Origin of the sequence: Bacillus salacetis, assembly GCF_049177075.1 — a bacterium.
In the GTDB taxonomy this organism is placed as follows: Bacteria; Bacillota; Bacilli; order Bacillales; family Bacillaceae_B; genus Rossellomorea; species Rossellomorea salacetis_A.
In genome coordinates this window covers 1770786-1882572 of sequence record NZ_CP185377.1, presented here as the reverse complement: position 1 = coordinate 1882572, position 111787 = coordinate 1770786, and the positions used below count along the sequence as shown (strand labels likewise).

Here is a 111787-nt window from a genome sequence, read left to right as displayed (position 1 = left end):
GAGCTCGGAAGACAAGACGATATCTCCCTCATGCGCTTTGACGATCTCTTTTGCAATTGCAAGTCCAAGTCCTGTTCCTCCGATTTTTCTTCTGTCAGAGTTGTCGACACGGAAGAACTTAGTGAAAAGGTTGGGGATCGCTTCTTCTGGAACGCCAAGCCCTTCATCTATGATAGAAACACGAAGCTCTTTTTGGTTTGAATTCAATTTCACGGTGATGCTGCCTCCATCAGGAGAGTATTTCACGGCATTTTGGATCAGATTCTGGAATACCTGCAGAAGCTTATCCCTATCTCCCAAAACGATTTCATCAACTGAATCACTGACAAACTGGATATCATGGATTTCGGTATTGATCCGGATTCCTTCTATAACCTCTTTTAAAAGCGGAGTCAGCGACTCATATCTTTTATCATAAGTCTGTTTGCCGGATTCCATCCGCTGCACATCAAGGAAATCGTTAATGAGTGCAGTCAGTCTGTTCGCTTCCTGATAGATTGTGTTGAGGTACTTCTTCTGTCTTTCCGGCTTCAGCTCCCGGTTTATGAGTAGTTCTGTATATCCCAGAACACTTGCCAGGGGTGTACGCAATTCATGTGACACTGTGCTGACAAGTTCATTCTTCATCTGATCCGCTTCATATTCTTTTGTAAAATCTCGATGGACCAGAACCCATCCAGACAGGGTTTCATTTCTATAAAGTGGCTCTGCATACACCTGGATCATTTTCGGCTGGCCATTGATGATCTTGTAGTGGGTATGTTTGGCCACATTGACTTCACTTGAAAATAAATGATCAATAAAGTCATAAAGTTCGTCTGGATGTTCCACCAGTTCATTTATTCGCTTAAACCACTCAAAGAAATGTTTGCCTATATATTCCTTGGGGTCATGGCACGTATAAATAGAGCAAAACGTTTCGTTGATATGAAGAATCTTTCCGCTTGGATCGAGGAGCTGTACCCCCTCATGAATTGTATTGAGAATGTCATTGTTCATAGTCCTGTCAGCCTCAGAAGACTCAAACACTTTAATCTTTTCCAACGAAATGGAAACCTGTTTGGAGAGCGAAAAGTATTCTTCTATTTCCTCAGCGGAATACCCTCCCGAAAAGCGGGAATACACCATCACCGCTTCAACATTCCCTTTATAGGAAAGCACCGGGAGATACAAATCCCAGCATGGCTGTTCTTCGTAATGAATGCCCTTTTCTTCACGAGGGAGCCTTCTTTTGACCACAAAAGCCTGGCGCTCCTCATGAATCCGTTCCATGATTCCGTTATCCAGATGGCTGATGAATTGTTTGACTGCTCCTTCAGCCACTCCCCATTTTGCAAACGTTTTTTCAGAATCCATCATGACGATTATTCCTCTGTCTGCCTGCAGTACACCAGAGAACCCTTTGACGATGGAGCTGAGAACTTCTTGTTTATCGAGGGAATTCGATAGGCTGTTGATGAGGACATTGTGATGACGCAGCTGATTCTCACGGTTTTCCATTTGTCCAAGGAGGTTCTCCAATTCGAATTGTTGGGCCTGGAGCTCGTCCTGCTGCTGGGACAATTCATCATTATTGTCTTTTAAATGTTGTTCGTTTTCCTTGATGGAAGTAAACATTTGCAAAAAGCTGCTTTTCAAAATGGAGATTTCATCGTTTCTTTTATCAGGAGTGAAAGCGATGTCTGATTCTTCTCCCCGGCTGACCTTGTCAGCTGCAAAAGCAAGTTCACGCAACGGTCTCCCGATTCTATTCAAGCTTATGCGAGTGATGGATAACAAAATGAGCAGCATGAAGAGAACGAACACGAACATAGTCCATTGCATCGTTTTATAGACTGAAGCAAGGGCGTCTCCATTTCTTTCTACCTGATCGTCTAAATTTAATCGTTGTCTATTCAAGTTGCTTTGGAACGTTTGAATCTGGGCAGTGGCTGAACTGTTGGCACGTCTGCTGATGGCTTCCATATCACCCTGTTCATAATCTTCTAAAGTAGGTGGAAGCATCTCCTCAAAATACTGAAAATAGAACGATTGCATTTCCTGAAGAAAAAGCTGCTCTTTACTAGAAAGCGGCAGTTCACTGAACAGATTTATTTGGCGGAGGATATCTTCCTGCTGATCCAATGCACTGTCTCTAAGCCTTTTATTCCCAAAAGCCACATATCCTCGTATGTCCATGATGGCCTGGCTGAAACTTTCATCTATTTCAATGATGATTTCTTCCTTTTGTTCAGCAACTTCATTCTTTCTTTCAAAATCTTTTTGTATATGAAACTGAATATATAATATGACACTAGCCCCTATGAGGAATAACACTATAAAGAAGATCATCAATGAGGCGAATCGCCGGGATAGGCTGGTTTGAAAGTAATTATTCATCTTCAGCTAATATTTCCTCTACTTTATCTAACAGCAGCATTGGGCTGAAGGGTTTGGACAGAAAGTAATCAGCCCCGGCCTCAAGAATTGTTTTTTCATCTGATTTCTGGCTCTTTGCTGTAAGCATCATTATTTTGGTATCCTTGTTCATTTCTTTTGTTCGGATTGTTTTTATAACTTCAAGTCCGGTTTTCACAGGCATCATATAGTCAAGAAGGATTAAATCAAACTTGGTTGAGAGGGCAAGTGACTCAGCTTCCTCTCCATCACTTGCCTCCTGGATTTCATAGCCCTCATCCTCAAGTGTATCCATTATCAACATACGAAGGACATCTTCATCTTCTGCTAAAAGAATTTTCTTCATAACATCTCTCCTAAGAATGGTCTGCTAATTTTTTCAAATAGAATAGTATCTTGTTTTCGAACGCGTTCAATGAGAATGGTTTAACGACATAGTCGGCCACTCCCAATTCGATTGCCTGCATCATCTCTGCCTTTCTTGTTTCTGCTGAAAGCATCAATACAGTAAAGGAATCAAAATCTGCTTGTTTCAAGGTTTCGATTCCGCTCATCCCATCCATGAAAATGTTGAGCAGGATCATCCCCCTCGGGTTATGATCCATCCAGCGGCTCGCTAAGAACTGTTCACCACTTTCGAACTTAGTTATCTCTATCGGCATTTTATTTTCGGAGGCTGTCTGCTTAATAGTATTGGAAAGAAGGACCTGCATGATTGGATCATCTTCCAATATAGCAATCGCTACGGCTTTATGCGCCGGGGACATACTCCGGTTGAACAGGGTCACTTGATTTCTGCCATTTTCTTTAGATTGATAGAGAGCAAGATCAGCCATATCCAGCCAATAAGATAGTGAAGTTGAGACAGAAGCATCAACATCCACCACACCTGAAGAGAAAGTACAGCTGAACTCCTGTCCTTCCTCAGCCTTGAAAACATACGCCGAGAAATCGGATAGAATTTTATCCAGGCGTTCTTTACATTTTTCTGCGGAAGTTTCAGGCGACAGAAGGACAAATTCCTCTCCTCCATATCTGATCAGGATATCTTCCGGCCTGACCCTTTTTTTAACAAACTCAGAAAACTCTTTTAAGACGATATCACCTGTCAGATGGCCAAATCGGTCATTTACCCGCTTAAAATAATCAAGGTCTAAAAAGGCAGCGGATAACTCCTTTTCTTCTTCCCATTGCTTGGCGCATAACTGAGAAAACGAATTTCGGAGATACTTCCGGTTATACAATCTTGTCAATTCATCAACAAGAATCAAGTGATCGACGAACCCTTTTCTTTCAATCTGCCTGTTTAACCTTATAAAAAGTTCTTCTAAGATAAAGGGCTTCTGCAGAAAATCATCTGCTCCCTTTTTATAACTGTCCATTCGCAGGCTGTCAGAATTGTCATCCGACATCATGACCACCGGAACATATTGCTTCTGTACTGTATTGGTGATATGAGACAGCGTATCCAGTCCATTTTGATCTCCAAGAAAAATATCAAGCAGTATACAATCAGGTTTCACATCATATAGAGCTGAAATCGCTTTATCTGCATCTGTAAAACCAAAAACATGAAAGCCCTTCTTTTCAAGAAAATCTTTAATATAAATGAGGAAGCCCGTATCGTTTTCCACTAAAAAGACAATCTTTCTTCTTTCCGTCAGATCAGCCCCGATAGGGAAGGCAATATCATTTTCATACTCAAATTGATAGCATTCTTTCAAAAGAGGAGAAATGATCTCCTGTATATCCTTTCTGTTCCAGCTGCGGTCCCCTCTGCTGTCAACGATTTCCATGGATACAGAGGCCAGACGGCCGATCTCATCGAGTTCTATCGTTGGTGCAGTCCCGCTGATGGAATGAAAAAACCGCCTGACATCTGCAGCCGGAATCTCCTTATTCGAACTTAGCCATTCAGATAATTTTTTTCTTATATTATCAATTAGTTTGTGCTGATAAACCTTCATTTTAGTCATAGATAACCCCAGTAAAATATTAATAGATAATTAGAACTTACTATTATATATATGGGAAGTCAATTGTCATTTTTTCGACAATCGTCATCCCGGAAAAACCTGTCCAGATGGCTGTAAAGTTTTTCACTCTCCAAGATCTGTTTCTGTTTTTGCCCTAAAAGGTCAAAGTGAGGATAGTCCGTTCTCCGGTCATCGATCCATTCCCTTTTCAGGCCATACTTCTCTCCCCACTCAGCAAGTGTATTGATATCCCGTGCACCCGCTTTTGTGACAGTATGACAATCGGGAAAGCGGTCATCAAGCCAATAATGGGTCAGGAAAGCAACATTTCCCTGATCTATTTCCTGTTTCCATCTTTTTAACTCTTCTCTGTTAATTCCGAAAGCCATAATTTCAAACCATTTCCCTTTGATTATTTTTTTGCTCTCTCATACGCTTCATGCCAGTCAGGGAATAGTCTCTTTACTGATATCGGACGGAAAGAATCTTTCTTTACACAAACATGTTTAGAAATTGCGGTGACGGAGAGGTCTCCTTTTTCAGTGAAGATTTCATAACCATATGTCACTCTCAAACCGTCATAAGACTCAACCCAGGTCTTTACAACCGCTTTCTCCCCATACCTGACCGGACTCTTATAGCTGATTTCTATATCAATGACAGGAGAAATGATACCCTCCTTCTCCATATCCGCGTAACGGAATCCAAGATCTTCTATAAGCTTTGTTCTGCCCAGTTCCATCCAAACTAAGTAATTGGCATGATAAACAACACCCATTTGGTCAGTCTCGGCATAACGGACTTCTATACTTTTTTCTGATATATACATAACCTAATCACCTTTATCCTTATAATTTCTCTTCTCAAGTTTATCATAAAGAAGACTTCCTTCCATAGAAGAAGCTGCCGGAAGGTTCCGGCAGCCGAGCATTATTTATATTGGTTATCTTGATTGTTTCTTTGGTATGCTGCCTCATCTTTCAGTTCGCTTCTGAAAGCGTCGATGCTTTCTCTGCGGCGTTCATTTTTTGCTTCGATAGCCTGTTTCTGTTCCTCGCTGTCTGTATAAGCCAGTGATTCTTCAGCTCTCTCCATATTCTGGATTGTATGAAAAACCTTGCTTTGCAGCTTTTCAACGTTATCACTGCGGTCATCTGGATTAGGACGGTTATTGTATTCTGCCAAGGTAGGTTCCTCCTTTAAGTAAGGGTTAATGTCTTAGATGTTACTCACCTTTTGTCTGGATCACTTGAGCATGCTTGCCGGACTTATCCTGCATTTGTCTCCCCTTATTTCCCCCTGCTTCACGAGGCTGGGTGCCGATATGATTAGGAACAAAGTGACTTCTGCTTCCTTTTGGATTGCTCATGAAAAAATCCCTCCCTTAATCATTAGAATTTCCAAAGGGAGGGAAGATATGAGTATTCTTTAATTAGATATTCCTGCCTGTGCTGGGAAAAGTGCGGTAGCGGTTACCTTTTATGTAATCGCTGAAACGCAATGATAGGACTTGTTAAAGAGAAAAAGTTACTCTGCTTTATCCATCCGTTTAATTTCCAGTCTTGATTCAATTCTTTCTTCAATCGCATCGATTGCTTCCGCATCCATCATCAATGCTTTTTTATTTTCAATTACTAAATCTGCAAATGATTTTTTTCTTGGTTTACGCATTTTTTACCCTCTCTTCTGTCATAGTCTACTCCTAGTATGGGCAAACTTCAGGTTGATTATAATTCAATTTTCTAAAATTTTTAAAAAGAGAGGGTATTCTCTTAACTTTTATTGCACAAACACATGAAAACCTTCTTCATCCATGGCACCTATGTGCTTATTGATGACATATCCTTTCTCGTCAATCAGCATTGTGGTCGGGATTGAAATGACCTGATATTCTTCATTTACTTTGTCATCTATATCCAGTAGTACAGGAAAACTGATCCCTGTATCCTCAGCAAATTCCTGAGCATGATCTTCAGGGTCTATATTGATGGAGATGACTTCTATATCTTTTTGAGTTCCGTTTTTAAAAGCTTCAAGCGCAGGCAGTTCCTGCGTGCAAGGAGTACACCAGGCTGCCCAAAAATTCATCAACACTTTCTTTCCCCTGAAATCAGTTAAAGAAATTGTGTCACCCGTAAGAGTTTTTAAAGTGAAATCCGGTGCAATGCTGCCCAATTTTGGGCCGGGCAATCTGTCTGGAACGTCTCCAACGGCATCCGACATTTCTGAGTCAACGGAAACTGCTGCTTTTTCTTCTTCTTCGTCAAACTTAAACATCACAGGTGATGACATATTTTCTAAATAAACGACCGTTATAAATGAAAGAATTAAAACTGTTCCAATCAGTTTTTTCACTGATCCGCCCTCCAAATTTACGTGATAATTCATATTATGAGGGCTTGTCTGGGTTTATTATTTGATTTTTGCTATAAGGGTTATTCAGGTTCATCTTTTCTCACCCTTATGCCTCTTAATTGCATCAAAGTTATCTTGCATTGGGAGTCTAAGGGGGCTATCTAGATGCCTTTTCACCTAAAACCCGTCTCCCATTAAGGGCTTCCTAGATGCCTTTTCGACTTAAACTAAACTCGCTTTGGGACTCAAAGGCTTCCTAGACGACTTTTCGACTTAAACCAAACGCGCTTTGGGAATCTAAAACCTCTCTAGATGCCTTTTCACCCTAAACCCGTCCCTCATTAGGACTCTAAAAGTTCCCTACACGACCTTTCATCCTAAACCCCTCTTCCTTTGGGACTCTAAGGGCTATCTAGATGCCTTTTCACCTTAAACCTGTCTCTCATTAGGACTCTAAAAGCTCCCTACACAACTGTTCACCCTAAACCCATCTTCCTTTGGGACTCTAAAAGCTCTCTTGATTCCTCCTGCCCTTAAGATTTGGGAATTTCACAAAAAAACACCCGCTTCAAAGGAAGCGGGTGTTTCAATATTACGCTTTAAGTTTGTCGCGAAGTACCATTTGCAGGATACCGCCATGACGGTAGTAATCAACTTCAACTTCAGAGTCGAAACGTACAAGTGCTTCGAATTCAGTTTTGTTGCCGTCTTCGTCAGTAGCAGTAACTTTAACGATATCACGAGGTTTAACACCTTCAGCAAGATCAACAGAAATGGATTCTGTACCTTTCAAGCCTAGTGTATCCGCGTTTTCATCCTTCTTGAATTGAAGAGGAAGAACACCCATCATTACAAGGTTGGAACGGTGGATACGCTCATAGCTCTCAGCGATTACAGTCTTGATGCCAAGAAGGTTAGTACCTTTGGCAGCCCAGTCACGGGAAGATCCCATTCCGTAGTCTTTGCCTGCTAGTACAGCAAGGCCTACACCTTGTTCTTTGTACTTCATGCAAGCATCATACATTGCCATAACTTCATCTTCAGGCCAGTAAGTCGTGAATCCGCCTTCTGTTCCTGGTGCAATGCGGTTACGGATACGGATGTTCGCGAACGTTCCGCGCATCATTACTTCATGGTTACCGCGGCGGGAACCATAAGAGTTGAAATCGCGTGGCTCTACGCCATTGTTACGCAGGTATTTTCCAGCTGGTGTATCTTTACCGATCGCACCGGCAGGAGAAATATGGTCTGTTGTGACGGAATCACCGAACTTACCAACTACTCTCAATCCTTCTAAAGGCTTGATGTCTTCAGGATTCGTAGCAAGACCTTCGAAGAAAGGAGGGTTTTGGATGTACGTTGATTTGTCATCAAAGCTGTACAATGGCTCATTGCTTGTTTGGATTTCGTTCCAGCGTTTGTTGTCATTGAATACATTTTCATATTCTTTTCTGAACAATTCTGGTGTAACTGTTCGTTTTACAACATCCTTCACTTCATCCTGTGTTGGCCAGATATCAGCGAAGAATACGTCATTTCCATCCTTATCTTTTCCAAGCGAATCGTTCTTAAGGTCGATATCCACTGTACCAGCAAGCGCATATGCTACAACCAATGGCGGTGAAGCAAGGTAGTTTGCTTTAACAAGCGGGTGGATACGTCCTTCAAAGTTACGGTTACCGGAAAGAACGGAAGTCAATAGAAGGTCAGCATCTGCAACAGCTTTCTCGATTTCAGGACGAAGTGGACCTGAGTTACCGATACATGTCGTACAACCATACCCTACAAGGTTGAATCCAAGCTTTTCAAGCGGCTCAAGCAAGCCTGAATCTTGAAGATAACCTGTAACAACTTTTGAACCAGGAGCAAGGGAAGTCTTAACATAATCAGGTACAACCATACCTTTTTCAGCAGCTTTTTGAGCTACAAGGCCTGCACCAAGCATAACGTATGGATTGGAAGTGTTCGTACAAGAAGTAATCGCAGCAATACCGATACCGCCTGTTGGGATTTTGACTTCTTCACCATTTTGGTTTGTGTATGTCGCTGTTTTTTCAATTTCTTTCTCATCAAGTCCGAATCCTTGAACACCTTCAGGATTTGTGATCGCTTGATGGAAAGAAGGTTTCATTTCAGAAAGCGGGATCAAATCCTGCGGACGTTTAGGGCCGGAAAGATTTGGTTCGATTTCAGAAAGGTTGATTTCAACTACATCTGTGTAGATTGGATCTTCCTTATCAGGAGTGAAGAACATATCGTTTTCTTTCAAATATTGTTCAACCACATTGATGTGTTCTTCGGAACGACCAGTTAAACGCATGTAGTCAAGGGACTCAGCATCAACCGGGAAGAATCCGCAAGTTGCACCGTATTCAGGAGCCATGTTGGCAATTGTCGCACGGTCAGCAAGCGGAAGTGTCGCAACACCTTCACCGAAGTACTCGACAAATTTGCCGACAACACCTTTTTGACGAAGCACTTGAGTGACTTTAAGCGCAAGGTCAGTTGCAGTAGCTCCATTTGGAAGAGCTCCAGTCATCTTAACACCGATTACTTCAGGAATCGGGAAGTATGAAGGCTGTCCAAGCATTCCTGCTTCTGCCTCGATACCGCCAACACCCCATCCAAGTACACCAATACCATTGATCATTGTTGTATGGGAGTCAGTACCGACTAGTGTATCAGGATATGTTTCAAATTCACCGTCTTCGTTCTCGACTGCGTGAACTACATTTGCAAGGTACTCAAGGTTAACCTGGTGGACGATACCAGTTGCCGGCGGCACAGCACGGTAGTTTTTGAATGCTTTTTGTGCCCAGCTTAAGAACTGGTAACGCTCTGCATTACGTTCAAACTCAAGGTCCATGTTGACTGCAAGAGAGTCAGCTGTACCGTACTTATCAACCTGTACAGAGTGGTCGATTACAAGATCAACCGGGATTTCAGGGTTGATTTTATCAGGGTCTCCGCCGATATCAGCCATTGCTTTACGCAAAGAAGCCAAATCTACTACCGCCGGTACTCCTGTAAAGTCTTGAAGGATTACACGTGAAGGCTTGAAAGGGACTTCAGCCTCAGAAACATCTTTAGATCCCCAGTTTGCCAGGTTTTCTACATGGTCTTTGTTAATTACGCGGCCGTCATATTGACGCAGTACTGATTCAAGCAATACCTTCACAGAGTAAGGTAAGCGTGAAACTTTGGCTACGCCCGCCTCTTCTAATGCTTTTAAACGATAAAAATGATAGCGTTTCCCGGCTGCTTCGAATGAAGTACGGGAGTTAAATACGTCGTTCTTCGCCATCTCAATTCCCCCTCTTAGAGATTGTAACGATTTTCGTGTGGTGAAAAGTTTGATTCTGTTTTCCAACTTGGTTCACATTAACATCTTAATACAAGCGATTACATAAGTAAATATCAAGAAAGTTATTGTGTCTGATAAGTTTTCCTTATGGGTTTTCGACTTTTCATTTTGTGACGAAACAAAAAGCCGGTAAATCAAGGTTTTTGTAAAAATAATCTGATTTCTTCCAGCGTGTTTTATTATCCTGAAAAAACAAATTAAGTTGCTTTTGCTTATAGGATTGCCTTCCCGGGGAAACGATATATTTCAAGGGGAGGTGACGCAAATGGCCAAAAGAAAAGCAAATCATATCCGTGAAGGCATGAATGCCTCCAAAGCTCAAGGTACTGGAGCCGGATATAATGAAGAGTTTTCTAATGAACCTTTAACTGCTGCCCAAAGACAAAACAACAAAAAGCGCAAGAAAAATCAATAATCAAACAATTTCAACTATATAGTAACAAATCTTGCGCCTTTTTCTCAATTGAAAGGCCTTGCAAAAATAATTATACTTATCAAAACAAAAAGGGATTGGCCCTCAATGCGGCCAATCCCTTTCTACTTGTGACTCAGCTCGGATCCTGGTTTACCTTCTGCATCACAGAGGATAAATCCGATCTCATCTTTTCGAGCTGCTCGCGTTGATGCTCGGAAGCTACTTCCAATGCATTTTCAATTTGCTGGTAGGCTTCATTCACTTCATTCTTCAGATGTGCCAGCTGATGGCCATAATCTGCACCTTCCAGGACCAATTCATTTACTGCATCTTGTACTTCTTCATGGCCTTGTTGAGCCGCCTGAAATGCCTGTTGTTTATCTTTATGATATGGCATGATGTCATCTCCTTTAGGAAAATAATCCAATGTTAGATTCTCCTTTTTCAGCAGAAATTATACAGTGAGTGCAGAAAGCCAAGTAAAGAGTTGATGAATAAGAGCCAATGAAAATCCGCATTCTACATTTAGGAGGGATGCCAAAATGAACAAAAACGATGGAAAAGATATGCGCAGAAATTCAACAAAAGGACAGCCTACCGGCCAGCCGGAACCATTAAGCGGCTCGAAAAAGGTTAAAAATCATAACCATACCCGCCAAAAACATAATCAACACCACGATATGTAAAATGAAACACAGTCTCCGTTATTGAGACTGTGTTTTTGCTACCCTTGCCTATCCAGGTCAAATAAAGCGTTTTGGATATACGGGATTTCTTCAGCGTCCACAGTCCTGAAGTCGAGCAGCAGTTCATCACGATGGATTCTCGCAATGATTGGAATCTCCGCCGTCCTTAATCCTTTTTCCAATTTGTCCGCATCCATCCATTTATGCTTTATAGACAGCACAAATGTATCAAGTTCCACTTCAGGCATCGTACCTCCGCCGACCTGGCTTTTATCAGGTTTTACTTCTGTAGAGAAGTTGCTGCAATTCTCCAGCAGGAAATAAGCCGTTTCATGTGCTATATTTTTCAATTCGTCCGCTTCCATCAGCAGAGCCCTATAAGCAGGGATGTTTTTTTCATTGCCCTTCAAGTAATCCAGGAGAGTTCCTTCGAGTGCGGCAAGTGTCATTTTGTCCACCCGCAGGACCCGGGCAAGCTGATGCTTCTTCAAGATATCGATGAATCTTTTCTTCCCCGCAATGATGCCAGCCTGCGGCCCTCCCAGCAATTTATCACCGCTGAACGATACAAGGTCTGCCCCCTTGGAGATCACGTCCTCTACCAGAGGTTCGGATCCAATGCCATGATTCTTTAAATCGTAAAGCATTCCACTCCCCAAGTCCTCGTAAAAGATAACATGTTCATGACCGGAAGCCAATTCTGCCAGTTCTTCTGTCTCGGCTTCTTCCGTAAAGCCTCTGATGACAAAATTGCTTCTATGGACTTTCATCAGCATCGAAGTATTTTCATTAATTTTATCTTCATAATCCGCTGCTCTAGTCTTGTTTGTAGTCCCTACCTCTATCAAGTCTGCACCGCTTTCTTCCATGATGGAAGATACACGGAACGAGCCGCCGATTTCCACTAGTTCTCCCCTCGAAACAATTACTTCTTTGTTCTTGCCGAGGGCGGATAAGATTAAAAATACGGCCGCCGCATTGTTGTTAACCACCATCGCCGCTTCAGCCCCGGTGACTTCCCTAATCAGGGTTTCAGCATGCTTGTGGCGGGAGCCCCTTGTCCCTTTTTCAAGGTCATACTCTAAATTATTATAGTTTCGCGCAATCTCCAACACATGCCGTGCAGCTGTTTCACTCAACCTCGCCCTCCCGAGGTTTGTGTGAAGTATGGTTCCGCTCGCATTGATGACTTTGGATAAGGTGTAGGAGAATTTATTTTTAGCCGCTTGTTCCGCTTGTTGTAATAAGAAATCATTTAAATCCGCACTTCCGGGTAACGGTCCCTCCCAGGTGCCTTTGAGTAGATGCTTCCTTAAATTTGCCACAGCATCTTGGATCAGTCCAGTGCCCTGTTCAATCGAGATGTCCTGTTCCTTCACCATTTCGGCAAATCTCCCATCCTGCTGTATTTCATGGATGGAGGGTATTTTTCTTAACAGTTCCTTCATGATAATTGCCTCCTGTTTCGAAAACACATAGAATATTTCACATTATACCACCCACACATCATAACCCAAAAAGAATAAACTGTTGAAAAGGAAAGCTCAAATCGCCCCAAACCCGACAAGAGCTTAAAGGAAAGATGGAGGAAAACATGTGTAATGCGGGAGATGATTTCAAATTAGAAGAGTGGGAACGATGGATGAAAGACTGGCTGCTGGACCCTTATACAACACAGCTTGACGAGTCGCAATTCAGGCTGGATTTGTTTGATACCACCGAAGCGTACATCGTGGAAGCGACAACGGAAGAGATTACTGTACAGGAAGTGACCCTTACTAAAAAGGAACAGACACTTACCATTGAAATTATTCCAAGAGAGGATGAGCGCAGCAGGATCAGGTCTGTGAATTTTCCTTTTTCCTTAAAATTTAATCCTATCAGGTTGTATCCCCGCGAAGGATACTTGGAAATCCATATTTTGAAAGCGCCCGACAAAAAGCCTGTCCCTTCTGTCATCCGTTTCCAAGGGTCTATATAAAAAAAGATCAGCCCGCAGCCAGGCTGATCTTTATTTATTTTCAATTTTTCCAATGATCTCGTCTACATCTGGAAAAATACCTGAATCCAATTTCGAGTATATTTTTTCTCCTTCAACCGACACCTCAAAAGCACCGCCAGACGAAGGAATCAAGTTGAGTTCTTCTAAGTCTGCACGAAAATGATTAAATAGTTCTTCCGCGAACCTCGCGGCTTTTGGCGCGTAGTTTCACATCATGCAGAATTCTATTGACATAGAAAACTTTTTCATGGGGACATTCCTCCTTTGTAACACTATCTCTATCTGACATTTTAATATAGACATAAACTTTGTGCAAACGCCCTCAATTTCTTAGAGGTCATTCTTTTATATCAGCTGCCTCCCTTTATAATCCGGCGTTTAGCTCTTAATCAGCCTATTATACAAATTGACTTCCTCTATACCCCCGTGTTTAGCTCTTAATCACCCTATTGCACCCACTGACTTCCTCTATAACCCAGTGTTTCTCCCTTATTCACCCTACTATACAAGCTGGCTCTCTTTATAATCCGGTGTTTAGCTCTTAATCAGCCTACTATACAAATTGACTTCCTCTATAACCCAGTGTTTAGATCTTAATCACCCTATTACACACGCTGAATTCCTCTATAACCCAGTGTTTCTCCCTTATTCACCCTACTATACACACTGCCTCCCTTTATAATCCGGCGTTCCGACCTGAAACCACTGCTACGATAAATACGATTCATAGGCAGTATAAAATTTGCTGGAAAAAACCCTTACCATGAAGGGGAAGCTCTTTTCGCCGGCTTTCTGTTGGAATTGTCCAAACCACATTACCTTTTGGTCAAAGCCTATAAAGGGGTGAAGGAATTCTTTTGAGTCGATTTTATATTTTTTTAAAGGAATGCCCGCCTTTTGTTTACATAATATAATTATTGACTTCTCCACTTCTACTTTTTTCAATGATTGCCAAATAGCCACAGGAACATCTTCTGCATTGTTAAATGCCAAAACAATTTCTTTTTTGGCATTAAAAATGTCTTGCTGCAGTTTTTCCAGATCACCCTTTCTGAACCATTTCAAGCGCTTTGTATATGTCTTGGTAAAAACAACATATGAATTGGAGCGCGGCCTTTCCACTCTTTTTTCCAGATAGTCGATCAGCTTCCTTATGGGCTTACTTTCAGGCACACGATTTTTTATGAATTTTTGATTCCCTAATAAAACAAACTTCCCTCTCGCTCTGGTTACTGAGACATTGATCAGCCTCCCGCTATCCTTTTTTGTCAAAAGGGTGCCGGGTTTTTCTTGTGGAAAGCTGTCAGTAATATCAAAAAGAATCATATCTTTTTCGGACCCTTGAAATTTATGGACTGTGGAAGCAAAAATGCTGGATGATGCCGCAATATCACGCTCGTTAAAGAATATTGGCAATAATCGATTCACCCATTTAGCTTGTGCTCTGTAAGGCGTTACGTACCCGATTGACGCCATTCCTGATTCGTTTGCCGCCAGCATTAGCTGTATCGAAACCAGACTCGTCATCAAATTCCACCTGGAACCGCTATCTGTCAAGCACCATGGGGAATCGTCCACAATCGGCAGCAGAAAAGCCGCTTCTCCCTGAAAAGGTGATAGACTCGCAATGGATGTGCGCTGGTTGAGTACCTCGGGATGGTCAGTAACTAAAGAATGATAAAAATACTTATTTGTAAAAGCAGAGATATCCGGATGCATTCTTCTCTGGACGGGCAGGAGCATTAATTGCGGGTGTTGATTTGCATTTTCCACATGACGGGTGATTCCTGATAAGTGAAAGATATCCTGCTTCAGCCACTTTTCCACCAGTCCATGCCTTGAGACAGCTATCGGGGGTAGCTGTTTAAAATCACCGCATATGATCACCCGTGTTCCCAGTGTTGCAGCAAAAGCAATTTGCGGGGTATAAGCCATGCTTGCTTCATCGATGATAACCAGGTCAAAATGATTTTGATAGATGTGAGGATCGATTGCAGCTTTTGAAAGAGTTGTCGCGACAACCTGCGCTTCACTCACATATTGCCCCTCGCTTTTTCTAAGTTTTTCCCGGAGCTTAGCCAATCCGATTTCAATCTTCGTCAGCTGGGATGAATCCCTGCTGTTGAATTTTGCAGAAAGCTTCTTCTTCAGGAGAACCCTTTTCTTTTCAAACTTTCTCTTTCTTTCACTTGCAGGTACATCTCCCATTTCAGCCAGCTTCACCACACTTAATTCAGGATGGGAGAATACTTCCTCTTTTTCAGGAAATCCATAACGAATGACTTCCCCAGTTATCCATTTTCCATTCTCTTGAAGAAACCGGCTCATCTCCAATATCAAAACGTCAATAGCCGCATTGCTATTAGAAAGGAGTAATATCTTTTGGCCATTGACATATTGGTATGCTGCCGTTCGGGCAAGGGTATAGGTTTTCCCTGTCCCTGGAGGTCCCCATATATAGGTAATGGGATTATACTTTGCCCTCAAAACTACTTCATGTACAAGGCTTTTTGCTTTACCTGAAGGGTGGTAAGTCCTCATCCCGGGATTCATTACCCTTTCAACCGTCTTCAATTTCGCTGAATCTTCCTCTATTTCTTCCAGCCGTTCAATCAATTTATTCAGAAGATCCCAAGGTTCATTATGTACTATCCCTCTGCCTGTCTCTTCCCCTAAATCCGTATCGAGTTCAACGATGGCGTCTACCCCTTCGGAAGACAATACACTCCCTTCATACTTTTTGTTTTTGTACTCGAAGATGATGGAGCCTCCTTGAAATAAGCTGACCGGATAGGCGAGAACAAACCAATAGACGGCCCCTCTTTCGCTTGTCGCCAAATGCTGGCCCTTTATAACGGATATCCCCCTGCTTTCAAACTCTTTTAATTTTTGAATTTCAGCAATCAACGCTGTCTTCCACTGTTCTATCATTCTGCCTGCTGCATTCATTAAGACGACTCCTATAGATTTGATTGTTTATTTTCATTATGTCTATTCTTCCTTTTATTAAGCCTGTTGTTTCAGGGTAAAAAATATCCTTTACCCAGAAAGCAGCATGGTTTAACCCTATGATGTTCTGTGTATATTCTAGCTAAGCAATATAAAAAATCTCTTTGAGGAGGAGTATTATGAGTTTCATATTGTATTTAATCATTGGTGGTATCATTGGATGGCTTGCAGGTTTGATCCTTGGCAGGGACATACCAGGGGGCATAATCGGGAATATCATCGCCGGTATCATAGGTGCTTGGCTGGGTGCTGTCATCTTCGGAGACTTCGGTCCTGAAATAGCAGGCATCGCACTCATCCCAGCTCTGATAGGTGCTATTATTTTGGTATTCCTGTTAAGTTTGATTATGAAAAGCATGAGAAAATCCCATTAAGAAAAAAAGAAAAACAGGCTGTTGTATGCTGAGTCAATCAGCAGCCTGTTCTTCTTATTGAACCATTTCAATTCGGGGTATGCCTGTCACCACTTCTCTTTTTTATATCTTTCAGCATAAAATAAAACATCCTCAACGTACTCTTCACTGTGATTATAGGCAAATACAGCCCTTTCAATATCTCCATCGGCCGCACCATTGCTCGCCAGGTAGTTGGCTGCACTGTAAACGGCATCCTCAATATCCCAAGGATCAGCTTTTCCATCTCCATTCGCATCCACGCCATAGCCTCCGTATTTTGCGATAACTTTCGGATCGGTTAATTCTTCTTTCGGAATTTCCCCTTTGCCGAGACCATCACATGTAGGATGGGCCCATCCCACAAAGGTGCAAGGCATGAACTGAAGATGCCCTTCCGCCCCAACGGGAGAAACCATTGTCTTCATTTGAGAGAATTTCGTTTCCACCCTGTGATGGGCAGCAAGCAGATTCCATGGCACCCCGTACTTCTGAGAAGCATCTTTATAGATTGGAATGTACTCCGATGGAATTTCATCTTTCGCTTCCTCAGAAAGTTCCTGGTAGGTGATAAAACCGCCATATACGATAAAATACACAAGCAATATTGTCAACGGAATAAGCAGTACCTTAACTGGTGAATCCTTTTTCGTTTTCCGCTTCGGTCGTTTTTTAGCCATTCAATCGCATCAACCTTTTATTCAGTGTCCAATCTATTTTAAAAAAACTTATAGATATAAGCAACTAATTATCTGTTTCTTTTATATAAACCGGTCCTTTGGTATGTACTAAATAAAATAACAGCTTCAGAAGAGGAGTCCCCTGAAGCTGTCCATAAGAAATTATCTTACATAAGCCGCACCGACAATGATTAACAGAATAAACAGAACGACAATCAACACAAATGTGCTTCCATAGCCGTAACCGCCACCGCCATAGCCATATCCACCGTAACCGTACATACATGAACACCTCCTCGTACCATGGTTATTACACTGTATGCCGCTGATGAATTTATGACTGAAGTAAATGCCCGGATATACAAAAAAAACAGACAGCCCGCCAAGAGGCGGATCTGTCTGTTTTACTTTTATCGTACTTTATTGCGTGGTTTTGGTTTCAGATATAGACCAAGTTCTTTCTTTTCTTTATTTAATGCTCTGTAGAGCGATACCATCATAAGAATCATGATCATCGAGAACGGGAATGCAGCAATGATCAAAGCATTCTGCAAGGCCTGCAGTCCGCCGCTGTACATCAATATCAAAGCAACTGTGGACTGCGAAATTCCCCAAGTTAATTTGACTGTATTTGGAGGAGTCAACGAGCCATAAGTTGTCTGCATACCCAGAACAAAAGTTGCAGAGTCAGCAGAAGTGATGAAGAACGTACTGATTAGAATAACAGCTACGATTGAAAGGATCGCAGATAAAGGAATCTGATTAAATACAGCGAATAAGACTTCCTCAGTTGCAAAAGTAGTCAGGTCAACTGCACCTGATTGCTGGATGTCTATAGCTGTCGTTCCAAAGACCGCAAACCAGATCATGCTGACAAGGGACGGCAGAAGGAGTACCCCGAATAGGAATTCCCGGATGGTTCTGCCTCGGGACACCCTTGCGATAAAGATCCCTACGAATGGAGACCAGGATATCCACCATGCCCAGTAAAATATTGTCCAGCCGTTTATCCAGGACTGATGATCCTCATTCAGCGGAGCAATACGGAAAGACATTCTTATCAAGTTTTGTACATAAGCACCAAGGGTGTCTGTGAATAGATTCAAAGTGAGCAGCGTAGGGCCGACAACAAACATAAGGACTAGTAATGCAACTGCCAGTACCATGTTTGTGTTACTTAGATATTTGATTCCTTTACTAAGTCCTGACCATGCAGAGATCATGAACAGTACCGTTACAATGGCAATGATGATAAATTGCATCGTAAAGTTGTTTGGGATCCCAATCAGGTAGGAAAGGCCCCCATTGATCTGGGCAGCGCCGAATCCTAATGTGGTCGCAACCCCGACAACTGTCGCAAAGACAGCCAAAACATCGATGATCGTTCCAAGCGGACCTTTTACGCGATCACCAAACAATGGCTTTAGAGTAGCTGAAACAAGGCCGGGCTCTCCCTTCCTGAACTGGAAGTAAGCAAGTGCAAGGGCAACAAGTGCATAAATGGCCCATGCGTGAATCCCCCAGTGGAAGAAGGCATAACGCATTCCTTCCTTGATTGCTTCATTAGTCCCTCCTTCAGCCATCGGAGGTGCCATAAAATGGGAAAGCGGTTCAGCTGCTCCCCAGAATACCAGCCCGATCCCCATTCCGGCACTGAACAGCATGGCAAACCATGTGGATGTGCTGTATTCAGGTTTTTCATCCGGTTTTCCAAGGCGGATCGTTCCAATGGGGCTGATAATAAGAAAGATACAGAAAATTACAATGGCTGTAACGAGAATTAAATAATACCAGCCAAACCTCGTGGTTATAAATGATTGAACTCTTGCCGTAAATTCTTCAAAACTGTCAGGAGCAGTGACCCCAAAGATCAACGCAGCCAATACGATAGCTATCGTGATCCAAAAAACATTTGATATTTTTTTCATCATCATTCTCCTTTCTTATGTAAGTCGAATCATCATCAATACCTCTACACTTTTTAATATCCTAGCTTCCGCCCGTTAAAACAACATTGTCAACCTTAACAGAATGTTTCCTTTAATTTCAACTAATTCGCCTTGTTTAGTAAACTCTTTTATGGAATTTCGATTACTATCTTTGGATACTTGGCTTATTTTCTCCTTGAAAATCAAAATGATACTCTTAAATAAATGGCTCTCATCAATATGGATGGTGAATGAATCTTGCCCATCCTACAAAAGCTACCAAATGAATCTGAACTTTAACTTAAGGAGGATCAACGATGGCAAAAAATACTCAGAGCAGCCAGCATGAAGCAGCAAAAGAATTAGCTGAGAGACAAATGAGTGACCGCAAAGAAATACAGTCAGTGAAGAACCCAAATACAAAACCCGGACGTTAACACAGTAAAGCGCTAAAAGGGACAGTCCCTCTTAGCGCTTTACTGTGTGAAAGCATATTAAAACCACTCCCGAATGATGGGGAGTGGTCTATCCTTCATTATTCTATAATTTGCACGGTGATATTTTTGACACCATATTCTAATGCTGCCTCACGGGAAGGGATGAAGATGTCGATTCGATTTCCTATGATTGCGCTTCCTGTATCTTCTGCTGTTGCATAACCAAAGCCTTCGACATATACTTTCGATCCAAGCGGAATCACGGACGGATCTACTGCGATGACTTTTTCGTCCGGATTGGCTCTCAAGTCCACACCTGTTTTTGTAATCCCGATACAGCCGTCACAATAAGCTGTATAAGCTGTCGCCTTAACTTCAACTTCTTTGACTATGTTATCTTCGCCCTTCACTTTTACCTCTTCTGTTTTTTTCTGCTCTGGCAGCAGTGCTTCTTTTCCTTTATGAATCAATTCCTGCCTTGTTTCAACGGTAATACCAGCTTCATCCTGTTGAGAAGCCAGTTCCCAAAGCATGTCACCTTCTTCAATATTATGATAGTTTTCTACAGTTCCTTCTGATTTCGTTTCTTTATTTTTATTTTCTTCTGCTTGAGCAGATAATGTAAAAATTCCAATTGTTATAAGAGCAATAAATGCAGCGATTAGTGTTTTTTTCATGTTGTATCCTCCTTTAGGCGGTTACGCCAACAGAAGAAATAGTAACATAGGCTTGTCTCATACCGGTGACAAAAGAATGATGAAAGCATTACATTTCCTTGACAGTCCGTAATTTTACAGGAATATTTTCACACGCCGGCCATATATTTGAGTTTCCCTTTAAATCTTCCAGCAAAGCCCGAATAGAAAAAAAAAACATTGTAGTCATTTGCTCCCTTTTCACAAAAAAAGAAGCAAAGGCATAGGCCCTTGCTTCTTTACTAACAATTAATCCAGGATTGTGACTTTTACTGAACGTACTCCCCAATCAAGAGCATCTTGTCTTTCCGGGATGAATACATCAATTTTTTTACCTTGGATGGCACCGCCTGTATCCTGTGCAGTCGCATATCCATAACCTTCTACATAAACCCTTGTTCCAAGCGGGATAACGTCAGGGTCTACTGCAATGACTTTTGCATCAGGGTTTGCATTTAGGTCTACACCTGTTCTTGTAACCCCTGAACAGCCCGCACAGTTTGCAGTATAGGCTGTAGCTTTAACAGTGATGGCATTAGCCTTTTCTTGAGTCGGTTGAGTATTTACAGGTGTTTCAGCTGGTTGAGCCGGAACTGATTCCTGTACTGCCGGTTGAGCTGGTTCTGCTGCGGCTGTTTCCTGAGCAGCAGGTGCAGCTGCTGGCTCTTCCGTGGATTGTTGTACAGGTGCTGCCTGTTCTTGTTCATTTACAAGTGTGGCAATTCCACGGTTGTCCAAATCAATTGTCAGTGTTTGTCCTGGATAGATGATATCAGAAGTCAATGAGTTAGTATTCATCAATTCATCGACAGAAACGCCATAATATTTTGCAATTCCCCACAAAGTATCTCCGGACTCTACTTTGTATGTTTCAGTAGAAGAAACTCTCAATTCCTGCGCAGGGAAGATAAGATCGGAGTTTAAGTTATTCCATTTTAGAAGATTCTCAACTGTTGTTCCATATTCCTTTGACAATCCCCAAAGAGTATCGCCCTTCTTAACTTCTACCTTTTCTGCAGAGGCACTCGCGCCCATTGTTAGAGTTAAACTTGCTGCCGTTGCAAGAGTGATAACCGTTTTCTTCATCTAGTAATCCTCTCCTTTGTTAGTAAGTGGTACGATATCTTTACTCACATTCTTCATGCTAACATAGGAGTACTACAGTGCGATTACGAGAGTATAATAGAGTCAATACATTTGTATTTCAACGTTGTAATGGGATTTTATTCCTAGGATTGATAGGATTGGAAGTCTATAAAAGGAGGGTAAAAAAGTTCCTGTTAAGGGTTTAATAAGGAAGGTAACTTGGTAAACAAATACGTTGTTATCTATTATAGTAACTTTTTCAGGTCGAAATTTCAATAGAATACAGGAAGTTTGTCAAACTTTTTGCTTTTGTGCCATTCCTATTTATTTGCAGGTTACTTCTAGAACAACGTGTCTTTTTCGGCCAAGTCCCCTTCCTTTTTTTATCCATAAAAAATAGAGCAGCCGATGGTTTCCCATAGGCTGCTCTATTTACGCTATTAGAGAGTTAAGATAATCGGTTCCCCTTTAGTCACGACGATGGTGTGTTCGATTTGTGCCACAAAGCTCTTATCTTCTGTAACGAATGTCCATCCATCCGACTCCTGGACAATTTCTTCTGCGTTTGTAGAGACGAACGGTTCAAATGCAATGACCATGCCATCTGCAAGAAGACCGTTATCCCAAGGATCGAAGTAATTCATTATATGGGCCGGTTCCTCATGAAGGGATTTGCCTACCCCATGGCCTGTCAGGTTTTTGATGACAGTGTATCCGTTTTTTCGCGCTTCATTATGAACGGCCTTTCCAATTCCGTTCAATTTAGAACCCGCTTTGATTTTTCTTAGTCCTGCATCGAATGATTTCTTTACTGCGTCACAAAGATCCTGAAGTTTCTCGTCTCCTTCACCTACGACAAAAGAAATCCCTGTATCTGCATAGAAACCATCTTTGGAGCCGGAAACGTCGATGTTGACGAGGTCTCCTTCTTGAATGACTCTGTCACCCGGGATTCCATGGGCCACTTCTTCATTTACGCTGATGCAGGTAAAGCCCGGAAAATCATATTCTTGTTTAGGAGCAGAAATTGCCTCATGTTCTTCAAACAGTCTGGCTCCCAGCTCATCCAGCTCTTTGGTTGTCATTCCCGGTTTGGCAGCGCTTTTCATCTCATCCCTAATGGATGCGACAATTTTTCCGATGACTTTCATCGCTTGTAATTCTTGATCGTTTTTAATAATCATAAAATCTTCCTTCTTTTTAAGTAGTGTCTTTCTATATTATACAGATTTGAAATTGAATGAGAAGGAAATTGCCCACTAGGCGTCTTTAAAATTATTGTATCCTGGCTTGTAAATCATCAATTTTCTCGTTCAGAAACTTCGAATCCCATTCCTGAAGATTTTCCTTTTCTATATTCTGTAGGATGTATCTATGAAAACTATAGATTGTTTCTTGACGGCTGTCCGGCATTTCCTTTTGGATGATAATCATTGCATCCAGCAGGGCAAGGATGACGGATATATCCTGTTTTGCATAATGGACGATTTGATAAAAAGACTTGTACAGCATCCTTTCAAAGATAAAGAAGGGGATTGTTACACGGGGCTTCCCCTCTTTGTCGGTCATCGTCAGTTGGCCATCATTCAACTCCGCTGTATCTCCGAGAAGGACTCCCAGGTACCGTATACAGTCCCTTGCCGTGTTTGGATCATTAATGGAAGGCGAAACAGCCCTCACTGCTATCTCTGAGATTCTCTGTATGGAAAATTCCAAATCATACTTCCCCATTCTTTCACTCCCAAGGGATAAGTATTCTGTTAAATCCTCGTTCTTCTCGCTATTGCTGTAAATCGTGTATAGCGTCTGTCCCTTTCGGATGAACTTGCCGACACGTATCTTCAGATCAATGAGGACATCCTTTTCTGCTGAATGTTCCAATAAACCATTAAAGTCTACAAATTGGAGGAATCCGCTCTCTTTGCTCGAGACTTCCTTCTTATAGCGGTAAAGCCTTGGGATCATTTTTTCTTCCTGGACGACATTTTCTTTTTGCAGCTTCTTATAAAAATCCAGTACCTTCAGCGTATCTCTTTCCAGCCTTCCAATTAAGCTGCTGATCTGAATGGAAGTGGCAACATGATGAATGAAATAGGCAAAGAAAGCCAGACAGCCAATCGCATAAGCCACTCCAAAAAATGCGGCTGTGACAAATTCCTGTTGAAGTGAGTTCCTCATGAACAGCAAGGCCGTTATGCAATAAATGAACCCGCCCATAAAAATGCCAAGGCCTCTGACCGTTGTTTTGTCATTAATGAAGTGCTTCAGGGCTCTAGGGGAGAACTGCGATGAATATGTAGTCAGCACAACCATGACTGTTGAAAATGTGAATGTTGTCATAGTTAGGAGGGACCCGGCAATGGCACTTAGCACTACCTGTGCCAAATCTACTCTTGTCATCATAAAATCGGGCAGGTATTCTTCCATTGAAGCAGCCCAATAATAGTCAACGGTAATCGTCAGGATCGCCAGCACGAAAGATAATAAACTGTATAAGGAAGGAACAAACCACATTCTATTCTTTAAATTAATCAAAAAACTTTTCAAGGAAACCACCTCTTTTGGTCCATTGCGTAATTCATTATGTCATATCGATACTCTAAAACAAAATCACAAAAACCGGCCTGGAAAGCCGGCTTTTAAAGCTATTGAAGCTGTTCAGCGAATGCTTTTGCAGTGCTTAGACCTGATTGGGGATTCTGACCCGTTACGAACCCTGTATCCGTCACTGTAAAATCGGTAAAAGGACTGCCTTTTTGAAAATCCGCCCCATTTTCCCTCAACTTTGATTCCAACAGGAATGGCATCAAGGAATCCATGTCCATCTGTTGTTCTTCTTCATTAGTAAAGCCTGTTATCCTTTTGCCTTCAACGAGGGACTTACCTGATGACAGTTTCACGTCCACAAATCCAGCAGGGCCATGGCAAACGGCACCAATCAGCTTATCATTTTCGGCAAAGTGGGCCAAAGCCTTTTGCAATGCTGTATTCCCTGGGAGATCAAACATCGTTCCATGTCCTCCAGGCAGGAATATTCCATTAAAGTCATTCACATTCACTTGTGACAAAACAAGGGTACTCTCCAATTCCCTTATAGCTCCCTCCCATTCATCAGGAGGCATCTCACCTTCAGAAGTGCTCCGCGGATCAACAGGGACCCTTCCGCCTTCTATACTGGCAACACTTACACTATAGCCTCTGTTGGTAAATTCAACGTATGGCTCCGCGAATTCGGACAGCCATAAACCTGTTTGGTGTTCTTTATCCATCTGTTCCGTATTTGTCAGGACAATTAATATCTTCTTCATGATCCCATTCCTCCTTCTTCCCTGTTTACCTCTATTTATCCCTGGGGAAAGTGAATTAAACAATTATTACTGACAGGTTTTTTTAGATACAGTTTTGTGTAAATAAGGAATGGTATTTATTCATAAAAATTGAAAGGAGCCCCTGCATTGAGGTATATGCTATTAATCTTCATCGCCCTTCTCCCTTTGCTTCATGCATGCAGTCCCAATGTCCGGCCAGAGGAACTTACGAATGAAAAGGCACAGCAGATGATAGAATCAGAAGATGTAACTGTATTGGATGTACGGACCGAAGAGGAACACGCTCAAGGTCATTTGCAGGATAGTATTTTGATTCCCATGAGTGACCTGGAGAGCCGCTTGGAAGAGCTGGATAAAGACCAGGCTTATTTGATTGTTTCCCAAACAGGAAGCCAGTCTTCCCAAGCCGCAGACTTAATGAAGAATAATGGATTTACGGAAGTATACAATTTACAATCCGGCATAAGCGGCTGGAGTTATCCCCTTGAGAAATAACAAAAACCTCCTGCGCTTATCCGCACAGGAGGTTTTTGTTTATTCAATAATCTGCAGCTCTTTAGGGAATTTCGTAAGTGTTTCATAGCCGTTTTCTGTGACCAGTACATCATCTTCGATACGGACCCCGCCTATATCAGGCAGATAGATCCCCGGTTCAATGGTATACACCATCCCCTCTTTCAAAATCCCATCATTCAGATGGCTCATTGAAGGGAACTCATGAACATTAATACCCATCCCATGGCCGATACGGTGAGGGAAGTAGTCACCATATCCAGCATCAGAGATAATTTGACGTGCTGTGCTGTCCAGGTCCCCAATTCTGTTTCCTGGCTTGCTCGCCTCAAGTGATGCCTTTTCAGCTTTCAGCACTGTTTCGTAAATTTCTTTTTGTTTATCTGACACCGACTTGAAGGCAACTGTACGAGTGATATCTGAACAATATCCGTCAAGTACGACGCCTAAATCAAACAAGACAAAATCTCCCGGCTTCAGTGCCCTGTTCCCCGGATTTCCGTGGGGTTCTCCCGATTTTTCGCCGAAGAGTACCATTGTCGAAAAGGACATCTCCCTGATCCCTTTTTTCTTCAACTCATATTCAATCTTCGCCAATACTTCCATTTCGGTGATGCCTTCGCGAAGTGCATCCACCCCAGTCTGAACTCCAAAGTCAGCCATCTCTGCTGCACGGCGGATTATTTCAATTTCCCTTTCATCTTTGACGACTCTAAGCTCATTTAACCTATCCTCGGCATTGATGACTTCGGCTCCCGGGAAAAGAGACAAAAATGCTTCACTTCGGGAATATGAAAGGACTTCTTTTTCCAAAGCCACTTTCTCCGCTTTTCCTGTATCTCTCTTACGAATGGCTTTATTAATAAGATCCCAAGGGTTTTCATGGTCTGCATACCCAATGATTTCGTGTTCCCATCCTGCACTTTTCAATTGTCCTTTTTCCATAGCAGGAAGAACAAATAATGGTTCGGCCTCCTTAAAAAGAAACAATCCCATCAGGCGTTCATGCGGATCAGTAAGGAAAGTCGATAAATAAAACACATTTTCCTTAGAATTAATAAATGCTGCTTCAATGTTCTGGTCTTTCATCCAGGTTTGAAGTTTCTCAATTCGGCTGTTCATTCTGCTTCACTCCAATTATTTCATATGTAATGTAATTTGTAGCTATAGTGCTTATGACAACACATTATCATAGTTTGCATACAAAGTTAATGTTAAAACGGAATGGAGACAATCATTAGTACAAAATACCTTCCAGTTTGAAGATACTGCAGTGCCTTTGATTGAAAGGCGAAGCGGCAAACGAAAAAACACCCTCTCTATTTGATGTAAGAAGGTGTTTTCAACTAACGATATTATACTTCAGCTGTACCAATGAAGTCCTTTAAGAGCTCCTCTGCCTGGATTCTTGCTTCGACATTTTCAGTGCTGATGGGTGTGAATTCCAACTGCCCCGCACGCTCAGTAACTTCAATCATAATTTCATTCGTCACATGGAAAGGAAACAGGGCTCTTGGGAGCTGCTGGGTAACTCTTTCCGGTGAAATTTGTTCATTCTCGTATAATGATAGTGTAATAATTTCATCTGACATATTCTCAATTTGATATAAACCAATATCCATTTAAGTTCACTCCTCTATGAATAATTCTGAATGTGTTGTTAATCTAAAGATACCCGTTATAAAGAAGTTGAAACCGTATTTAAGAGAATATTTTTTTCATATATATAAATCTTGAGAATAGGACTCTTTAAAAATCATTATTAATTCAGTCGGCTTTTTCAAAAAGGCATTAACGTTTTAAAACTATATAAAAATAATATTAATTTTGAAACTCAAAGTCGAGTTTATTATTTTCGCTGTTCCATTTCAGGGCTGCATCAAATGTACGCTCTCCCTTTTTAAATCCTTTTATGACATCTGTTTTTCCATCAGTCAGCAGTTTCTTGGCATTCGTTTGTGAAATTTTCTTTTTCATGATTATTTTTGATAGGGTAAAACTGCATTTAGTTTTATTATAAGCACTGCAGCCATAGAATTCTCCTTTATCAATCACCTTTGCCTTGCAAAAAGGGCAGGATCCGATCGACTTCCCGAGCGATGCACGTGTCCTTGTTCTCTGAATGCTTTCTGTATCAATTCCTTCAAATGTCCAGTCCTTGGAAGTCTCAATGGCATCTTCTATTATTTTTCCGCTTAGTTTTTTTACTTGCTCCATAAATTGCGGTGCAGAAGCCTGGCCCTGTCCAATTTCACGAAGTCTTTGCTCCCACTTTGCGGTCATTTCCGGTGAAGCGAGTATTTTTTCGCCGATCGCTTCTATCAATACTTTCCCTTTATCAGTCGCAAAAACGGCATTCTTTTTCACTTCTATATATTTTCTGTCTTTCAATCCCGCTATTATGTTTGCCCTTGTTGCCTCAGTTCCCAATCCTTCTGTACTGGAAAGGACCCTTTCTAATTCTTCGTCTTCTAAATGCTTGCCTGCTGTCTTCATTAAGGTGATCAGCTGGCCCTCTGTGTATCTCTTTGGAGGCTGGGTTTTTCCCTCTTTTACTTTTACACTTTTAACCTTTCCTTTTTCTCCTGAATGGACTTGCGGAAGCAGCTGTTCATCATCCTTATCATTTTGAAAGATCACTTTCCGCCATCCTTCTTGAATCTGGACTTTTCCCTTGGAAATAAATTCAGCGCGTTCATCCACAAGTGTGACAAGGGTCGTATAATCAAAGATAGATTTTTCATAATGGGCGGCAATTAGCCTGCGGACAACCAAATCATATATTTTCTGCTCATCCGCTTGAAGTTTCTCCGGGTTTTTCACTTGCTCGGTCGGAATGATGGCATAGTGGTCGGTCACTTTCTGTTCATTAACATACCTCTTATTATTCAATACCGACTTTACAGGAAGCGGGAATAAATCCTGGTAGGCAGGGAGACTGCTCAATTTTGTCATGATTTCAGGGAAGGTTTCAGCCTCTCCTTGAGTAACATAATTAGAATCTGATCGAGGGTATGAAACAATCCCTTTTTGATAAAGCTTCTGCAAAGTATCCAGTGTCTTCTGTGGTGAAAATTTATACAGCTTGTTGGCTGTAGCTTGGAGGGAAGATAGATTGAACAGCAGCGGCGGCTGGTACTCTTTTCTCTCGGTAGAGATATCCTTCACTTCTGCCGGCTTACCTTTACAGAAAGCGGCGATTTTCATAGCTGTCTCTTTATCTTTTAATCTTGATTGTTTATCTTTTTCCCATTTTCCCTGGTATACCTTGCCTTCAATATCAAAATCGGCTGTTACTTCCCAGAATGGTTCACTCACAAAGCTTTCAATCTCCTTCTCCCTTTTTACAATTAACGCGAGTGTCGGCGTCTGGACCCGTCCAGCCGAAAATACATCCGACATTCCCTTTTGTTTGAGAAGTATACTGTATATCCTTGAGGCATTCATCCCGATGATCCAGTCAGCACAGGCCCTGGAATAGGCTTCGTAAAATACACTCCTTGTATCGCTTTCGTCCAAGAGTTTGGTGAATCCTTCAGTAATAGCCCTGGGGGTCAGAGATGAAATCCACAGCCTTTTCATAGGCTTTTTAACCCCGGACATATTAATGATGTTGCGGACAATCAGCTCTCCTTCACGACCGGCATCACCCGCGTGGATGATTTCCGTAACGGAGGGCTTCTTTAGCAGTGATTTCACTGCATTGAACTGCTTGAATTTGGAACGGGAAACTTCATATTTAAATCTTTCCGGAATCATGGGGAGCGAATCAATGCTCCATTTTTTCCATTGGCTGTTATATTTTTCAGGAGACTGGAGCTGCAAAAGGTGTCCAATGGCCCAAGTTATGTAGGCTCCCTGAGGAAACAGCTGGTTCGGCAGGACTTCTATGAACCCTTGTCCTTTCTTGTGAGGAAAAGGCTTTGCCAGTGCGGCTCCCTGATCAGGCTTTTCAGCAATAATTATTTTCATTTCCGGCTCCTTTGTTAATAGAAGATTTTTTATTTAAACTATTTTCGATATCTTCTTATGAAGATAATATCCAAACATTTATATTTAGTAGATCTTTCGAAGCGCAGGTGAGAAATATCATACATTGTAGCACATTTCATGCCATTTCATCGAAGGACACCTGAAATTTTATTACCCTGAAATGCGCTGCGAGCAATCAGGATAACAATCTGATAAAGTATAGATGAAAACAGACCTGTTTATAAACGGACATCACATTTGTTTTAAATAGAAAAGAGGAAATTTAATGTCTAAGGAAAAAAATACTTCATCCAACTGGAATCGTTTTATGCGCTTACTTAAGATCGGGCGGCCATCAAAATGGATTTTCACCGGTGCTTTAATTTTGAGTTTATTTGAGACCGGCGCATCGCTCATTGTCCCTCTCTTTACCAAATCTTTAGTGGACCAGATTTCAGGTGCCGGGATTGAAATGAGCTTGATATTCCTCCTGCTCGCTGCCTTCATCGTTCAGGCAGTGGCTGGCGGCTTTTCTCATTATCTCATGACATACATAGGGGAAACGTTTGTTGCAAAGATCAGGGAAGCCCTATGGAATCATGTACTTGAGCTCCCTGTCCCATTCTTTGACTCCCATCAGTCAGGCGAAACGATGAGCCGGATCACACAGGATACCAACACGGTTAAAACTCTTATAACCAATCATCTTGTTACGTTGGTGTCAGGCATCATCACCATATTGGGCTCCATCATTATTCTTTTGACAATTGATTGGACCATGACTGTCATCATGTTTGTTGCCGTTCCCGTTTCGCTGATTATCCTGATGCCGCTGGGTAGGAAAATGCATATCGTCTCCCGGCAGACCCAGGATGAAATGGCAGATTTCAGCGGAAACCTGGGCCGGGTGCTTTCAGAAATCCGGCTGGTTAAGTCGTATAACGGCCAGCCGATTGAAAGGGTAAACGGCAGAAAGGGTATCCAGAACCTTTTTCATTTTGGACTGAAAGAAGCGAAGATTCAAGCCGTTGTATCCCCCTTCATGACCACTATCATGATGGTGGTACTTGTCGTTATCATCGGCTACGGCGGCGCAAGAGTTTCCTCTGGTGCCCTTACTGCCGGTTCCCTGGTTGCCATTATCATTTACATGTTTCAAATTATCGTTCCATTTACACAGCTGGCAACCTTTTTCACCGCCTTCCAAAAGGCCTCAGGCGCGACTGAGCGTATTCAGGACCTGTTGAATGTGAAACCGGAAGAAAGCGTTCCCGCAGCGAAAAGTGATTCTTCGAAAGAAAATTTGATTTTTGAAGATGTGTCGTTTGGATATAACAACAAGAAAAAAATAATCGATTCGTTATCTTTTGAGATTTCCAAGGGACAAACGGCAGCCTTCGTTGGTCCAAGCGGCGGTGGAAAAACGACCATCTTTTCTTTGATTGAAAGGTTTTACCCATTCGACAGCGGGGACATCCGGTTGGGAAGTACTTCGATTAAAAATATTCCCTTACAGGAATGGCGCGGTGGAATCGGGTATGTCTCTCAGGAAAGCCCGATAATGTCCGGCACCATTTACGATAATATTTGCTATGGAATACAAAGGGAAGTTGATGATGAGGAGGTATTTAATGCAGCGAGGCAGGCGAATGCATTTGACTTCATAACAAACCTTTCGGAAGGATTTCAAACTCAAGTCGGGGAACGGGGAGTCAAACTTTCTGGAGGCCAGAGGCAAAGAATTGCCATTGCAAGGGCTCTGCTGCGAAATCCAAAGATCCTGCTCCTGGACGAAGCAACTTCAAATCTCGACAGCGAATCGGAACTTCTTGTCCAGATTGCCCTAAAGAATCTGATGCAGGGAAGGACCACTCTTATTATAGCGCATAGGCTTTCAACCGTGGTAGAAGCAGATACCATTTTTGTGATTGAAAATGGTTCAATATCCGGGAAAGGGACTCATCAGGAACTCCTGCAGACTAATGAATTATACAGTAAATTGGTTCAGCAGCAGCTTGCTTCGGAAAAATAGGGTGGATTTCGGGTCATTGGCCCGGTAACCCCAAATAGCAGCAGCCTCTTAACCTGCACTTAAATAACAAAAAGGGATTTCCTGAATCAAATTTCAGGAAATCCCTTCTTATTATTCTTTTTTCTTGAAATATCGACTGACATCCACATCACGGGCCTCTAATTTTTCCAACAGTGTCCGAGTGATGATTTCTAAGGTTTTTACTCTGGCATATTTTTTGTCTTCCCCTTCAATGATATGCCATGGTGCATTTTCCTTGTCCGTATTGTTGATCATGTCATCAACAGCTTCTTTGTATTGATCCCACTTTTCCCTGTTCCGCCAGTCTTCTTCTGTCAGTTTCCATGATTTCATTGGATCATTCTTTCGATCATTGAACCTTTGAAGCTGCTCATCCTTCGAAATATGAAACCAAAACTTTACAATAATGTAATTCTCGTCAGTGAGGATTTTTTCAAAGTCATTGATTTCGCCGTAAGCCCTTTGCCAAGCTTCCTCTTCTGCAAAACCTTCCACCCTCTCAACAAGGACCCTTCCATACCAGGAGCGGTCAAAGATTCCGATTTTTCCATACTTCGGAATTCGGTTCCAGAACCTTTGAAGATAATGAAACTGTTTTTGTTCATTGGTTGGAGCCGCAATAGCATGAACTTCAAAACCCCTCGGATCGATATTTTGAGTAACCCTTTTTATGGCTCCTCCCTTTCCTGCGGCATCCCAGCCTTCAAAGACAAATATGCAACCTATTTTTTCATCAAGGAGTGCCCTTTGCAAACCAAGGAGCTGAAGCTGGAGCTTCTTCAATCTCATCTTATATTCTTTTTTATCATCAATCTCTTTAGTTAGATCAACAGAATCAAGCATATTCAAGTACCTCCTCCAAACATATATGTAGTTATTTTCTTTTATCCTGAGCCGCCCGGTTTCAAACTAGAAACAGCCCTGTTTTTAACAGGGCCGTCCGTTTAGAGTATTAAATCCAAGACCATCCGCGGCGTTTATCATCTCTTCTATCTTCAACCCCGCCGACATCATCTCTGTCATGTTTCCGTCTTCTGTCCTCTACACCCAGCACATCGTCATTATCGTAGCGGCGTCTTCTCTTATCATTCTCATCCAGGATAATGACTTCGTTCGCACGAATAAGAACTTTGTCAGCATTAATCACACGTCTTCTTTCCTCAGACAAACCATTCCCCTCCTTTTGATCAATCTTTTTCAACAAAAAAGTTGATTTAGATTGGTTTACTATAAGATATGATGGGAACTTAGAAAGGAATGGACACCTATCTCACTGCCGAAATAAATAGGCGCCCTTCAACCTACTCAAGACCGACCAAAAGAGCATTACCCCCATCAGCAACCTTTACGATGGCGTATTCTGCTGTATTTTCCACATTGACCCCTGTTCCTTCTTCGACAAAGAAACTTTCGATACCGAAAATCACTCTTCCGTCTCCCCCGATTACCCCGTTAATGACGATATCTTTGTCTTGTTTTTCATAATCTGTGTTCCATTTTCCCCGCTGTTTATAAATTCCGCTATAGGAATGGATGTCCCCTTCAGGTCTGAGGACAAGCTGGATTTTCTCTCCTGGAAGTCCAGCGTTCATAAAGGATTCATGGTCGGAAATCTTGTAGTTCAACCTTACATAATCCCCCTGCAATAACGATCTCGGATCAATTGGAGCCAGCTCAAGCTTAACGGTCTCCCCTTCTTTTATCAGCGTTTCATTGGCGATTGTTTGATATCCAAGAAAACCAGCCTGCAGCATCATGATCCCAAGCAATGCCTTCCATCTCTTAGAGACTATATTCTCGGAATGAGAAGACCTGTCTTTACCTTTATCCAAAAGGATAGTAAAGGCAAGGAATAAAATCCCCACCCCCATAAATAAGATTGATTTATGAAGCAGATCCCACATTAAATCGTAATACTTATACCCAATAAAGGAGAACCAATATATAAGGATAATGAAGAATTCTTCATTATGATTGTTCTTCCTGAAAAAGATCAAGGCAGCAGTGGCTGCAAGGAAGAAGCTAATATTATAGAAGATGTAAGCGAGCTGTGGGCTTGTGTCAACAACTGTCAGACTAATAAAAAATCCAAAAGCTGCTACAATTGCCGTTTGCCTGACCCCGGGTGTCTGGTTCAGGATATAAAAAGCCCCATTTACAGCAACCATGCAGAGCCCTACCCAATGATAAGCATCGAGAAATTCTGTGAGAAGTGAAAGAAGAGCAAAATTCAGTACAATAAATTGAATCACTTTCAACCCTGTTTCTCTCACTAATTTGATTCCAACCATTGCGATAATAAACAATAAAATCTTAAACAACAGATTATCACTGAAAAGGCTGGTCCCTGAAGCGATACTATACCCCGTCAAGAGGATTACATATTTAAGAACATCCGGCATCTGCACCGAAAGTGGAATCAAAATTCCGGGAAGAATCAATGCGACTAAAGCAAAACAAAAGAGGAAAACTTCTGGAAAGCCCATAAACATCAGGACGGTCAATCCAATAATGGATATCACGGAAAATATCGTCGCTATAATGGTGACACTCACAGTAATGGCTTTTTGAAAAATTACATGCTCTTTCACTACCCGGTTTAAGTATTTGATCGAATTGATTGCAGCAAATACCAAAGCGACTGAAAAAAAGAGCAGGAAAATAAAAAGAGCTTCCCCAGCATAGTAAATGATTAGTTCAAATCCCTTTGAGATTAGATATACCGACAGAGAAACAATGAACCCTGCAGCAAGTCTTCTATTGAAAGCAACTTTTAAAGAAAACCATAAACCTGCTACAGCATTGGCCAGAAAGAGAAAATTCATCAATACGCCAAACGTGGGAAAGCTTTCCGAAAAAGCCATGTAAATCAATAGCAATTGAGTAACTGAGAATGATGTGTATTTAATCAGAGGTAAGTCCCATCTTTTTCTAATAAAAAACCCAAATAAAAGAGCATTGATTCCAATAAGGAGTAAAATCAGGGACAATAACTGGGCTTCAGTCCATTTGATGAAATAACTTGAAGGAAAAACATAGAAGTAGTATGCAAGATGAAAGAGCAAATATCCAAGTAAATAGAAAGGCTTATACTTTGTTACCAAACCCAATAATATAACGGGTATAAGCCATACAGCAAACAACATATAACTGTCGGCATGCGAATTATAAATTTGGCCGAGAAGCCCCGTGGAAATTCCAAAGCTGATGCCTGCACACACGAGGAGCCACTTGCTTAGGAAAGGTTTACTTACCATAATCTTAGACAATAGAAAACTCAAAAGATAAAAAATTATGAGAATCCCTGCACTTAATCCGACTTTCGCCATACGGTCAAACCCTTGCCAATTGGACGCAAAAAAGTAAAAGATACTGGCCAGGACCAAACTGATACCCAATAGGTACCCAAGATTGATTATTCTCCCGTTCATTAAGAAACACCTTCCTCCTCAAAGTAGGAATGAATAGCTTGTGATTGAAAAACCCCATGAAAGATTGTTGTTAAGATTGAACACCGCCCCTTTCTCTGATTATACTATTGTATGTTGGAAATGTATTAAGATATCAGGCGGAAATGACCTTTTTTCTGTACAGCCGTTTTCCTGCCTGAATGTAAAAAGAGCTATGACCGCTGAAGGTTATAGCTCTCTCGGGAGTTACTCATTCAAATATTAAATCATGGAAACGGGTTCTTTTGGTTTTCTTACAAAAGCCATGATTCCCGCAATCAAGAAAAGCAAGCCTGGCAGGAATCCTGCACCAAATGTACCGAGTCCCACTACTAATGCTGCAAGGATAAATAAGATTCCGGCAATTACTGGTTTCCTGTTTCCTTTTATGAGAAGAACCGCCGCCAACCCCAGGATGGAACTGATTAAACCAAGGCCGATCAGGAACGGGCCCATAGTTTCCATAACCTGCAAGATGTAATTCGTGTCTTCAGTTGTGAGGGATGGATCCCTATTTATTTCCTGCTCCATTATTTCCTGCAGTTCTCCCCTGTTTGCATTCAAGATAAATCCCATTACGGCAAATAAAGCACTCAGGATAATTCCTATAACTCCCATTACTATTTCTGCTGTACGTTTTACCATGTCATATCTCCTCCTGCTATTAACTTGTTTCCTCATTACATACGAGGCAATCCTGAAAAAGATTCAGGAATTTGATTATTCAATGAACCTTTTTTTCATGTCAGGCCCCGGGAGCATACAGCTGTCCCTTTTTCCAAACCATTTATATCGGTTCCTGGCTATGTAATCATAGATAGGGTCTCTTAAACCCTTGGGAATCACCATACCCGCATAGAACACCTTCCATGTACCATCAAGGTTCCTCGATACCCTTAAGGCAGCTGTTGATTTCATATATGCTCTCCCTTTTTCAATCAAAATAAAGGAGTCAGTTTGAGGGTCAATCTGATACTTCTCCATTAACGCTTGCCCTTCAGGACTTTGCTGGGATGCAAACTGAAAATAAGCATCCTTGTCCCGTTTAATGACGAATTGGACGATGTTGTTACAGAGATTGCACACACCATCGAACAAAATAATTCCATTCATACTGAAGCTCCCCTTTCCCTTACCTTATATCATACCATGTAAATACGCGGTTCTTTCCACTCTATTCTCGCTATACATGCTCAATAAACCAAGTTTTGTCCCGATTCTTTGAGCGGCTTGCATCATTCTGGGATTTTCGCCTTTTGATGTACCTCGCTCCCCATGCGGCATGCACTTTCATTGAAATTATGCTTAAAGTTATTGATTTTTATAAAATCATCCCATTTCCAAAGCTTTATTCTTATTAAATGCACGAAATATAGGGTCAGCAGCAAATAGAGAAATTGGCTTACCCAAAAAATCGGTGTACATTATAGAGGAAGGTTTGTAGAAGACTTTAGACCCCCTCGTTTTTTCTGACTTGGCTAAGCCAAGTCAGTTTTTTTGTTTAAAATGGTTCATGGAGGCTCACTCTTACATAATTTCCTGCCATCTCTTCCATTATATTAATGGAGGTGATAGTTCATGGAAAAAGATAAAAAGCCGCAGAACCCTGATTTTGACAGCTTGGATGACCGGATGATTGCTTCAATGCCATCGGATCCTTCCCTAGTGATCAAAACCAATCTGGATCCGGAAAATGTCGAGGAAGAAAACCCATACTTCCAAAAAGAAAACCAGAGAGACCCCAAGAAATTCAACGATTATTTCAAAGAATAAATTCTTCAACGCTTCACCGCATTGAGGGACTGTCCCCCGTTACGTTAATTCGTTAAAGGGTGAGGGCGGTCTTTTCTTATGTTTTCCTCCTGTCAATTGGTGATATATTATCTATTATAGGTTATAATTGAAATCGCTTTAATATACTTCTGAGAATAGCTGTTAATGAAATGGATTTTACTCAATCTATTAATCTTCTTAACTGCTTGCATCATTGATTGTGAGGTTGCATATAGATGTTACACTATAAGACCTATATCAAAGACCCCTCTTCTCCGTGGGTGACTTTTATACATGGAGCGGGAGGCAGCTCCAGCATTTGGTTTAAGCAAATGAAAGATTTCAGAAAAGAATTTAATATCTTGTTAATAGATTTAAGAGGTCATGGCAGTTCCAAAGCTACTTGGAAAAAGGGAGACTCCTTTTTGCATGTAGGCGAGGAAGTAATTGATGTTCTTGACCACCTTAAAATCAGCACTTCCCATTTTATCGGTATTTCACTAGGTACCATCGTCGTACAGACCATTGCCAAGAGACATTCCGGGCGGATGGCTTCCATGATTTTAGCGGGAGCTGTCATTCAGTTGAACTTGCGGACCAAATTTCTCCTCGCCATAGGAAATGCGTTTAAATTCATTCTTCCATATATGTGGCTGTACAAGCTGTTTGCCTGGATTATCATGCCCCGCTCCACCCATGTGGAATCAAGGTATACATTCGTCAAACAAGCGAGGAAGATGTGCCAGAAGGAATTTATCCGCTGGTTCGGCCTTACGAAATCAATCAACCCTTATCTAAAAAACTTGCAATTGGATTCCAAGGGAATTCCGACCTTGTTTGTCATGGGTGAAGAAGACCATCTATTTTTAACACCTGTCAAGCAGCTGGTGGAAAAACAAAAAGAGTTAGACCTTCACACCATAAAAGATTCCGGGCATGTCTGCAATATCGATCAGCCCGAAAAGTTCAATTCCATTACTCTTAAGTACCTGCGGGAGCTGAAACCCATTCCCGCAGCTGTGTTGCTGAATCTATCCGTCTTACTTTAAGGCGGATTTTTTTTTTGCCTGAAAACACATCGGCTACTACCCAAAAAAACCTGCTTTATAACACGGAGAATATGGGTAGAGTGTTACCAAATGACGAACAAACAATAAGCTCTTTTGAAGTGCTATGACTATAAATGAAAGCAGGTGTAATTATGATTGTCATCGGAATAGATTTATCAGGTCCTTCCAATCCAAAAGATACTGTCATTTCCATTTTTGAAAAAGTAGATGGGACATTGAAATTAAGGCAGTTGATATCCGGGGCAACTGACGAAGCGATCCTTTCCAGGATTCAAAAAGAAGCGGAAAATCACTCAGTATTCATTGGTATCGATTCACCTTTGTCCTACCAAGATGGGGGCGGGGACAGGAAATCGGATGAAAATCTGAGGTCTTATATCTCAAAGCTTGGGATGAAGCCATCCTCTATCATGTCCCCGACCATGAACAGGATGGCCTATCTCACATTAAGGGGAATCTCCTTGACGAGGTCAATTGAGTCCATGAAAACGATTAAACCGGTGAAGATCGTTGAGGTGCATCCAGGTGCGGTAATGGGGGCACGTATCCCTAATGATTTGCTTCCGGACCTTCTCCGTTACAAAAAAGAAAAGGACTCCTTGATGGCCATCTATCATTTTTTACAATCCACGGATCTGAACACTCTTCCGGAAGAGGTAAAGGAAACCACTCACGCCATAGATTCATGTGCTGCAGCCCTTGGAGCATGGTACTGGGGAGACCCTTACCTGGAGCCTGAATGGTGCTGGAAGGCAGATCCCCCTTTTCATCCTTATGATTTTTGCTGTTAGTCATCCATTCAATAAGAAAACAGGCTGTTCTGCCAACAGCCTGTTTTCTATTTTGCTAATACATTTTCCACATGAAACCCATTCTCTTTCAGCGCCTGCTTTAAACTGCTGTATGAAGGATATTCTTTGAAATCGATTCCCAGGTGTACAGCCGTCATCGCTAATTCAGGGCGGATACCTGAAAGGTAGGCTTCTACTCCAATCAATTTCAGGGTGGAGATCATTTGAAAAATTTGATTGGCGATCATTGTATCAATCGTTCCTACACCAGAAATATCAATGAACAACTTTGTTATATGATACTTTGAACATTGCTGCAAAACGGATTCAGCCAGCCCTTCCGCAATGGTGATATTCAGATTGCCAAGCAAGGGAAATATGGCAACATTCTCAGTGACAGGAATGACAGGGGAAACAATGGATCTAATTAGATTTTCCTGCTTTGATAGAGATTCCTTCATTTTTAAATGATAAAGTTCAGTGAATTTTTCAATGACTGTATCAAAGCCTGAATTCAATTCTTGACTCCATTCCATTACTTTTGAAATCTCTGGTTCATTTTTCTGTATGAACTTTTCTATAAATGTCCAGAGGATTCTGCGAAAGATACTGAACTGCTGAACGACCTCATAAATAGATGTCCCTAATTCGACTCTTTCTTCAGCGATTTTTTCTGCCCACTGATTCCCTTTTTCCGCAAAATTATCTTTGCAGATGAATACATGGGCAATACTTTCAATAAACTCATGATTTTGGTTCCTGAGTTTGCTCTCAACTTCTGCTGAGGTATTCTTAGCATAGATAGAATAACCACCGATTGTATCTCCTCGCGAATCGAGCCAGGCGTCTGTCATCCTGGAAGCATTGTCGATGATATATTCAAAAAGCTGTTGATTTTTAATTTCCGGCATCAGGGCGTTCACCTCTATATAAAGATACTTCCATTTTATAAAGCTTCAAAAATTTTAGCAATTATAAAGATGTTTTCCTGATATGATAAGTAATTTCCAGGAAAGGTACTCCGAAAATCCACATTTGATGATGGGCAGCCAGTGTACTTTCAGATGTTTCATTCAATAGAAAGCTTTCCGTCAAGGGCAATCTAATGTGAATGCTGCAGAAGGATATATAAATTCCTTCATCTCCACACTTGCTGCTCCTCAACCTGCTTGTCAAAAGCAGTCCATTGCCGCGGTTTCGGGCTTTTAATATTCCCGTCATTGAAGAAAAAGGCAATGGCAGAGCAATGTTCATATAGGTTTCTCCCATGGACCGATGGTGAGAATACAGTGCCAGGAAGACAGGTTCCCCTTTTTCATTCGTCCTTCTCCAAGCCCTGACTTCCGGCCTTCCGTCAGATAGAGCTTTCACTCCAATGAGATCCCCATACATCGATTCTTCTTTCCCCCCTCTTCCCAAATGAATCTGCCCTGTTCGCCTGCTGATCCATTCATAAACTGCTGCCAGTGGATAAAACCACTTTTTCCATTTAATAACCGCTTTTAACTGATAGTCATTCGTATTTTCATAGAAATCTGCAATAAGAGGATGAAGTTCACTTGGAACAAAATGTTCAGATTTGTATACACTCATCCTGTCTGTCAGCCCTTGATATTTCTTTTCACTTAAAAGTCCGTTATTGGAGAGGAAGTTAAATCCAATCACCTCCCCCCCTCTTATCAAACTGAAGGGCTTGCCAAGATGATTATAAGGCGGGGTTGGCCTTTCTATATTCCAGCCAATCAATCCTAACAGTGTTACACCTATTGCATTCGTCAAACCATGGATATAAATCATTTCAGAGATTGTCAGAGTACTGAAAGGTGTCACCGCTCCAAATGAATAAACAAGGGAGAAGCTGATGGTAGATATTAAGATAACCGATGATAAAATGACTGGAATTTTACCAGCATAGGATTTCCATTTGTATTTAAAGACCAAGAAAGCATACAAATAAATCGCCACTGTATAAATAAGAACTGAGGTGAACTCCAAAAAATCTGAATAGGTTATTCCCAATGCGATGGTCATAGGCGAGGCTATAACGATTACCGCTATCGAATTATGCAGCGTTTGGAAGCTGGTGGTCCTTCTTTTCAGCATTCCTGTAAACAATGGGATGGCGAAAGCAGAATAATGAAAATGGATGGCTGTCAGCAAAACGATCAGTCCTGAAAAGCCCAAAACATCAAACTTCATTCCATAAGCGAGCAGCCAAAGGCTCCCCAAGGGCAGATACAAAAAGGCTGTATCTATTGCAGTCTCTTCAATAATCTGGACACCGCGTTCCAAAACCCTTAAAACGGCGGCCGCTGCCAGTAACAGTGTGAAAAGAACCCAAATCAGATATAACCCTTCGATATCCAAAAGAAATGCCGCAGCTACAGATAGGGGGGCAATAAAATAAAGCCTGCGAATCAATACCATCGTCGGCTGCCGCTTACCATTTCTGTCTACATCGTTGATCAAAGGGAAACAAAGAGGAATCAGTACCCCGACTGCAAACAGAAGAAGAGCTTCCACTAAAAAGAAAGAATCTTTTTCACTCAAAAGAAACAGCAGGAGGCTGAGTATACCCGCTGTAAGGTTAATCATCATTTATCTCACTTCTTTCTCGGAAAGTACCTTCATAAAAAAACAACTGTCCCAAAAGGGGGTTCTTCACACTTACTTCGATTCGGAACAGAGATTGTTCCTCATCATACGACTCCTTGATGGAAGCAGTGCCATAAAGGAACCTTGGAAGCGGCACTCGGAATACCCCCACTCTCAGCCACTGCTTCCTGGACGAAATGTGCATACAACCGTGGGAATCAGCTCCAAAATCCAAAGATGATACCAGGACTGCGGGCTCACCAAAATAATCGATTACTTCCCCATTTTCCAAGAACATGATGGCATTGAATTTCCTCAGTTTCTTTCTGATATAAAAGGAACGATTCCATTCAACGATTTCCTTCCCGCCCCGTTCTCTCACAAGGTTCTCAATCTTAAACGGTACATCATTACCTCTCTCCGGAAAAAATAAGTTGAATTTAGTACCGATATGAAAAAGTGGTTTCAGAAAACGATGTCCTCCTGAAATCTCCTTCATTATCCCTTCACCAATGAATCTCTTACCTTCAATGAGGCGGTACCTTTCCTGCAGTAAGGGATGAAGCTTCTGAAAATCAGTGCCCATCGCTTTTTCATAAATGGATTGCATAATCATCGCTCCTTCCTGCTCCTTTTACAATGCTTTGCAGAGGGAAGACAGCTGCTGTTCAAAAAACCTGCTATTGAAAGTCCTATTAAAGTCAAATTGAATGTAAGAGGATTGAAAGGATGAAAGGCGGATTCAGGATTGGCTGACACTGCCGAAACGGTCAATCCTACTAGAATGACTCCATGAACAGCAAAGAGCCGCTTTTTAGAAAAGGGTAGAATCCAGACAAATGCAAACGCCATTTCAAGAAGGCCGATTATTTTTAAAAGCAAGACGGCATCCAGCCCATCCCCTATAAGGGCTGTCAGCATCGATATCTCCTCTGGATGATTGAATATCAGTTTAGGTACCAGTCCCTGATAGAGCCATACGACAAAAAATACTAGACTGATCAACCAGTATGTAACTGTTTTCTTTATGACCAGCTGCGGATGATGCCCTTTTTCAAGCCATAATTTCAACAGGTCAAAACTCCAGGCCGTAGCCCAGCCGATCAGAGGCCGGAACAGGTATGAATCTGCAAAAGCCCCTGCCTTTCCAAAATTGGTATCATAGTCATACTGTGTCTCAAAACTGATTTCCTTCCCTGCAGGTGTATATTTCCAATATCCTCTTCCTTCTTTAATTAAAGAAAGGGGGTGTTTCGTCCAAAACTTTAATGATGACACTCTTTCACCTGTTCTTTTATGAATTTCTCCTGCTGTTTCACCTGTCCCTGAAATGGACAATCCAAATCCTATGTTCGTTTTATAACGAAAACGCTGTGGTTCTCCTTCCTCGCGGGGAAGGTAGGTGATTTCTGTAAACCGTAAATCCCATTCACTATGCAGGTCGGGATTTTGGGTATGCTCCCACAGTTTTTCCATTTCACAATCCATTGAATGTTTTACAAAGATTGGTTTAGCCAAATTAGTTCCTCCTGCAGATATGTAATCTATCAAAATTTTAACATATAATAAGGTTCTTCATGCCCTAACCCGGTTAATTATGAGAGAAAATCCCGCTTTCCTCCTAAGGTGAAATTTTGTTGAAATCATTGGAATTCAAATGTATTCTTTCAGCATCTATACTATAATGAACAGATAGAATAAGATTATTGGAGGAAATTTTATGTGGAAAACAGATATAGGCAGATTCAGGCTGATGGGTTTCATTGAAGGGGCTTCTCTTCTAATCTTGTTATTTATCGCCATGCCGCTTAAATATATGGCTGGGATTCCAGAAGCAGTGTCGGTTGTGGGAGCGCTACATGGGTTCTTTTTCATCGTGTATTTATTGGTCATTGCTTACACAACAATCAAGGTCCGCTGGGCTTTCAAATGGATCTTTGGTTCTGTCCTTGTAGCATTCGTTCCTTTTGGCAATATGGTTCTAGACAGCAGGTTGAAAAAAAGTAATTTCTCTTCATAGGTCATAAGGCAACTCACAAATTAATCACTTTAAAGCCCCTTTCGTGTGAACGAAAGGGGCTTTAAAGATTAATAGAATAATATTCAGTATGATCTTGCACTTCGCTTTTTATCTCTATACTTTTTATAAATTGGGTATACGATTGGTCCCCATTTTATCAAGGTCTTAACGATTTTTTTCATGCCGTTTCCTCCTCAATAGATTTCTTATCATTCAATTCCCTGTAGTAGAAAATCTAAACTATCAGTCCAATGGGTCAGCTTTTTTTCCGTATTTAAGGACTTCATAGACAGCAAGTCCGTCACTCGGGTGTCCTTCCCCCGTTTTAAACGGAAATAAAGAGAAAAAGATAAAGTATACTGAAAAATAGACAAACTGATAGAAGAATATATGAGCTTGTAATACTCCCTGGTAAATCAGATAGTTGATCAGCAGGATAACCACCAGATTGGATAAACTGCCTGAAAGATAAATCAGTATATGAACCCATTTACGGTCCAGTTTCAGTTTGTCATATTGACACCATCCGTCCATGAAGTACAGTCTCTTCACTTCCATCGGCCCTATTGTAAAAAGTGTCTTGCCGGTCCCGAGTGTAAAGTTGGTTTTGGCACCGAAAATTCGCGCAGCCGCCACATGGCCCGCTTCATGTATCAAAGTGACTAAAGGCAGCGTCAGGAAAAAGGCAAGAAAGAAGATCCACATATCATTAAGTGTAAACAAATCCAAAACCCCCGATTTCTTTGTTTGATCTGTGTATTTCCAAAATCGGATTAAAATAAGCTTGTTTATCGGGATTTTAACAGACTCGTAACCCCTTCTTCACAGATGTATTAAATCAGCCAGATATTGGAGTAAAAAAAAGAGCCCTATAAAGGACTCCTGAAATCAGCAGGCTATTTCAATCCCTTATAGGCTTGAATGAAAAGGCCGGGATCTTCTTTAACATAGAAACTAAAAACACCTTGATGCGTATGCAAATATAAAAATCCTTTTTCTTGGTTCAGCGGTTTGTAAGACACGTCGAAAACATTTTCCATAAGGAAAGATTTCGTTGAACAAGTGATGCTCTCTTCAAACAGCTGTAATTCATGCTCAGTTTCATCTGCCGATTGAACATTATGCTCAATTTTCCTGGTGACTATATAATAAGGGTGGCTGGTAATCAAATTCATCGATTATCACTTGGAAATTTAATGCCAATCTGCCTCCGTGCTTCTTCGAGGATAGACATAGTATCTGTGGAAAGCTGGAAAGTCTGCATTGCAGATTCTGTTTCTCCTCTTTTAATGAGGCCGACAAACTCGCAAATTTCATAATACATGGCATTTCCTTCCTGCTCCATACTTATATCCTGGCTTGTCCCATCTCTGTATTGGATTTCAACTTTCTTCGGGTCCGATATACTGTCAATGATGATACTTCCATCTTCTCCCTGAATTTCGGAAGGCATGGTTGAATTGGTGATTTTAGAATACATAGCTACCGCTTCCATATCTTCATATTTAAAGACAATGGTCCCTTCACCATCGGCCCCTGAACTCAAAAGCATACCTTGTGCAAAAATACTTTGAGGCGTCCCGAATAACGTTAGAACAGGAACAATACAGTAGATCCCTATATCCATCAATGATCCATTGCCTAATTCAGGCTTAAACGCATTAAGAACTGTCCCGCTTCTATAAGAATCATAACGGGAAGAATACTGATTTTTCACTGATACAAATCTTCTGACTTTCCCAATTTTGGATAGATTTTCTTTGATGGATTGGAAACTGGGAACAAATGTCGTTTTCAAAGCCTCCATCAAAAGTACATTGTTTTCTTTTGATGCCTGCACCATCGACTTCCATTCTTCGTTATTGGTAGCAGCGGGTTTTTCACAAAGGACATGCTTTCCCTTGTTCATAAATATGATGGAATGCTGCGAGTGAAGAATGTTAGGGCTCGCTATGTAAATGGCATCAAGTGTATCACTTTCTGCCATTTCATCAAGATCGGTAAAGATATGTTCCACCTCATATTTTTCAGCGAATTCCTTAGCTCTCTCTTCCGTCCTTGAATAAACAGCCGTCAATTGAAAATCTTCAACTTTTGCTGCCGCATCCAGGAATCTATCTGTAATCCAATTGGTTCCAATAACTCCAAAACGAATCATATTATGCCCCTTTCTATTATTTGCTTAATTAGTTGCTAAACACACTCTATCACTTTTTGCTGACAGGGTGAAATTATACACATTGCTGTCATTCAAGACTAACTTTTTATAATTTTTGCTGAATTCCCTTCATATATTAAACCGATATGAATCAGACAGGTTAATGTGACGATGTGACATTCTATCCTGCACCGAAGATTTTCAAAAACCTTTTCCCGCCGCAAAGTCCTTACAGAATTGAACAAGAGGTGAAGAAAACATAAAGGAGTGTCATTCAAAATGAGAAATGATTATGAAGATAAGGCCCTTTACGAGCATCGCTTCTGGCTACAGATACTTGGGGATCATGCCAGATTTATTAGGGATTCCCTTTCCCCTGTTGAAAAAGAGGAGGTTGAAAAAGCCGAACAATTCATAAATGTCATGGATCAGCTCTTGGAGATGGCCAGACAGCCTCTCACAGGGCAAAAGCTTGAAGACTTGACTGGGATGGCGGCCAAACAAGCGGAAAAGCTTAGGACTTTCAAGCTCTCACTTATTAGAAAAAAACTGACAGGAAGAGTTGTCCTTGGGCTTGGTGAAACGTTTATCAATCATATGGTTAACGAATTAGAGGAATATTTGAAAATACTGGATCACCTTTTAAAGAATGAAGGGGTCCCGGAGTTTCACCCCGTTCATCATCATCTTCTATGGCTTGCGGATGCAGCAGGTCATGCAGGAGCCATCAATGATGAATTGGATTTGAGTGAGAAAAAGTTAAGACAAAAAGGTTCCGCTTTCCAAAAAGATTTTGAGGCATTTTATTTAAAGGCTATCGAAATGGCAGGATATCTGAGGACTGGATTATTGGAGTTTCCGGCCTTGTCTAAGTTCAATGAAGATGTGGAGCTGGAGATGAAAATATTTAAAAGCTTCCTTGCCGAATTGGAAGAGTGGGAAATGAATGATAAGCTTCTTGGTACATTTTCAGCGTTGATGGCCGACCATATGGCCCGTGAAGAATGTTACTACCTTATTAAATTATATGAATCAGCCGGAACCCGGCTCCCTGACTGTGACCCGACAGCTCCCCGTGTAAAAGCATAAACACTTTAACACTCTAAAGCGCCGGGGGACAGTCCCCTGTTACTTTAAAGTGGTAAAGTGACACTTGAGAAGCCCAAGGTTTCTTGGGCTTTCACTTCTGGCATTTGATGATTCTCACCCCTAACAGGTCCTTATATTTCTTCAGGTATTCTTCATGGCGGTCGAGCATTTCATGGATTTCCTCAGGTATTTCCTCCGAAAGATCGAATTCAATGACTGGTTCCGGAGATAAAAGCGGAAAGTCAGGTTTCTCAATCTCAACTGTTTTAAATCCTGATTCCACTGCGCATCTACGCCACTCATCTTCATTAAGTATATCCCTGACACCATAAAATCCGCTCAAATCATTCCTATCATCATCTTCCAGTTCAATTTCCGCCGTCATCTCTACTGCAAGCAAAAGCCCTCCAGGTTTCAGAGTTCTCATTACTTCTGAAAGAACTTTCTTTCGGTCAACAAAGGCTAATACGGATTCACTGGTAATCAGGTCAAATTCACCGTCCCTAAAAGGCATCCTTTCAGCGCTGCCTTTGATTAGTTCAATATCCGCTCCTGCAGCAAGAACCCGTTTCTTTGCTTTTTGGATCATTATCGGATGAATTTCCAAACCTGCAACCCTGCATTCAAACATCTCTTTCAAGAAAACAGCTGTTTGAGCAGTCCCGCAGCCAATATCCAAAATCGCCATATCTTCCGTTATTTCCTCTCTATACATCAGTTCCTTCGTCAATAATATACCGCCTGGATGTGCCCCCCCTACTCCATACAATGCTAAAAAATCCATATAACTGCCCACTCTTCTATCCCCTTTCGCCCGCCGCAAATTCTCTAATATTGGGTGGAGAATTGTCTGTCATTAAACTAATTTACTAATTATCTAATGAAACATAGATGAAATAGGTGAATGTACAAGCAACATGTCCATGAAAATAATAAGTTAACAGTATACCAAATCATTTTGAAAGGAGAGTTCTAACTTGAATTACTATCATTTATGCTGCCGTTATCACGGAAAAATGGTACGAATCAATGACCGATTTGGCAGAACACATGTTGGCGAGATCACCAGGGTGACAAGAGATAAAGTATTCATCCGACCTGTAAGACCTGGCAGGGGCTATGGCTACTTGGGCTGGGGTTGGGGTTGGGGCGTTGGGTATGGAATTGCCCTCGGCGCCATTACTGGAATTGCCCTGGCTGCCTTCCTATGGTAGATTCCTCAGAAGGAGAAGAATGAGATGTCTTGCTATATAAAGAACGTATTTATCCATCAAATCAGCGGCGGAGAAGTGACTTTCGGGGCACCCTTCAACCAGTCACCGGTTTCCAGTACTAAGAGCATGACGGGATCCGGTTCCGGGAATACTGGACCATTCCAGATTACGACCAATGGGGTTTCCTTCACTTCTAGTATCCCGCAGAATTCAAATTTGTGAACATTAAAAAACAAGCTTGAACCCAAGCTTGTTTTTTTGTTCACCATACATGAATGTAAACGAGATAAACCATCATGATCCCCGCGTCTGCTAACACATGGCTGATTACCGGTCCAGCCAGCGATCCTGTCTTATGTCTAAAAGCCCCCCAGATAAGGCCGGCCAAAAAGACCGGAATCACAGCTACTACATTGAAGGGCCAATTAAACAACTCAATCAAGGAAAGTATATGATATAAGCTGTAAAATAAGGACGCTGTAAAAATTGATTTGCCTGGAGACATTGATAATTTTAATTCTTCATACATGAAATTTCTCCAATAATTCTCTTCCAGATAAGGATTCAAAAAAATGAGAACGGCAATCAACAGCCAAAGCATCCCTCCATCGAAGTTCCATTTCTCTAATAAGGAGCGAATAACTTCCAGATCAAACAAAAACGAAAACAGATAGGAAACCAATGAAAAAATGATTGCCATGAAAACGAGTCCGCTTGATGCCCCCCATATGATTGAACGTTTAGTAATGCTTATTTTCCATTTAGATGGATTTTTATTGACCAACCTTAAAAATAAAGGCACAAGCAGCAGCCAGCCATAGAATAACCCAAAGGTCAGGGGAACATTTTCAAATAGTGTCAACCCAATAAAAATCATAATGGTTGGCCCCATCAGCAGTAAGAATTTTCTCAAAGTGAAGCTCACCAACTTCCCTGAACATCTATATTGGTCAAATATAGTGATTTTGCTATTAATTGTATCATTTCAGCCATCGAAACTGGACAATTTAATTCCATAAAAAAGGATAGAACCTGGAGCGGCCCCATCCTTTGTGATCTTTGATTGAATTCTTTCATTGTTCATTAATCTTCCGGATGTTTTGGTTTCTCCGGATCTTTCTGTGGATCGATTTCCTGATTATGTTCCTTTTTTTCTTCTTGTTCTAAAGAGAGGTTGTCTTTTTCTTCTTGTTCTTTGCTCATTATGATTCCTCCTTTAAAATTACATTCAATATGTTATTTCCCTGATTCCTTTTTCCTCAAACCCCCACAAATCGTAGAGCATTTTGGCGGTTTTTTGAGAACTTTTCACCTCGAAACAAATCCATTGCCTTTTATCCAAAATCGATAAGGATAGTCTCGCGCTTCACCGGAGTTTCCTATTCCAATACGCGTCCCGGTTACAATTTCCTTCGGCTGCTTACCTTCTGCGATGAAAAGCGGAGGTTCGAAAAAGCAGCCTCCATAGTCTTCCTTATTGATTCCCATAGCCTTCGTCAATTTACCGGGACCATTCGTGAGTTCTTTCCCCTGCTTGGGCCTTCTGTCCATCATCAGTTCCGTCCCATCTTTTGGTTCAACGGCCCTAATCAAAATGGCTTCCGGTTTTCCTGGCGGCCCGCTTACTACATTGACCAGGCAATGTGTATGCATGACATACGTATAGACCCTCCCAGCTTCAGCATACATAATTTCCGTCCGATTCGTCCTTCTATTATTATAACTGTGTGCAGCGCGGTCTTCCGGGCCCATATATGCTTCTGTTTCTACAATGAATCCCGATGTCATTCCTTCACTTGTTTCTTTGACAAGCAAACATCCCAAAAGTTCCTTTGCCAATTGAAGTGTCGGCAACTCATAAAATTCTTTGGGCAAAATATTGAACGAATAATATTCCTTCATCTTTTTGAAACAACTCCTCTCCAGTGCATGAAACCAATTCTATTGTGAAAAATAAAAAAAACCTTTTGGCATTAGGATGTGTTAAAGATGAATCTGCAACCGGGAAAACTATATTGGCCGACAACCTTTTTGGATGCTCCATCCTATCCAATACTCGATGAGGATATTACATGCGATGTCTTGATTATCGGAGGCGGAAGTTCTGGTGCACAATGCACTATATCTACATGCGTACCACTGCTGACAACAGGATAATCATCGGCGGCTGGACGAAAATACAGATATTACTGACGAAAGAAACGCAGTATTACAATATGCTGCTTGCCAAGATCATCCGGGATAATAATAATGAATGGAAACGACCAGGATGAGGAACCTTTATCTTACAACATAATTAAGTTACTGGAGGTCACTTCATGGATATAAACATAGAGCAACTCGCAAAAGAAATGCCTGAATTCAGAAGCCATCAGGAAGCAAGTGAATGGTTTGGAGACAAGTTCCAGGGACAGTTTGTTTTCAAAGGAAAGGATATGATAGACGATGTGCCTGCTTATTTTTACCATATTGTAAAAGATGTAAACAGTTATAACCGGTACATGAATGCCCTTTCAGAAGAGGACAGTACAATAGACTCCATGAGTACATTCTATAGTTACACCACCGTCGTCATTTCAGAAGACGGCGATGTGGAAATCTCTTTATGATAATTCGCATACAAATCTTTAATAAGCGGTTGTATAACTGCAAGTCCTGGCACTTCTAAACAAGATAAAAAGGAAGCTGTTTTTTCAGCTTCCTGTAATTTCTCCCCCAAGATAGGTCGTCTTCAGTTTCCTTTCTACTGCCTTTCCATCCAGTGTTTCAACATAAAAGGCACTTGCATGAGGCCTCGAACTCACAATCTTTTCAAGATTACCATCAATAAAATGCAATCCAGCCCCATCATCGACAGCATATCCTGCCTTCAACTTTGATTCTGCTATGAATCCCGTATAGGAAGGTCGCCTTTCTAATTCCCCATCGTAGTGAGGACAGTGACTTCCCTTTAAAAATCCTAAAGCTTTTAAAGGTTCCAGACCATCACCATAAGAATCAGTGACCCCTTCTTCGAACCAGCAGATGGAGCCGGCGCTTAATCCGCAAAGCAGAACCCCCTCAGACATTGCTTTATGGAGAATCTGATCAACTCCCCACTCTTTCCACAAGATCAGTAAGTTTTTTGTATTTCCGCCCCCCACATAAATGATATCCTGATTTAATAAAAAGCTTTCAATGTCCCTTGTATGAGGCTTAAACAGTGATAAGTGTGAGGGGGTGCATTTCTGTTTTCTAAAGAATTGATAGAAACGATCGATATATCCCTCTGAATCTCCGCTTGCCGTAGCAAGAAAACAAACCTTCGGATCGGCTGTACGTGCCTGCTTCAAAATATATGTATCCAGAAGGTCGTTTTCGGGTTCCATAGAAAACCCGCCCCCTCCCAGCGCGATAATTTGTTTCATAATTTCCCCCCAGCGATAGATATTTTCAGCACATCAATTGATATACTTGGGATCTGTTTCAATATGCCGCAGCAAATCAAGCTCCGGGTGCTTCTTATCAAGACTGTAGATATATTCAAGAAAATATTGACTGCCAAATGCATACACCACTTCAGGGAACAGCTCGCTGATTAAGAGAAGTTCTTTCCTGCTTGCCTGCTCCATGAATTGAATTGTTTTCTCTTCATCCTGAAGCAGTAGATCCAGCAGCCTTTGAAGGGTATCCTCCATTCGTGGGTCGTCATCATCCATGAGGGCAAGTTTTCCCAGCACATTTCTGACACTTTCGATAAACATCCTTTCACCTCCAGATTTTTCATTCTAAAATATATGTCTCTTTCTTCCGATTAGTTCATATCCGAGATTTCATCCGTGAAATGTTTTAATATCTTTGCAGTCAGTCCCCAGATGACTCTGTCTTCATAGAAATAAAAATATTCATCCAATTTCCTTGTCTGCCAATTATAATTTTCTCCTCCTGCAATTAAATCAATCGGGAAATCCTCTTCTGGCTCAATCGTAAAACCCACTTTATATACATTAGGTTCATTATTCATAAAAAATGACAGGGGTACAGTGAATGTTTCCGCCACTTCAGCAGGATTTGGTTTAATGTCAGCCTTCTTTTCCAAAACTGCAAGATATGGAAAGATAAAGGTTCCAAACGATGAAACAATATAGTCCATTGGATAGATATCAGACAAATGCTCCTCCTTTATCCCCAACTCTTCACACGTTTCCCTGATGGCTGTATGTTGTTCTGTTTTATCCTCTTTGTCAACCTTCCCTCCAGGAAAACAGATATCCCCCGGCTGCCTTCTAAGTTTCTCAGAGCGGACTTCAAAAAGAATATGAATCTCATCATCAATTTCTACAAGCGGTAATAATACAGAAAACCGATAAAACTCATTGCTTCCTAATACTCTGGGTGTCCGGTTATGAAATTTTCTTTTTATATGTTCTATTTCCATTTTTTCACCTCTGTCTTTACCATTACCCTTTCTTGACAAAATAGCAACATTGAAGAACGCTGAAAAAATCTGCAACATTGCATTTCAGTTCATATCAATTGCATTATGTATGTTTCTTTATTTTTGAATATTCCCCCGCTGATTAAAAGCACCCCGATAAAAACCTAAAAGATATCCCTATTATATTTCATCTCTACCCCCTGTTGGTAATAAAGCTTCTATATCTATTTCTTGACCGGCACTCTTTATCCTGCTTTTTTCACTAAATATGTAAAGATGGAGCTTTTGCAATTTAGGGAAGATAGGTTTATATACGTTATAATCCAGTTATAGAATAAAGAGAGAAAGAAAGGATGATTTGATGCTGAAGCAATTTGAAGTAACAACGTCAAAAAGAGACGAAATGATCGACATTACCGATCATATCCAAGAGTGGATTGATGAATTGGGAATACAGGAAGGAGTAATGATTGTCCAGTCTATGCATACGACTGCAGGAATAACGGTAAATGAAAATGCCGATCCTGATGTAAAAACGGATTTCTTAATGAGGCTGGATGAAGTTTTCCCTTGGAATCATACCAAAGACAGGCACAGAGAGGGAAATACTGCCGCACACCTGAAGACCAGCACGGTCGGACATGCGCAGACACTTATCATAACAAAAGGAAAGCTTCTTTTGGGGACCTGGCAGGGGATTTACTTTTGTGAATTCGATGGACCGCGGAACAGAAGATTTACCTGCAAATTGACTGAATAAGGCAAATATGTGAAAGTATATTCTGCTCTCTATTCCACAACCTATGTACTGATAAGCTGTTTAACTTTGAACACTTATTGCTATATTAATCCTTGATAATTAAAGGAAGTGAATGGGTTTGGATTACGATTTGTTATGGAAAGCAGTCATCATCGTAATCGGCGGTACATTACTTTTAAGAGTGGCAGGAAGGAAATCCATCTCACAGATGACTCTTGCCCAAGTGGTGATCATGATTGGATTGGGTTCCTTACTCGTCCAGCCGATAGTCGGTAAAGGCGTCTGGTCAACCTTACTAGTTGGCTTAATACTGGTACTTACCTTGGTATTCATGGAATTCACCCAGATAAAGAACGACTCTTTGGAAAAGTTTATTACCGGCCAGTCAAAGGTCGTTATCCATAATGGAACTTTACAGCAAAATGCTTTAAAGAAAATGCGGTTGACAGTTGACCAGCTGGAAATGAAGCTCAGGCAGTCACAAGTAAGTGATATTGCCGATGTTCAGTATGCAACACTTGAGCCGAATGGGCAGCTCGGATTCATCTTGAAGCCCAATAAGCAGCCTGCAATCAAAGAAGATATTACCCAGCTGAGACAAGAACTGGAAATGCTTACACAAATGATCAATAACCGCTTAGCCGCTTTGCCGGTACAAGTCCCGTCTTACAAGGGAACTCCTGGACAGCAGCCTTCAGCTTATACTGCAACGACGGCTTCACCTCAAGAAAATTTATTTGATGAGGTAAATAATCAGGGGCATATAACTGAGCCGCCAAATGATCTACAATAAATTCACCACTCGTTCAAAGATCTGAACGAGTGGTGAATTAGTTTACATAATAGTATTATGGACTAGTTAAGATTGTACTCTTCTTTTAGTAAAGAAAAAACAACGGTATCATGATACCCTTCTCCATCAAAATCAGTTTGCCTCAACACCCCTTCCTGCTTAAAACCATGAGTGAGCAGCAGCTTTCGTGACCCGTCGTTTCCTGCAAAGATATCACCCACTACCCTGTTCAACCCCAGTTCCAAAAAACAAAAAGAAAGTACTGTAGGCAATATTTCGGTCATTACCCCTCTATTTTGGAAGTCTTTTGAAATCACTACGCCCATCTCTGTTTTTTTATGCCAAAAGTTCAGTTTGTGCAGCCTGAACATACCAATGATATTCTTTGTTCCCTTTTCTTTGATCACCCATGGAATTTCTTTTTGTTTATGGAATTGATTCAAGGATTGCTGGATGGTCTCTGTTACTTCCCAAACAGACTCAGGAGGGTGTGGTGTGAGAAACTTCATAGTATCTCTGTTCCCAAGGAATACATACATTTGTTCCGCATGGTCTTCCCTCATTTCACTTAAACAATAGTTCTCCGTTTCCAAAAAAGGTATAGAATCTAATTGAATAACCATTTATTCTCTCCTTACTTTTTCCCTAACTTTACAAGCTTATCATCTCGATACCTAATGACGACTTTATCTCCTAACTTGTAATCGAGATATTTATCACAATCCACTTCAAAGATCTTTTTGTTACTGAATTCCAATGCACATTTTTTCTTTTCAGTATTCTTTACTGCAATTTCTTTTTTGGTTTTGATTCCGACTGCAATAGAAGATTGACTGGGTGCATAATATTTTTCCGTTAAAGTTACTTTATCTTTTTCCAAATTGTCTCCATCAGTTTTCGTATTTAAAAGTAAAAATGCAAGGATGCAGGATAAGATGATGATAATGCAGATTTTAAAAATTACCTTGTTCATGTCTACTCTCCCCGTAAAGAAATATTCAGCATATAATGGATATTTCTTTGACCGGGCAAATATGACAGGAAGATATGGCAGGTCTGTATATATTTCGATACTCATTCCATTTTCCCTTCACCCTTATGGAATCCGGTATGATTTAACAATCATTAATTTCCGGTTCTGCTCCATACTAATAAGGAAAATTTCCTTGGAAGGAATGATGAAATGACACTGACACAACAACAACTGTCTGCCTTCCGCTCAACATTAACTGAACTTGAAAAGAACATTAATAAAAGACAGGAAGAAAACGACAATTTTGATTTAAATCAAGGGCACCCCCATGAAAGCATCGGGGAATTATCGAGCTATGATAATCATCCAGGTGATGAAGGAACAGCTCTCTATGAACGGGAAAAGGATATTGCGCTGCATCAGCATCTCGATTATGAATTGGAAAATATTCAAAAAGCCCTGACTGCCATGGATAAAGGAAATTATGGGAAGTGCCTTACTTGCGGGCAGGATATACCTGTAGAAAGGCTTGAAGCCATCCCTACCACCTTATACTGCAAAGAACACAGTCCCGATCAGACGGTTTCCCATAACCGTCCTATAGAAGAGGGAGTGCTGATGCCTCCATTCGGTAAATTCTTTATGGATGAGAAGGATGAGGATACAGCATTCGATGCAGAAGACTCCTGGCAGGCAGTTGCAGAATGGGGAACTTCAGAATCACCTTCTGCTCTGATGAATCCCCCAGATGATTACAACGACGTTTATGTAGACTATGAAGAAAATGTAGGCTATACAGAAGACTTTGAAAACTTTGTAGGAAATGATATAGAAGGCAGAAACGTAACAGTTTATCCAAATAAACAGCATGAACAATATGAAGCTGCTCTTGATGAGGCAGGAACCATGACCTCTTTTGGTGATTTACCTGCTTATGAGCATGACCCCTATGTTGAAGACTAAAAATGAGGTGAATGAAATGGCAAAGAGACCACAAGCAAAAACTGCAGAACTTGCGGGCAGGACCTATGAACCTGCTGATTATAATAAAAAAGATGAATTGTCCCAAGGCTTGGCAATGACCCATGAACAGGCAAGCGACAGTCTTACTGAGGGCACTATCGATGGCACTATTGATGATGTGGAAGGGAAAAATGTCGATCTGCAGCGTTAATCAAATATGTGTGTCAATAAGCAGTTCAGCTGAAAAGGAGGATGGATATGGTCAATACGGATGCAGGTAAGGTTGCAAAACTATCCCATGAACATAAATCCGTTTACCCGGGCAATAAGCATATTAAGCAAAACGCAGGCAGTAATTACGGACCCCAAAGAACAGAAAACCAGCTGCCGATTGTTTTGGAAAAAGAATAACGTGGACTCGCGCTGTCAAGGCCCCTTTGCAGCGCGGTTTTTTTGTGTTTAATCCTCTTTCTCACGGGTATTTATTAATAAGGTTAAAATATTAATTACTTTGAAAGGAGAATGCAACATGGCACGCAGAAATGAGAAAAGACTTCCATACAAAGGAATTAATACCGAGAAGAATAATGGGCTTTCCAGTACTCAGGAGGTACTATACGCAAAAGAATTCAAGGCTGCAACCAAGGCTGGATACCCGGATGAAGTAAGAGAAGATAATCAGGAGAACCAATAATCCCAAACGGACTGGAGGACTATCCTCCAGTTTTTTTATGGTTATTTTTGATTACTATTTTGGTATATGGGGTAGTGTAGTTATAAATACTTTAAGGAGGAATTAGATGGAACTTCCATTAGCTTTATTCCTGCAGTTCTTTCTGCTGGGAGCAGCAACATTATTTATAAGCGGCCTTATAACCTTTCTTATGCCGAAGTTTCCTTTAACGATTTTAATTCTGTTAAGCTCTATGGCTGGATACATATTCACAGCTTCCAACCAATTAACCGGGCTGATCATCTCTACTGCCATAATGAATTCAGTTCTTGCTCTGACATCATCATGGATAATCAAATATGGCCAATACATCAAAAGACTGGCTGAAAAGTATAAGAATGTCACAGCATGATAAACGGCTGCGTCCCACACATTTCTCGTGGAACGCAGCCGTTTTCTTAATATAAATAGCCTCGCTTTGAATCGGTGTCGAGAAGTTCTGCCCCCAGATAACCTGCCCCAAGCCCCAGCAAACCAGCTCCCAATGGCGATAGTCCGCCCTGGCCGTAACCAGCTCCTCCATAAGGGGGACCGTAACCTTGGTACCCTCCGAATCCGGGAGCCCCATATCCTGCTCCGTAACCTGAATGACTTCCATATCCCGGACTTCCGTATCCTGGAAAACCAGGAGACTGAAATGGCCCATAGCCCCCGCCAATACCCGGATATCCATATCCTTGATTATACCCCGGTCCATAACCCGTCTGGAAACCAGTATTTCCAACTGGCCCCTGGCCATATCCGCCGGATGGATAGAAATAATTTTGACGCTGATTATATTGCATTAAAGCATACACTCCTTATTTAATAATTGATCCCACAGAGCTATGTATATGCTTAGTCACCAGGTTTTGGAATGGATGGCAGCCGATGATGTTTAATCATACCCTTTAAAGTGAATTTACTAATAAGGAACAAGTCTACAATCAGGAGGTATCACACATTGAAAAAGTTAAATGCGAAATCATTAGTCGTCCCTCTATGTGCAAGCTTCCTTCTGGCAGGCTGCATGGAAGAAGGCAGGATGAGCCCTGAAGAAGAAGATGTGGATGTTGTTGATCCAGGACTGGGTGATGAAGATAATGAAGAGCAAAACAATTAATGGAGCCGATTACTGAAAATTATCGGCTCTCCTCCTCCCCCTCTTTCTGCATAGTTAATCCACCCTTTTCTTCATCTAATATCTTTTTTAAAAAAAGAAAAAAACCTCTTCCTTTGTGACCAACTTCAGTGTTATATTTGGAAAGTATTTTTTGACTATAAATTTTCACAAAGGGGTACTTTTCATGATAGATATTTTATTGATTTTTGCTTTGCAGCTGGTTTATGTGCCGATTTTAACGCTTAGGACCATCTTCCTGGTAAAGAACATGAGTGTTGCCGCATCTTCCTTCGGGTTTCTGGAAGCATTGATTTATGTATTCGGTCTGGCGCTGGTTTTTTCCGGTGATCAAAGTATTGCCAGTATGCTTGTATATGCATTGGGTTTTGGAGTTGGTTTATTCATCGGAAGCAAAGTGGAGAACAAGCTGGCTATCGGCTATACCAGCATTGTTGTGAATCTGATGGATATTAATGAAAAATTGATAGAGATTTTACGAAATGAAGGATTTGGCGTCACCGTGTTTGAAGGAATGGGACGCGACAGCAAACGGTATCAACTTGAAATCCTGACAAAACGAAACCGTGAAGAAGATCTTCTCGAAATTGTTGAAGAACATGAGCCCCGCGCCTTCATCATCTCTTATGAACCTCGTCGATTCAAAGGCGGGTTCCTCGTTAAAGCGATGAAAAAGCGAATGAAAAAGAAACAACGTGAAGCCTCTTCTTCAACAATACAATCGAATAGCTGAAAACAAAGACTCTCTTGTCCTTCAAGAGGGTCTTTTTGGTTTAACTGCCCTGTGGAGAGGAAATACAATGTACATAGGTTCAGAAAGGAGATGTGCTATGTTTTTCTCAAATATCAGTACAATTGAGAGGACCATTATCATCGGGTTATGTGCTTATGTGTCCTTGATTATATTACTCAGAATTTCCGGTAAAAGAACTTTATCCAAACTGAATGCATTTGATATGGTAATCACCATTGCAATGGGTTCCACCCTTTCATCCGTACTTATCAATAAGAATGTGACCTGGGCTCAGGGAACGACAGCTTTTTTTATGTTAATCGGCCTACAATATGTTATCGCAAAGCTGGCTGTCCATGTTTCATTCATAAATAAACTTATTAAATCCGAACCAAAGATCCTTTATATTGACGGAGACTACCATACTCAAGCAATGAAGAAGGAAAGAGTGATGAAAAAAGAGATCCTGCAAGCCGCACGTTCACAAGGAATCAGTTCGATGAGTGAAATTACCGCCGTCGTACTTGAAACAGACGGCTCCATCTCCATCATTAAGAAATCCGATCAAGACACAAGAGAAACATTGAACGATGTAAAAGGTTACAATAATTTATAATACAACAGCCGCCAAGTATTATACTGGCGGCTTTAACTATGTGAAAATCGAATAAACATCCGCATTCCTTTACCACTTTAAAGTAACAGGGGACTGTCCCCCACTGCGGTAAAGCGGTAAAGCGGTATTCAAGAGATCCCCCTTTTGGATAGATAATTCTGCAAGTTGATGCCGCCAAGCTGGGAGGTCCTTGGACAACAGAGGTTATGGTCCATTACTTTCTTATTAATTTGATCAACGGTCCTTTTGATGTTTGCTGCATCATTGAATATTTCAAGGTCCTGCTTCAGACTTTCTATCTCTTTCTTGAGTTCCATCCATTTTGGCAATACCCCATTATCCTTTAAAACCTTATTAAGAGCCTTTTCCGGATTATAATTCAAATCACTGTCGAACTGAATTTTTTTACCTTTAATACCCTCAAACTGCCCTTCATTTTCTGCACGTCTGACAATGGAAGTAATATGATCCTCATAATACCAGTTAAACCTGCTGGTTGACTGGTCGCCCATCATTATATTCTTGGCCTTTTGATTTTTCTCAGCATGATCATTCTTCATCTCGTTCACTCCCTTAAATACTTTACCACTGCATCACGTTACTGCACTAAGAGGGACAGTCCCTCTTAGCACGTTAAAGGGTTAAAGCTTGCCTGTATACTTCAGTTGATCGGGTGATAGACTATCTGCTCCGCCGTCAATTATTTTTTGGACTCCATTCAATGTCGTTTCGACTGTCACATATTCACCTTTCTTATTAGTAAATGGTTCAGCCACATAGAAAGGTTGTGTTAAAAAGGCTTCTAGCCGTTGTCCCCTGTGATATAATTCAATTTCAGTTTCGGGGATCCTTTCTTCCCCAATGTTATTAACCAATACACGAATTTCCCGATATCTCCTGAGTAGCTTTTTGGCACGGCGCTGAATGGACAAATGATTGTTATCCAGTAATGCATCTTCAAGCAGAGTCGACGCTGCCTTCACCGGCTGGATTGCCGGGTACATCTGCCTTGTTGCAAGATCATAATCGAAGGGGATCAGTGTATCCAGCGGCCCATAGGGATCATCCGCATCCACAGCTTCTCCGCTTGGATCATATAAGAAAGTCGTGATTTCTGGGAAACCCTCCTGTTCAAACCTTTCATTCATGCTGAACAAATCACCTGATTTGACGATGGCACGATCTGCTATAATGACCGCGTTTTCTTTGTCCTCAAATTTCTTAAGGAGTTCAAATACTTCGCCGGTATTTTTACAAATATGATCACATGCCTCTTTGGCTTCCACTACATCAGGCACGGTTGAATCAGCTTCAACAAAAACCATTTTGAAATTCTTTTCCTGCAGTCTGACAATCAATTCATTCAATAACACCAGCTGTCCCATTTGAGCCCGTGCAACAAAGCCGACTTTCCCCCCTTTTACAATCGGACAGAATAAATCCACTACTTTTATACCGGTTTCAACCATCTCAAGTCTGCTGCCACGGATTAGCAACTCATCCAGCGTGCAATTAGCTAATGAGGCAAGAGCCACCACTGTCTTAACTTCTGCCCTTCCAACAGGGATTTTTCCTGTACATAAATTAGAAACAGTAGCAGGCCTTAATCCAACAGCTTTGGCTGCTGAGGTAAGATTCGGAACCCTGCGGCGTAAAAGGGCTACATTCAATTTAATATTATTATTCATTTCGCATCCTCCTTACTTTTAATAGTAATTTATTTTACTCTTATTAACAAGTGAGGAAACGATTATTTTTAATTAATCTTAATATTTGCGATTTATTTATGTATATGGATAATGGGTAGGGTATTGGCAAAATTAAGGTTAGGAAGGATGACGCCCATGGCTTGGATGTATCTCATCGTTGGAGGAATATTAGAAGTTGGCTGGGCCATCGGATTATCTTTTTCAAATGGCTTTACTAAGTTGGTCCCCAGCATCATCACGATTCTTCTCCTTATAATCAGTTTTTACTTTTTTGCAAAATCAATGAAAATGATACCCATCGGTACGGCTTATGCGGCTTTTACCGGAATAGGTGCGGGAGGGACATCTATCATTGGGATGGTTTTTCTTGGGGAAGAGGTCAGCACAGCGAAAATTCTATTTATCAGCTTACTGATTTTTGGGGTGCTCGGCCTTAAATTCAGTTCAAATGATACACAGGAAAACAGCCCTGGTAATATGGAGGCAGAATGATGGCTTGGCTATACTTAATTACAGCGGGTTTGTTTGAGGTCCTCCTTGTTACATTTATGAAACTTTCTGATGGATATAAAAAAATCATCCCGACCATTCTTGCTTACCTTTCGGGCGGAATCAGTTTTTACCTGCTCTCACTCGCACTGGTTTCCATACCAGTGAGCACCGGCTACTCTGTTTGGACAGGGATTGGATCTGCTGGAGCTGTAATTGCGGGAATGCTCTTTTTTGATGAAACAAAGGATCTTAAAAGGGTGTTTTTTATCACCTGCATTATTGGCAGTGTAATCGGTTTAAAAATTTTCTCATGATCTGCTAACCGACTGCTAGCAAGTGGTTGAGCCTTTGCAGCAGGTTTTTTTGTTATCCTGCATTTACCTCTTCCCACAGGCTGTTTAACTGTATAGTTCATACGGCGAAGGAGATATTATTATTGTGCAATTGAAAGAGGTGGCACAATAATGAATATTATCAGGAGGCTTACAATGGGTATCTTAAGTGGTAATCCTAAAGATGAACCGATGCATTATGGTGAGGTATTCGGGACTTGGTCTTTCTTAATGGCTGCTAAAGGAATGGTTGCTGGCTATCAAACGCTGAAAAATCATGCTGGCGATGAGGATCTAAATAAATTCCTCGATGAGCTGATTCAAAACGGTAATCAAGAAATCAAACAAGTTGAAGAACTGTTGAAAGAGAACGGTGTTGGCCTGCCTCCGACTCCACCTGAGCGCCCAAATGCCTGTGTTGAAGATATCCCAGTCGGGGCAAGATTTCAGGATCCAGAAATTGCTGCATCACTCACAAGGGATATAGCAGGCGGACTGGTTGCATGCAGCCAGGCAATTGCTCTTTGTATCAGAGAAGATATCGCCATGATGTTTGGACAATTCCATATGCAAAAGGCGGCGCTTGGAGGAAAGCTCCTTCGATTAAATAAAGAAAAAGGCTGGTTAATTCCACCTCCTTTGCATCAGCATAAAAAAGAAGACTGCTAATAATGAAACAGGAATACTATTTACATGAGTATTCCTGTCCTATGCCTTCAAACCCAATTTTTAGGAGTGAAACAACAATGAATAACAATCTAGAAGAAGCTTTAAAACAAGTTGAAATGGCTGAACGCAACCTACTGGACGCTCAGGGAAACAATGATCCCCAGCATTATCAACGGGCGGCTCAAGACATACACTATGCGCAGTCCCTTCTGAATAACCTCCATGCTTCCATGTCAGAGGCTTCACCCGAAGAACAGAAAAAATACCACCGTGCCCAAGAAATGATGAGACTATTGGAAGAAGCTCATGCATCGCTATAAATAAGAGCACCCTAGACCGTTTTTCTTTTTCGATTTCTCAAGTTTCCCTCTATACACCTCCGAAGCCCTTATTTACTATTACCCATATGTAACCCGCTTTCCCATATTGTCATGTAGTTAAGGCTCTTTCCAAGTCAATTGTGATAATCTGGACAACCTCTGAATAAGATGTACAAGTTATCTTATTTAGGGGTGAAAGAATGGCTGTCTTCTTAAGTTATATTCTTCTGGGTTTATCACTCGCCGCTCCAATCGGCCCCATCAATGCCGCCCAACTGGATAGAGGGATTAAAAATGGTTTCTGGCATGCATGGTTGATTGGTATTGGCTCGGTTGCTGCTGACTTTTTGTATATGCTTGTTGTCTATTTTGGTGTGGTGAACTTTTTACATACCCCGCTTATAAAAACTTTTCTATGGTCGTTCGGTTTCTTCGTTCTTGTCTATACAGGAATTGAAAGCCTGATAGGGGCCGGCAAAATAAGTTCCTCTTCCAGGCATAATGATGGATCTTATTTTAAAACGTTTTTTACCGGCTTTTTTATGGCATTGTCTAACCCACTCACCGTACTTTTTTGGCTTGGGATTTATGGTTCTGTCCTGGCAAAGACAGCCCAAACAGTTGATCATGCGCATCTGGTTCTTTACAGCGCAGCTATATTTATCGGTTTGACCCTTTGGGACGTATGCATGGCGGCTCTTGCAAGTTCCTTTAGGAGATTCCTTACTGACCGATTACTCGTTATCATCTCTTGTGTATCCGGCCTTTCGCTTATTGGTTTCGGTTTTTATTTTGGCTGGGAAGCCTTCAAGATTCTATTTCTTTAAAGAGAAAAAGCAGACCGGGAATTCCCGATCTGCTTTTTCTGCTTTTCAGCAGCTCAGCCTTATAAACCCCTTCAATAGTTGGTTCTGGGAAAGGTTATAAGTATCTCTGTTCCTTCTCCTTCTTTACTCAGAATACTTAAAGAGCCTTTATGGTGCTGGATGATATTATTAGTCACCATTAAACCGAGACCTGTGCCATTTTCTTTGGTTGTAAAAAAAGGTTTCCCTATCTTATCAATCAATTCATCAGGGATACCATATCCCTCATCCTTGAAGGATAATACAAATGTCTCAGACAAGACAGAAATTTCTATAGTGATCTTCCCTCCCGAAGGCATAGCCTCAATCGAGTTCTGCAAGAGATTGATGAATACTTGTTTCAATTTATTTTCCGAACCTTCAAGTATCACTGGATATTTTGGAAGATCGACCAAGACTTCAATATTATACATATTGGCCTGGGCTTTCATAAAAAGAGCAACTTGATTGACTACATGGCGAATATCAAGCTTCTTTAATTCTTCTATTGTCGGTTTTGCAAGGAGAAGCAATTCATTGATGATTGAATTGATCCGGTCAATCTCTGAAAAAATAATTTTATCGTAGGGAAATGAATGATCTTCAAAATCTGCTGATAAAAGCTGCAGGAAACCCTTTAATGAAGTCAAAGGGTTTCTGATTTCATGCGCAATCCCCGCTGCCAATTCACCCACAAGGTTCATCTTCTCAGATTGCTGCAGCAATATGTCATTCGTTTTTTCTAATTCTTTATTATATGTATTATCCCGGAAAACTACTTGGAACGCCTTTTCCCCCTGAAACATGATAGGTGTACTGCTGCAAATCAGGTCCTTCTCACGTCCATCCGGGAGTGTAATACTGAATTCCAGCTGCTCAGCAGACCAATCTTCGTTTACTATCCCGTAATAAAATTGATGGTAGCCGTCATTAAGTAAGCTTAATATAGGCTTACCGACCAATTCTTCTTCCTTTACATCCAGTTCTTTAAGTCCTGCCTCATTCACATAGAGGATTTCATTTTTATTATGGACACAAATGGCATCAGGACATAATTCCACGAGTTTCCGGTATTGTTCTTCACTTCTCCGCAAATTTTTTTCTGCTTTTTTTCTTCTATTAATATCTTTTACTTGGTAAATTAAAAACTTTTGACCTTTATTATCCTCAAAAGCTGAAACACTCAGATGGACCCACACTTTGTGTCCTTCCTTATTGATATAGCGTTTCTCTACTTCATAATAGCTGATCTCGCCATTTAGTAACTGCTGTAAAAACCTTAGATCCAGATTTATATCTTCATGATAGGTTATATCAGCGTCCCTCTTTTGCATCAAATCATTATTAGAGTATCCTGTTATTCGGGTCAAAGAAGGATTCACCATCAAAAAATCCCCCTGGATGTCTGCCAAAGCCATCCCGACGGCTGCAAACTGAAAGCTGGCATAAAATAGTTCCGGATTGTTTTCTTCCCCCAACATAAGCAAATACCCCTATCTACTATAATTGTACTATAATTCTAGCATGAAACATTCTTTGGAAAAACCCCTTTATTTACCAGCTGAACACAATTTAACAATCTTGGGATAATTCAAATTAATATATGTTAGATTGTTTAGTACAAAAGACTCTGTGGTAAACATTTAATAGACAGCTGGAACAAAATAATTATTAAGGAGAGTGTTAGTTATGAATAAGAAGAATTTATTTCTATCAGTCCCTTTGGCTGCAGGCATCATCATGACCGGCTGTAGCGCTGAAGAAGGGCAGGAAGATGAAGACATCATCCAGGAAGAAGAAAATATGGATGAAACAGAAAGCAACGATAACAGCAGTACTTCTGGAGATGCAGAAGGAACAGATGAAGGCAATCCTGCATCTGAAGAGGACAATGAAGGAATGCTGAACGAAGATCCGGAACAAAGTGACAACGGAACAGATTCCCCTGACCTGGAAGAAGATGAAGACCAAGAAGAAGAGTAATTAATATTAAAAAACTGTCCTATTTCGGACAGTTTTTTAGTTTTGATTTTTTTATTCCACAAAAAAGATTGCCTTTTGGCCTTACACATAAAAAGACCAGCCATCTGGCTGGTCTTTCTTTACTATTGATTCACACTATCCTTAAGAGCTTTCCCTGGTTTAAATGCCGGCTGCTTGCTAGCCGGGATTTCCATTTCTTCTCCTGTTTGCGGATTTCGCCCTTTCCTTGCAGAACGCTCTCTTACTTCAAAGTTCCCGAAACCGATCAATTGTACTTTATCACCTTTCGCCAATGTTTCTTCAATGTTTTGCAATACAGCCTTTACTGCATTTTCTGCATCTTTTTTGCTCAAGTCCGCTGATTCTGCCACTGCATTGATTAAGTCTGTTTTGTTCATATGTACTACCTCCCAAATATATTATCTTGCTACAATTGATTCATACCACTGCCTTCTATGTCTTAAACCTTTTCTGTTACAACTATCATGCCTTTATGTAAATATGTCTTGCACTCTGTTGCATCCTTTTGTGAGAAACCAAAATCACGAAGGATATTTTCAATCTGCATCAATTGCAAGGAACCGTCATCCTCATCGAAAGCAGTTGCTAAACTGTGTATCCCGCTGTCTTCCTTACTTTCATCCACCTTCAGCAATTCACCTTTTAAAGGAGTTTCCTCACTTAATTTCTTGTAATGGTCAGGATTTGCTGTAAAGAACTGAAGCTCACCAGCAGGGACTTTTTTTAGTTCAGCAGCCAATTGACTCACGGAACTAAAAACACCGATAATTTCTTTAGACATCATTCATCCACCCCTTCTCCCCCTTCCTTTCCCTCCTTTCATAAAGGTAAAACAAAAAAGCAAGCGGGGATACCGCTTGCTTTTTAATAGATTTGTCTTCCCTGCTGCCCAATCGCATAGTATATTCCGTGTTTTAATGTTGAAAAACAGCTGAAGCGGGATAATTGCATATTCGTTCCAGTGATCTCTTGGGCAAGTTCAGGAGAAATCCCCACCAGAATGGTTTCTGTTCCAATTAACGAAGCTGCAGATGCCAGTTTGCTGAGAAACTCCACTGTGAACTGGCTTATGTATTGATGCAGTCCTGTAAGGTCTATAACAAGATAATCAGCTTTATGTTTCGGAAGATTATTTAATGTCTTGGTGATCAAATCCTCAGAGCGGTTCTCATCATATTTGCCGAGCAACGGAACCACCACGATTCCCTCAAGAACAGGTATAATGGGAGAAGAGATTTCTTTTACAAGTTCAGTCAGTTCTTTTGTCCTCTCTTCCACCATGCTTTCAAGCTTTAAGATACGGTCAGACTCTGATTTTCTAGCCAAATCATGAATATTCTCTTCAATCGTAATCCCTGAAGGTCCAAAATGGAACTCGCCAAAATCTCCATTCTCAATTTGATCCCGATTTACCGAAAACCAAACATTCGAGCCGAACAATGCAGTGAAAATCCCGGAAAAATGTCCTGCCAGGAAAGTTGTCGTTTGCTGTTTTCCCTGTGCAACGTTGATCTTATACTCCCAGCTGTCCTTCAATCTTACTTTCGCTGTGGTTTTACCTTCATCCAATTCGGTAATTTCAATCTTGCCCCAGCCAGCTGAAGCATATGTAGCCGGAATGGCTTTTGCCACTTCCTCAACAGGCATTTTCAAGCCCTGAAAATACCGGCCTACGACAAGTCCCTGTCTGAATCCTGTCGTTTCCAGCACTACTTTGGCTGCTTCTTGTCCAGAGACTTCTTCTATAGTATCGAAAAAAGATTTCATTGCAGAACTGATCCAGAATAGAACTGCATCATCTCCTTCAAACTGGAACAATCCTTTCTCCAGATTCCAAGAAAAATCGAGTCCTCCCACATTGATTTGGTCATTATGTACTGCCTCATATTTTTTCATTATGCCAGGACCCCCGTATTATTTATATTACTACATTACCCTAACTGAGTTTTTGAGTAAAGCAGCAGGACTTAAGGACCTTTCCCCAAAGAAAAAGCCCTGCAGAAAGCTGCAGAGCTTTAGGCGCCTATCAGAAGCAGGCCAATCATTAAAATGGATGGAATACCGTAATAAAGAAGGCTTTTATTGATTACTTTTCGGTCCTGCCTTCCCTTCCAGGTTTCGTATTTTTGATTTTTGGAAGTATACCAGCTGCCTTGATTATTCACTAGGGGTCCCTCCTTCAATTTGAATTTAGTTATGTATACCCCATTAAACCCACTTAAAAAATAGTAATTTCAGGAAGGCGCTGATTTTTGTTTGACAGCCTTTCTAATAGGGAATTTTCAAGTAGATGGATCATTACTATAGGGAGGAATTTAAATGGCGGAAAAAAATGATAAAAGAAATTATAAAGGCAAGGGCTTCGATAACTTTGATAATCCTGAACAGTATGATAAAGACAAAGAAAGCATCTTTGACAAGTTTGAAAGTGAGCAGAATGTAGATCCGCTTCCACTAGAAGATATACGCGAGGAAAAAATAGAAGAAAGAGAAAAATCCAACACAAAAGACCAGTCATCAAGCGAAAGGAAATATAACCAGGATTACAACTAAAGCGAAGGCGCTGGCCGCCGGAGCTGGATGATACTAAAGCGAAGGCGGCCGTAAAGTGCCGTACAGATTGGAAGTAATCCTTATAAGAGAAAAGAAAAGCAGTTCCTATGGCAGGAACTGCTTTTCTCTATCCTATTAAATAAGCTTTTTGCATTCTTCCACACACTTAAAGCAGGCATCTGCGCACTTCTGGCAATGTTCATGATCGTGCTTCTTGCATTCATCGCCACAGGATTGGCATACTTCCACAAGCAGCTTTAAAATGCTTTTCACATTTGGGCTGCCATACTGCATGGCACTAATGGAAAGTGAACAGATATCGGCACATTCACGATCCATACGAATACATTCTGCCATTTTCTTCACGTTATCTTCTTTTAAACAGCTGTCAAAACACACATTGCATGCTTCCAGGCATTCCTGGCAGGCTTTAATGCAATCTTCATAAGTTTTATTCAAATTTAACACCGCCTTAAAAAGATTTACAGAAGTCTATTACCCTATACTGTTGAAATAAAACGAAATAACCGGTAAGTTGTAACCAAAACACTAGAATTATCTGAGGAAAATTTGCAATACAAAAACCCGGCATAATAGCCGGGCAATAAGGTTCCTTAAAAAAGATTGAAAATATACGGACCTACTGAAAAGATATAGAACAACATATATACGAGCATATAGTAAAATACACCGGCAAATGTACCCCAGTCAGGATCTCTGCCAATCTTCCAGACGATGGCTGTCACAATGCTGATAAGGATCAGCAGTATGATCCCGCTGTAATCGAAAGTATAGTAGAACGGTGCCACTTCATAAAAATAAGGATTCATCGCTTTACTCATGTAAGTGAACGGCATAATGATAAATATCAAAATAGATACGTATTCTACCCAGTTAATATCATCTTTTTCAAAAATGTTCGGCTTCAGAATATAAAGCAATAACAGCAGGGTGAGTGATGGCAGAAACCAGTAAAACGCCGTCAGGACTGTCACCATACTGCTGAATAACATCAGGAAAGAGTTATATGCACTGAGCTGCCAATCCTCCTCTGAAAGCTTTATACTCTCCGCTTTCACTTGACTGTTTTGCGAGGCACCAAACAGCTGATAGTAATCACCATTGAAAGAAATCCACAGTAATGACTCTTCATTGGCTTTCATGGGATTTTGTGCGACATTATTATTGGTATTGACCGGCCTTGCGATAACCTCGTTCCCTTTACTTAACTTCCCTGAATACAATCTCATATCGCTGTTATCCCCGATCCTCTGGCCTTCTGCAGTGAAGACAAGATGCAATTCTCCGTCAAGTTTAACCAGAGATGCATAATCAGGAGCCTCCAATTTTGAGTTACTTTCCTCATTGATAAAACCCAGTTTCTGTACCGTTAACGGTTTGGTACCCAGTTCATTAATGTTTCCATAAGCTTTATACATGCTAAAAGAGAGAGAACCTCCTGTCCTCATTTCTCTTCCATAAATCATATTCAACTGTTCATCCTCAATGTTCAACACAAGGCTGCCAAGCTGGTCATATCGTGAGTTTTTCACTGATAAAACCGGCTTCTCAATTAGTTCACCTGTTGCATGCACTAAGAATATTTCTGCATTTGCATCGTCTTTCTGATGAACAACAGCATAACTGCCGTTGCTCCCGAAAACGATATCTTTTATTTCATTTTTAAAGGTATGTAGTTTCTTGGTTTCACCGCTATCAAAGAGATAAGTGAAAACCTCTCCATTTTTCCAATACAGAACTTTTTCTTCATCGGTTGCTATACCTGTTATGTTTTCATCAATTGATTCTGGTTCACCGTTACGTGTAAGCATCAAACTGCCTTTGGAAAGAGTGATAAAATTCTCACCATCTGTCCAAAAAGGATATCCCCTTGGCACATCCATCGCAATTTCTTCAGAACTTTCAATGGTCAACCCTTCACCGATGACGAATTTTTTTACTTTATCAACATTCGTCAGGTAAAATTCATTCCCCCGCTGAAAAGTAATCGGCATTTCTTTTCCTTCAAAGTCGAAGGCAATCGACCTGCTCCACTCTTCATTCGGAAGCTTTGTCATTGTAGAAAGCTGGTGAAAAAATAACGCGGCTATGAGTGCAATGATCACCAGCAGTGGTACTCCATAGGCTTTTAATTTTTCTCTCATCGTGACATCCTTTGCATTGTAGTTTTTCAGTACAGTTATACTTGTTTCTCTTTGAATCTCTGAGAATTTCTACGAAACTAACTTCCTTTAATTATTACAAATTTGTAACAACCTGTTGACACATGTAAAATATTAGGTTGAATTTTCGGAAAAGTCAATGCTTTATTGTCGATTTATCTGTTTAATTTTGGATAAGAAAGAGGAGCTTTCTGCAAGAAAACTCCTCTCTGGTAATTAAGCACTGTATTTTAAGGTATATAAATTCTTTAATTTCTTTCTTGCCCTGAAGAACCTGGTTTTTACTGTACTTCTCTTCAAATCGAGTTTCTTTGCGATTTCGTCCTCATTTAATCCATACTGAACACGAAGTAGAAATACTTCCTGCTGAGCTGAAGGCAATTGTTTAATTTCAGTGAACAGTTCTTCCTTGAACAGTGATATGTCAACGGATTCCTCCACTTCTTCCCGTGTTGAGGACAATAAACACTCCGTCTCAATATTATATGGATCGATGAGGACTTCCCTGGCTCTTATTTCCCTCCTGATGAAATCAATGCTGGTTCGTGTGGCAATGGAAGACAACCAGCCTCCAGCTTTGCTCTCATCTATTAATGTATCGATCTTTTTATAGGCTTTTATAAACGTTTCCTGTACAACGTCCTCTGATAAGTTGCTGTCTTTTGTTATGCGTAACGCAATATGGTAAACCAGTTTATGGTACTGCTTATATAAATGATTGAATCGGGCCGCCATATTACTCCCCCTTTTCCCTGTTATCTATCAAAATGTTCTTTTATATAACTTGGTACATCTTCGGCTGCAATTCCTTTTATATCCAGGTAGTCCTGCCCCTTAAAATAGATTGCCGCCATATACTCACCATCCGATGACCATGAAGTAATATCCAATAAATCATCAATTTGTTCATTGGAAGTAATGCTCATAGCTTTCCCTTCCTCTTCCAGTTTAAAAATTGAACCTTGTAAATCCACTTCCATCCCGGCAGCCGTTTGGTGATCCTCCCGTTTAAAGAAGATGATTCTTTCCACATCTTCTGAAGTTACTTTGACTTTATTGAATAGATCTTTTTCAATAAGCCAGTCCTTAAATTCAACATAGGAAGGTTTCCAAGGGACATACACCCTTCGATTATTTGAAAGCAAGATCTCGATATCATACAAGTTTTCTGATTGATTAACCATGCTCTCATATGATTCTTCCAATGCTTCTTTCTTCAAGACTTCTATCGCTTCTACTAATAGAGATTCCTCGGTAATGTTTATTTGCTTATCATAAGGCCCCCTGGCTGTGATTGTTAACTTATCAGCCTCTCGAGCATCAATTGATAAAACCTCATTGATGGATTTTTTATATTCCACGGATTCATAAATGTTCTCATAGAAAGAATCGAATTCATTTTGTTTGATTTCATAACGCCGGACAGCCTTTTCTCCCGACTTTAGTTCATAAACAAGATACAATTGCTCAGGCCCTTTACTTTCCCTGTTAGAAAGGATTGCCTGATGCAGGTTCCTGACATTTTCAATATTCTCCTCTTTTGTAAGGTAACGAACAGGTGCCTCTTCATACTCCTCCAAATAAGAATAAATGTGACTGCTAAAGTAGACCCTATCAATTTCATCTGCTTCTGGAATATAAGACTCATAGTTTCTGAAGCCCAAGTGAAAAAAAGCAGCAATGACAGCGATAAATACAGCAAAAATAGCAATCTCTTTTACTTTCAAAACAATTCTCCAGGTTTTTTGTAACACCATTTCAGACAGAAGGTAACCAACCACGAATCCTGCCCCATAACCAAAAAGCATCCAATTCAGAGTGTTTTGGACTTCACTGAAATAACCACCAGAGACCAACATTACACCGGAAATCAGGCCGAATTTAAAGACGGGCTGCAGTACAGGAAACACCAATGCTTGCGAGGATGATTCCATTTTTCTCTTCTTGTATAGAAACATGGCCAGAATACTGAAAAGAATGATCATGATAAGATAAATAATGATCTCAATGGTCGTAAGCTGCACTTCATTAAATAATCCTGCTTTGATGACAGGTGAGAAATTCTCCGTTTGAACCGCCATGAAGTATTCCTGAGGGAATCCAAACAAGAAGTTTTTTAGATTAAGCACTGATAAAACATACATCCCTGAAGGAAACAACAGCAGAATATATGTCAATACTGCCTGGACGACAGAAAGTCCGGTGAGCATCGCCACCGTGATCCCGCAAACGTAAAACAATACATTCATTAAAATGGTGAGCAGTGCCCAATTGGTTATATCTGAAATTTGATAGTTTGGCCCCAAATCATTTGTCAACGAAATGACACTCATGAATAAAGCAGTCAATATAACCGGGAGCACCAGCATTACCAGACCTGCAGCCGAAAAATGAATAAAGAGCTTTTCCCTGCTGATCGGAAGGCTGTGAATCATATCAGCCTGCTGTTTTACATGTAAATACCTGAATAGAAAAACAGCCAGTAATACAGGAATAACCATCATCAAACCAGCTTGCAGGACAAAGTTGACTTGAAACAGATGCCCATATGTAAGTAAATAAGATGGCTCTTCACTCGTGGCCATCATCCAAATGTTCAAAGGAAGGGCAAAGATCAGTCCTGCAAAGTACACGATTCCGATCCAGCCGGTATTCCTGAAGATAAGAGACACGATTTCTTTATTTAACAAGGATTTGCTTGACTGCATAACCGGCATCCCCCATTTCATGGATAAATATCTCTTCGAGTGTCAATGGAAGGAGATCAAAAATTACTGGCTCGTACTCATTTACCATATCTTCTATGGCTGAGTGATCACCTTTTACAATACAAGAGATGACACTCCCTCTCTGGTCTCTCTGCAAAACATGCAGACGATCAAACAATTCCCCCGGGGGTTTTTGTCTGAAGGCAATTTGGACCTTGTGGAATTCTGACTTGAGTTCATCCAGTTCCTTTTCCACTAAAATATGTCCCTGATGAAGGATTCCGACATGATCGCAAAGATCTTCAATTTCTTCGAGATTATGTGAAGAGATTAAAATCGTCATATCTTTGTAAGCAACCTCTTCCATCAAAATGGATTTAACCTTCTTTCGAACCACCGGATCCAGTCCATCAATAGGTTCATCTAAAATCAGAACTTCTGGCCGGCAGGATAGAGCAAGCCAAAATGCCGCTTGTCTCTGAACCCCTTTAGAAAATTTATGCAGCTTCACTTTAGGATCAATTCCAAATATCTTTCCTAATTCATTGAATCTGTCTTGATCCCAACTGTTGTATAGAGAGCTGTAAAAAGAAGCCATCTGCTTAACGTTATACTGTGGCAGGAAAGCTGGCGTATCGGCTAAAAAAAACAACTTCTGCTTAATTGATGGATTTTCATAGACGGCTTCCCCATCTATGTTGGCCTCCCCGCTGTCTGGTTTATAAATACCGCTCACTATTTTAAGTAGAGTCGTTTTGCCTGCTCCATTCGATCCCAGCAGACCATAAACTGATCCCCTTTCGATAGACAGGGATACATTATGAACGCTCTCTCTGCCTTCATACTGCTTTGACACTTTATGAAGTTGAATCATCTTTAACTCCCCCTGCCACATTACTTTCTATATTCTTTACAAGTTCCATGATTTCTTTTGCAGAAATACCCAGATATAAAGCTTCAGCAACAAGCTTCTCGATATCTGATATAACCTTCTTTGCCTTCTCGGAATTTTGGATGTGAGCAGCCGGGTTCACAAAGCTGCCCCTTCCCTTTACTGAATAGATGTACCCTTGGTTTTCTAATTCTCTATATGCTTTTTGAATTGTATTTGGATTGATGGTCAGTTCCCCCGCCAATGTCCTGACAGAGGGCAATTGTTCATCTGCCTTTAAAACTTCACTGATTATCAATTGTTTTAACTTGTCTACAAGCTGCTCATAAATCGGTTTACGGCTTCTTAAATCTATTTCGAACATTGATACCCTCCCGTCTGTATGTAGTGTACTATGAGTGTTAATACAGTTGATTATATATCATTAGCTGGCAAAAGAGAAGGAGTTTTTCGAACTTAAGCAAATAACCTGATATATCAAACTGCATAATCCCCCAACTCACAGGAAACAATTAACTTAAATACTAAATTGATATGAGGTGTCCCTATTGAAAAAAAAGGTGATTGATCTTATTGTATTTGGATTGATTGCAACAGGAATTTTATTAACTGGTTGTAATAATGATGGCGGAGAAGGAGGGGGCGAGGATAAATCCCTCGTCATTGGATTGAATAACTGGGCAGAAAATATCGCTGTTTCAAATATGTGGAAAGTACTCCTGGAAGAGAAAGATTATGAAGTCGAATTAAAATCCATGGAGAAAGCGCCTGTTTGGCTTGGAATCACGAGGGATGAATTAGACATAGCACCGGAAGTATGGCTCCCTAATACAGATAAACCTCTTATGGAAAAGTACGAAAAGCAGCTCGATATGCATGAAATCTGGTATGAGAATACAGGGCTTGGCCTTGTAGTCCCTTCCTACATGGAGGATATATCAAGCATTGAGGAATTGAATGCTAGAAAAGATGAGTTCGGAGGCAGGATAGTCGGAATCGACCCCGGGGCAAGTTTAACCGCCATGACACAGGATGCCATCGAAGAATACGGACTTGAACTCGACCTGGTTACAAGTTCCGGACCGGCCATGATGGCGGAATTATCAAAAGCCTATAAAGATAAGGAACCTATCGTTGTCACGCTTTGGAATCCACATTGGGCTTTTTCTGAATATGATCTGAAATACCTCGAAGACCCGAAGAAAGTATATGGTGAAGCAGATGATATTTATTATATGACCAGAAAAGGTTTTGAAGAGGATCATCCTGAAGTGATCAAGTGGATGAACAATTGGAAAATGGATGATGATTCATTAGGAAGCCTGATGGCCACAATCAAAGATGCTGGAGACCCGGCTGAAGGGGCCAAAACATGGATTGAAGAAAACCGTGAAATGGTTGATCAGTGGCTGAAATAAGAGATAAATTTGTTTATGGAGTCCTTTGGGGCTCCATTTTCTTTAGGACTTTTCAATTTGCTTTTCTAACGTCCTTGCAGCTCTTTTTAAGGACTATAATTTTTATTTTGCTTTTCTAGCGTCCTTTACAGCCTCTTTTAAGGACTATAAATTTCATTTTACTTTTCTAGCGTCCTTTACAGCCCTTTTTAAGGACTATAAATTTTATTTTGCTTTTCTAGCGTCCTTTACAGCCTCTTTTAAGGACTATAAATTTCATTTTGCTTTTCTAGCGTCCTTTACAGCCCTTTTTAAGGACTATAAATTTTATTTTGCTTTTCTAGCGTCCTTTACAGCCCTTTTTAAGGACTATAAATTTTATTTTGCTTTTCTAGCGTCCTTTACAGGTCCTCTTAAGGACTAATTTTTAATTTGCCTTTCATAGCGTCCTTTACAACACTACAAGGCTGTCCGAGAGCAACTCAAGTTCTCTTCTGGACAGCCCATTTTAACAATATCTTAAATTTTCTTGATCAAGTGCTCAAGGAGCTCCTCCCCTTTAATGTGCGCACTGCCTCCTCCCTGTGCCATGGCAGGATTTCCTCCTCCTTTTCCCCCTGTGAGTTCCAGTGCGTACGCCATGAGCTCTTTCATGTTTGCGTTGCAAGAAGGAGCTGCACCGAATACAAATTGAAGTTTGTCCCCATTCTCACTGACCAGCAAGACGACTGCTTCATTTTGTTGCAATATGCTCCTAGCCATTTTTTGCAAATCGGCCATGGATCGGTTTTGAAGCACATTCTTTACGACAGGTATCCCTTTTATCTCCCTCACAGATTCAGCGAGGTTTTCCGCTTCGTATTTGAGGATAGTCTCTCTTGCCTCATCCAGGAGTTTTTCATTTTTCTTGTTATTCTCTATTAGAGTCATAACTGCTGAATGCATTTCTGACGGAGGCGCATTCAATGCCCCTGTCAGCTCTCTCAAAATGGCATTTTTCTTATGAAGCTGCGAAGTGACTCTATTTCCGCAGACAAAGGTTACTCGTGTATTCTTCCTTTGTTTTTCCCATTCCAAAATTTTGATCATGCCCACTTCACCTGTGCTGCCAGGGTGGGTGCCTCCGCATCCGTTATAATCGAACTCCGGAATGATCACGAGGCGTATGTCATCCTCCACTGATAATTTCTTTCTGAGTGGATACTTTTCTGCTTCGGTTTTAGTTATCCACTTAGTATGTATCGGCCGATTCTGCAGAATCACTTCATTGGCAAGTTCCTCTGCCTTCAAAGCCTCTGCTTCTGATAATTCAGGAGTATTGATATCGATGGTACAAGTTTCTTTACCCAGGTGAAAACTTACCGTTTCATATCCTAATCTTTCAGAAAAACTTGCTGACAGGATATGCTGTCCCGAATGCTGCTGCATGTGATCGAAACGCCTCTCCCAGTCCAGTTTCCCGGTAATCTCATTTGTCTCATCCAAAGGCTTATCGATATAGTGGCGGATGCAGCCATCGACTTCCTCTACTTCTGTCACATTGCTGTTGTTCAAGATACCTGTATCATAAGGCTGTCCTCCTCCTGTCGGATAGAAAGCAGTTTCTTTCAGTGAGGCAAACCATCTTCCATCATTACTTTGCTGCTGTGAAATCAGTTGGGTTTTAAATTCACGAATATACGGATTGCGATAATACAGTTTCTCCTTCAATTCCCTTTCACCTTCTCTGTTCAAGATAACCGGATGGGTCAGTAAATAATGAAATGGTATCAATAATACCGACATATAACAGAAATGCACCAAGCAGGATAAAGCCGATTTTCACTATTTTGTTCTGAATATTATCTTCACCCTTGTCCCTTAAACCGACAAGAGCAAAGATCAACAATGAAAGACCTGCCAATATTGATACAATGAACATCCGAACGCCTCCTTACAGAAGCCTTAAGTCTAATTGTAAACTTCTTAATACTTGTTTTTCCAATGAGATGGCTGTTCAAACACAACTAAAAGGCACTTCCGGTTAAAAAGGAAGTGCCTTGACTATTATCCATTTACAATAGTACCGCCGTTTACGTGCATCATTTGTCCAGTGATATAAGAAGCATCATCACTTGCAAGGAATACATAGCTTCCAGCCAGCTCTGCCGGCTGACCAGGTCTCTTCATCGGCACGGGAACAGACTCGTCACCGAATCCTTCTACCGTATCTTCAGAGAAGGAAGATGGAATCAACGGTGTCCAGATGGGACCAGGTGCCACAGCGTTCACCCTGATTTTGCGATCAAGCAACGACTGTGACAGTGATCTTGTAAATGTTGTAATCGCACCTTTAGTTGCAGAATAATCTATCAGCTTGGGCATTCCCTGATAAGCCGTTATGGAAGAAGTATTGATGACGGCCCCTCCCTCTTCCATATGCTTGAGCGCTTCTTTAGTCAGATAGAACATTGAAAAGATATTGGTGCTGAAGGTTCTGGTCAGCTGCTCCTTACTGATATCCTCAATGGATTCCTGAGGATGCTGTTCCCCCGCGTTATTTACCAGGATGTCCAGTTTTCCGAATTCATCAACGGTCTCTTGGACAGCCTTTTGGCAGAACTCTTCATCAGCCACATCTCCGGAAATCAGTAAACATTTGCCTCCAGCTTTTTCAACATATTCCTTTGTTTCCTGGGCATCGCTGTTTTCTTCCAGATAGACAATTGCAACATCTGCACCTTCTTTTGCATAAGCAACAGCAACCGCTCTTCCAATGCCGCTGTCTCCTCCAGTGATCAATGCAGTCTTGCCGTTTAACCTCTTGGAAACTCCAGCCAGGTTGCCCGTAAAGTCAGGTCTTGGATTCATGTCCGATTCTAATCCGGGCTGATGGCTTTGTTCCTGTCCCGGTATTGAGTCTGGTCTTCTTTCTGTCATGATATCATCCCTCCAATTGGTTGAAATATATCTTAACTCTTCCCTGTGATGAATAAGGTAAACATGTTCGGTTTATCCATTTTCTGGACCGGAATGATTATCTTTTCAATGGGACAAATTAGTAAGAAAGGAGGAATTGGATGAAAGATTTTATTGGACGGGTGAAAAGATTCTCAAAACATTTAACTGATGATATCGAGACGTTAGTCAAGAACCATAATACTGAAAAGGTTCACATCCAAGAGTTGCTGCCACTCATCATCGGACACGAAGAAACAAAGATTTCAACTCAAGATCTTTTGGGGAATGTCTACAATACATACCAGCTGGATCTGTTTCCTTATTATCTTCATTTAGAGACAAAGGGAAAAGACAATACTTTCATTTTACAAATGACACTATCTTCCCAGGATAAGGAGATTTTTTCTTTCAAATCTTATGATGAAACAACCCGCAGCCATAAGTTGATACCGGTGCCGCAACCATTATTGGAGAGCCTTAAACTCCATCAGGAAAAGAAAATTCTGCATTAAAAAAAGCCCTCACAGCAGGGCTTTTGGTCATTTATATCATTTTAATACTTCAAGAGGAATATCAAATATAAACCAGAGCGTTACGATGATAGGAACCGTTAAGATCCATGCCAAGATAGGCTTTTTGTAATGAATGATCAGCATCGTAAGCATCATTATGTTGAAAACAATGTCCCATCCGAAATTCCATCCTTTATGATAACTGAGCCCTCCCAATAGGTGGGTTAAATATTCATTCAATCCATAGATTACCGTCCAAAAAAGGACCATCAGGGCTTGTTTCCCTACCCCTTCCGGAAGCCTTCCAATGAAGATCGCCACAGTCACAGTGTATTGAATCGCCATTTTTAAAAGAGCAATGCTCGTGTGATTCAAGTAAAACAATCGATCTAATTTATCCATCGGGTGAAACATCCACAGGGAATGATCATACAGGAGAAACTGTGATAACAAATCTCCTATGATAAAAAATAAAATGGTCGAATAGTACTCATTAAACTTTGACCATTCTCCATATTTAACTCCTGCCACTATGTATAAAATCAAAATTATAATACTCATTACAAAACCTTCCAGAAAATAGATTTATCTTATTTTCATTCAAGTTTCACTTATTTATGTATAGAAGTTTTGCAAGAGGCTGAAGTTTCCTGGACTACACAGGAAGACGCCTGGCTAGATACTGCTTTTAGTAAATGCAGACCTTCCCCGTGAAAGAGACTTAAACTCTAAATTGTAAACCAAATCCAATATTTTCGTCGCGATAAACTGACACCCCAGAGCATAAATGACGATGACCCAATCAACTACAATGCCGGTCAACAGCAGCAATGAGCCGTTTATCCAAAACAAACATCTGCCTGGAGGAAAACCCTTCCACTTTGACAAAATCAGGGCAAGGATATCCATTCCTCCTGAAGAGGCTCCCATCTTGAACAGGAAGCCTATACCGATGCCAAACATAACAGCACCTGTGAAAAGATCTATGAGTATGTAGGATACTGGGGATATAACCACCGATGACAGCAACTTGATCATCACGGATGTAACCGTTACGCAATAGAGCGTCCATAGTACATTCTTCGTCCCAAGCCATCTTGCTGCCAAAATCAGCAAGCCGGCATTTAATGTCCATAATGTAACTTCATACGGAATATTAAAGAGGTATTTAAGCAGTACCCCTGCACTTGCAGCTCCTCCGGAAGGGATGAAATGCGGAAATAAAAAAACAGACATAGCTACACCTTGGATTAAAGCTGCCAACCCTAAAATGAAAGCTTTTTGCAGACTCACCATAATCATACTCCTGACCTAAACAATAAAAATCGGCTTGCCTGAAAAAAAGGAAGCCGAAAACATCATATCATACCTTCTCTGTAAAAAAGAAGAACTTTCATTTAATCCGAACCCTCTACTAGGGCCCCCTGGACAGGGTAATCGTCCAGGTTCAATTCTGTTTCTGAATTTAGTGCCAATCGCGCAAGCTCGGCTCCAAGATAAGGGCCGCTCGTCAATCCTGAAGCGCCCAATCCGTTTGCTGTTAATAATCCTTCATATCCCGGCATCCTTCCAATGACCGGTAAGAAACCTGGTGTATAGGGCCTGAACCCGACTCTTGTTTCCAAAATTGCAGCATCCTTTATACCTGGAGCAATTTTCAAGGCTTTTTCGAGTATTTCATAAACACCGCCTGCAGTCGGGCGGACGTCATACCCTGTTTCATCTTCATGTGTCGCACCTGCCACAATTCGGCCATTCTCAAAGCTCAGAAGATATTGATTGGTCGGCGGCATGACCACCGGCCAATCCTCTGTATTCATACCTTCCATTCGAAGGTGAAGAATTTGCGCCTTTTGAAAGGAAACATTGAATTCTATCCCTAAGGGCTTGATAAGTTCCGAAGCCCAGGCTCCTCCGGTCACGATCACTTCATCAGCGAGATAATGCTCCCCTTCCAGTTCAAGTCCGATGATTCTTTTACCTTCAGCAAGCAAGGAACCCTGACCGTGAACCAGGCGCGCTCCGTTCTTTACTGCACCATTGATCAGTGAATCCCTGAGAGCCCTCCCATTAACGCGAGCTCCACCGCTTACATATACAGAGCCGAATTCTTCCGACAACAGCGGGAAATGTTTGCGGGTATCCTCCTTGGATAAGATCTGGACTTCTCCGATCTCAGGGGCATCCTCTCTTCTCTTTATTGCTCGCTCAGCCATTTTTTCAAGCTTTTCCTCATCTGTATGAAGGCTTATCGCCCCTACTCTTTTGTACCCTGTGTCTGTTTCCCCGTCTTCTTCCAGCTGCTTAATAAGGGAAGGGTAGTAACGAGCACCGCCTTTCACCAGGCGGTACCAGGCCTTATTGCGCCGTTGTGACAGCCATGGGCATACAATCCCAGCGGCAGCATCCGTGGCCTGCCCAGTATGACAACGGTCAGCAATAATGACATCTGTGCCTTGTTTTGCCAGATGATAAGCAGCGGAAGCACCGAGGATCCCCCCGCCCACGACAATAATCTTCTTCATATAAACACCACTCTTCACAATCTTCTATCCGTTGATTGTACTAGAGTAAGCCGGTATTCTCAAATGTATGGAAAGTCAGAATCAGCACTTATTGAATGGATTTTGTTTTACAAGGGAAGATTACTTTCTTTTTTATAAAAACTTGTTGTAAAAATCAAGCCGGCCAGGATTAACATCGGCTCCTGCAGAGAGATACTTATATGAAAGAAATTGGGTATCGTGATGGAAGGAATGATGAAGTAGAAGAGGGAATGAAAACCGAGATAAAGTGCTGGGATTCCTGCACCCAGAAATTTTTTATAATCAAACCTCCATCTCCCCGGTGTTCCTTTGAGTTTTAGCAGCACCGGCACGCCCAACAACATGCCACCTGCAAGAAATTGAAAAGTTACAAAGTATACTGTATACGGGAATAAGTTGAAGGTATTCATCCCGGTTTCCCTTATCACTCTTCCCAATAAGCTGGTCGCAGCCCAATAGAAAGAGTACAACAGGAAATAAAGAAAATACTTAAGCATTTTTTCACCTCCGCTTCTTACTACAATATACGGAGCAATCTCAAGAGGGTTTACATGTTTGCACCGTTCTTCCCCTTAATTGGCTGTCCTTGCCGCTCAATAAAAAGAGTTTTCTAAAAATATCAAAAATACCTATTTTTCGGTTATTATAAATCATGGAATCATTGAAAAGGCGGGTGAAATTTTGAATTCTTTTAAACAATTGAGGGGTATGGATAGAAATGTATGGATCCGGTTTGCGGGTGAGGCAATAAATGGAATAGCTTTTATGATGTTAATGCCATTCTTCGCCCTCTATCTAAAGGACAAGGTTGATTCATTATGGCTTGTCGGCGTAGTGATGGCGGTTGCACCGATTGCCTCGGTCGTCGGGACGATGCTGGGAGGCAAGATGGCAGACGTTTATGGCAGGAAGCCCATCATGGTCGGATCTATGCTGGGAAACAGTATAGTAATGCTTGGGTTTGTGTTCTTCGATACGTTTATAGCCTTTATCTTCCTATCTGCATTCATGGGGTTCTTTAATTCTCTTTTCCATCCAGCTGCGTCTGCAATGGTGGCTGATGTGACTCCACCAGACAAGAGAACTGAAGCCTTTGGTTTATTAAGGCTCGGACATAATGTCGGCGCCGCGGTCGGCCCATTGATAGGAGCTTCAATCATCGTATTTTCAAAATCAGTGATCTTTTTGATTGCAGCAGGTTCAGTCTTTATTTATTCGATTGTCGTGGCTTTGTTTATTTATGAAAGTCTCCCGAAACGAGAAAGGAAGGATTCACTGCTTGAGGAAAACAAGGAAGAAGAAAACCTTCCATCTCCGTTACAAGTTCTGTTCAAAGATAAACTTTTGCTGATTTTTGTATTAACAGGAGTCGTCATTTCCATGAGTTTTTCCCAGACAGAAGGTATGCTTCCGCTTCATTTCGATAATGAATTGAAGCACCTTCCGGCAGAGAAAAATCCTTTTCCTTACTTAATGGCCTTCAATGGCTTACTGGTTGTGTTATTCCAGTTTCCAATCTCAAGCTGGGCAGGGAGGAAAAAAGTCGGATCCGTGATGCTCCTGGGAGCATTTCTATTTGGACTTGGACAAATTGCAATTGCCTGGTTTCCCTCCTTCTTTTTTGCACAGAAAAGTGAATATTTCACAATCATGGTGACCCTCTTGGTTGTTTATGGAGTATATACACTAGGTGAAATGTTGATCAGCCCTGTACAGATGACATTCATTTCGAATATTGCGCCAGAGCACTTAAGGGGAACCTATATGGGCGCGTCAGGACTTCAATGGATATTGGGAGGAGCTGTCGGTCCGCTTGTTTCCGGCTACTTACTGGACCGTTCCCTTGGAAATGTCATGTTCACCATGCTGGGGATAGGGTGTATGGGAGCAGGGCTTGTATATGTACTTATAGATAAAATGGCTTCCAGAAGCCAGGCCGCTTCTATTACTATGGAAAGTCAAGAAGAGACGGTTTAAGCGGCGAATCAAGAAAATTGACAGCTTTAGATGGCAGTAGTCTGCCTAAATCAGGTGTAAAGAAATAAGATTAGCCCGGGATCATACGATCACCGGGCTAATCTTATTTCTTTTTCGATAGGGATCCCACATTTTTAGCAATGGAATTGGATAGTGTCGCTTCGATAGAGATCCTCTCAAGCGGGATACCCAGCTGCACAGCTGTCACAGCAATTTCCGGACGGATACCGGATAGTGTTGTTTTCACCCCGATAAGGCTCAATGCATCAATTAACTGAAAAATCTCATGGGCAACCATTGTATCGATAATGACGACACCGGAAAGGTCGATGAACAGCTGGTCGACTCTTTTTTCAGTACATTGAAGGAGGGTGTTCTCCAGGATCACTTTTGCTCTTGCTGTATCAATATCCCCCACCAGCGGCAGCAGGGCTGTATCAGAGCTGATGGAAATGACAGGTGAACTGAGTTCGTTAATCATTTCCTGCTGAGCTTTCAGCTGCTTTAAGGAAGCATTATGTGTCCCCTCTACAAACTGAAGGACAACATAATCAAAAACATCTTGTATTTGATCTTTCCATTGATCGATCCTTTGCTGTGCAACGTCTTCATCTATTTCTTCAGCAAATTTAGTAATATAGGAAAAGTATTGATCTCTTACCCTTAAGAATTCGCGAATCACATTGTGAATCGGTGTATCAATATGTGCCGCATCATTGGCGATTTTATGTATCCACTTATTAAACTTCTCAAAGAACACTTGCTTTTCATCAAGAAAAAGATTCGCCATATGCACATAAAATTCATGATTCTGTTCTTTCAGTTGATTGATAGAGTCTTGTTCAGTAGCCGCATAGACCCCTGAGGAACTCCTCTTGTCTATCGACTGATACCATTCTTCGCTCATCTCTTTTGTATTTTTCAAGAAAAATTCATGCAATTGCTGGTTCAGACGCATTTTCCTGCTCCCTTCATAAGCATATACACAATTATAGTAACCTAATCTTTTTTAAAAAGATACAAATATGGCTCTCCTTTGTTGATATTCATACTTTCTTCCTCTGAAGCCTTCTCACTATTCGACCAGGGTTTAAATCCAGAATCTTTAATCTGTCTTTTCAGTTAGCCGATCCTGCTTTAATATACCGGATTCTCTTCTTCATATACTGTCTGTAAAATGATAGGATCATAGTCAACAAAGGAAGGACCCATAAGAAAACCGCATATGGAAGATAGGATAAGATCGGCACTCCTAAAATGGTGCTGCACATTATAGCCAGCACACTCCAGGGAATCATTCCCGGGAACAGCATAGTCGAATCTCCCATCACCCTAGCTAGTTCAGCTTGATTATATTTCTCATTCCAATGCTGGAGAAAAGATCGTCCGGTTAGAATAATCGGCAACGTCTGATTGGCAGAAATAAGTGATATCACAAAAGTTGCCAGAATGGTTTTGAAAGAGTCGCTAAAAAGCCCTCTGGAATGACTGAGCCAGCGGTCCAGCAAAGGCTGGATCACCCGGTACCCCTCAAGGACTCCATTAAATGCCCCGGCCAATGCCAGAAAGAGCAATAGGAAGTACATGCTTGAAAGGCCGCCGCCTATCCCTTCTGCGCCAAACCAAAGCGATTGGATAACCGAGGAAGGCGCCATGCCTCCATACAAAGCAATGATGATCGCGGTAAGCACACTGCAGATGAAGGCATACAATATCTTAATTCTGAGAATAACAAACACAATCAAAATGACCGGGGGCAAAAATTTAATCAGAGAGAGTCCGCTCCACTGATAGGCATCACTGACAAAGATCGTGGAACCGAGTTGATTTTGTGCATCCAGCGCCATGTAGGAAGCCAGACATATTGCAGTAGCAGCCAACGTTGTAGGCAGGAATTTTCTAAATTGAACCCCTGTTCTCACTTCCACAGTGTGAGAAAGAAGCTGATGTGAACTGGAAAAAGGAGAAGTCCGGTCTCCGACAAATGCCCCTGAAATTAATGCTCCGGCGGTGATGGCCATTGGAAGGTCCAAAGCAAGAGCACTGCTCATAATCGGAATCCCGACTGCGCTTAGAGTACCAACTGATGTACCAAGGATCATTGAAAAGACAAGAGCAATAAAAAAGGACAGTACAAAAAAATGGTCAGGCGTAATGAGATGAAGAGCGATGGAAACAAGTTGATCGATCACTCCCGAAACGTACCAGGATGGAAGCAGAAAACTTACCATTAATAAAATGTAAATGACTCCCCTGGTTTTTTTCACTCCATCCCAAGAAATAAGGACGACATCCCCCAGTTTTGCCCCTTTATTTAAAACCAGCATTATTAATAGAAGAAAACCAGGCAGAAAGCCAAAGAACAGCGGGATATCGACACCTACCGACACCAATACACCCGATAATGTCACAGCTATAATGATAAGAACCTGCCGGACAGAAAATTGAAATTCACTCATCACACCAACTCCCTATGAAGCATCTATCCAAAGTTTACTATAATTAAAGCACTTTTTGTTTATTCGAGCTTTTAAAAAATAAAAAGAACCGCTGCTGCAATAGCGGTTCCTCCTAATGATCAATCAAACGAAAATTCGCTTAGTTTATCACTGTGGCTGGCAATCATGGCAATGATCGTATTAGCTTCTTCCTTACTGAAAATGAAATGTGATTCATCTTTAATCAGTTTACCATCATCCGTCCTGATTCTGTTCAATCTTTTCAAGACACCATCTCCTGTCTCGGTTAAGATGCCAAACTGGTAAGTCACTTCAACCTCATCTCCATGGATAAATGCCGTAACTTCCGGTGTTTCCCATTCCACATCGACCTCTTCAAGGATATCTTCACCTTCTGCCTGCTCCTCGTAATCATAATCATAGTCATAGTCATCAACGACATAATGAACGGGGCCGTCTTCACCTTCATCGTCTACAATATAATCGATGTGATCATCATCATACTCATCAGTTTCATCGTAAAAGTCGACTTCCTCCATATTCAAATAATCATGCAGACTTTCATGGACGGCATCAATGATATCCTCGATATCCGGGAGAATGACCTTTAGGGTTTGACCGTAATCGATATCATAGGATTCCATATAGAATTCTTCATTGTAAGGATCAAACATCAGTGTGCAGAAAAAGTCTCTTTCCTGGTCTTCAGTTTCAACATAGAACTCGACCCGTGGATGCTTGGCACCTCTATCAATATTCATTTGGCCTACTTGATCATACTTTTCGCAAATTGATTCAAGATGATCTTGCAATTCACCGCTCACTCTGTCAAACCATTCCAAATTCATCTAAATCCCTTCCTTTCCTTCTATCCTTCGATATTGACACCATTCTCAAAACAGTAATGAGTCACAAGTTCTTCTATCATATTGTGCTCAGGGTACTTCCCGGTAAATTCAAACTCAATCTCCTCCAAAAAGGTTCCCTCCTTATATACATGAATGGCCCCTTTTTGGTTAATCACACTGAATTCAGGCTCAAATACTAATCCATTTCTTTCGATTGCTCCCATATCATTTCTCCTTATAGGGTTTCTCATTTTAGTATGATTAAAAAACAAGAAGAATAACCATTCTTACCGGGAGTTATTGTTTATGGTAAAATTTCCATATGATATTGAGTTTGAAATTAATAGAAGGAGCAGCTAACTTGAAACAATCATTTGATTTTTTATTGGAGATCGACCGATTAAAAAACGTAATCAGAAGAACTTACATTTCTGATGGCAGCAGGAACGAAAATACAGCTGAGCATTCCTGGCATGTATCCATGATGGCAATGACTTTATGGGAAAGCTATGAGCACAAGGATGAAGTGGATGTACATAAAAGTGTAAAAATGCTGATGCTTCATGACATAGTCGAAATCGATGCCGGTGATACATATGCTTTTGATGAAACAGGCTATGAGGATAAACGGGATCGAGAAAACCTGGCAGCCGACAGACTTTATGGAATGCTCCCCGATGCACTGAGAGACGACTTCCGAAGTACCTGGGATGAATATGAAGAAGGAAGATCACCTGAAGCTGTTTTTGCCCATATCATCGACCATATCCAGCCATTGATGCTGAACATCGCAACTTCCGGGGTCTCTTGGAAGGAACATGGAATACATGCTGACCAGGTTCTTAACAGAAACAGCTGGATCAAAGAAATTTCACCTTCCATCTATCATCAAATAGAAGAATGGGTCAACACAGGAATCATGAAGGGATGGCTTAAATCCTGAGAAACCCTTTAACACAGTCGGGGGGACAGTCCCCCGCCGCTTTAACGCGTTGAAGTCGATCATAAAACACAAAGGGGATATCTAAAATGAATAATGAAAAAATGCTCTTTTCAATGGGAAGCTATGTGGTTTTTCTTGAAAATCTAAAAGAAAATGGTATTGGAGTAGATGAAATTCCCTTGACAGAAGGCAAATGGTCAATCAAACAAATCATCAGTCATATGTACAGATGGGATTTATTTCTTTTAGAAGCCGTTTTACCTGCAGGATTGAAAGATAAAGCAGTTCATTTCCCGTCCCATGACGAGTATAATGCACAATCGGAAGTTTACTCGAATACCATTTCATTTAAAACTCTCATAAATCATTCTGTTGATGCCAGAAAAAAATTGATAGAGAAATTAGCTGAACATCAGAAACTGCTGGGAGACTCGATAACGATAAATGGTTTGACTCATTGTCCAAATACCGGTAAACGTTACAGCCTCAACTATCTGATGACTGAATTTGTTCATCACGACATGCACCACTCACAGCAAATCGAACAATTCCTAACCTTGAATCATGCAAAATAAAAAACGCCATACCGGCGTTTTTATTTTGCATTATCATCATTTCCAGTTACATTCTTGATCGCTTTGGATGTTGTATCTACTGCTCCCATCGCCACATTTTCGGTTGCTTCCAACGCCTTATGTGTTGCATGGAAAACAGCGCCTGCACTATCTTTGATATTGTTGGTGATAGTATCTTTTTGCTGTTTGTTATTAGACATTTAATCACCTCCTGAACAAGCATAGGGTATGCTAAATTCAAGAATCTATCCTAATAACCATTAAAACTTATAGACCCAGCCTCTTCTCCAGATAATACTGCCTACTCCCTTTTGGAAAATCTTCAACCGTTCCAATAACCTCAAACCCCTGCTTCTTATAAAATTCCGGTGCCTGGAAACTGAAAGTATCAAGGATAATTAAATAACATCCTTTCTCTTTAGCCAATTCCTCCATTTTCCCAAGTAATTCTTTTCCGTACCCTTCCCCTCTGTACCTATCATCAACCCATAAGAAGTCAATATGGCAATGACCCCAGAATAAAGTGGCTGTAATTCCTCCAACTATCTCTTCCTTCTCGTTCCTGATGATAATACTTTCATTCATCAGTGGTGTTTTCACCTGATCACTTATATGGCCCATATTGTGCTCAATCACTTTTTTCCTTATAAAATCACTGTCTTCCTGATTCCATTGGTGTATTATTTTCATTTCCCATCAACCCCTTCAACTTATTTGGAACTGAACATCTGAATCGTTTTGCCATCGCACTCCCTTTCTTTCCAATTGCCATTAGTATATTCATTAATCGCCTTCCTCCAAAAGGTTCGGGCAGGTTGATTCCTCTCAATTTGAGTTACCTCCCACTCTCCTTTGAACAAGTCGAAAATCTGGAAAGCAGCGGTTCTACCTAACCCGGAACGCCGGTACTTTTTCAAGACAAAAAACTCTGCTATTGAATTATAACGTTTGCCTTCTTCCTCTATGTTCCTTACCAAAACAAAACCAGCATATTTGTCATTGACAGTAATAAGGTATGGATGCCTTGCAGGCTCTTTCCAGTAATGGTCCAAGTATGGATACTCTCCAAATTGACCATTGTTCAAGACATCAGCATCATTAAACTCAGAAAAATCATAGAAATAATACTGCATTAAGTTCTTTATTGCCTCTTTATCGTCACTAGTTGCTTTTATCAGTTTTACGTCCATCACTCACTCCTCCTTCTACTCTTCCAACTGTTTATGTGTGCAGCTGCAAAATAACTATTTTCGGTAATAGAAGGCCTCAATCCTTCTTTTTGTCCATTTTAAAATCATATGAGCTGTATTTTTCCGATTCATCAGCTGTTATGCTACTTTAAATAGGAAGGAAGAAAGAAAAAAGGAGGAGTTATATGCTGCCAGAAAGTCAAAAGCAAATCAAGTTAGCATCAAGACCTCATGGAAAGCCCGAGAGCAAAGATTTTCAATACGAGGAAATCTCTGTCCCTGAGCCGGGAGATAAAGAAGTTCTCCTGAAGACCATCTATCTTTCAGTGGATCCTTATATGAGAGGCAGAATGTCAAATGCCAAATCGTATGTAGAACCATTCAAAGTGGGAGAACCCCTTCACGGGGGCGTCATATCGAAAGTCGTAAAATCCAATTCCGGTCTTTTCAAAGAAGGTGAATTTGTCATTGGAATGCTTCCTTGGCAGGAATATTCTTTGGCATCGGAAAAAGAGGTTCGCCGAGTAGACCCGTCTATTGCTCCACTTTCTTCATATCTTGGAATTTTGGGAATGACAGGCTTGACCGCCTATTTTGGACTATTGGATATCGGCCAGCCCAAAAAAGGTGAAACAGTTGTAATTTCAGGAGCTGCAGGAGCTGTAGGTTCCGCCGCAGGCCAAATCGCTAAGATTCAAGGGGCTAAAGTTGTCGGAATTGCAGGTTCAGATGAAAAAGTGGAATACTTAATCAATACGCTCGGGTTCGACAAAGCAATCAACTATAAAACTTGCGGAAACATCAGGGATGCGTTAAAGGAAGCATGTCCAGATGGCATTGACGTTTACTTTGAAAATGTAGGTGGGGAAATTGGAGATGCGGCATTGAGCCTTCTAAATAAATTTGCCCGGGTTCCTGTTTGCGGAGCCATTTCAGCTTATAACAACACAGAGCCAGACATCGGCAATCGTGTCCAAGGCATTTTAATAAAATCAAGCGCTTTGATGAAAGGCTTTGTAGTCAATGATTATGCCGACCGGTTCAAAGAAGGAGCCTCTCAATTGGGTAAATGGTTAGCAGAAGGCAAGTTAACTTATGAAGAAACGATTACAGAAGGATTTGAAAATGTTCCGGAAGCATTCCTTGGACTATTTAATGGAAATAATCTTGGAAAGCAGTTGGTGAAGGTCAGTAAGATAGAATAATACTTGTTTGCAGGTATATTCTAGCTGCTTCAAGAGAAAACCGAACCTTAACTCTTCTCGAATTCAGGAAGCCAGAAAAGCCGGCAGAATTCTCTGCCGGCAAAATATATCTTCAGGCCAGACCAATCATCCATTGGAGCTTTGCTCTTTGAGATTGTCGACCTCAGGTGATTCTTTCTCTTTAGACAGAAACCATCCCCCTGCGGCTATAATAAGCAATACTGCATAGAATGAAACTTTCCATTCAGGAGACTTTGCAAAGCTTTCGGATAATACACCCAGCGCTGGATGGGACAAAGTGTAGACTGCAAGTTTCACACCAACCCACCCAACTATCATGAATGCAGCTATCTCAAGTCCTGGTTTTCGATGAAGCAGTTTAACAAAGAAACCTGCTGCAAATCTCATGATGATCAATCCAATTAATCCACCTGCGAAAATAACCAGGAATTTTCCGCCGTCAAGCCCTCCAATTTGCGGGAGAGGAGTATCCGGCAATACTACAGCAAGAGCAACCGCTGCCAAAATGGAGTCTACCGCAAAGGCGATATCCGCCAGTTCAACTTTAAAGACGGTCGCCCAGAACCCTGCAGGTTTCTTTTGGCTCTTTGCCTCGCTTTTGTCCTCTTGCTTTTTTATCACTAGCTTTCTGAATATATGATTACCGGCAATAAACAACAGATAAAGAGCACCAATTGCCTGGACTTGCCATACATTCACAAGGAAACTGATTGCAAAGAGTGAACCAAATCGAAATACAAAAGCACCCGCCAAGCCATAGAACAATGCTTTCTTTCTCTTTTCTTCAGGAAGGTGCTTTACCATAATCGCCAAAACTAAAGCATTATCTGCCGCAAGCAGCCCTTCAATACCGATCAGCAGAAGCAAAACCCAAAAGTACTCCAACAACAATGCCCAATCCATCAATTAATTTCCTCCCTTTTTTTCTTTCCAGCCAGGAGCCTTAACAAACCGTGATTACATCCTGGTCTTTGCTTTCTACTCCTTCATTGAAAGTCAGCCTGGTTTTGAATTGGTACAAAACCGTCTCCGTTGAAGATGGAAGATCTTTTGGAAGTTTAAATATAAAATCCCTCTCAGATTTTTCTTCTGCAGCGACTATAGTTGAGGTAAGCACAGTTGCGGAACCAATCACTTTCTCGCTTTTCAGCAGCCTGTCAATTCTGATCAAGTCACATTCAATCCTGTTTAGCTGCTGCTCGATCGTTCCTCCTTCAATAATGAATCGGCCTTTGACAGTTTCCCCTGCTTTATAGTCTTTCTGGGGTAACTGTAAGTCTATCTTGGCAGAACCGATTCCGATCAAAGACATATATTTTCTTAGGATCAACTTGTTAACCTCCATAAATTATTATTTTGAGTGATTCAAATACTTTTCTTCCATCCGTTTTTCGATTTTCTCAAGCATTCGTTTATCTTTTAAAAGTTCTTCTTTATTCCTCTTCACCAGTTCGGAGATGGTCAATTGGCCTTTCTTCATACCCTTCACTCCCTTCAAACTTCTTTTATGTCAGGTCTTTTATTCAACAAAAAAAGCCTTTACCAGCATTGTGGTAAAGGCTTCATAATAAATAAAGACCTGTACCAGCGAGGTAAAGGTCTTGCTAACAACATAATCGTTGCCAACAAAGCCGAGAGTTTTCACTCTGAAATGACGACTTTGCTGTAAAAGCTACTCCCCTTCAGGAGAAACTATTCAACTGTATGAATCAAGATTATAACATTCACAAGAGTCTGTCAATAATTTTTTAGAAAAACAGGCTTCAACCTATTTCCTAACCCTTAGATAAGATAAAAGTATATATTCTTATATTTCGGGAAAACTTTCCTTAGCCCTTTATTGAATAAACACAGAATTAATATATTAAAATAATTTAATCCGTATTGTTAATCTTCAAAAAATTTAATTATTTCTCACTCTTAGCAATACTATTATTATTTTGATATAAGGTTTAATTGTTGCATTTGAAAAAATTTAGCTTTAAGATGGAAATTGGTCCCGTGAAAAGGGATACATAAAAGAAAACAGATAGGTGGTTACGTTTACATGAAAAAACAATCATTGATTTTACTGTCTATCCTGCTTGTCTTAAGTGCTTTCTTAACAGCATGTGGTGGCGGTAACGAGAACAACAACAATGATACTGCCGGTACTGACGGCGGAAAAGATGAGCAAGTCCTTAACTTGCTTGAAAGCTCTGAAATTCCTTCATTGGATTCAACACTGGGAACAGATTCTGTTTCTTTCAACGTGATGAATAACGTATTCGAAGGATTATACCGCTTAGGTGAAGACGATGAGCCTGTTCTTGGTATGGCTGCCGAAGAGCCTGAAGTTTCAGAAGATGGTAAAACATACACTTTCAAATTGCGCGATGCAAAATGGTCCAATGGAGATCCGGTTACAGCGCAGGACTTTGAATATGCTTGGAAAAAAGCATTAGATCCTGATAATGCATCTGAGTATGCATACATTATGTTTGATATCAAAAATGCTGAAAAAGTAAACAACGGGGAACTGCCGGTAGATGAAGCAGGAATTAAAGCAATTGATGATAAGACACTTCAAGTGGAATTAGAAACAATTGTCCCTTACTTCAAGTCATTACTGACATTTGCAACATTCCTTCCTCAAAAACAGTCTTTCGTTGAAGAGCAAGGTGATCAATATGGACTTGAAGCTGCAAATGCAATTTACAATGGTCCATTTGTTTTGTCTGACTGGAAACACGAACAAAGCTTCCAAATGAAGAAAAACACTGATTACTGGGAAGCTGATGTTGTAAAGCTTGAAGAAATCAATTTCAACATCGTTAAAGATACTTCAACTCGTGTAAACCTATATGAAACAAATGAAACAGATGTTGCTGTACTATCTGAACAGTATGTTGACTCTTACAAAGAAGACCCTAATTTCAACACTCGTCTTCGTACATCAACATTCTTCCTTCGTTTAAACCAGAAAAACGAAGTATTCGCTAACAAAAATGCACGTCAAGCATTCGATATGGCGTGGGATAAAGAAGGACTGGTACAAGTTCTTCTTAATGACGGTTCAATCCCTGCGTACTACCTTGTTCCAGATGATTTCGTAACAGGACCAGATGGTAAAGACTTCCGTGATACAAACGGACAGCTTGGTGAATATAATCCAGAAAAAGCTGCAGAACTTTGGAAGAAGGCTAAAGAAGAAATTGGAATTGAAACAGCTTCTCTTGAGCTTCTGAACTATGATAGCGAGAACTCCCGTAAAGTCGGTGAGTATTTGAAAGAGCAGCTTGAAAGTAGTCTTGAAGGCTTAACGATCACGATTTCTCAACAGCCATTCAAGCAGAAACTTGAAGTTGAGCAAAAAGGTAATTATGACTTCTCATATGCAGGATGGGGCCCTGACTATCCGGACCCAATGACATTCCTTGATATGTTTGTAACAGGAAGCTCTTATAACCAAACTGGCTTCTCTAATGAAAAATACGATCAATTAATCAATGATGCACAAACAACATTGCTTGATGATCCTGAAAAACGTTGGGAAGCTCTACTTGAAGCTGAGCGCATCCTTATGGAAGAGCAAGCAATCAGCCCAATGTTCCAAGACGGTTCTGCATATCTTCAAAGAGACTATGTTAAGAACTTATACCGTCATTCATTCGGTGCAGACTACTCTTATAAGTGGACTTACATCGAATAATATCCATCCAAAGAAAGAGACCGATTTTTTCGGTCTCTTTCTTTTTTGGTCTTGAGAAGGCTGGCCAATTTTAGTAACATAAAAATGGATTGGTTTTCCATTTATAAGGAGGCATAGTATGACTAACAAATTTCTTCGTTTTTTAGCGGCATTGATAACTCTGACAATTAGTGTGGTTTCCATTTGCCATTTACCTGCACTCATCTTTAAAGAAATCCCTCCCCCGGAGGGCCAGCCTTTTAGGCAGGTTGAAAAAGAATGGGGTTTCTTCCCCGCTGAATATGTAAATGAGATAAAAAGCACCCTCAGTAAGCTAATCGATTGGCATGATATCAGTTACATCGCCCAAGGTACATATGTCGAGAGAAAGATATTCCCCCACATCCTGGAATCCTACTCCTATTCACTCTCATTATTATTCATTTCACTCCTGATCGCACTTTTATTTGCTGTAATGTTAACAACCCTGACCTTTTACTTGCCACCAATTATTCAAAAATCCATCAGGCAGCTTTCTGCTATCCTGGAGGCACTACCCGACGTCTTTGTCATCTTTTCCCTGCAATTGGCTGCCGTATGGGTGTTTAAGCATACCGATTTACTCGTGACTGAACCGTATGCTGTTTCTGGGCAGAAGATTTACTTCCTCCCTATTTTGACATTGTCATTAATTCCGATGCTCTACCTGTACAAAAATACCCTTCTAATGTATGAAAATGAGCTTGGCAAACCATATGTTGAACTGGGAGTCGCCAAAGGCCTGGGAAAACTCCATATCTTGATGAGACATGTGTTCCCGAATGTTCTTTTATCCTTTTTCTACAATTTAAAGTATATGTACCTTTTACTTATCTCCCATATGATCATACTTGAGTATATGTATAACATATACGGTCTGCTGCGCTTCATGACCAATCATCCTAGTTATGAAATCATAACTGTCGGGATTATATTATTGACACTGCCCTTATCGTTTATTTTTTTCTTAATCAAACTGCTTCTCCCGAAAGGAGTTACCTATTATGATCAAACAGCTGTTTGAAAATAGAGAATTCTTGATCGGCATCCTCCTGTTAACCGTGATCTTATCAGCAAGCTTCATCAACACCCAATTCTTTAAGCAGGACCTGGATAACATTTCAAAAGAAGAATATCTGGCTAACAAACCTTCCCCTCCTTCATTGGAACACCCTTTCGGTACTTCCCAAGGCGGAATTGACTTGTTCGATCAGATACTCAGCCATACCTTTCCTACTATTAAAATGGCACTATTCATTACAGTCGGGAGAATGGCGGTTTCCTTGATATTAGGATTTCTTTATGGACTGCAATATAAAAAATTAAAATGGATGGACCTATTCATTGAAGGGTTTCATTTTGTACCCGCTACACTACTTGCTTTTTTATTGCTTTATGGATTGAACTTTATGAATTTCGAATTTTTCATGGAGAATCCTGATTTCAGATGGTATTTCATTGCCTTTACTCTAATTGCCATAGGCATCCCCACACTTATGCAATTAATCGGGAGGGAAACCAATCTAGTGCTTCAGAATGAATTTATCGATAGTGCAAAGATTTTGGGTGGAAATAGGATTCACATCCTGTTAAAGCATGTGGTTCCCTCTCTCAGGGGTAAGTTATTTCTTATTTTCAGCAGCCAGCTGATCGCTGTTCTTACCCTGATGATGCACGTTTCCATACTAGGTTATTTTATACCCGGATGGACGGCATTCATAGGCAGCAACTACTATGAGTTGATGTTGTCACCATGGATCATTTTCTTTCCAGTTCTCCTTTTTGCATTGCTCATCATCTCATTGACCCTTATCGCCAATGGATTTAGAAATACGCTGGAAGGTGAATATTACAGCAGGAGGTCCACATTTTTAGAATCTTCCACCACCTATTCCCTGCCTTTCAGAAAGAAGGACATCTCTATATAAAACGTATTCTCTGTAAAATTTTCACATGTTGTAGTTCTTAAAATTTTTGTCACAAATCACTCTAAATATATGTAGACATTTATTTACTTTAATTATATTATGTAAACAAATATTTTTAAATTAAGCTAAATGTTTACCCGAGTGGTATAAGGTTAATGGTACAATAGATACCTTTTACGTTTTGATCCATTTTTTTATGGCCAAAATAGGTATTATCCGTCCTGACTTACAGCTTATTTCCATACTGCATGAGCCACGGATATTTTCTATAAAAGGTGTGAATGAATTGCGGGTAGTAAAAGTTTACTTTCCTGAAACGAAAGGAATTATCAAAATCATGGCCGCCGTATATATTTTTTTATTAGCCGGTGGAAGTGCCTTGAGCGTAATGCTTGATGAATCATTAGCCCAATGGACATCCTTCCTGCTGCAAAGCCTTCTTTATATAGCGGTTTGTTCACTTATCTATTTTGCCATCAAAAGCCAGCGTATTATCGTTACCGAGACACAATTCATATTGAAAGTTATCGGGATGACCCGTCATAAAATTGATTTCGAACATATCCATGAAATTAAAAAAGGGAAAATGAGCGGATCTCCAATCATGGAAATCCACGCTAAGAAAGGGCGTTATTCCAAGGTATGCCCTGTGCCATTCCTTCCCTTTTCGGAGTCATGGGACGAATTATTAGTGACCATTGAAAAAAAATGCGGCAGCGAAGCTATTGGAAATATGGACCTGAAGAGGCGAAAAGGCGAACTCCGCACATGGAGAGAATCGTAAATCATATATAATAAAAAGGACAGTTGAAAAAACTGTCCTTTTTATTATGAAATCACGATTACCTACCAAATCATTTCTGCCCACTCCGGATGGTCAATAAATGGGTTGCGATTGCCTTGATACTTTTCAAAGATTATTTCATTTCTTCTTATTTCCCCTTGATCAACAGGATCCATCTCATTCCATTTTAATAACACGGAAAGCTTTCCAAAAAGAGGACTGGAACCATTCTCAACCAGGTCATTTAATTCCAGATCGACTTCTCCATCATCTCCCTCATATCTTACTGCCATATAAAATAACATGCGGGCAATATCGCCTTTCACCTCATCCCTAGGTTCCCAGGAATCTCGATCATAGAAATTGCCCTCAGCTTCACTATGCGGTGAGCCGCCATTATCAAAATCCAAGTTGCTCCTGGAGGAATTCACTGTCGTATCTGTAGGACGCAAATGATGCAAATCCGTACCCGGTCCTTTTGCTGTTCCAAATCTACCATGTGATTTGGCCCAGACATGTTCCCGGTTCCAGTCATCTGCTCCTCCACCATTTAATAGTTTGGATTGTGACCTGCCCGTGTACAGCAAGACTACATTTTGAGGATTGGCTGGGTCTTCATCAGTCTCTCTTAATGCTCCCCAGACATCATTATACGAAAGGGTCCTATGATCATCGATAATCTCATGCAGCGCTGATTTCAGTTCGGAGCCTGTTTTACCTTTCGCTTCCTGATAATATGGATCTTTTATTTCTGGAGGAACTGGTGGTTCTTCTGCTTCCTCTTCCTCTCCTGGTTTATCTGAATTAAGCTCCAATTCCATTGAAATGGTTTGTTTCATTCCTGGGTGAGCAAAATATTGTTCCCGTGTCCCTGCAACAACTATCATTTTCCCCATTAGTGAAGGATTGGTTAGCAACCCGAATTCTTCCCGAAATTCAGAGGGGATTTGAATGAAGATCATTCCTCCCTCATTTGTTTCTTCACTAGAATCAGCCAGAGCCAACGCATAATCGTTGGGAAACTGCTCTCTTTCCACTTTGCTTGCCGATACAGGCTGACCCGTAATATAGCCCTTTACAGTCAGGTCCTCTCCTTCACTTTTTTTCAAAGCTTGTTCAACGGTATAATAAGATTGATCAGAAGGAGTGACCGGTGAGGATTGGGAAAAACTGCATCCAGTCAAAAACAAAAGCAGAATCATTATGGAAAAGGCTGTTTTTTTATGAAAAGACATCTTATACCCCCTTCTCTATCTATGTAATGTAGTAGTATCAGAATCAACTTTGCCTTTATTAATAGCTTACTATAAAAAATACCTGTTTTGTAATCAGACAAATATCCTTTTTACCTGGCAGCTTAAAAAGCATTTTGATCAGCTTATCAGGAGGAGAATATATATGAAAAAGCAGCCCTTTTATAGAGCTGCTCCTCGTCTGCTATTCTATTAACCGTGTCAAGCTGCTTATCCAATCGAGAACTGGCTTCATGATATTACTTCTTTAAAACCTTAAATGCTTCAGCCAACCTTTTTGCAAATGCTTCGGGCTTTTCGACCGTCTGCACATGCAAATACTTGATTGCCGGTTCTGCAAATAACCAGTGATTATGCAATGCTGTGATAGGGATATCATTTTTGCCTAAAGCGATGGTGAAGTCAGGAATCTCCTCAGGCAGCAGAACGATTTCTGCATGGTTCAATGCTGTCCCATCCTCTTGGAATGCCTCAAAATGGATCTCCATATCCGTTTCGCTTTTGAATGGCCTGCCTTGGACCTGTACATCTATATCCCTTGATTTCTCCAGGGAGATCATTCCTTCCTCGGCTTTTCCTTCTGCTCCTAACAGTTCTTTTAACTTATCTGCAACGGCTTCCAAATCTTTCACTTTATCCCTCCTGTATTATTAGTGATCTTACGGCTGAGTTACCTCTCTAAGGGGATTTCGATAAATTCCGGGGCGTGACTGTCACGGGCATTTGATTTGAACTGCTGCAAAGCATTTGCCAGTTCGTAGAACCAATCCTTGTCCTTTGTTTCTAAGGCCTTGTCAATTAAGTATTGAAGCTGGGGTTCTGTCAATGTGTTGCTTGTCGGCATTTTTTCAATCAAGCTGTCGTCCATGTTAAGTGAATATCCGATCAAGTCTTTATCATCACTGTCTATTACTCTTATTTTAAATAAGGGATCAAGGGGATCGATATTTTCCATATAGCCCTGAATCAATGCTCCGTTTTTTGCAAAACCTCTAACCCAGTCACCTACGCTCACTTTGTCTCGTTTTATATTACTCATTTCTTTACACCGCCTTCTACTTTTGAAAATGATGAGTTAAGTTTTTAATCTTAGTTGCTAATTATCCTTTTATGGATGAAGTCAAACATCTAAAAATGGTTCATTTTACTTTTTATTAATGGCTCATTTCGTTTCGAATGCAGCTAGTTGGATGAGTTAGTTGATTTCCGTTCCAGGTGTGTGACTCCGCGGGGCGGGCGGTGAGCCTCCTCGGCTTCGCCTGCGGGGTCTCACCTGTCCCGCTAGACCCGCAGGAGGTCCCCCACCTTACACTCCAATCAACCTTTCGTCTCAAACGCCGAAGAACGTCTGAAACAGAGCAATCTATAAGATTACAGCTTATTAAAAAAAAACTGACCATTAGTTATGGTCAGCAAAGTGTTTCATAGTTATGGTCCTCGGAATAACACATAGACTTGAGGCTTACTTTGAAAGCCTGCCTAAGAAGCTCTCACCGGCGAAATCAAATGTATGGTGGATTTCTTATTATAGGGCTTTATGATAATAGGTTTCAAACTGCCGCCAAAACTGAGTGATACTAATTCCTCACTCATTGACTTCAGTGCTTCTGCAAAGAACTTTCCATCAAAGGAAATTTTCACACTCGTGTCTCCCTTTACTTCCAGGAATGCCAGTTTTTCAGTAATCTGTCCAATCTCTGAAGCAGTGGACTTCAATTGAATTTTACTCTCATTTGTTAGTGAAAAGGAAACATTGTTATGCTTCCATTGTGAAGCCAGCAAATTCGCACGCTCGATACTTTGAAGAAGTTTGCTGCGGGATGCAACCACTTCCGTCATGAATTCCTCAGGGATGATTTTGGTTATATCAGGATAATTGCCTGTTATAAGCCGGCTATAGAGAAACGAATCATCCGATTCAAAGATGAACAGGTTTGACCCGGGATAAACATGTATGAATTCATGCTTGTTGATGGAGTTTACCAGCTCAGACATTGCCTTTACAGGAATAATAAATGAACCTGTAATGACGTTTCCAATGCTGTCTTCCTTAGTGCCATCCTCTGTGAGTTTGTTGCAATCAAAGTCAGCTGGTTCTCGGAGAAAAGCCAGTTAACTCCTGTCAGAACTGCCCGTGAATCTGATTTTGAAACAGCAAACTGTGTTTCCTTGATCATTTCCATCAGGAGGCTTCCTTTTATCCTGACTCCGCCGTTGGCCGGGACCGAAGGGAGGGCGGGGTATTCTTCCTCATTCAAGATGTTTATAGTTGTCTCTATTTCTTCACAGGTTATCTTTATCTGCTTATTAATTTTCTTTATTTTAATCTGTGATTCATTAGGCATTTTTTTGATTAGATCATGAAAGTACTTAATTGGAACAACGAGTGTACCAGATTCAATGATTTCGCCAGCCTCTGCCTCTTGCAGATCAATTTTTTTAACAATACTGATATCAGAATCTCCTCCTGTCATAACCAAACGATTCCGGGCAGCTTCCATTTTCACTCCACCCAAAACAGGAACCGCGGGATTTCCAGATATCACTCTACCAATACTATTCAGAGAATTCTTTAACCTGGTGCTTTCTATTAGAAATTCCATGATCCACTCCCTTTAATCGCAATCTATCTTTTATTTTAACATAGTAAATATATAGGTCATTTTAAAAAGCGTATCCACACCGGGATACGCTTTTCCTTCTTTAAAACTATTGATTTCCTTTTTGAACTTCGTCTGCAGGAAGATCTGACTCTTCATTCTGTTCAGGAGGATCTGCAAGTGCCGTTTGTGCTGGCCTTGGCGCCTGCTCTTCCCTTTGTGTGTTTCCTCTTGATGCATAAGATTTTAGCAGTTCGCCAACATCAATTCCCGTCATTTCTTTCAATGGTTCCTGCATATCCACCATTGTCTTGGTAATGCTCTTTCCGAATGAAGGAATGCCGTTCCCATTACCCGAATCGATGATTTTGACAGAATCGATATTATTTAACGGCTGGGCAATCTTCTCTGCAAATAACGGCAGCATTTCAATCAATTTTTCAGTGATAATGACATCACCATGTTTCTCCATGGCTTCAGCCAGCAATTTACGGGCTTCTGCTTCCGCTTTACCGCGTTCACGGATAACATCTGCTTCAGCGGAACCTTCTTCACGGCGGATCTTGGCTTTGGCTTCCCCGTCAATTTCGGATCGGCGTGCTTCTGCTTCCGCTTTTCTGGTCGTTTCATAGTATTCAGCATCTGCTTTTGTCTTACGCACTTTGCTCTCTTCTTCTTCAAGCTTTACAGCACGTTCGCGTTCAAGGAATTTCAAGGTCAATTCTTCTTCTTTAACCTCTTTGGCCAGTTTAGCTTTCTCAAGCTCATAAGACTGCTCGGATTTTGCACGCGCTCTCTCGGTTTCTTCCTTGAAGGCTGCATCTTTGATATCCTTTTCCTTTTTACTTTCAGCTATAGATATCTGACGCTTGTATTCTTCTTCTTTCGCCTGCTGATCAGTCTGCGCCCTGTGAATTCTTGTTTCCCGTTCGTTTTCTGCCTCCGCAATTTCAGCAAGTTTACGGACTTCCGCAATCCGTGGACGTCCAAGGTTTTCTAAGTATCCATTTTCTTCGTCAGCATCCCTTAAGTCTGTTAATCCAAGTGAAGTAATTTTAAAGCCCATTAGGTCCAATTGCTTTTGGGCAACTTCAGCCACATCAGCATTGAATTTCTCCCGGTCGCTGTTGATATCTTCAACAGTCATCTTTGAAAGAATGGCTCTCAGGTTACTCCCGAGTACTTCAATGATTTCTTCTTCGATTTCATTCTGATCCTTCCCAAGAAACTGTTCAGCATAATTGGCAATTCCGTTAAGCGTATCCGCTACCTTCACCATTGCCACTGCATCTGCAACAATCGGTACTCCCCCGTTCGTATAAACACGCGGGGTGGAAAGCTTCAACTGAAACGAGGTCAGGTTAACAGGTGTCGAAGTCTGGAATCTTCTTAAACGGTAACCGCCGCCTCTGATGATTTTCATCGATCTTCCTTCATCATCCGTGAAAATATTAGATTCTTTTTCAGGGTCGCCAAGTCTTGGGCCTGTTATGATTAAAGCCTGATTGGACTTGGCTGTACGATAACGGAACCTCACCCAAAAGAAATAAGCAATCCCTGCAATGGCTGCAACAACCAGTATAGGAATCAAGATAATAAGCACGCCAAATAATTGCATAATTTTTTACCCCTCTCCTCTTTCTTCCCCTCTAGAGATCTTCTTTAGAGGGTATAGTATGTATACGAGGATGGAGGCCCAAAAGTTTCAATTTTTACAAAAACATTAAAATTCGATATATCAATCCCAGTAATTCCTCATGATTTCTTTTTGATTTTATTGGTCCATTTTTTGCCTCATAAAAAAACTGCCCATATTAGGCAGCTAATCATTCTTCTTTATTCTTTTCTTCAATTTCTTTCCACTTCGAATACTTATCATCTTCATCGAATTCGACGATAACATCCGTTACCCCATTTTCTCTTAATATCCTGTCTTCCAGGCGGTCTTTTATATCATCAGCTTCTGCCACAGTTATGGATGGATCAACTTCGACAACAAGTTCCACATGATATTCATCGCCTTCTTTCAATACTGCAACTTCCTGAACATCCTTTACTCCAGGATCTTTGAATGCAATTTCCCCAATCACACTTCTCATTGCCAGGTCTGCCTCGCCTAAAACCCCAGCTGCATTATCCAGGAAGGTTTTGCCGACAACAATGAACATCAGGATCCCAATTATGATGGAAGCAATCCCTTCTGCCTGATGGTAAGGAGTATAATGAGAAATGATGATGGCAATCAGAGCTAATAGACCTCCGCCAGTTGCCACTGTATCTTCTAAAAATACCAGCTTCGTCGCGGCCTTGGCTTTGTTAACATTCGCTACACTCTGGGTCACAATACTGAATCCTTTGGCTTCGATGCCAACTTCGTGAAGCGTTTCCTTCATGGCTTTAAACAGAACAAAGGCCTCAAGAATAACAGCTAACGATAGAACACCCACACTGATGAGGAATCCTTGAGATTCGGTTGGATGCAAAATATGTTGGTAACCTTCGATTATAGTTTCATATGCCATAATGCCGACGACAAGAACCGCCGCCAGCAATACAAGGTTAACAAGTCTTCCAAACCCATTGGGAAATCGCGGTGTAGGTGATTTCTTACTTAAAGCCGACCCGATGAATACGAAAAACTGGTTAGCTGCATCCCCTACACTATGTAATGTTTCGGCGAACATCGCTACATTTCCGGTAAACGCATATGCAACCCCCTTCACCGCTGCAATAACAGCATTTATGATTGCAGCCAAGAACGCCGATTTATTCCCTTGCTTTAGCAGCTTCCATAGTTCACCCATTTTACTTCCTCCTTTTTCATCCTGAATAAATGATGGTATCCATCATTTGAATTTCTCTTTTGCTCATAATTTCAAGTTCCTATCAACTTGACCGGAACTGGCTTATCTGTGTCATCGTTAAAACAAACATCGGCTGAAGGATTTCTTCGTCGCCTTCTGTCTCCTTCATATCCTTTTCCACCATGTACATAATAATACCTCTATGGATACCATCGAGGAAATTCTTATTTTTAAAGCAATGAACAACATTTTATTTCTGCAAAATTTAATGAATATATCATTTATACCCGCCATATTTGAATTTATTCTTCTATCTTTATAATAGAAAAAGCCAGCAGATGACCCCTGCCGGCTTAAAAGTAATTTAATATATTCTGCTTACGCTTTATTTACGTTTGCAGCTTGAGGTCCGCGTTGACCTTGCTCGATGTCAAATGTTACTGTTTGACCTTCGTCAAGAGTTTTGAAACCTTCACCTTGAATAGCTGAGAAATGAACGAATACATCTTCTCCACCTTCTACTTCGATGAATCCGAAACCTTTTTCTGCGTTAAACCATTTAACTGTACCTTTTTCCATGTTTGTTGCCTCCTAGTGCGTTTCACACGTATTAATACTATCCTTGCTCTCAGCGGTATTCAGGATGAACAATTTCATTCCTTGCTTACATGCCGAACAAAAATAATTCATCTTAATCATAACAGGTTCCCGGAAGATATGAAAGGAAAACACTTCATACTGCAGAAAAAATTTATTGAATTAATGAAATGAGTCCTTGATACCCGAAATATACTCCAAACCCAATCAAGGATATTCCTGAAAGGATAGATATACTGACCAGGATATTTGAATGAAAATATCTTCTTAAAGAAGTGGTCAACAGAGCCACAAAGATATCCCACAGGGTCAAACCCAGGAAAATCATGCTGCTGTAGATTAAAAGATCTCCTGTTCCGTTTTCAGAAGCTGTCTTTGCTAATATAGATCCATAAATCCCCAGCCAAAAGAGAATCGAAAGCGGACTTGATATCGACATAATGAATCCAGTAAAAAAACATTTGGTCAATGAATCCCTCTTCCTTGCATCCTCAAAGGAGAACGATTTCATCGTAGTCATACTTTCTATTCCGGAATAGATTAAAATAAATCCTCCGAACAGCCAGAGAAAAATTTGAACAGCCGGAATATCCAGGAACTGGACCATCCCGACATATACTAAAAGCATGAAGATCGCGTCAGCTATCATGGAACCCGCTCCAACGACCCATGCATGCCAGAAACCGTTCTTGATACCCTTGTCCAGTCTCGCTGAATTTACTGGCCCGATTGGCGCAGCAAGTGTAAGCCCCAACAAGATATAACCAAAAAGAATACTGATACTCAAGTGCCTCTCCACCTTTTTCAAAACAGCTTGTACATTTTATGTTTTAAAAAGATGAAATAGAATGCAAAATTGTACAGACCGGCAAACAGCTTCCAATAGAAAAAAACCTTTTACATTACTGCAAAAGGTTTTAGGCAAGCTATTTTAGAAACCGTAAAAGATCACCATAAATAATGCCATCTGACAATTTCAACTCTTTTCTCACTGTCTCCTGATAAGGGATGCAGCTTGCAGGTGAGATCTCTTCACTGGAATTGTTGTAACAAACCCCATCATTAAAGGTGTATTCCTTTGTGACAAAACTGCCGTCACGGAACATGACAGGATGTTCTTCATTCCTCGTGAAAAGGACGTGCCCAAAAGATAGTTTATTTTCTGTCTTGATCCCCAATAAATGCAGAATGGTTGGACGGATATCTATTTCACCGCCAATCGTACTGATTGTTTCTCCTTCCACCCCTGGAATATGAATAATCAGGGGCACCTGCTGCATGGCCACATGATTTACGGGGGAAGCCTCTTTACCCGTCATCTCGAAGACTCCTTCTTCATACTTTTCAGAAATGCCATAATGATCCCCATAGAGTACGAACATGGTATCTTCATATAACCCTTTTTCCTTCAAGTCTTCAAACAAATTCCTGATAGCCTCATCTTGGTACCGGACAGTAGTGATGTATCGATTGACAACCTCCACATTAGTATTGGCTTCTTCAATCATTTTATCTTCATCATCCAGCAAAAACGGAAAATGATTTGTCAGGGTGATGAGCCTGGAGTAGAAAGGCTGCGGCAGTTCTTCCAGCTTTTCCGCAGTTTGTTCAAAAAATTCAATATCTTTTATTCCATAGTTGACCGAGTTTTCTTCTGTTACGTTATAATCCCTTTTGGAGTAATAGTGATCATAGCCGAGTGCCTTGTACATGTTTTCACGATTCCAGAAGGTTCTTTCATTGCCGTGAAAAACGGAAGCATAATACTTTTCCTCCTTGAGAATATGAGGCAGGCCGTAATACTTATTTTCCGGCTTTTGGACAAATACGGAACCACTGGCTAATGGATATAATCCCGTATCTATCATGAATTCTGAATCAGAAGTCTTTCCCTGTGCAGTTTGATCATAAATATTACTGAAATAGAAACTGTCTTCGATTAAGTCATTCAAAAACGGTGTAATCTCTTCTCCGTCTACTTTCCTGTCTATGACAAAATTCTGAGTGGATTCCATGCTGATGAGCACTACATTTTTTCCTTTGGCTATCCCAAACAAATCTGTAGTCTTATCCTTTTTATTCTTCAGATAATCTTCAGAAGGCACTGCATCCGCTTGCGATGCTAATGTACGGTTTAGAGGGGTAACGGCACCCAGAGCAAAGTCATAGAGATGATAATTATAAGGCCCCACCGCTTTCACCAGGCCATCCCGATCATAAGATGCTGAAAATAGATACGGGGAACGTATCAAGCCGTAACCGACTGTAACAAGGACCAGGACCAGGCCTGCTGATGCATACCAGATTTTCTGTTTGGTTTTGATCACTGCGCCCTTGTTCGTTCTCTTCTTCAATAACCAGGGGATGATGAGCAGATCAATAAAGAGCAATAGATCCCAGGGACTCATCAGTTCCAAGGTACTTGGACCAAGTCCTCCAACATTATCAAACTGAAAAAGGATAGGGAGGGTTACAAAATCAGTATAGAACCGATAATACAATAAATCACCATACAATAAGGCATTCGCTACCAGCCATGCAGTCCAAAATACTAAAGGCTTGAAGGTCCTGCTGAAATAGAAACTGAATCCAAAAAGCAAAATCAACGATCCTGCAGGACTGAGCAGGACCGCTGGTATCTCCGCTGCTGATACAATTTTCAAATCAAACCCTAAAAATAAAACAAAAACTGTTTTTATCCATAGCGCTATAATCGTAATTATAATAAGACTGAGTGAAGTTAATTTTTGGGCAGGAATTGTTTCTTTAAACTTCATCGAACTGTTTCTATGCTTACTTTTGCCTTATTATATTCTTCAATAAATACATCCATCGCACCCATCACTTCACTCATTTGGTAGTCACCCATCAATGCCAACTGCACCCAATTCCTTTCTACTAGATAATCACTCTCATAACTTAAGAAAATATTTCTCGATTTAAGCTTGTCACCAAATTCCTTGGAAGAACAGCTCTTGCTGAGGGGAACTGTAAGGATACCTGGTGAATAGGAATCACCAGCAAAGAAATCGATTCCCTCTCTGGTAAGAACACTTTTCACTTTATTATAAAGTGTTAAACCTTTTTGAGAATCTAAAGCATTCAAGGCTGCCAGGAGTGCAGATACCAGATTTGAGGAATGAGTATAAGGAACACTCCCGTTGTTCTGATACATACCCAAATCTAAATATCGTGGAAGTCTCCTGTCAGGTTCCACAGGGTCACGATGAAAAACGATAGCAAGGCCCGGATAAGACCCCAAAGCCTTACCGCTGACGGTTGTCGCCAGATAGATGCTGCCTAAATCCAATGGTACCACTCCGGCAGAACTGCAGGCATCAACGCATACATTCACCCCGTTTTTATCGCATACCTTTTCCAGTTCAGTTAAATTATACAGATACCCTGTTGACGTTTCACAATGAACTGTCCATAACCAACTGATATCCTTGTTGTTTCTTAAAAACTGATCAACTTCTTCGATTGAAATTGCCTCATTCCATTCCTTTTCAATGGTATCAAAGAACAGACCCATCCTTCTTGCGTGATCAATGAGGCGGAAGCCGAATTCCCCATTTGCCAAAATCAGCCCTCTTCCTCCGCCCTTCTTCAGCTGGGCAGCAACAAGGTCATTAGATAATGTGCCGGTACCGACAATTACTTGAACATGATTGGCGCCAGTAAGATTCTTCAGCTTACCTTTCACACTATCTATCTGCTTTAAGAATTCTTTCGAACGATGAGACACCGCCCCCTGCGAGAACGCTTCCTCGACTTTTCTGTGAACAGGAACAGGGCCTGGCAAGAAATTGATCGGTCCCATATTGGATGACTGTCTGATCATCACTCTGTTAAAGGCTTTTGTACTGACCTTGAATTTTTCTTTTGTAAGATACATTGGCTGAAAACTTGCTTCGCTTTCACCCACCAAAGGTCCAAAAGGTTCAAAGCCGATTCGTTTATATAACCTTAATTGCCGGACAGTCCCTGAAATTAGGGCGGTGTTGTATCCCTGCTTCAAAATATGGGTTACAGCCATCTCAACCAGCTTATAAAACACAGTACTGCTTCGGAATTTTTTTTGCACGGACAGCAGCCGTATTTCACAAGGAACACTTCCCTCAGGCAAGTAGCTATCGATCCCGGGGAGCTTTTGATCAAGAGAAAAAGGGCGTTGTCCCCTTACCGCTATCATCCCTACCAGTTCATTTTCTTTCTTCGCTATGACATATGTATTCTCACTATGAAACCGGTCAACAAGGATATGTTCTTCATTCGCTCCATGCTGAGGGATCTCATCAACAAACGTTTGATAATTCATTCTATGGATCTGTTTAAATTCTTCAGGCTCATCTGCAATTTTATAATAAAGGGAATCTGTTGTGCCCATTCTCATAACCTCCTAATGGTGTCCCTGGCGAAGTTGGGGCGGTGGTGTACGTTTATGTGCCAGCAGAACAACAATAAGCATGATCAGCAATGTACCGGTATATTCTGCAGGCTGATTTACTAAGTAAGCCGTCAGAGGAATAGAAAGCATAGATATCAATCCAGCTTTCTTGAAATCTCTTAACAGCCAAAAAGAAATACCCATTACAGCACCCAATATCAGAATGCTCAAAGGAACTAAGAAAAGGGATACCGCAAGAAATACTACAACCCCTTTCCCTCCCCGGAACCCAAGCTGTAGAGGGAATAGGTGCCCTGCGAGCAGAAAAAAGGAACTCAATGCCATAGGGAGGGGTTCCTTTTCGGACATCCAGAAAGTGATTGACAATGCGGCTGCTACCTTTGCAACATCAATAAGAACAGTAAAGATGAACCCTTTTTTGCCAAGTACCCTCCCCGCATTTGTAGCTCCGACATTTCCGCTTCCATACCGGCGGATGTCATCCTTCAAATAATATTCTGTTAAATAGTAAGCACCATTCAGGCCACCAAATCCATAAGAAAGGAGACATATGGCAATAAGTAAAAATACATTCATTTGTTTTCACGCTCAATTATAAATTTTTGTGATTTCCGGGCCGCAACACGGCTCTATATAAGATAACGAGTCATCTTATAAAAAAGTTTCACTTTAATCCATTTTTACTGGATATTCTGTTTATAATTGCTCGTCAGCCAATCTAATAAATTTCGATTTTATGAATATATTTATCTTATCGTATAGAAAAGAGGTGAGGAAATGGACTTCAGTATGAATAAACAAAGTTTTTGCGCCCAGACCAACGACCCTGCTCCTTTGTTTACGGCAGAAGCTTATTTTAACTCTGACAAAAAAATCGGTACCATATCACTGAATGAACTAAAGGGGAAATGGGTTGTCCTGTTTTTTTATGGAAGTGATTTCACTTTTGTCTGACCAACTGAATTGGCAGCGGTCGCTGCTATTTATCCTGGATTTCAGTCGTTAAACGCTGAATTGCTGGCAATCAGCACAGACAGCGTTTATGCTCATAAGGTTTTTACTGAAGTATCCCCATCACTAGCAAAGGTGATGTACCCGCTTGTCAGTGACAGAACACATGAAATTTCAAGGGCGTACAGGGTCCTCAACGAAAAGACAGGTGCCGCTTTTAGAGCCACTATTATAATAGACCCCGATGGCATTATTGTTTCCAAGTTGATCAATCCTTCGGAGGTTGGAAGAAATGTTTATGAAATTTTGAGAATTCTTCAAGGAATCCAGTACAGCCGTCAAACCGGGAAGGGGGTACCTGCGAACTGGGTCCCGGGGAATCCGGGCATCTCCAAAGATCCAACGCTTTTAGGAAAGATATAAATATTAATAAAGGGAATCAAGGTGTCCGTGTCCATCACAACTGATTTTCCCGGCACCTATTCTCACCCTTAATCCATCGCTCTTTTCACCGCCTCTTCAGCATGAATCCGGGCTGTATCAAAAACAGGGATGTCGGTGTCTTTTTCTTTAATCAGCAGGCCAATTTCAGTACAGCCAAGAACAATCCCTTCTGCTCCCATGGATTTCAATGAATGTATCACACTTTTTAAAAAATCACGGGATGTGTCCTCAATTTTTCCGACACAAAGCTCATCAAAAATGATGTTGTTAATTCTTTCTCTTTCCATAGCATCCGGTACAATCACATTCAGCCCATTACTTCTTAGGCGTTCTTTATAAAAATCCTGTTCCATAGTGTATTGGGTTCCAAGCAGGCCAACAGATTTTATGCCCTGTTCTTTAATTTGTGAAGCAGCAGCATCCGCTATATGAAGGACAGGGACTTCGATATGCCCGGTAATTTGATCAATCACTTTATGCATGGTATTGGTACATAGAATAATAAAGTCAGCCCCTGCTTTTTCCAGGGACTCTGCAGCGGCTCCTAAAACTTCGGCTGCTTTTTCCCATTCTCCATTTGATTGATATTTTTCAATTTCTTCAAAATCGACACTGTATAAAATGCACTTAGCCGAATGGAGTCCACCAAGTTCTTCTTTCACCCGTTGATTGATGAATCTGTAGTACTCGGCTGAAGATTCCCAGCTCATCCCGCCTATCAATCCAATCGTCTTCATAAGAATCACCTCTGTTATTTGTTTTATGGATATTATATAACATCCTGCCAGTTTCAGGGATTTTTTTGATTTGGAGTATCATGAAGGATACGAAGGGGGTCATTATTGTGGTTTTGGAAATGGTATATTCCGCTCGCCGCACGAGCTCCAACTTCCCGGGATTTTCACCACAAAAAGAGCCGGTACTGATTAAAGTACCGGCTCTCGCGGGCAAAAAGGTCTTAGGAACGGACCTTTTCTTTATCTTTTTTGATTTGTTTGCTTCGTAATTGTCCGCATGCCGCATCAATATCTGTCCCATGTTCTGTACGGACACCACAGTTGATACCCTGGTCCAACAGGGTGCCATAGAATTCAACGATCGCTTCTTTCGTGCTCCGCTGATACTGGCCGTGTTCATCAACAGGATTGTAAGGAATCAGATTGACGTAAGACAGATGCTTCTTATTCTTAAGAAGTTTTGCCAGTTGCAATGCTTCTTCTTTATGATCATTCACATCTTGCAGCAGGATATATTCAAATGTAATTCTTCGGTTCGTTTTTTCAAGATAATAATCAATTGCCGGCATAAGCTTTTCAAGAGGATACGCCTTGTTGATCTTCATAATCCTTGAGCGCAGTTCATTATTTGGCGCATGCAGTGAAACAGCCAGGTTCACCTGAATGTTCTCATCGGCCCAATCATAAATTCGATTCGCCAACCCGCTTGTTGAAACAGTGATATGCCTTGCTCCAATGGAGAGACCTTTCTGGTCATTTACCACGCGGAGGAAGTCCATCAGGTTATCATAGTTGTCGAACGGCTCACCAATTCCCATTACGACGATATGACTGACCCTTTCATCGTTTCCTCTTGCATCCAGATGGTGCTGGACATTCATGATCTGTTCAACGATTTCACCGCTTGATAGGTCTCGGTTCTTTCTCAACAAACCGCTCGCACAGAACGAACAGCCGATATTACAGCCAACCTGTGTTGTGACACAAACGGAATAGCCATAGTTGAATTTCATTAAAACCGTCTCAATCAGGTTGCCGTCCTGAAGCTTGAAAAGGAATTTGATTGTACCGTCTTTAGATTCCTGTTTGATTTCCTCTTGAAGCGTTCCAAGATGGAAGTTTTCTTCTAGTAAGTCGATACATTTCGTCCCGATATTTTTCATTTCCGAGAAACTTTTTACACGTTTTTTATATAACCAGTCCCAGATTTGTGAAGCACGGAATTTCTTTTCGCCATTTTCCACAATCCAAGAGGTAAGCTGATCTATTGTTAAACCATATATAGAAACTTTTTCCATTGTAAACCCTCATTTCAAAATGACTTGCCTTTTTCTACTTTTTCTATACTACTTAAAGTATGCCAATGTCGCAACCCATTTATAATGAAAAGAATAATATTATTTAATAGAGAATGAACAAGTCCCCTACAGGGTTCGAAGTTTCATCCTAGAATATTCGCCGATTGTTTTCTTCCATCCTGCTGCCTCTTCGAGATTCTCCTGCTTTTCCTTAATCAATTGCAGGATTGTTTCTAGATCATCCAGGGAAGTATCAACCTCTACATCATAAACTTCATTTTGCCGGTGGACATATGAAAGCTGCCCTTTTGCCTGTCCAATGCTTCTGTCTCCCCTTTTCATCTCCCTTTCTTCCAATACTTCAATCGGACAATGGACGCCAACAAATAAAACAG

At 40.9% G+C, this 111787-nt stretch carries 133 protein-coding genes and 2 pseudogenes (2 of these 135 only partly in view); 43 read left to right on the top strand and 92 right to left on the bottom strand.

Going from position 1 to position 111787, the window contains the following annotated elements:
• The 10 genes from ACOJQI_RS09565 to acnA all read right to left on the bottom strand — a co-directional run.
• A protein-coding gene (locus ACOJQI_RS09565) for an ATP-binding protein (protein WP_421384996.1) crosses the window boundary here: on the bottom strand, positions 1 to 2379 show its 5' portion. Its footprint begins 450 nt before the window's first position; the window shows 2379 of its 2829 coding nt (coding positions 1–2379); the start codon lies at positions 2377 to 2379; its stop codon lies off the left edge, out of view.
• Positions 2372 to 2743, bottom strand: a complete 372-nt coding sequence (locus ACOJQI_RS09560; RefSeq protein WP_421384995.1) for a response regulator transcription factor — start codon at positions 2741 to 2743, stop codon at positions 2372 to 2374. The genes ACOJQI_RS09565 and ACOJQI_RS09560 overlap by 8 nt, the downstream gene beginning before the upstream one ends.
• Before the next feature lie 10 nt (positions 2744 to 2753).
• The gene (locus tag ACOJQI_RS09555) at positions 2754 to 4373 is read right to left on the bottom strand and encodes a diguanylate cyclase (RefSeq protein ID WP_421384994.1); all 1620 of its coding nucleotides are present in this window, start codon (positions 4371 to 4373) and stop codon (positions 2754 to 2756) included.
• Between the two features lie 59 nt (positions 4374 to 4432).
• The gene (locus tag ACOJQI_RS09550; protein WP_421384993.1) at positions 4433 to 4762 is read right to left on the bottom strand and encodes a hypothetical protein; all 330 of its coding nucleotides are present in this window, start codon (positions 4760 to 4762) and stop codon (positions 4433 to 4435) included.
• A gap of 23 nt (positions 4763 to 4785) precedes the next feature.
• Positions 4786 to 5202: an acyl-CoA thioesterase gene (locus tag ACOJQI_RS09545; RefSeq protein WP_421384992.1), complete on the bottom strand. Its 417-nt coding sequence runs from the start codon at positions 5200 to 5202 to the stop codon at positions 4786 to 4788.
• Between the two features lie 101 nt (positions 5203 to 5303).
• A complete protein-coding gene (tlp, locus tag ACOJQI_RS09540; protein ID WP_421384991.1) occupies positions 5304 to 5558 on the bottom strand; it encodes a small acid-soluble spore protein Tlp in 255 nt (84 codons plus the stop codon).
• Positions 5559 to 5598: 40 nt separating this feature from the next.
• Positions 5599 to 5742, bottom strand: coding sequence for an acid-soluble spore protein N (locus ACOJQI_RS09535; RefSeq protein ID WP_421384990.1), 144 nt, complete (start codon positions 5740 to 5742; stop codon positions 5599 to 5601).
• A 158-nt stretch (positions 5743 to 5900) separates the two neighbouring features.
• Positions 5901 to 6044, bottom strand: coding sequence for an FbpB family small basic protein (locus ACOJQI_RS09530; protein WP_421384989.1), 144 nt, complete (start codon positions 6042 to 6044; stop codon positions 5901 to 5903).
• Positions 6045 to 6152: 108 nt separating this feature from the next.
• Entirely contained in the window at positions 6153 to 6728 is a 576-nt protein-coding gene (locus tag ACOJQI_RS09525) for a peroxiredoxin family protein (protein ID WP_421384988.1), read from the bottom strand.
• Positions 6729 to 7320: 592 nt separating this feature from the next.
• Positions 7321 to 10032 carry an aconitate hydratase AcnA gene (gene acnA / locus ACOJQI_RS09520; RefSeq protein ID WP_421384987.1) on the bottom strand — a complete coding sequence of 904 codons (2712 nt, stop codon included), beginning with the start codon at positions 10030 to 10032 and terminating at the stop codon, positions 7321 to 7323.
• Positions 10033 to 10357: 325 nt separating this feature from the next.
• Here acnA and sspO point away from each other — a divergent pair, with 325 nt between their 5' ends.
• Positions 10358 to 10507 (top strand): small acid-soluble spore protein O, encoded by a 150-nt coding sequence (sspO, locus tag ACOJQI_RS09515; RefSeq protein ID WP_421384986.1) that lies wholly within the window; start codon positions 10358 to 10360, stop codon positions 10505 to 10507.
• Positions 10508 to 10640: 133 nt separating this feature from the next.
• On the opposite strand, the gene ACOJQI_RS09510 is transcribed toward sspO, so the two are convergent.
• Positions 10641 to 10904 (bottom strand): hypothetical protein, encoded by a 264-nt coding sequence (locus tag ACOJQI_RS09510; protein WP_421384985.1) that lies wholly within the window; start codon positions 10902 to 10904, stop codon positions 10641 to 10643.
• Positions 10905 to 11049: 145 nt separating this feature from the next.
• Between ACOJQI_RS09510 and ACOJQI_RS09505 the strand changes: the two genes are divergently transcribed.
• Positions 11050 to 11193, top strand: a complete 144-nt coding sequence (locus ACOJQI_RS09505) for a small acid-soluble spore protein P (RefSeq protein ID WP_421384984.1) — start codon at positions 11050 to 11052, stop codon at positions 11191 to 11193.
• Between the two features lie 38 nt (positions 11194 to 11231).
• Here ACOJQI_RS09505 and selA read toward each other — a convergent pair whose 3' ends face one another.
• The gene (gene selA / locus ACOJQI_RS09500) at positions 11232 to 12641 is read right to left on the bottom strand and encodes an L-seryl-tRNA(Sec) selenium transferase (RefSeq protein ID WP_421384983.1); all 1410 of its coding nucleotides are present in this window, start codon (positions 12639 to 12641) and stop codon (positions 11232 to 11234) included.
• A 146-nt stretch (positions 12642 to 12787) separates the two neighbouring features.
• Here selA and ACOJQI_RS09495 point away from each other — a divergent pair, with 146 nt between their 5' ends.
• Positions 12788 to 13174, top strand: a complete 387-nt coding sequence (locus ACOJQI_RS09495) for a hypothetical protein (RefSeq protein ID WP_421384982.1) — start codon at positions 12788 to 12790, stop codon at positions 13172 to 13174.
• Positions 13175 to 13204: 30 nt separating this feature from the next.
• Here ACOJQI_RS09495 and ACOJQI_RS09490 read toward each other — a convergent pair.
• Positions 13205 to 13390, bottom strand: a pseudogene (locus tag ACOJQI_RS09490) (Rdx family protein); the annotation flags it as partial.
• Between the two features lie 513 nt (positions 13391 to 13903).
• On the bottom strand, positions 13904 to 16144 hold the full coding sequence (locus ACOJQI_RS09485) for an AAA domain-containing protein (RefSeq protein ID WP_421384981.1): 2241 nt from the start codon (positions 16142 to 16144) through the stop codon (positions 13904 to 13906).
• Positions 16145 to 16323: 179 nt separating this feature from the next.
• On the opposite strand from ACOJQI_RS09485, the gene ACOJQI_RS09480 reads away from it, so the two are divergent.
• Complete coding sequence (locus tag ACOJQI_RS09480) at positions 16324 to 16578, top strand: GlsB/YeaQ/YmgE family stress response membrane protein (protein WP_421384980.1); 255 nt, start codon at positions 16324 to 16326, stop codon at positions 16576 to 16578.
• 86 nt (positions 16579 to 16664) lie between these two features.
• Here ACOJQI_RS09480 and ACOJQI_RS09475 read toward each other — a convergent pair whose 3' ends face one another.
• The 8 genes from ACOJQI_RS09475 to ACOJQI_RS09440 form a co-directional block, all read right to left on the bottom strand.
• The gene (locus tag ACOJQI_RS09475) at positions 16665 to 17276 is read right to left on the bottom strand and encodes a lytic transglycosylase domain-containing protein (RefSeq protein WP_421384979.1); all 612 of its coding nucleotides are present in this window, start codon (positions 17274 to 17276) and stop codon (positions 16665 to 16667) included.
• Between the two features lie 162 nt (positions 17277 to 17438).
• Positions 17439 to 17558 (bottom strand): YjcZ family sporulation protein, encoded by a 120-nt coding sequence (locus tag ACOJQI_RS09470; RefSeq protein WP_421384978.1) that lies wholly within the window; start codon positions 17556 to 17558, stop codon positions 17439 to 17441.
• Positions 17559 to 17686: 128 nt separating this feature from the next.
• Positions 17687 to 19204, bottom strand: a complete 1518-nt coding sequence (locus ACOJQI_RS09465; protein ID WP_421384977.1) for a glycine betaine uptake BCCT transporter — start codon at positions 19202 to 19204, stop codon at positions 17687 to 17689.
• A gap of 535 nt (positions 19205 to 19739) precedes the next feature.
• Positions 19740 to 20318 (bottom strand): 3D domain-containing protein, encoded by a 579-nt coding sequence (locus tag ACOJQI_RS09460; RefSeq protein ID WP_421384976.1) that lies wholly within the window; start codon positions 20316 to 20318, stop codon positions 19740 to 19742.
• Positions 20319 to 20585: 267 nt separating this feature from the next.
• Complete coding sequence (locus ACOJQI_RS09455; RefSeq protein WP_421384975.1) at positions 20586 to 21422, bottom strand: LysM peptidoglycan-binding domain-containing protein; 837 nt, start codon at positions 21420 to 21422, stop codon at positions 20586 to 20588.
• Positions 21423 to 21862: 440 nt separating this feature from the next.
• Positions 21863 to 22606 (bottom strand): type I methionyl aminopeptidase, encoded by a 744-nt coding sequence (gene map, locus ACOJQI_RS09450; RefSeq protein ID WP_421384974.1) that lies wholly within the window; start codon positions 22604 to 22606, stop codon positions 21863 to 21865.
• Positions 22607 to 22697: 91 nt separating this feature from the next.
• Positions 22698 to 23969, bottom strand: a complete 1272-nt coding sequence (locus tag ACOJQI_RS09445) for a DUF2254 domain-containing protein (protein ID WP_421384973.1) — start codon at positions 23967 to 23969, stop codon at positions 22698 to 22700.
• Between the two features lie 98 nt (positions 23970 to 24067).
• The gene (locus tag ACOJQI_RS09440) at positions 24068 to 24730 is read right to left on the bottom strand and encodes a type 1 glutamine amidotransferase domain-containing protein (RefSeq protein ID WP_421384972.1); all 663 of its coding nucleotides are present in this window, start codon (positions 24728 to 24730) and stop codon (positions 24068 to 24070) included.
• Between the two features lie 156 nt (positions 24731 to 24886).
• Between ACOJQI_RS09440 and ACOJQI_RS09435 the strand changes: the two genes are divergently transcribed.
• Complete coding sequence (locus ACOJQI_RS09435) at positions 24887 to 25246, top strand: rhodanese-like domain-containing protein (RefSeq protein ID WP_421385438.1); 360 nt, start codon at positions 24887 to 24889, stop codon at positions 25244 to 25246.
• A 39-nt stretch (positions 25247 to 25285) separates the two neighbouring features.
• Here ACOJQI_RS09435 and ACOJQI_RS09430 read toward each other — a convergent pair whose 3' ends face one another.
• The 3 genes from ACOJQI_RS09430 to ACOJQI_RS09420 all read right to left on the bottom strand — a co-directional run bounded on the left by ACOJQI_RS09430 (position 25286) and on the right by ACOJQI_RS09420 (position 29236).
• Entirely contained in the window at positions 25286 to 26386 is a 1101-nt protein-coding gene (locus ACOJQI_RS09430; protein WP_421384971.1) for a M24 family metallopeptidase, read from the bottom strand.
• A gap of 233 nt (positions 26387 to 26619) precedes the next feature.
• Entirely contained in the window at positions 26620 to 26886 is a 267-nt protein-coding gene (locus ACOJQI_RS09425) for a hypothetical protein (protein ID WP_421384970.1), read from the bottom strand.
• Positions 26887 to 27085: 199 nt separating this feature from the next.
• On the bottom strand, positions 27086 to 29236 hold the full coding sequence (locus ACOJQI_RS09420) for a DNA topoisomerase III (RefSeq protein ID WP_421384969.1): 2151 nt from the start codon (positions 29234 to 29236) through the stop codon (positions 27086 to 27088).
• A 286-nt stretch (positions 29237 to 29522) separates the two neighbouring features.
• On the opposite strand from ACOJQI_RS09420, the gene ACOJQI_RS09415 reads away from it, so the two are divergent.
• On the top strand, positions 29523 to 31268 hold the full coding sequence (locus tag ACOJQI_RS09415) for an ABC transporter ATP-binding protein (protein WP_421384968.1): 1746 nt from the start codon (positions 29523 to 29525) through the stop codon (positions 31266 to 31268).
• A gap of 111 nt (positions 31269 to 31379) precedes the next feature.
• On the opposite strand, the gene ACOJQI_RS09410 is transcribed toward ACOJQI_RS09415, so the two are convergent.
• The 5 genes from ACOJQI_RS09410 to ACOJQI_RS09390 form a co-directional block, all read right to left on the bottom strand.
• A complete protein-coding gene (locus tag ACOJQI_RS09410; protein WP_421384967.1) occupies positions 31380 to 32132 on the bottom strand; it encodes a UDP-galactose-lipid carrier transferase in 753 nt (250 codons plus the stop codon).
• Between the two features lie 109 nt (positions 32133 to 32241).
• Positions 32242 to 32457 carry a hypothetical protein gene (locus tag ACOJQI_RS09405; protein ID WP_421384966.1) on the bottom strand — a complete coding sequence of 72 codons (216 nt, stop codon included), beginning with the start codon at positions 32455 to 32457 and terminating at the stop codon, positions 32242 to 32244.
• 133 nt (positions 32458 to 32590) lie between these two features.
• Positions 32591 to 34720 carry a GDYXXLXY domain-containing protein gene (locus tag ACOJQI_RS09400; RefSeq protein WP_421384965.1) on the bottom strand — a complete coding sequence of 710 codons (2130 nt, stop codon included), beginning with the start codon at positions 34718 to 34720 and terminating at the stop codon, positions 32591 to 32593.
• A 240-nt stretch (positions 34721 to 34960) separates the two neighbouring features.
• Entirely contained in the window at positions 34961 to 35383 is a 423-nt protein-coding gene (locus tag ACOJQI_RS09395; protein ID WP_421384964.1) for a DUF4064 domain-containing protein, read from the bottom strand.
• Between the two features lie 75 nt (positions 35384 to 35458).
• Entirely contained in the window at positions 35459 to 35851 is a 393-nt protein-coding gene (locus tag ACOJQI_RS09390) for a thiol-disulfide oxidoreductase DCC family protein (protein ID WP_421384963.1), read from the bottom strand.
• A gap of 465 nt (positions 35852 to 36316) precedes the next feature.
• On the opposite strand from ACOJQI_RS09390, the gene ACOJQI_RS09385 reads away from it, so the two are divergent.
• From ACOJQI_RS09385 to ACOJQI_RS09375, 3 genes are all read left to right on the top strand, one after another.
• A complete protein-coding gene (locus ACOJQI_RS09385; RefSeq protein ID WP_421384962.1) occupies positions 36317 to 36511 on the top strand; it encodes a hypothetical protein in 195 nt (64 codons plus the stop codon).
• 236 nt (positions 36512 to 36747) lie between these two features.
• Positions 36748 to 37560 (top strand): alpha/beta fold hydrolase, encoded by an 813-nt coding sequence (locus ACOJQI_RS09380; RefSeq protein WP_421384961.1) that lies wholly within the window; start codon positions 36748 to 36750, stop codon positions 37558 to 37560.
• 152 nt (positions 37561 to 37712) lie between these two features.
• Positions 37713 to 38372 carry a DUF429 domain-containing protein gene (locus ACOJQI_RS09375; RefSeq protein ID WP_421384960.1) on the top strand — a complete coding sequence of 220 codons (660 nt, stop codon included), beginning with the start codon at positions 37713 to 37715 and terminating at the stop codon, positions 38370 to 38372.
• A gap of 47 nt (positions 38373 to 38419) precedes the next feature.
• Here the strand turns inward: ACOJQI_RS09375 and ACOJQI_RS09370 are convergent, their stop codons facing one another.
• From ACOJQI_RS09370 to ACOJQI_RS09355, 4 genes are all read right to left on the bottom strand, one after another.
• Positions 38420 to 39283: an STAS domain-containing protein gene (locus ACOJQI_RS09370; RefSeq protein WP_421384959.1), complete on the bottom strand. Its 864-nt coding sequence runs from the start codon at positions 39281 to 39283 to the stop codon at positions 38420 to 38422.
• A gap of 61 nt (positions 39284 to 39344) precedes the next feature.
• A complete protein-coding gene (locus ACOJQI_RS09365) occupies positions 39345 to 40970 on the bottom strand; it encodes a YndJ family protein (RefSeq protein ID WP_421384958.1) in 1626 nt (541 codons plus the stop codon).
• A complete protein-coding gene (locus ACOJQI_RS09360; protein WP_421384957.1) occupies positions 40960 to 41577 on the bottom strand; it encodes a DUF4166 domain-containing protein in 618 nt (205 codons plus the stop codon). The genes ACOJQI_RS09365 and ACOJQI_RS09360 overlap by 11 nt, the downstream gene beginning before the upstream one ends.
• A gap of 2 nt (positions 41578 to 41579) precedes the next feature.
• Positions 41580 to 42455 (bottom strand): DoxX-like family protein, encoded by an 876-nt coding sequence (locus ACOJQI_RS09355; protein WP_421385437.1) that lies wholly within the window; start codon positions 42453 to 42455, stop codon positions 41580 to 41582.
• A gap of 232 nt (positions 42456 to 42687) precedes the next feature.
• Between ACOJQI_RS09355 and ACOJQI_RS09350 the strand changes: the two genes are divergently transcribed.
• On the top strand, positions 42688 to 42987 hold the full coding sequence (locus ACOJQI_RS09350; protein ID WP_421384956.1) for a DUF3817 domain-containing protein: 300 nt from the start codon (positions 42688 to 42690) through the stop codon (positions 42985 to 42987).
• Between the two features lie 243 nt (positions 42988 to 43230).
• On the opposite strand, the gene ACOJQI_RS09345 is transcribed toward ACOJQI_RS09350, so the two are convergent.
• From ACOJQI_RS09345 to ACOJQI_RS09335, 3 genes are all read right to left on the bottom strand, one after another.
• Positions 43231 to 43710, bottom strand: a complete 480-nt coding sequence (locus ACOJQI_RS09345; protein ID WP_421384955.1) for a site-2 protease family protein — start codon at positions 43708 to 43710, stop codon at positions 43231 to 43233.
• 173 nt (positions 43711 to 43883) lie between these two features.
• Positions 43884 to 44162: a hypothetical protein gene (locus ACOJQI_RS09340; protein ID WP_421384954.1), complete on the bottom strand. Its 279-nt coding sequence runs from the start codon at positions 44160 to 44162 to the stop codon at positions 43884 to 43886.
• Positions 44159 to 45145, bottom strand: coding sequence for a Gfo/Idh/MocA family protein (locus ACOJQI_RS09335; RefSeq protein ID WP_421384953.1), 987 nt, complete (start codon positions 45143 to 45145; stop codon positions 44159 to 44161). Before ACOJQI_RS09335 ends, ACOJQI_RS09340 begins: the two co-directional genes overlap by 4 nt.
• A 279-nt stretch (positions 45146 to 45424) precedes the next feature.
• Here ACOJQI_RS09335 and ACOJQI_RS09330 point away from each other — a divergent pair, with 279 nt between their 5' ends.
• Positions 45425 to 46234, top strand: coding sequence for a DUF2935 domain-containing protein (locus ACOJQI_RS09330; RefSeq protein ID WP_421384952.1), 810 nt, complete (start codon positions 45425 to 45427; stop codon positions 46232 to 46234).
• A 91-nt stretch (positions 46235 to 46325) separates the two neighbouring features.
• Here ACOJQI_RS09330 and ACOJQI_RS09325 read toward each other — a convergent pair whose 3' ends face one another.
• Positions 46326 to 47030, bottom strand: coding sequence for a class I SAM-dependent methyltransferase (locus ACOJQI_RS09325; RefSeq protein ID WP_421384951.1), 705 nt, complete (start codon positions 47028 to 47030; stop codon positions 46326 to 46328).
• A 220-nt stretch (positions 47031 to 47250) separates the two neighbouring features.
• Between ACOJQI_RS09325 and ACOJQI_RS09320 the strand changes: the two genes are divergently transcribed.
• Together ACOJQI_RS09320 and ACOJQI_RS09315 are read left to right on the top strand one after the other, a co-directional pair.
• Complete coding sequence (locus ACOJQI_RS09320; protein ID WP_421385436.1) at positions 47251 to 47448, top strand: hypothetical protein; 198 nt, start codon at positions 47251 to 47253, stop codon at positions 47446 to 47448.
• 24 nt (positions 47449 to 47472) lie between these two features.
• Positions 47473 to 47670, top strand: coding sequence for a spore germination protein (locus tag ACOJQI_RS09315; protein WP_421384950.1), 198 nt, complete (start codon positions 47473 to 47475; stop codon positions 47668 to 47670).
• A gap of 40 nt (positions 47671 to 47710) precedes the next feature.
• Here the strand turns inward: ACOJQI_RS09315 and ACOJQI_RS09310 are convergent, their stop codons facing one another.
• The 3 genes from ACOJQI_RS09310 to ACOJQI_RS09300 form a co-directional block, all read right to left on the bottom strand.
• Positions 47711 to 48361 (bottom strand): CPBP family intramembrane glutamic endopeptidase, encoded by a 651-nt coding sequence (locus tag ACOJQI_RS09310; protein ID WP_421384949.1) that lies wholly within the window; start codon positions 48359 to 48361, stop codon positions 47711 to 47713.
• A 170-nt stretch (positions 48362 to 48531) separates the two neighbouring features.
• Positions 48532 to 48651 carry a 3-methyladenine DNA glycosylase gene (locus tag ACOJQI_RS09305; protein ID WP_421384948.1) on the bottom strand — a complete coding sequence of 40 codons (120 nt, stop codon included), beginning with the start codon at positions 48649 to 48651 and terminating at the stop codon, positions 48532 to 48534.
• A gap of 105 nt (positions 48652 to 48756) precedes the next feature.
• Positions 48757 to 49350 carry a DNA-3-methyladenine glycosylase gene (locus ACOJQI_RS09300; protein ID WP_421384947.1) on the bottom strand — a complete coding sequence of 198 codons (594 nt, stop codon included), beginning with the start codon at positions 49348 to 49350 and terminating at the stop codon, positions 48757 to 48759.
• 87 nt (positions 49351 to 49437) lie between these two features.
• Between ACOJQI_RS09300 and ACOJQI_RS09295 the strand changes: the two are divergent.
• Positions 49438 to 49563, top strand: a pseudogene (locus ACOJQI_RS09295) (FAD-binding oxidoreductase); the annotation flags it as partial.
• 203 nt (positions 49564 to 49766) lie between these two features.
• Complete coding sequence (locus ACOJQI_RS09290; RefSeq protein ID WP_421384946.1) at positions 49767 to 50057, top strand: hypothetical protein; 291 nt, start codon at positions 49767 to 49769, stop codon at positions 50055 to 50057.
• A gap of 84 nt (positions 50058 to 50141) precedes the next feature.
• On the opposite strand, the gene ACOJQI_RS09285 is transcribed toward ACOJQI_RS09290, so the two are convergent.
• From ACOJQI_RS09285 to ACOJQI_RS09275, 3 genes are read right to left on the bottom strand one after another with little or no spacing between them, the layout of a single operon-like run.
• Entirely contained in the window at positions 50142 to 50855 is a 714-nt protein-coding gene (locus ACOJQI_RS09285) for a Type 1 glutamine amidotransferase-like domain-containing protein (RefSeq protein ID WP_421384945.1), read from the bottom strand.
• A gap of 33 nt (positions 50856 to 50888) precedes the next feature.
• Positions 50889 to 51191, bottom strand: a complete 303-nt coding sequence (locus tag ACOJQI_RS09280) for a hypothetical protein (RefSeq protein ID WP_421384944.1) — start codon at positions 51189 to 51191, stop codon at positions 50889 to 50891.
• A 50-nt stretch (positions 51192 to 51241) separates the two neighbouring features.
• A complete protein-coding gene (locus tag ACOJQI_RS09275; RefSeq protein WP_421384943.1) occupies positions 51242 to 51865 on the bottom strand; it encodes an NUDIX hydrolase in 624 nt (207 codons plus the stop codon).
• Between the two features lie 361 nt (positions 51866 to 52226).
• Between ACOJQI_RS09275 and ACOJQI_RS09270 the strand changes: the two genes are divergently transcribed.
• Entirely contained in the window at positions 52227 to 52625 is a 399-nt protein-coding gene (locus tag ACOJQI_RS09270) for a secondary thiamine-phosphate synthase enzyme YjbQ (RefSeq protein ID WP_421384942.1), read from the top strand.
• Positions 52626 to 52743: 118 nt separating this feature from the next.
• Positions 52744 to 53418 carry a DUF421 domain-containing protein gene (locus ACOJQI_RS09265; protein ID WP_421384941.1) on the top strand — a complete coding sequence of 225 codons (675 nt, stop codon included), beginning with the start codon at positions 52744 to 52746 and terminating at the stop codon, positions 53416 to 53418.
• A 62-nt stretch (positions 53419 to 53480) separates the two neighbouring features.
• Here ACOJQI_RS09265 and ACOJQI_RS09260 read toward each other — a convergent pair whose 3' ends face one another.
• Both ACOJQI_RS09260 and ACOJQI_RS09255 read right to left on the bottom strand, forming a co-directional pair.
• Complete coding sequence (locus tag ACOJQI_RS09260; protein WP_421384940.1) at positions 53481 to 54041, bottom strand: GNAT family N-acetyltransferase; 561 nt, start codon at positions 54039 to 54041, stop codon at positions 53481 to 53483.
• Between the two features lie 11 nt (positions 54042 to 54052).
• The gene (locus ACOJQI_RS09255) at positions 54053 to 54496 is read right to left on the bottom strand and encodes a hypothetical protein (RefSeq protein WP_421384939.1); all 444 of its coding nucleotides are present in this window, start codon (positions 54494 to 54496) and stop codon (positions 54053 to 54055) included.
• A gap of 105 nt (positions 54497 to 54601) precedes the next feature.
• Between ACOJQI_RS09255 and ACOJQI_RS09250 the strand changes: the two genes are divergently transcribed.
• The 5 genes from ACOJQI_RS09250 to ACOJQI_RS09230 all read left to right on the top strand — a co-directional run bounded on the left by ACOJQI_RS09250 (position 54602) and on the right by ACOJQI_RS09230 (position 56439).
• Positions 54602 to 55354: a TraR/DksA C4-type zinc finger protein gene (locus ACOJQI_RS09250; RefSeq protein ID WP_421384938.1), complete on the top strand. Its 753-nt coding sequence runs from the start codon at positions 54602 to 54604 to the stop codon at positions 55352 to 55354.
• A gap of 16 nt (positions 55355 to 55370) precedes the next feature.
• Positions 55371 to 55565, top strand: a complete 195-nt coding sequence (locus ACOJQI_RS09245) for a YozQ family protein (RefSeq protein ID WP_421384937.1) — start codon at positions 55371 to 55373, stop codon at positions 55563 to 55565.
• 47 nt (positions 55566 to 55612) lie between these two features.
• A complete protein-coding gene (locus tag ACOJQI_RS09240; protein ID WP_421384936.1) occupies positions 55613 to 55765 on the top strand; it encodes a hypothetical protein in 153 nt (50 codons plus the stop codon).
• 118 nt (positions 55766 to 55883) lie between these two features.
• On the top strand, positions 55884 to 56048 hold the full coding sequence (locus tag ACOJQI_RS09235) for a YfhE family protein (RefSeq protein ID WP_421384935.1): 165 nt from the start codon (positions 55884 to 55886) through the stop codon (positions 56046 to 56048).
• Positions 56049 to 56154: 106 nt separating this feature from the next.
• Positions 56155 to 56439, top strand: coding sequence for a hypothetical protein (locus tag ACOJQI_RS09230; protein WP_421384934.1), 285 nt, complete (start codon positions 56155 to 56157; stop codon positions 56437 to 56439).
• A gap of 46 nt (positions 56440 to 56485) precedes the next feature.
• Here the strand turns inward: ACOJQI_RS09230 and ACOJQI_RS09225 are convergent, their stop codons facing one another.
• Positions 56486 to 56872 (bottom strand): hypothetical protein, encoded by a 387-nt coding sequence (locus ACOJQI_RS09225; RefSeq protein ID WP_421384933.1) that lies wholly within the window; start codon positions 56870 to 56872, stop codon positions 56486 to 56488.
• A gap of 158 nt (positions 56873 to 57030) precedes the next feature.
• On the opposite strand from ACOJQI_RS09225, the gene ACOJQI_RS09220 reads away from it, so the two are divergent.
• The 3 genes from ACOJQI_RS09220 to ACOJQI_RS09210 all read left to right on the top strand — a co-directional run bounded on the left by ACOJQI_RS09220 (position 57031) and on the right by ACOJQI_RS09210 (position 58556).
• Positions 57031 to 57189, top strand: a complete 159-nt coding sequence (locus ACOJQI_RS09220; RefSeq protein ID WP_421384932.1) for a hypothetical protein — start codon at positions 57031 to 57033, stop codon at positions 57187 to 57189.
• Between the two features lie 184 nt (positions 57190 to 57373).
• Positions 57374 to 57940, top strand: coding sequence for a DUF2179 domain-containing protein (locus tag ACOJQI_RS09215; RefSeq protein ID WP_421384931.1), 567 nt, complete (start codon positions 57374 to 57376; stop codon positions 57938 to 57940).
• Between the two features lie 97 nt (positions 57941 to 58037).
• Entirely contained in the window at positions 58038 to 58556 is a 519-nt protein-coding gene (locus tag ACOJQI_RS09210) for a DUF421 domain-containing protein (protein WP_421384930.1), read from the top strand.
• Between the two features lie 128 nt (positions 58557 to 58684).
• On the opposite strand, the gene ACOJQI_RS09205 is transcribed toward ACOJQI_RS09210, so the two are convergent.
• Positions 58685 to 59116, bottom strand: a complete 432-nt coding sequence (locus ACOJQI_RS09205; RefSeq protein WP_421384929.1) for a DUF1992 domain-containing protein — start codon at positions 59114 to 59116, stop codon at positions 58685 to 58687.
• An 81-nt stretch (positions 59117 to 59197) separates the two neighbouring features.
• Positions 59198 to 60244 (bottom strand): hypothetical protein, encoded by a 1047-nt coding sequence (locus tag ACOJQI_RS09200; protein ID WP_421384928.1) that lies wholly within the window; start codon positions 60242 to 60244, stop codon positions 59198 to 59200.
• Positions 60245 to 60400: 156 nt separating this feature from the next.
• On the opposite strand from ACOJQI_RS09200, the gene ACOJQI_RS09195 reads away from it, so the two are divergent.
• The 5 genes from ACOJQI_RS09195 to ACOJQI_RS09175 all read left to right on the top strand — a co-directional run bounded on the left by ACOJQI_RS09195 (position 60401) and on the right by ACOJQI_RS09175 (position 62905).
• Entirely contained in the window at positions 60401 to 60757 is a 357-nt protein-coding gene (locus ACOJQI_RS09195) for a DMT family transporter (protein WP_421384927.1), read from the top strand.
• Positions 60757 to 61071, top strand: a complete 315-nt coding sequence (locus tag ACOJQI_RS09190) for a DMT family transporter (protein ID WP_421385435.1) — start codon at positions 60757 to 60759, stop codon at positions 61069 to 61071. Before ACOJQI_RS09195 ends, ACOJQI_RS09190 begins: the two co-directional genes overlap by 1 nt.
• 174 nt (positions 61072 to 61245) lie before the next feature.
• On the top strand, positions 61246 to 61758 hold the full coding sequence (locus ACOJQI_RS09185) for a DUF3231 family protein (RefSeq protein ID WP_421384926.1): 513 nt from the start codon (positions 61246 to 61248) through the stop codon (positions 61756 to 61758).
• Positions 61759 to 61835: 77 nt separating this feature from the next.
• Positions 61836 to 62078, top strand: a complete 243-nt coding sequence (locus ACOJQI_RS09180; RefSeq protein ID WP_421384925.1) for a hypothetical protein — start codon at positions 61836 to 61838, stop codon at positions 62076 to 62078.
• A 200-nt stretch (positions 62079 to 62278) separates the two neighbouring features.
• Positions 62279 to 62905 (top strand): LysE family transporter, encoded by a 627-nt coding sequence (locus tag ACOJQI_RS09175; RefSeq protein WP_421384924.1) that lies wholly within the window; start codon positions 62279 to 62281, stop codon positions 62903 to 62905.
• Between the two features lie 71 nt (positions 62906 to 62976).
• Here the strand turns inward: ACOJQI_RS09175 and ACOJQI_RS09170 are convergent, their stop codons facing one another.
• Positions 62977 to 64404 (bottom strand): PAS domain S-box protein, encoded by a 1428-nt coding sequence (locus ACOJQI_RS09170; RefSeq protein ID WP_421384923.1) that lies wholly within the window; start codon positions 64402 to 64404, stop codon positions 62977 to 62979.
• A 208-nt stretch (positions 64405 to 64612) separates the two neighbouring features.
• Here ACOJQI_RS09170 and ACOJQI_RS09165 point away from each other — a divergent pair, with 208 nt between their 5' ends.
• On the top strand, positions 64613 to 64906 hold the full coding sequence (locus tag ACOJQI_RS09165) for a hypothetical protein (RefSeq protein WP_421384922.1): 294 nt from the start codon (positions 64613 to 64615) through the stop codon (positions 64904 to 64906).
• 122 nt (positions 64907 to 65028) lie between these two features.
• On the opposite strand, the gene ACOJQI_RS09160 is transcribed toward ACOJQI_RS09165, so the two are convergent.
• The 4 genes from ACOJQI_RS09160 to ACOJQI_RS09145 all read right to left on the bottom strand — a co-directional run bounded on the left by ACOJQI_RS09160 (position 65029) and on the right by ACOJQI_RS09145 (position 67092).
• Positions 65029 to 65304, bottom strand: a complete 276-nt coding sequence (locus ACOJQI_RS09160; RefSeq protein ID WP_421384921.1) for an HU family DNA-binding protein — start codon at positions 65302 to 65304, stop codon at positions 65029 to 65031.
• 62 nt (positions 65305 to 65366) lie between these two features.
• On the bottom strand, positions 65367 to 65711 hold the full coding sequence (locus ACOJQI_RS09155) for a hypothetical protein (protein ID WP_421384920.1): 345 nt from the start codon (positions 65709 to 65711) through the stop codon (positions 65367 to 65369).
• An 80-nt stretch (positions 65712 to 65791) separates the two neighbouring features.
• A complete protein-coding gene (locus ACOJQI_RS09150) occupies positions 65792 to 66823 on the bottom strand; it encodes an STAS domain-containing protein (protein WP_421384919.1) in 1032 nt (343 codons plus the stop codon).
• Positions 66824 to 66942: 119 nt separating this feature from the next.
• Positions 66943 to 67092: a hypothetical protein gene (locus ACOJQI_RS09145; RefSeq protein ID WP_421384918.1), complete on the bottom strand. Its 150-nt coding sequence runs from the start codon at positions 67090 to 67092 to the stop codon at positions 66943 to 66945.
• Between the two features lie 154 nt (positions 67093 to 67246).
• Here ACOJQI_RS09145 and ACOJQI_RS09140 point away from each other — a divergent pair, with 154 nt between their 5' ends.
• Positions 67247 to 67480 (top strand): hypothetical protein, encoded by a 234-nt coding sequence (locus tag ACOJQI_RS09140; RefSeq protein ID WP_421384917.1) that lies wholly within the window; start codon positions 67247 to 67249, stop codon positions 67478 to 67480.
• Between the two features lie 135 nt (positions 67481 to 67615).
• Here ACOJQI_RS09140 and ACOJQI_RS09135 read toward each other — a convergent pair whose 3' ends face one another.
• The 6 genes from ACOJQI_RS09135 to ACOJQI_RS09110 all read right to left on the bottom strand — a co-directional run bounded on the left by ACOJQI_RS09135 (position 67616) and on the right by ACOJQI_RS09110 (position 73627).
• The gene (locus ACOJQI_RS09135; protein WP_421384916.1) at positions 67616 to 67939 is read right to left on the bottom strand and encodes a four-helix bundle copper-binding protein; all 324 of its coding nucleotides are present in this window, start codon (positions 67937 to 67939) and stop codon (positions 67616 to 67618) included.
• A gap of 155 nt (positions 67940 to 68094) precedes the next feature.
• Positions 68095 to 69645 carry a hypothetical protein gene (locus ACOJQI_RS09130; protein WP_421384915.1) on the bottom strand — a complete coding sequence of 517 codons (1551 nt, stop codon included), beginning with the start codon at positions 69643 to 69645 and terminating at the stop codon, positions 68095 to 68097.
• Between the two features lie 234 nt (positions 69646 to 69879).
• The gene (locus ACOJQI_RS09125) at positions 69880 to 70398 is read right to left on the bottom strand and encodes an RNA polymerase sigma factor (RefSeq protein ID WP_421384914.1); all 519 of its coding nucleotides are present in this window, start codon (positions 70396 to 70398) and stop codon (positions 69880 to 69882) included.
• Positions 70399 to 70418: 20 nt separating this feature from the next.
• Positions 70419 to 72371 carry a DUF6449 domain-containing protein gene (locus tag ACOJQI_RS09120; protein WP_421384913.1) on the bottom strand — a complete coding sequence of 651 codons (1953 nt, stop codon included), beginning with the start codon at positions 72369 to 72371 and terminating at the stop codon, positions 70419 to 70421.
• Complete coding sequence (locus tag ACOJQI_RS09115; protein ID WP_421384912.1) at positions 72343 to 73245, bottom strand: ATP-binding cassette domain-containing protein; 903 nt, start codon at positions 73243 to 73245, stop codon at positions 72343 to 72345. The genes ACOJQI_RS09120 and ACOJQI_RS09115 overlap by 29 nt, the downstream gene beginning before the upstream one ends.
• Positions 73229 to 73627, bottom strand: a complete 399-nt coding sequence (locus ACOJQI_RS09110) for a GntR family transcriptional regulator (protein WP_421384911.1) — start codon at positions 73625 to 73627, stop codon at positions 73229 to 73231. The genes ACOJQI_RS09115 and ACOJQI_RS09110 overlap by 17 nt, the downstream gene beginning before the upstream one ends.
• Before the next feature lie 184 nt (positions 73628 to 73811).
• On the opposite strand from ACOJQI_RS09110, the gene ACOJQI_RS09105 reads away from it, so the two are divergent.
• Positions 73812 to 74681 carry a glycine betaine ABC transporter substrate-binding protein gene (locus ACOJQI_RS09105; protein WP_421384910.1) on the top strand — a complete coding sequence of 290 codons (870 nt, stop codon included), beginning with the start codon at positions 73812 to 73814 and terminating at the stop codon, positions 74679 to 74681.
• 498 nt (positions 74682 to 75179) lie between these two features.
• Here the strand turns inward: ACOJQI_RS09105 and ACOJQI_RS09100 are convergent, their stop codons facing one another.
• From ACOJQI_RS09100 to ACOJQI_RS09090, 3 genes are all read right to left on the bottom strand, one after another.
• Complete coding sequence (locus ACOJQI_RS09100) at positions 75180 to 76370, bottom strand: alanyl-tRNA editing protein (RefSeq protein WP_421384909.1); 1191 nt, start codon at positions 76368 to 76370, stop codon at positions 75180 to 75182.
• Positions 76371 to 76377: 7 nt separating this feature from the next.
• On the bottom strand, positions 76378 to 76581 hold the full coding sequence (locus ACOJQI_RS09095; protein ID WP_421384908.1) for a hypothetical protein: 204 nt from the start codon (positions 76579 to 76581) through the stop codon (positions 76378 to 76380).
• Positions 76582 to 76706: 125 nt separating this feature from the next.
• Positions 76707 to 77579 (bottom strand): SDR family oxidoreductase, encoded by an 873-nt coding sequence (locus tag ACOJQI_RS09090; protein ID WP_421384907.1) that lies wholly within the window; start codon positions 77577 to 77579, stop codon positions 76707 to 76709.
• A gap of 140 nt (positions 77580 to 77719) precedes the next feature.
• Between ACOJQI_RS09090 and ACOJQI_RS09085 the strand changes: the two genes are divergently transcribed.
• Positions 77720 to 78112, top strand: a complete 393-nt coding sequence (locus ACOJQI_RS09085) for a hypothetical protein (protein ID WP_421384906.1) — start codon at positions 77720 to 77722, stop codon at positions 78110 to 78112.
• Between the two features lie 36 nt (positions 78113 to 78148).
• On the opposite strand, the gene ACOJQI_RS09080 is transcribed toward ACOJQI_RS09085, so the two are convergent.
• The 4 genes from ACOJQI_RS09080 to ACOJQI_RS09065 all read right to left on the bottom strand — a co-directional run bounded on the left by ACOJQI_RS09080 (position 78149) and on the right by ACOJQI_RS09065 (position 81155).
• A complete protein-coding gene (locus tag ACOJQI_RS09080) occupies positions 78149 to 78673 on the bottom strand; it encodes a CBO0543 family protein (protein ID WP_421384905.1) in 525 nt (174 codons plus the stop codon).
• Between the two features lie 114 nt (positions 78674 to 78787).
• A complete protein-coding gene (locus ACOJQI_RS09075; protein ID WP_421384904.1) occupies positions 78788 to 79408 on the bottom strand; it encodes a YitT family protein in 621 nt (206 codons plus the stop codon).
• A gap of 101 nt (positions 79409 to 79509) precedes the next feature.
• Positions 79510 to 80637, bottom strand: coding sequence for an NAD(P)/FAD-dependent oxidoreductase (locus tag ACOJQI_RS09070; RefSeq protein WP_421384903.1), 1128 nt, complete (start codon positions 80635 to 80637; stop codon positions 79510 to 79512).
• A 107-nt stretch (positions 80638 to 80744) separates the two neighbouring features.
• Complete coding sequence (locus tag ACOJQI_RS09065) at positions 80745 to 81155, bottom strand: hypothetical protein (RefSeq protein WP_421384902.1); 411 nt, start codon at positions 81153 to 81155, stop codon at positions 80745 to 80747.
• Between the two features lie 181 nt (positions 81156 to 81336).
• Here ACOJQI_RS09065 and ACOJQI_RS09060 point away from each other — a divergent pair, with 181 nt between their 5' ends.
• Positions 81337 to 82635 (top strand): MDR family MFS transporter, encoded by a 1299-nt coding sequence (locus tag ACOJQI_RS09060; protein ID WP_421385434.1) that lies wholly within the window; start codon positions 81337 to 81339, stop codon positions 82633 to 82635.
• A 103-nt stretch (positions 82636 to 82738) separates the two neighbouring features.
• Here the strand turns inward: ACOJQI_RS09060 and ACOJQI_RS09055 are convergent, their stop codons facing one another.
• The 4 genes from ACOJQI_RS09055 to ACOJQI_RS09040 all read right to left on the bottom strand — a co-directional run bounded on the left by ACOJQI_RS09055 (position 82739) and on the right by ACOJQI_RS09040 (position 86166).
• Positions 82739 to 83593, bottom strand: a complete 855-nt coding sequence (locus ACOJQI_RS09055; RefSeq protein ID WP_421384901.1) for an STAS domain-containing protein — start codon at positions 83591 to 83593, stop codon at positions 82739 to 82741.
• Positions 83594 to 83753: 160 nt separating this feature from the next.
• Positions 83754 to 85094, bottom strand: a complete 1341-nt coding sequence (locus ACOJQI_RS09050; RefSeq protein ID WP_421384900.1) for a Na+/H+ antiporter NhaC family protein — start codon at positions 85092 to 85094, stop codon at positions 83754 to 83756.
• Positions 85095 to 85213: 119 nt separating this feature from the next.
• Positions 85214 to 85942 carry a hypothetical protein gene (locus ACOJQI_RS09045; RefSeq protein ID WP_421384899.1) on the bottom strand — a complete coding sequence of 243 codons (729 nt, stop codon included), beginning with the start codon at positions 85940 to 85942 and terminating at the stop codon, positions 85214 to 85216.
• Positions 85943 to 85962: 20 nt separating this feature from the next.
• Positions 85963 to 86166: a YbxH family protein gene (locus ACOJQI_RS09040; protein WP_421384898.1), complete on the bottom strand. Its 204-nt coding sequence runs from the start codon at positions 86164 to 86166 to the stop codon at positions 85963 to 85965.
• A gap of 137 nt (positions 86167 to 86303) precedes the next feature.
• Between ACOJQI_RS09040 and ACOJQI_RS09035 the strand changes: the two genes are divergently transcribed.
• Entirely contained in the window at positions 86304 to 86885 is a 582-nt protein-coding gene (locus ACOJQI_RS09035; RefSeq protein WP_421384897.1) for an HD domain-containing protein, read from the top strand.
• Positions 86886 to 86971: 86 nt separating this feature from the next.
• Entirely contained in the window at positions 86972 to 87460 is a 489-nt protein-coding gene (locus tag ACOJQI_RS09030; protein WP_421384896.1) for a DinB family protein, read from the top strand.
• Between the two features lie 20 nt (positions 87461 to 87480).
• On the opposite strand, the gene ACOJQI_RS09025 is transcribed toward ACOJQI_RS09030, so the two are convergent.
• From ACOJQI_RS09025 to ACOJQI_RS09015, 3 genes are all read right to left on the bottom strand, one after another.
• The gene (locus ACOJQI_RS09025) at positions 87481 to 87660 is read right to left on the bottom strand and encodes a hypothetical protein (RefSeq protein ID WP_421384895.1); all 180 of its coding nucleotides are present in this window, start codon (positions 87658 to 87660) and stop codon (positions 87481 to 87483) included.
• 67 nt (positions 87661 to 87727) lie between these two features.
• The gene (locus ACOJQI_RS09020; RefSeq protein WP_421384894.1) at positions 87728 to 88150 is read right to left on the bottom strand and encodes a GNAT family N-acetyltransferase; all 423 of its coding nucleotides are present in this window, start codon (positions 88148 to 88150) and stop codon (positions 87728 to 87730) included.
• A gap of 20 nt (positions 88151 to 88170) precedes the next feature.
• A complete protein-coding gene (locus tag ACOJQI_RS09015) occupies positions 88171 to 88650 on the bottom strand; it encodes a GNAT family N-acetyltransferase (protein WP_421384893.1) in 480 nt (159 codons plus the stop codon).
• A gap of 185 nt (positions 88651 to 88835) precedes the next feature.
• Here ACOJQI_RS09015 and ACOJQI_RS09010 point away from each other — a divergent pair, with 185 nt between their 5' ends.
• Complete coding sequence (locus tag ACOJQI_RS09010; RefSeq protein ID WP_421384892.1) at positions 88836 to 89855, top strand: NADP-dependent oxidoreductase; 1020 nt, start codon at positions 88836 to 88838, stop codon at positions 89853 to 89855.
• Positions 89856 to 89981: 126 nt separating this feature from the next.
• Here the strand turns inward: ACOJQI_RS09010 and ACOJQI_RS09005 are convergent, their stop codons facing one another.
• The 3 genes from ACOJQI_RS09005 to ACOJQI_RS08995 are packed head-to-tail and all read right to left on the bottom strand — an operon-like array spanning position 89982 to position 91356.
• Positions 89982 to 90779 (bottom strand): TerC family protein, encoded by a 798-nt coding sequence (locus tag ACOJQI_RS09005; protein WP_421384891.1) that lies wholly within the window; start codon positions 90777 to 90779, stop codon positions 89982 to 89984.
• Positions 90780 to 90819: 40 nt separating this feature from the next.
• Entirely contained in the window at positions 90820 to 91206 is a 387-nt protein-coding gene (locus tag ACOJQI_RS09000) for a sporulation protein (protein WP_421384890.1), read from the bottom strand.
• Between the two features lie 21 nt (positions 91207 to 91227).
• Complete coding sequence (locus ACOJQI_RS08995; RefSeq protein WP_421384889.1) at positions 91228 to 91356, bottom strand: FbpB family small basic protein; 129 nt, start codon at positions 91354 to 91356, stop codon at positions 91228 to 91230.
• Between the two features lie 567 nt (positions 91357 to 91923).
• On the opposite strand from ACOJQI_RS08995, the gene ACOJQI_RS08990 reads away from it, so the two are divergent.
• From ACOJQI_RS08990 to ACOJQI_RS08975, 4 genes are all read left to right on the top strand, one after another.
• Positions 91924 to 93567, top strand: coding sequence for a peptide ABC transporter substrate-binding protein (locus ACOJQI_RS08990; RefSeq protein ID WP_421384888.1), 1644 nt, complete (start codon positions 91924 to 91926; stop codon positions 93565 to 93567).
• A 118-nt stretch (positions 93568 to 93685) separates the two neighbouring features.
• On the top strand, positions 93686 to 94609 hold the full coding sequence (locus tag ACOJQI_RS08985) for an ABC transporter permease subunit (protein WP_421384887.1): 924 nt from the start codon (positions 93686 to 93688) through the stop codon (positions 94607 to 94609).
• Positions 94590 to 95513, top strand: coding sequence for an ABC transporter permease subunit (locus ACOJQI_RS08980; protein ID WP_421384886.1), 924 nt, complete (start codon positions 94590 to 94592; stop codon positions 95511 to 95513). Before ACOJQI_RS08985 ends, ACOJQI_RS08980 begins: the two co-directional genes overlap by 20 nt.
• Positions 95514 to 95799: 286 nt before the next feature.
• The gene (locus ACOJQI_RS08975; RefSeq protein WP_421384885.1) at positions 95800 to 96297 is read left to right on the top strand and encodes a hypothetical protein; all 498 of its coding nucleotides are present in this window, start codon (positions 95800 to 95802) and stop codon (positions 96295 to 96297) included.
• Positions 96298 to 96359: 62 nt separating this feature from the next.
• On the opposite strand, the gene ACOJQI_RS08970 is transcribed toward ACOJQI_RS08975, so the two are convergent.
• From ACOJQI_RS08970 to ACOJQI_RS08915, 12 genes are all read right to left on the bottom strand, one after another.
• Positions 96360 to 97532 (bottom strand): endonuclease, encoded by a 1173-nt coding sequence (locus ACOJQI_RS08970; RefSeq protein WP_421384884.1) that lies wholly within the window; start codon positions 97530 to 97532, stop codon positions 96360 to 96362.
• A 257-nt stretch (positions 97533 to 97789) separates the two neighbouring features.
• Positions 97790 to 98182: a DUF1259 domain-containing protein gene (locus ACOJQI_RS08965; protein ID WP_421384883.1), complete on the bottom strand. Its 393-nt coding sequence runs from the start codon at positions 98180 to 98182 to the stop codon at positions 97790 to 97792.
• Between the two features lie 38 nt (positions 98183 to 98220).
• Positions 98221 to 98589, bottom strand: a complete 369-nt coding sequence (locus tag ACOJQI_RS08960) for an IDEAL domain-containing protein (protein WP_421384882.1) — start codon at positions 98587 to 98589, stop codon at positions 98221 to 98223.
• Between the two features lie 440 nt (positions 98590 to 99029).
• A complete protein-coding gene (locus tag ACOJQI_RS08955; protein WP_421384881.1) occupies positions 99030 to 99545 on the bottom strand; it encodes a hypothetical protein in 516 nt (171 codons plus the stop codon).
• Between the two features lie 5 nt (positions 99546 to 99550).
• Positions 99551 to 100153, bottom strand: a complete 603-nt coding sequence (gene dnaN / locus ACOJQI_RS08950) for a DNA polymerase III subunit beta (RefSeq protein ID WP_421384880.1) — start codon at positions 100151 to 100153, stop codon at positions 99551 to 99553.
• Positions 100154 to 100259: 106 nt separating this feature from the next.
• Positions 100260 to 101768, bottom strand: coding sequence for a flotillin family protein (locus ACOJQI_RS08945; protein ID WP_421384879.1), 1509 nt, complete (start codon positions 101766 to 101768; stop codon positions 100260 to 100262).
• Positions 101769 to 101976: 208 nt separating this feature from the next.
• Entirely contained in the window at positions 101977 to 102954 is a 978-nt protein-coding gene (locus ACOJQI_RS08940; RefSeq protein ID WP_421384878.1) for a cation diffusion facilitator family transporter, read from the bottom strand.
• Between the two features lie 378 nt (positions 102955 to 103332).
• Positions 103333 to 103533: a cold-shock protein gene (locus ACOJQI_RS08935; RefSeq protein ID WP_421384877.1), complete on the bottom strand. Its 201-nt coding sequence runs from the start codon at positions 103531 to 103533 to the stop codon at positions 103333 to 103335.
• Between the two features lie 172 nt (positions 103534 to 103705).
• On the bottom strand, positions 103706 to 104338 hold the full coding sequence (locus ACOJQI_RS08930; protein WP_421384876.1) for a LysE family transporter: 633 nt from the start codon (positions 104336 to 104338) through the stop codon (positions 103706 to 103708).
• 139 nt (positions 104339 to 104477) lie between these two features.
• On the bottom strand, positions 104478 to 106214 hold the full coding sequence (locus ACOJQI_RS08925; protein WP_421384875.1) for an LTA synthase family protein: 1737 nt from the start codon (positions 106212 to 106214) through the stop codon (positions 104478 to 104480).
• A gap of 110 nt (positions 106215 to 106324) precedes the next feature.
• Positions 106325 to 107941, bottom strand: a complete 1617-nt coding sequence (locus ACOJQI_RS08920) for an aminotransferase class V-fold PLP-dependent enzyme (RefSeq protein ID WP_421384874.1) — start codon at positions 107939 to 107941, stop codon at positions 106325 to 106327.
• A 12-nt stretch (positions 107942 to 107953) separates the two neighbouring features.
• The gene (locus tag ACOJQI_RS08915; protein ID WP_421384873.1) at positions 107954 to 108538 is read right to left on the bottom strand and encodes a glycerol-3-phosphate acyltransferase; all 585 of its coding nucleotides are present in this window, start codon (positions 108536 to 108538) and stop codon (positions 107954 to 107956) included.
• 201 nt (positions 108539 to 108739) lie between these two features.
• On the opposite strand from ACOJQI_RS08915, the gene ACOJQI_RS08910 reads away from it, so the two are divergent.
• The gene (locus ACOJQI_RS08910; protein WP_421384872.1) at positions 108740 to 109336 is read left to right on the top strand and encodes a peroxiredoxin; all 597 of its coding nucleotides are present in this window, start codon (positions 108740 to 108742) and stop codon (positions 109334 to 109336) included.
• Between the two features lie 68 nt (positions 109337 to 109404).
• On the opposite strand, the gene ACOJQI_RS08905 is transcribed toward ACOJQI_RS08910, so the two are convergent.
• The 3 genes from ACOJQI_RS08905 to ACOJQI_RS08895 form a co-directional block, all read right to left on the bottom strand.
• Positions 109405 to 110094: an aspartate/glutamate racemase family protein gene (locus ACOJQI_RS08905; protein WP_421384871.1), complete on the bottom strand. Its 690-nt coding sequence runs from the start codon at positions 110092 to 110094 to the stop codon at positions 109405 to 109407.
• 221 nt (positions 110095 to 110315) lie between these two features.
• Positions 110316 to 111392: a 23S rRNA (adenine(2503)-C(2))-methyltransferase RlmN gene (gene rlmN / locus ACOJQI_RS08900; RefSeq protein ID WP_421384870.1), complete on the bottom strand. Its 1077-nt coding sequence runs from the start codon at positions 111390 to 111392 to the stop codon at positions 110316 to 110318.
• Positions 111393 to 111518: 126 nt separating this feature from the next.
• On the bottom strand, positions 111519 to 111787 hold the 3' portion of the coding sequence (locus tag ACOJQI_RS08895) for a chloramphenicol phosphotransferase CPT family protein (RefSeq protein ID WP_421384869.1). Its footprint extends 298 nt past the window's final position; the window shows 269 of its 567 coding nt (coding positions 299–567); the start codon falls outside the window, past its right edge; the stop codon is at positions 111519 to 111521.

Coding starts and splice junctions, on each gene's coding strand:
- ACOJQI_RS09250 (WP_421384938.1), top strand. CDS start 54,602: ATGACACTGACACAACAACAACTGTCTGCCTTCCGCTCAACATTAACT.
- ACOJQI_RS09560 (WP_421384995.1), bottom strand. CDS start 2,743: ATGAAGAAAATTCTTTTAGCAGAAGATGAAGATGTCCTTCGTATGTTG.
- ACOJQI_RS08920 (WP_421384874.1), bottom strand. CDS start 107,941: ATGGGCACAACAGATTCCCTTTATTATAAAATTGCAGATGAGCCTGAA.
- ACOJQI_RS09305 (WP_421384948.1), bottom strand. CDS start 48,651: ATGAGCAAAGAACAAGAAGAAAAAGACAACCTCTCTTTAGAACAAGAA.
- ACOJQI_RS09170 (WP_421384923.1), bottom strand. CDS start 64,404: ATGTTGGGGGAAGAAAACAATCCGGAACTATTTTATGCCAGCTTTCAG.
- ACOJQI_RS08970 (WP_421384884.1), bottom strand. CDS start 97,532: ATGTCTTTTCATAAAAAAACAGCCTTTTCCATAATGATTCTGCTTTTG.
- ACOJQI_RS09080 (WP_421384905.1), bottom strand. CDS start 78,673: ATGAGTATTATAATTTTGATTTTATACATAGTGGCAGGAGTTAAATAT.
- ACOJQI_RS09485 (WP_421384981.1), bottom strand. CDS start 16,144: ATGAATGCAGCAGGCAGAATGATAGAACAGTGGAAGACAGCGTTGATT.
- ACOJQI_RS09175 (WP_421384924.1), top strand. CDS start 62,279: ATGGCTGTCTTCTTAAGTTATATTCTTCTGGGTTTATCACTCGCCGCT.
- ACOJQI_RS09025 (WP_421384895.1), bottom strand. CDS start 87,660: ATGTCTAATAACAAACAGCAAAAAGATACTATCACCAACAATATCAAA.
- ACOJQI_RS09495 (WP_421384982.1), top strand. CDS start 12,788: ATGTGTAATGCGGGAGATGATTTCAAATTAGAAGAGTGGGAACGATGG.
- ACOJQI_RS09050 (WP_421384900.1), bottom strand. CDS start 85,094: ATGAGTGAATTTCAATTTTCTGTCCGGCAGGTTCTTATCATTATAGCT.
- ACOJQI_RS09180 (WP_421384925.1), top strand. CDS start 61,836: ATGAATAACAATCTAGAAGAAGCTTTAAAACAAGTTGAAATGGCTGAA.
- ACOJQI_RS09350 (WP_421384956.1), top strand. CDS start 42,688: ATGTGGAAAACAGATATAGGCAGATTCAGGCTGATGGGTTTCATTGAA.
- ACOJQI_RS09110 (WP_421384911.1), bottom strand. CDS start 73,627: ATGTTCGAAATAGATTTAAGAAGCCGTAAACCGATTTATGAGCAGCTT.
- ACOJQI_RS09155 (WP_421384920.1), bottom strand. CDS start 65,711: ATGATGTCTAAAGAAATTATCGGTGTTTTTAGTTCCGTGAGTCAATTG.
- ACOJQI_RS09365 (WP_421384958.1), bottom strand. CDS start 40,970: ATGATGATTAACCTTACAGCGGGTATACTCAGCCTCCTGCTGTTTCTT.
- ACOJQI_RS09005 (WP_421384891.1), bottom strand. CDS start 90,779: ATGGATTGGGCATTGTTGTTGGAGTACTTTTGGGTTTTGCTTCTGCTG.
- ACOJQI_RS09065 (WP_421384902.1), bottom strand. CDS start 81,155: ATGCTTAAGTATTTTCTTTATTTCCTGTTGTACTCTTTCTATTGGGCT.
- ACOJQI_RS09270 (WP_421384942.1), top strand. CDS start 52,227: ATGCTGAAGCAATTTGAAGTAACAACGTCAAAAAGAGACGAAATGATC.
- ACOJQI_RS08935 (WP_421384877.1), bottom strand. CDS start 103,533: ATGGAAAAAGGTACAGTTAAATGGTTTAACGCAGAAAAAGGTTTCGGA.
- ACOJQI_RS09240 (WP_421384936.1), top strand. CDS start 55,613: ATGGTCAATACGGATGCAGGTAAGGTTGCAAAACTATCCCATGAACAT.
- ACOJQI_RS09340 (WP_421384954.1), bottom strand. CDS start 44,162: ATGAATTTGATTACCAGCCACCCTTATTATATAGTCACCAGGAAAATT.
- ACOJQI_RS09375 (WP_421384960.1), top strand. CDS start 37,713: ATGATTGTCATCGGAATAGATTTATCAGGTCCTTCCAATCCAAAAGAT.
- ACOJQI_RS08905 (WP_421384871.1), bottom strand. CDS start 110,094: ATGAAGACGATTGGATTGATAGGCGGGATGAGCTGGGAATCTTCAGCC.
- map (WP_421384974.1), bottom strand. CDS start 22,606: ATGATTATTAAAAACGATCAAGAATTACAAGCGATGAAAGTCATCGGA.
- selA (WP_421384983.1), bottom strand. CDS start 12,641: ATGAAGGAACTGTTAAGAAAAATACCCTCCATCCATGAAATACAGCAG.
- ACOJQI_RS09285 (WP_421384945.1), bottom strand. CDS start 50,855: ATGAAACAAATTATCGCGCTGGGAGGGGGCGGGTTTTCTATGGAACCC.
- ACOJQI_RS09460 (WP_421384976.1), bottom strand. CDS start 20,318: ATGAAAAAAACACTAATCGCTGCATTTATTGCTCTTATAACAATTGGA.
- ACOJQI_RS09435 (WP_421385438.1), top strand. CDS start 24,887: ATGCTATTAATCTTCATCGCCCTTCTCCCTTTGCTTCATGCATGCAGT.
- ACOJQI_RS09195 (WP_421384927.1), top strand. CDS start 60,401: ATGGCTTGGATGTATCTCATCGTTGGAGGAATATTAGAAGTTGGCTGG.
- ACOJQI_RS09090 (WP_421384907.1), bottom strand. CDS start 77,579: ATGACAGAAAGAAGACCAGACTCAATACCGGGACAGGAACAAAGCCAT.
- ACOJQI_RS09075 (WP_421384904.1), bottom strand. CDS start 79,408: ATGGTGAGTCTGCAAAAAGCTTTCATTTTAGGGTTGGCAGCTTTAATC.
- ACOJQI_RS09535 (WP_421384990.1), bottom strand. CDS start 5,742: ATGAGCAATCCAAAAGGAAGCAGAAGTCACTTTGTTCCTAATCATATC.
- ACOJQI_RS08960 (WP_421384882.1), bottom strand. CDS start 98,589: ATGAGTAATATAAAACGAGACAAAGTGAGCGTAGGTGACTGGGTTAGA.
- ACOJQI_RS09555 (WP_421384994.1), bottom strand. CDS start 4,373: ATGACTAAAATGAAGGTTTATCAGCACAAACTAATTGATAATATAAGA.
- ACOJQI_RS09210 (WP_421384930.1), top strand. CDS start 58,038: ATGTTTTTCTCAAATATCAGTACAATTGAGAGGACCATTATCATCGGG.
- ACOJQI_RS09400 (WP_421384965.1), bottom strand. CDS start 34,720: ATGAACGGGAGAATAATCAATCTTGGGTACCTATTGGGTATCAGTTTG.
- ACOJQI_RS09255 (WP_421384939.1), bottom strand. CDS start 54,496: ATGAGTATCGAAATATATACAGACCTGCCATATCTTCCTGTCATATTT.
- dnaN (WP_421384880.1), bottom strand. CDS start 100,153: ATGGAATTTCTAATAGAAAGCACCAGGTTAAAGAATTCTCTGAATAGT.
- ACOJQI_RS08955 (WP_421384881.1), bottom strand. CDS start 99,545: ATGTCTGAGCTGGTAAACTCCATCAACAAGCATGAATTCATACATGTT.
- ACOJQI_RS09230 (WP_421384934.1), top strand. CDS start 56,155: ATGGAACTTCCATTAGCTTTATTCCTGCAGTTCTTTCTGCTGGGAGCA.
- ACOJQI_RS09115 (WP_421384912.1), bottom strand. CDS start 73,245: ATGATTCAACTTCATAAAGTGTCAAAGCAGTATGAAGGCAGAGAGAGC.
- ACOJQI_RS09290 (WP_421384946.1), top strand. CDS start 49,767: ATGGATATAAACATAGAGCAACTCGCAAAAGAAATGCCTGAATTCAGA.
- ACOJQI_RS09010 (WP_421384892.1), top strand. CDS start 88,836: ATGCTGCCAGAAAGTCAAAAGCAAATCAAGTTAGCATCAAGACCTCAT.
- ACOJQI_RS09020 (WP_421384894.1), bottom strand. CDS start 88,150: ATGAAAATAATACACCAATGGAATCAGGAAGACAGTGATTTTATAAGG.
- ACOJQI_RS09070 (WP_421384903.1), bottom strand. CDS start 80,637: ATGAAGAAGATTATTGTCGTGGGCGGGGGGATCCTCGGTGCTTCCGCT.
- ACOJQI_RS09190 (WP_421385435.1), top strand. CDS start 60,757: ATGGCTTGGCTATACTTAATTACAGCGGGTTTGTTTGAGGTCCTCCTT.
- ACOJQI_RS09395 (WP_421384964.1), bottom strand. CDS start 35,383: ATGGTAAAACGTACAGCAGAAATAGTAATGGGAGTTATAGGAATTATC.
- acnA (WP_421384987.1), bottom strand. CDS start 10,032: ATGGCGAAGAACGACGTATTTAACTCCCGTACTTCATTCGAAGCAGCC.
- ACOJQI_RS09215 (WP_421384931.1), top strand. CDS start 57,374: ATGATAGATATTTTATTGATTTTTGCTTTGCAGCTGGTTTATGTGCCG.
- ACOJQI_RS09475 (WP_421384979.1), bottom strand. CDS start 17,276: ATGGCTAAAAAACGACCGAAGCGGAAAACGAAAAAGGATTCACCAGTT.
- ACOJQI_RS09030 (WP_421384896.1), top strand. CDS start 86,972: ATGAATAATGAAAAAATGCTCTTTTCAATGGGAAGCTATGTGGTTTTT.
- ACOJQI_RS09470 (WP_421384978.1), bottom strand. CDS start 17,558: ATGTACGGTTACGGTGGATATGGCTATGGCGGTGGCGGTTACGGCTAT.
- ACOJQI_RS09040 (WP_421384898.1), bottom strand. CDS start 86,166: ATGGGAGCAATCGAAAGAAATGGATTAGTATTTGAGCCTGAATTCAGT.
- ACOJQI_RS09205 (WP_421384929.1), bottom strand. CDS start 59,116: ATGAAGAATGATCATGCTGAGAAAAATCAAAAGGCCAAGAATATAATG.
- ACOJQI_RS09085 (WP_421384906.1), top strand. CDS start 77,720: ATGAAAGATTTTATTGGACGGGTGAAAAGATTCTCAAAACATTTAACT.
- rlmN (WP_421384870.1), bottom strand. CDS start 111,392: ATGGAAAAAGTTTCTATATATGGTTTAACAATAGATCAGCTTACCTCT.
- ACOJQI_RS09455 (WP_421384975.1), bottom strand. CDS start 21,422: ATGAAGAAAACGGTTATCACTCTTGCAACGGCAGCAAGTTTAACTCTA.
- ACOJQI_RS09480 (WP_421384980.1), top strand. CDS start 16,324: ATGAGTTTCATATTGTATTTAATCATTGGTGGTATCATTGGATGGCTT.
- ACOJQI_RS09095 (WP_421384908.1), bottom strand. CDS start 76,581: ATGTTCATTGTATCAATATTGGCAGGTCTTTCATTGTTGATCTTTGCT.
- ACOJQI_RS09120 (WP_421384913.1), bottom strand. CDS start 72,371: ATGCAGTCAAGCAAATCCTTGTTAAATAAAGAAATCGTGTCTCTTATC.
- ACOJQI_RS09425 (WP_421384970.1), bottom strand. CDS start 26,886: ATGGATATTGGTTTATATCAAATTGAGAATATGTCAGATGAAATTATT.
- ACOJQI_RS08990 (WP_421384888.1), top strand. CDS start 91,924: ATGAAAAAACAATCATTGATTTTACTGTCTATCCTGCTTGTCTTAAGT.
- ACOJQI_RS09245 (WP_421384937.1), top strand. CDS start 55,371: ATGGCAAAGAGACCACAAGCAAAAACTGCAGAACTTGCGGGCAGGACC.
- ACOJQI_RS09300 (WP_421384947.1), bottom strand. CDS start 49,350: ATGAAGGAATATTATTCGTTCAATATTTTGCCCAAAGAATTTTATGAG.
- ACOJQI_RS09160 (WP_421384921.1), bottom strand. CDS start 65,304: ATGAACAAAACAGACTTAATCAATGCAGTGGCAGAATCAGCGGACTTG.
- ACOJQI_RS09465 (WP_421384977.1), bottom strand. CDS start 19,204: ATGAAAAAAATATCAAATGTTTTTTGGATCACGATAGCTATCGTATTG.
- ACOJQI_RS09440 (WP_421384972.1), bottom strand. CDS start 24,730: ATGAAGAAGATATTAATTGTCCTGACAAATACGGAACAGATGGATAAA.
- ACOJQI_RS09335 (WP_421384953.1), bottom strand. CDS start 45,145: ATGATTCGTTTTGGAGTTATTGGAACCAATTGGATTACAGATAGATTC.
- ACOJQI_RS09550 (WP_421384993.1), bottom strand. CDS start 4,762: ATGGCTTTCGGAATTAACAGAGAAGAGTTAAAAAGATGGAAACAGGAA.
- sspO (WP_421384986.1), top strand. CDS start 10,358: ATGGCCAAAAGAAAAGCAAATCATATCCGTGAAGGCATGAATGCCTCC.
- ACOJQI_RS09130 (WP_421384915.1), bottom strand. CDS start 69,645: ATGAGAGAAAAATTAAAAGCCTATGGAGTACCACTGCTGGTGATCATT.
- ACOJQI_RS09505 (WP_421384984.1), top strand. CDS start 11,050: ATGAACAAAAACGATGGAAAAGATATGCGCAGAAATTCAACAAAAGGA.
- ACOJQI_RS09165 (WP_421384922.1), top strand. CDS start 64,613: ATGAATAAGAAGAATTTATTTCTATCAGTCCCTTTGGCTGCAGGCATC.
- ACOJQI_RS09355 (WP_421385437.1), bottom strand. CDS start 42,455: ATGGATTGTGAAATGGAAAAACTGTGGGAGCATACCCAAAATCCCGAC.
- ACOJQI_RS09200 (WP_421384928.1), bottom strand. CDS start 60,244: ATGAATAATAATATTAAATTGAATGTAGCCCTTTTACGCCGCAGGGTT.
- ACOJQI_RS09410 (WP_421384967.1), bottom strand. CDS start 32,132: ATGCTTGATTCTGTTGATCTAACTAAAGAGATTGATGATAAAAAAGAA.
- ACOJQI_RS09530 (WP_421384989.1), bottom strand. CDS start 6,044: ATGCGTAAACCAAGAAAAAAATCATTTGCAGATTTAGTAATTGAAAAT.
- ACOJQI_RS09510 (WP_421384985.1), bottom strand. CDS start 10,904: ATGCCATATCATAAAGATAAACAACAGGCATTTCAGGCGGCTCAACAA.
- ACOJQI_RS09045 (WP_421384899.1), bottom strand. CDS start 85,942: ATGAATTTGGAATGGTTTGACAGAGTGAGCGGTGAATTGCAAGATCAT.
- ACOJQI_RS09315 (WP_421384950.1), top strand. CDS start 47,473: ATGTCTTGCTATATAAAGAACGTATTTATCCATCAAATCAGCGGCGGA.
- ACOJQI_RS09015 (WP_421384893.1), bottom strand. CDS start 88,650: ATGGACGTAAAACTGATAAAAGCAACTAGTGACGATAAAGAGGCAATA.
- ACOJQI_RS08945 (WP_421384879.1), bottom strand. CDS start 101,768: ATGCAATTATTTGGCGTGCTTATTATCTTGATTCCTATACTGGTTGTT.
- ACOJQI_RS09385 (WP_421384962.1), top strand. CDS start 36,317: ATGGAAAAAGATAAAAAGCCGCAGAACCCTGATTTTGACAGCTTGGAT.
- ACOJQI_RS09545 (WP_421384992.1), bottom strand. CDS start 5,202: ATGTATATATCAGAAAAAAGTATAGAAGTCCGTTATGCCGAGACTGAC.
- ACOJQI_RS08995 (WP_421384889.1), bottom strand. CDS start 91,356: ATGAAGAAAGGCCAATTGACCATCTCCGAACTGGTGAAGAGGAATAAA.
- ACOJQI_RS08980 (WP_421384886.1), top strand. CDS start 94,590: ATGATCAAACAGCTGTTTGAAAATAGAGAATTCTTGATCGGCATCCTC.
- ACOJQI_RS09280 (WP_421384944.1), bottom strand. CDS start 51,191: ATGTTTATCGAAAGTGTCAGAAATGTGCTGGGAAAACTTGCCCTCATG.
- ACOJQI_RS09140 (WP_421384917.1), top strand. CDS start 67,247: ATGGCGGAAAAAAATGATAAAAGAAATTATAAAGGCAAGGGCTTCGAT.
- ACOJQI_RS09150 (WP_421384919.1), bottom strand. CDS start 66,823: ATGAAAAAATATGAGGCAGTACATAATGACCAAATCAATGTGGGAGGA.
- ACOJQI_RS09055 (WP_421384901.1), bottom strand. CDS start 83,593: ATGCGTCTGAACCAGCAATTGCATGAATTTTTCTTGAAAAATACAAAA.
- ACOJQI_RS09225 (WP_421384933.1), bottom strand. CDS start 56,872: ATGCAATATAATCAGCGTCAAAATTATTTCTATCCATCCGGCGGATAT.
- ACOJQI_RS09330 (WP_421384952.1), top strand. CDS start 45,425: ATGAGAAATGATTATGAAGATAAGGCCCTTTACGAGCATCGCTTCTGG.
- ACOJQI_RS09125 (WP_421384914.1), bottom strand. CDS start 70,398: ATGGCGGCCCGATTCAATCATTTATATAAGCAGTACCATAAACTGGTT.
- ACOJQI_RS09420 (WP_421384969.1), bottom strand. CDS start 29,236: ATGAAAATAATTATTGCTGAAAAGCCTGATCAGGGAGCCGCACTGGCA.
- ACOJQI_RS09360 (WP_421384957.1), bottom strand. CDS start 41,577: ATGCAATCCATTTATGAAAAAGCGATGGGCACTGATTTTCAGAAGCTT.
- ACOJQI_RS09320 (WP_421385436.1), top strand. CDS start 47,251: ATGGTACGAATCAATGACCGATTTGGCAGAACACATGTTGGCGAGATC.
- ACOJQI_RS09275 (WP_421384943.1), bottom strand. CDS start 51,865: ATGGAAATAGAACATATAAAAAGAAAATTTCATAACCGGACACCCAGA.
- ACOJQI_RS09390 (WP_421384963.1), bottom strand. CDS start 35,851: ATGAATGGAATTATTTTGTTCGATGGTGTGTGCAATCTCTGTAACAAC.
- ACOJQI_RS09185 (WP_421384926.1), top strand. CDS start 61,246: ATGGGTATCTTAAGTGGTAATCCTAAAGATGAACCGATGCATTATGGT.
- ACOJQI_RS09235 (WP_421384935.1), top strand. CDS start 55,884: ATGGCACGCAGAAATGAGAAAAGACTTCCATACAAAGGAATTAATACC.
- ACOJQI_RS09260 (WP_421384940.1), bottom strand. CDS start 54,041: ATGGTTATTCAATTAGATTCTATACCTTTTTTGGAAACGGAGAACTAT.
- ACOJQI_RS08915 (WP_421384873.1), bottom strand. CDS start 108,538: ATGAATGTATTTTTACTTATTGCCATATGTCTCCTTTCTTATGGATTT.
- ACOJQI_RS08940 (WP_421384878.1), bottom strand. CDS start 102,954: ATGGGTGAACTATGGAAGCTGCTAAAGCAAGGGAATAAATCGGCGTTC.
- ACOJQI_RS09370 (WP_421384959.1), bottom strand. CDS start 39,283: ATGCCGGAAATTAAAAATCAACAGCTTTTTGAATATATCATCGACAAT.
- ACOJQI_RS09380 (WP_421384961.1), top strand. CDS start 36,748: ATGTTACACTATAAGACCTATATCAAAGACCCCTCTTCTCCGTGGGTG.
- ACOJQI_RS08985 (WP_421384887.1), top strand. CDS start 93,686: ATGACTAACAAATTTCTTCGTTTTTTAGCGGCATTGATAACTCTGACA.
- ACOJQI_RS09415 (WP_421384968.1), top strand. CDS start 29,523: ATGTCTAAGGAAAAAAATACTTCATCCAACTGGAATCGTTTTATGCGC.
- ACOJQI_RS09430 (WP_421384971.1), bottom strand. CDS start 26,386: ATGAACAGCCGAATTGAGAAACTTCAAACCTGGATGAAAGACCAGAAC.